Consider the following 111,862-nt stretch of genomic DNA (forward strand, 5'->3'; position numbering starts at 1 on the left):
GCCGGGGCCGGGGCGGGCGCGGGAGCCGGGGCCGGTGCCGGAACGGCGACCGGGGCAGCCGGGGCGGGTGTCGCAGCGCGGACCAGCGCGCCGTCGCAACCGGTCGCGGCGGTCGCCGGGGTCCAGTTGGCATCGCGCCAGCAGAGTTCGTTGGTGCCGTTGCGCCACACGTATTCGCCGGTGCCGTTCTGCCAGTTGTCCACTTGCGTGCCGCCGTTGGCAGCGGTCACTCGGGCGCCAGCGGGAGCTGCCGCCGTGGGCGCTGCCGGTTGGGACAGAGAGCCGCAGCCAGCGAGCAGCGCAGTGGAGGCAAACATCAGCGCCACTTTGTTCAGTTTCTTCATGATTCTCCTCTTGGGGAAAAGTCGCAGCTGCGCTGCGCCAACACTACGTCCTTAGTGACCAATTCACCAGTTACGTTCAGGGCATTGTGCCATAGGGCATTACACAATCAACGGCTGGGTCGTTCAGGCACCGTAGGACGAAACCGCAATACCGACTCTCTGTTGCACCGTCGCGACATAGCGGCAAAAACGTAAAATCAACGGTTTCGTGTCTGCTTGACGCACCTCAATGACCTCCTTCGCCAAAGAAACCCTGCCCGTCAGCCTCGAAGAGGAGATGCGGCGCAGCTACCTCGACTACGCCATGAGCGTGATCGTGGGCCGTGCGCTGCCGGACGCGCGGGACGGCCTGAAGCCGGTCCACCGACGCGTGCTGTACGCGATGCACGAGCTCAATAACGACTGGAACCGGCCGTACAAGAAGTCGGCCCGTATCGTCGGCGACGTCATCGGCAAGTACCACCCGCACGGCGACCAGTCGGTGTACGACACGATCGTTCGCCTGGCGCAGGACTTCTCCATGCGCCACATGCTGGTCGACGGCCAGGGCAACTTCGGATCGGTCGACGGCGACAACGCCGCCGCCATGCGGTACACGGAAATCCGCCTGGCCAAGATCGCGCACGAGATGCTGGCCGACATCGACAAGGAGACGGTCGACTTCGGGCCCAACTACGACGGCAGCGAGAAGGAACCGCTGGTCCTGCCGTCCAAGCTGCCCAACCTGCTGGTCAACGGCTCGGGCGGCATCGCGGTAGGCATGGCCACCAACATCCCGCCGCACAACCTGAACGAGGTGGTGGACGCCTGCCTGCACCTGCTGCGGAATCCGGAAGCGACCATCGATGAACTGATGGAGATCATTCCGGCGCCGGACTTTCCCACCGGCGCGACCATCTACGGCATCTCCGGCGTCAAGGAGGGCTATCGGACCGGCCGAGGCCGCGTGGTGATGCGCGCGAAGTGCCACTTCGAGGACATCGACCGGGGCCAGCGCACCGCGATCATCGTTGACGAGATCCCCTATCAGGTCAACAAGAAGACGCTGCAGGAACGGATGGCCGAGCTCGTGCACGAGAAGAAGCTCGAGGGCATCAGCCACATCCAGGACGAGAGCGACAAGTCCGGCATGCGGCTGGTGATCGAGCTCAAGCGGGGCGAGGTGCCCGAGGTGGTCCTCAACAACCTGTACAAGCAGACGCAGCTGCAGGACACCTTCGGCATCAACATGGTGGCCCTGATCGACGGCCAGCCCAAGCTGTGCAACCTGAAGGACCTGATCCAGGTCTTCCTGCAGCATCGCCGCGAGGTGGTCACGCGCAGGACGGTGTTCAACCTGCGCAAGGCCCGCGAACGCGGCCACGTGCTGGAAGGCCTGGCAGTCGCGCTGGCCAACATCGACGACTTCATCCGCATCATCCGCGAGTCGCCCACCCCTCCGGTGGCGAAGATGGAGCTGATGAACCGGCCCTGGGACTCGAGCCTGGTTCGCGAGATGCTCACGCGCGCCCGCACCGACGGCAGCGTCATCAATGCCGACGACTACCGTCCCGAAGGCCTGGAAAAGCAGTACGGCCTGGGCGGCGACGGCCTGTATCGCCTGTCGGACACACAGGCCCAGGAAATCCTGCAGATGCGCCTGCAGCGCCTGACCGGGCTGGAGCAGGACAAGATCGTCACCGAGTACCGCGAGGTCATGGCCGAGATCGACGACCTGCTGGACATCCTGGCGCGCCCGGAGCGCGTCTCGGCCATCATCACCGACGAACTCGGCGCCATCCGCAACGAATTCGGGCAGACCAAGCTGGGTGCGCGCCGCAGCGTGATCGAGCACAACGCGCAGGACCTTGCCACCGAGGACCTGATCACGCCGACCGACATGGTCGTGACCCTGTCCCATTCGGGCTACATCAAGAGCCAGCCGCTGGGCGAGTACCGCGCGCAAAAGCGCGGGGGCCGGGGCAAGCAGGCGACCCAGACCAAGGAAGACGACTGGATCGACCAGCTCTTCATTGCCAACACGCACGACTACCTGCTCGCGTTCTCCAACCGCGGGCGCCTCTACTGGCTCAAGGTGTGGGAAGTGCCGGCGGGCTCGCGCGGCTCCCGCGGCCGCCCGATCGTCAACATGTTCCCGCTGCAGGAAGGCGAGAAGATCAACGTCGTGCTCCCGCTCACGGGCGAGTTCCGCAGTTTCCCGGCGGACCACTACGTGTTCATGGGCACGTCCATGGGCACGGTCAAGAAGACGGCGCTCAACGAGTTCAGCAATCCGCGCAAGGCCGGCATCATCGCCGTGGACCTCGACCAGGGCGACTACCTGATCGGTGCGGCGCTCACCGACGGCAAGCATGACGTGATGCTGTTCTCCGACGGCGGCAAGGCCGTGCGTTTCGACGAGAACGACGTGCGCCCGATGGGTCGTGCGGCGCGCGGCGTGAAGGGCATGCAGCTGGACGAAGGCCAGAGCGTGATCGCCATGCTGGTGGCCGAGGACGAAACGCAGAGCGTCCTGACCGCCACCGAGAACGGCTACGGCAAGCGCACCCCGATCGGCGAATACACCCGCCACGGTCGAGGCACCAAGGGAATGATCGCCATCCAGCAAAGCGAACGCAACGGCAAGGTCGTCGCGGCCACGCTGGTGCATGCGGACGACGAGATCATGCTGATCACGGACCGCGGCGTCCTGGTGCGCACGCGCGTCAGCGAGATCCGGGAGCTGGGCCGCGCCACCCAGGGGGTGACGCTGATCGGCCTGGACGAAGGCTCCAAGCTGAGTGGCCTGCAGCGCATCGTGGAGAATGACGCGGGAGCCGCCGAAGGTGAAGACACCGCCGGCAGCGAGACCCCCACCTCCTGATGTCCAAGACCCTCGCCGAACTTCGCACCGGCATCGACCAGGTCGACCGTGAACTGCTGACGCTGCTGAACCGCCGCGCCGCGCTGGCCAACGAGGTCGGCGAGCTCAAGCGCGCCGAAGGCTCGCCGGTGTTCCGTCCCGAACGCGAGGCGCAGGTCATCAACGGCCTGCAGGCCGCGAACCCGGGTCCGCTGAAGGCCGACAACATCGCCCACGTGTGGCGCGAGATCATGTCGGCCTGCCGCGCCCTCGAGGCGCCGCAGCGGGTCGCCTTCCTGGGCCCGGCCGGCACCTTCAGCGAACAGGCGGCCATCCAGTTCTTCGGCTCCAGCATCGAGAAAGTGCCCTGCGTCAGCATCGACGAGGTGTTCCGCGCGACGGCTGCCGGCACCGCCGGGTACGGGGTGGTGCCGGTGGAAAACTCGACGGAGGGCGTGGTCGCGCGCTCGCTGGACCTGTTCCTGCAGACGCCGCTGCACGTGGTCGGCGAAACCAGCCTGCTGGTGCGCCACAACCTGCTGCGCACGACGCCGACCCTGGACGGGATCGAGGTGGTGCTGGCGCATCCACAGGCACTGGCCCAGTGCCAGGGCTGGCTCAACAACCACCTGCCCGACGTCGAGCGGCGCGCGGTCTCCAGCAATGCGGAAGGCGCGCGGCTGGCGGCGACGAACCCCCGGTGGGCGGCGATCGCGAGCGAGCGCGCCGGCACCGAGTTCGGACTGCACACCGCGGCCCACGCGATCCAGGACGACGCCTTCAACCGAACCCGCTTCGCCGTGGTCTGCCTGCCGCAGACGCTGGCCGCGCCCGAAGCTTCGGGCAAGGACTGCGTGAGCCTCATCGTCTCCGTGCCCAACCGGCCGGGCGCGGTGCACGACATCCTGGTGCCGCTGAAGAAGCACGGCGTTTCCATGACGCGCTTCGAGTCCCGCCCGGCACGGTCCGGCCAGTGGGAATACTATTTCTACATCGACCTGCAAGGGCACCCCTCCCAGCCGAACGTGGCGGCGGCGCTCAAGGACCTGCAGTCGCTGTGTGCTTTCTACAAGGTGCTGGGCACCTATCCCCTGGGCGAATAACAAGATGGCCGCGATGTTTGAGCAGTTGGGGGTGATCGGCTGCGGCCTCATGGGCGGCTCCTTCGCGCTCGCGATGAAGCGCGCCGGCCTGGTGAAGCGGGTGGTCGGCTACAGCAAGTCCCCCTCCACCACCGAGCGCGCGCGCCAGATGGGCGTGATCGACGTCGAGGCGCCCTCCGCGCTGCTGGCGGTGTCCGGCGCCGACATCGTGCTGATTTCCGTGCCGGTCGCCGCCACCGAAGCCACCTTCAAGGCGATCCGGCACCTGGTCACGGCCAACATGCTGGTGATGGATGTCGGCTCGACCAAGCGTGACGTGGTGGAGGCTGCCCGCCGAGTGCTGCGCGACCACGTCGGCTCCTTCGTGCCGGCCCACCCGATCGCCGGCAAGGAAGTTTCCGGCGTCGACCACGCCGACCCCGACCTCTACCAGGGCAAGCAGGTCATCCTGACGCCGATCGAGAAGACGCAGACCGCGCAGCTGAAGAAGGCGCAGGAATTGTGGGAGGCCCTGGGCTGCCACGTGCAGCAGATGTCGCCCGACCAGCACGACGCTGCATTCGCCGCGGTGAGCCACCTGCCCCACATGATCGCTTTCGCCCTGGTGCACGCGATCGTCAACCAGCCGCAGGGCAAGGACTTCCTCAGTCTCGCGGGTCCCGGCTTCAAGGACTTCACCCGCATCGCCGGCAGCGATCCGAAGATGTGGCGCGACGTGCTGCTGGCCAACCGCCACGAACTCGTGGAGCAGGCCAAGATGTTCCAGCGCAGCCTGCACAACATGCTGCAGTTGGCCGAGGACGGCAGCGGCGAAAAGCTCGAAGAGATGCTGGCGCAGGCCAGCGCCACGCGCGCTCATTGGCGCATGGGCCAGAAGGCCAAGTAAGCCGTGTTCTCCACCGCCTTCCTGGACCTCGCCCCGCTCGAGGAGGCCGGCGGCACCGTCGCGCTGCCGGGCTCGAAGAGCATTTCCAACCGGGTGCTGCTGCTGGCCGCCTTGTCCGGCGGCAGGACCCGCGTGCACGACCTGCTGGATTCGGACGACACGCGCGTCATGCTCGACGCGCTGCGCGCACTCGGCTGCAGCGTGGTGCACCACGGCGCGGTCGTCGAGATCGAAGGCCTGGGCAGCAAGCAACCAGCAGCGCACGCCCGACTGTTCCTCGGCAACGCCGGCACCGCGATGCGCCCGCTCACGGCCGCGCTGGCCCTCATGGGCGGCGAGTTCGAAGTCTCCGGCGTCGCCCGCATGCACGAGCGGCCGATCGGCGACCTGGTCGACGCCCTGCGCCAGCTGGGCTGCCGCATCGACTACCTGGCCAACCCCGGCTATCCCCCGCTGAAGATCCATCCGGCACCGGCGCTGAAGCTGGATGCGCCGATCCAGGTCCGCGGCGACGTCTCCAGCCAATTCCTGACCGCGCTGCTGATGGCGTTGCCCCTGGTGGCCACTCGCGACATCGTGATCGACGTGGTCGGCGACCTGATCTCCAAGCCCTACATCGAGATCACGCTGAACATGCTGGAGCGCTTCGGCATCCGCGTGGCGCGGCAGGGCTGGCAGCGCTTCACCATCCCCGCGGGCAGCCGCTACAGCTCGCCCGGTGAAATCCACGTGGAGGCCGACGCTTCCTCGGCGAGCTATTTCGTGGCGTTGGGTGCCCTCGCTGCCCCGGACCAGCCGGTGCGCATCGAAGGCGTGGGCGCCAGTTCGATCCAGGGCGACATCCGCTTCGTGGACGCGGCCATCGCGATGGGCGCAGCGGTGACCAGCGGCCCGAACTGGCTCGAAGTCAAGCGCGGGACCTGGCCGCTGCGCGCGATCGACCTCGACTGCAACCACATCCCGGATGCGGCCATGACGCTGGCGGTGATGGCGCTCTTCGCCGACGGGACCACCACCCTGCGCAACATCGCCAGCTGGCGGGTCAAGGAGACCGATCGCCTGGCCGCCATGGCGATCGAGCTGAGCAAGCTCGGGGCCGGCGTCGAGGAAGGGGCGGATTTCCTCCGCGTGACGCCGCCGACGAACTGGCGCGCGGCGTCCATCCACACCTACGACGACCACCGGATGGCGATGTGCTTCGCGCTCGCCGCCTTCAACCCGGCGGGCGTGCACGTGCGGATCGAAGACCCCAAGTGCGTGGCCAAGACCTTCCCGGACTATTTCGAGGCCCTGTTCTCGGTGTCCCGGACTTCCCTCCCCCACGTGCCCGTGATCGCCATCGACGGACCGACGGCCTCGGGCAAGGGCACCCTGGCGTCCGAAGTGGCCCGCCGCCTCGGCTACCACTACCTGGATTCGGGCGCCCTCTACCGGATCGCCGGCCTGGCAGCGACCCGTGCCGGGCTGGCCCTCGACATTGCGCACGAGCACGCGATCGCCAGGATGGCGGAGACCCTGCCCATCGTCTTCATCGACGGGCGCGTGCTGCTGGACGGCCACGACGTCACGGACGCCATCCGCACCGAGGAAGCCGGCATGAACGCCTCCAGGGTGTCGGCCTTGCCGGCCGTGCGCACGGCGCTGGTGGCCCTGCAGCAGGGCTTCCGCAAGCTGCCCGGGCTGGTCGCGGACGGCCGCGACATGGGGACCGTGATCTTCCCGGACGCCCCGCTCAAGGTCTACCTGACCGCGAGCGCCGCCCAACGCGCGGAACGGCGGCATAAGCAGTTGATTTCAAAAGGAATTTCGACTACACTCCCGGGTCTTCTCGCCGACCTCGAGGCCCGCGATGCACGCGATTCCAGTCGCGCCGTCGCCCCCCTCAGGCCTGCGGAAGACGCCCTCCTCCTGGATAACTCGGGACAGACCGTCGAAGAATCGGTCGCCCAGGTGCTCCAGTGGTGGGAGGAAAAACAGGCTTTCCCCAAGAGGGCCTGATGCAGTAAGCGGGGCTTCACGGCCCTGCATGGCCCCCGACACTCCCTCCGCGCAGCAGCGCACCGGTGGCGGGGATCGACAACTCAACCCGCGGGTCATTCCGCAAACTCAATGTCTGAATCTTTTGCCGCCCTGTTCGAAGAGTCGTTGCAACGCGCCGAGATGCGCGCCGGCGAAGTCATCACCGCCGAAGTCGTGCGCGTCGAGCACAACCACGTGGTGGTCAACGCCGGCCTGAAATCGGAAGCCTACATTCCGATCGACGAATTCAAGAACGACCAGGGCGAAGTCGAAGTGCAAGCCGGGGACTTCGTCTCCGTCGCCATCGACGCCATCGAAAACGGCTACGGCGACACGATCCTGTCGCGCGACAAGGCCAAGCGCCTGGCTTCCTGGATGAGCCTCGAGAAGGCCCTGGAATCCGGCGAATTCGTCACCGGCACCACCACCGGCAAGGTCAAGGGTGGCCTGACCGTCCTGGTCAACGGCATCCGCGCCTTCCTGCCCGGTTCGCTGATCGACACCCGTCCCATCAAGGACCTGTCGCCCTACGAGAACAAGACCCTGGAATTCAAGGTCATCAAGCTGGACCGCAAGCGCAACAACGTGGTGCTGAGCCGCCGCGCCGTGGTTGAAGCGTCCATGGGCGAAGAGCGCGCCAAGCTGATGGAAACCCTCAAGGAAGGCTCCATCGTCCGCGGCGTCGTCAAGAACATCACCGAGTACGGTGCGTTCGTGGACCTCGGCGGCATCGACGGCCTGCTGCACATCACCGACATGGCCTGGCGCCGTGTCCGCCACCCGTCCGAGGTGGTCACCGCCGGCCAGGAAATCACCGCCAAGATCCTCAAGTTCGACACCGAGAAGAACCGCGTGTCCCTGGGTCTCAAGCAGATGGGCGACGACCCGTGGCTGGGCGTGTCCCGCCGCTACCCGCCGGGCACCCGCATGTTCGGCAAGGTCACCAACATCGCCGACTACGGCGCGTTCGTGGAACTGGAACCCGGCATCGAAGGCCTGGTGCACGTCTCCGAAATGGACTGGACCAACAAGAACGTGGCCCCGTCCAAGGTCGTGTCGCTGGGTGACGAAGTCGAAGTCATGGTCCTAGAGATCGACGAAGACAAGCGCCGCATCAGCCTGGGCATGAAGCAGTGCAAGGCCAACCCCTGGCAGGAATTCGCGCAGAACACCAAGCGCGGCGACCGCGTCAAGGGCCCGATCAAGTCGATCACCGACTTCGGCGTGTTCGTCGGCCTGGCTGCCGGCATCGACGGCCTGGTGCACCTGTCCGACCTCTCTTGGAACGAAACCGGCGAAGCCGCCGTTCGCAACTACAAGAAGGGCCAGGAAGTCGAGGCGATCGTGCTGGGCGTGGACGTGGACCGCGAGCGCATCAGCCTGGGCATCAAGCAGCTCGATGGCGACCCGTTCTCCACCTTCACCTCGGTGCACGACAAGGGCTCCACGGTGACGGGCAAGGTCAAGACGGTGGACCCGAAGGGTGCCGAGATCGACCTGGGCAGCGACATCCTGGGCTACCTGCGTGCCTCCGAAATCAGCCGCGACCGCGTGGAAGACGCGCGCAACGTGCTGAAGGAAGGCGACGAGGTCACGGCCGTGATCGTCAACATCGACCGCAAGACCCGCAACATCCAGCTGTCCATCAAGCAGAAGGACATGATCGACGAGCAGGGCGCGATGGCCAACCTGAGCCAGCAGTCCGCCCGCGAGCAGGCCGGTACCACCAGCCTCGGCGCGCTGCTGCGTGCGAAGTTGGACAACGCCGACAAGTAATACGCGAAAGACGGGGCGGGCGCAGGCCTGCCCCGTTATCCTTTGCCCATGACCCGTTCGGACCTCGTTGAAGAATTGGCGGCGCGATTCGGCCAGCTGACGCATCGCGACGCGGAGTATGCGGTCAAGACCATCCTGGACGCGATGGGCGATGCGCTCGTGCGCGGCCACCGCATCGAGATCCGCGGCTTCGGCAGCTTCTCGATCAACCGCCGCCCGCCCCGCATGGGCCGCAATCCCCGTTCGGGCGAAAGCGTGCACATCCCGGAAAAGCGGGTGCCGCACTTCAAGCCGGGCAAGGCCCTGCGCGAAGCGGTGGACCAGCGGACCGCGGAAATGCGCAAATGAGCGCCCGGGGGCGACGTCGTTTCCCATCGGGGGACGGCCGTCGGCCTGGAGCGACCCGGAGGCGAAGGACCTGAACCGTACAATTCCTCGTGACCGAGGAGCCCGATGAAATACCTCTCATGGCTGCTCAAGGCAGCCATTTTTTTTACCCTCTTCGCCTTCGCGCTGAACAACCAGCAGGACGCGACCGTGCACTTTTTCTTCGGCACCGCGTGGACGGCGCCGCTGGTGCTGGTCGTGCTCGCGGCTTTCGCCGGCGGCCTCGCCATCGGCGCGCTGGGCATGGTCCCGCGCTGGTGGAAGCAGCGCAAGGCGGCGCGCCGCACGCCGGCCTCGGAAGGCCACAGCACCCTCATCGGCCAAGGCACGCCTCCGACGCATGGACTTTGACCTGACCTGGCTGTTGTGGGGCCTGCCGGTCGCCTTCGGGCTCGGCTGGCTGGCGTCGCGCTTCGACCTGCGGCAGCTGCGCATCGAGAACCGGCTGGCGCCCAAGGCCTACTTCCGGGGCCTGAACTTCCTGCTGAACGAACAGCAGGACCAGGCGATCGACGCTTTCATCGAGGCGGTGCAGAACGACCCGGACACCTCCGAGCTGCACTTCGCCCTGGGCAACCTGTTCCGCCGCCGCGGCGAGTACGAGCGGGCGGTGCGGGTACACGAACACCTGCTGTCGCGCGCCGACCTGAGCCGCGAGGACCGGCACCGGGCCCAGCATGCGCTGGCGCTCGATTACCTGAAGGCCGGCCTGCTCGATCGCGCCGAGGAGGCGCTGCGCAAGCTGGAAGGCACCGCCTACGAAGAACAGGCGCTGCTGGCGCTGCTGGCGATCTACGAGCGTTCGCGCGACTGGGTTCAGGCTTCGGAGATCGCGCGCAAGCTCGACTCCGGTTCCTCCGGCCAGTTCGCCGGCCGGCAGGCCCATTACCTGTGCGAGCAGGCGCAGGCCGCATCGCCTGAGCAGGCCGAACAGCTGCTGCAGCAGGCGCTCAAGGCGGCGCCGGACTCGCCGCGCCCCCGGATGGAACTGGCCGCGCTGCGGCGCAAGGCCGGCGACGCGCGCGGAGCCTTCGCGCTGCTGGTCGAAACGGCCGAGGCGGTGCCCTCCGCACTGCCGCTGCTGGCGGCGCCCCTGGTGGACGCGGCGAACGCCTGCGGTGCGCAGGACGAGGCGCGCAAGCTGCTGCATGCGGCCTACGAACAGTCGTCGTCGCTCGACGTGCTGGACGGCATCACCGCCCTGGTGAGCGACCCGGAAGCCGCGCGCAGTTGGTACGTGCAGCACCTGCAGCGCGAGCCATCCCTGGTCGCCGCCGCCAAGTGGATCGCCGGCGAGAAGCTGGAGCACGAACAGTTCCATCCCGAAGTGCAACGTGCCTTGGACCAGGCCGCCAAGCCCCTCACCCGCTACCGCTGCGCCGCCTGCGGCTTCGAGGCCAAGCAGCATTTCTGGCAATGCCCCGGCTGCCAGGCCTGGGACAGCTACCCGGCGCGCCGGGTCGAAGAGTTATGACCCACCCCCGAAGCGGCCTGCGGCCGCCTCCCCCTCAAGGGGGCGCCACCAGCGGCCCGGCAGAGCCGGTTCCGCGGTGGCCCTGGAAGAGGCACGACACCCCATGAATCCATCGAAACAACAAGTCGCCAAGGCGCGCGTCCTCGTGGTCGGCGACGCCATGCTGGACCGCTACTGGCACGGCGCCGTGGAGCGCATTTCCCCCGAGGCGCCGGTGCCCGTGGTGAAGGTGTCGCGCGAGGAAGAGCGCATCGGGGCGGCCGCCAACGTCGCCTACAACGTCAGCACCCTCGGCGCGCAGGCCAGCTTCCTGGGCGTGGTCGGCGACGACGAGCCGGGCCACCGGCTGGAAGCGCTGCTGAAGGAAACGGGCATCCAGGCCCACCTCAAGCGCGACCCGGGCCTGCGCACCACCGTCAAGCTGCGCGTGATCGGCCGGCAGCAGCAGTTGCTGCGCATGGACTTCGAGAACGAGCCGGACCACGAGGTGCTCGCCCTGCAGAACGAGGCCTTCACCGGCCTGCTGGCCCAGCAGGACGCCATCCTGTTCTCCGATTACGGCAAGGGCGGGCTGGCGCACATCCCGGCCATGATCGCGGCGGCCCGGGCGGCGGGCAAACCGGTGCTGGTCGATCCCAAGGGCTCCGACTACGGCCGCTACCGCGGCGCCAGCATGATCACGCCCAACCGCGCCGAACTGCAGGACGTGGTGGGCCGCTGGAACAGCGAGGACGACCTGCGCGCGCGCGCCCACAAGCTGCGCACCGACCTGGGCCTGGACGGCCTGCTGCTCACCCGCAGCGAGGAAGGCATGACGCTGTTCGACGCGCAGGGCGAACTGACCGTGAAGGCGCAGGCGCGCGAAGTGTTCGACGTCACCGGCGCCGGCGACACCGTCATCGCCACGCTGGCGACCATGGTGGCCGCGGGCCTGTCGCTTCGCGAGGCCGTGCCGATCGCCAACCGGGCCGGCGGCATCGTGGTGGGCAAGTTCGGCACCGCCACCGTTTCCTACGAGGAGTTGTTCGCATGACACGCGTCGTCGTCACCGGCGCAGCCGGTTTCATCGGATCGAACATCGTCAAGGGCCTCAACGCCCGCGGCATCCACAACATCATCGCGGTCGACGACCTGAAGCAGGGCGACAAGTTCAGGAACCTCGTGGACCTGCAGATCGAGGACTACCTCGACGCCGACGCGTTCTATTCCGCCTTCGCCGACGGCGGCTTCGGCAAGGTGGAGGCCGTGTTCCACGAGGGCGCCTGCAGCGACACCATGGAGCAGGACGGCAAGTACATGATGGACAACAACTACCGAGTGTCCTGCTCGCTGTTCGACAGCTGCCAGCAGCGCGGCACCCGCCTGTTGTACGCGTCCTCCGCCGCGGTGTACGGCGGCTCCGACACCTTCCGCGAGTCACCGGAATTCGAGGGCCCGCTCAACGTCTACGGCTACAGCAAGCTGCTGTTCGACCAGCGCATGCGCGGCCAGCTGGGCAAGGACTTCAAGCGCGCCAAGCGCCAGGTGGCGGGCTTCCGCTACTTCAACGTGTATGGCCCGCGCGAGCAGCACAAGGGCCGCATGGCCAGCGTCGCCTTCCACCAGTTCAACCAGTTTCGCGAGCAGGGCAAGGTCAAGCTGTTCGGCGAGTACGGCGGCTACGGCCCGGGCCAGCAGACCCGCGACTTCGTGTTCGTCGACGACGTGGTGGCGGTGAACCTGTGGTTCTTCGACCATCCGGAAAAATCCGGCATCTTCAACCTGGGCAGCGGACGCGCGCAGCCTTTCAACGACGTGGCGCTGGGTGTCATCCATGCATTGCATCCAGGTGGCGTGCAGGACGCCGCGACCGCCGTGGACCTGGGCTTGCTGGAGTACATCCCCTTTCCCGACGCGCTGCGCGGCAAGTACCAGTGCTATACCCAGGCGGACCTGACCGCCCTGCGCGCCGCGGGCTGCGAGCACGCCTTCGCGGACGTGGCGACGGGCGTGGCGCGTTACATGCAGGCGCTTTCCCGCCGGGAGCAGGCAGGCTCCTAGGGTTCGTCCCTAGCCGCGAGGTCAACGGTGCCAACCGGGCCGCCGTTGAAGGTGGGCGCGGTCCGCCGGCCCGCGGTCAACCATCCCGATGGGGAGAGTCACATGCTGAAGAAAATCCTGGCCATCCTGGCCATGCTCTACGCCGCTGCCGCCTTTGCCGCTGTCGACGTCAACAAGGCGACCCCCGCCGAACTCGATGCCATCAAGGGCATCGGCCCGTCCATCTCCAAGGCCATCGTCGACGAGCGCAAGAAGGGCGATTTCAAGAGCTGGGACGACCTGATCACCCGCGTCAAGGGCGTGGGCGAAGGCAACGCCGCCAAGTTTTCCGCCGAGGGCCTGACCGTCAAGGGCGAGACCTACAAGAAGGCCGCGAAGGAAGAGAAGAAGGAAACCAAGGCCGAGGCCAAGACGGACAAGAAGGAAGCGAAAGCGGAAGCCAAGACCGACAAGAAGGAAACCAAGGCCGAAGCGAAGACCGAGAAGAAGGACGCCAAGGCTGACGCGAAGGAAGCCAAGCCCGAGTCCAAGGACGCCAAGAAGGACGACAAGACGGCTGCTGCCAAGCCGGCCGCCTCCGCTGCGAAGCCCGCCGCTTCCGGCGCCAAGAAGTAAGCAGGCTGGCCTCCCGGCGCACGCCGGGATTCCCCAGAGGAAAAGCGCCGCACTCGCGGCGCTTTTTCCTTTCAGGCCGCGCCGAAACCGCCGCCGCCGGGCGTATGGATCTCGAACACGTCGCCCGGCGCCATCTCCGCCGAGCCGATGTGCCCGAGCGCCTCCACGCGGCCGTCGGACCGCAGCACGCGGTTGATGCCCACCTGCCCCGGCTGGCCGCCTGCCATGCCGAAGGACGGCACCTTGCGGCCGTTGGACAGGATGCTGGCCGTCATGTCTTCCAGGAAGCGCACGCGCCGCACGCCGCCGTTGCCGCCGTGCCAGCGCCCCGCGCCGCCCGATCCCTGGCGAATCTCGTAGCTTTCCAGCCGCACGGGGAAGCGGAACTCGAGCACCTCCGGATCGGTGAGGCGCGAGTTGGTCATGTGCGTCTGCACGACGCTGGTGCCGTCGAAGCCGCCGCACAGCCGGCCCTGTTCGTCGTACAGCCCGCCGGCGCCGCTTCCGCCCGAGATGGTCTCGTAGTACTGGTAGCGGGCGTTGCCGAAGGTGAAGTTGTTCATCGTGCACTGGCCGGCCGCCATCACGCCCAGGGCGCCGTACAGCGTGTTGGTGATGCAGGTGGAGGTCTCCACGTTGCCCGCCACCACCGAGGCCGGCGGATCGGGGTTCAACATGCAGCCATCCGGCACGATCACCTTCAGCGGCTTCAGGCAGCCGGCGTTGAGCGGGATCTCGTCGCTCACCAGCGTGCGGAACACGTACAGCACCGCCGCCATGCAGACGGCGCGGGGCGCATTGAAGTTGTTCAGCTGCTGCGGCGAGGTGCCGGTGAAGTCGATCTCCGCCGAGCGCGATGCCGCATCGACGCGGATCGCCACCTGGATCCGGGCGCCGTTGTCCAGCGGCAGCGTGAACTGCCCGTCCTTCAGGCGCGTGATGACGCGGCGCACGGACTCTTCGGCGTTGTCCTGCACGTGCCCCATGTAGGCCTGCACCACGTCCAGGCCGAACTGGTCGACCATCCTGCGCAGTTCCTGCACGCCCTTCTCGTTGGCGGCGATCTGCGCCTTCAGGTCGCCCATGTTCTGCTCGGGATTGCGGCTCGGGTACTTGCCGCTGCGCAGCAGCTGCAGCATCTCCTGCTCGCGCAGGACACCGCGGTCCACGAACTTGAAGTTGTCGATCTGCACGCCCTCCTCCTCGATCAGCGTCGAGAAGGGCGGCATCGAACCCGGCGTGGTGCCGCCGATGTCGGCGTGGTGGCCACGGGAGCCGACGTAGAAGAGTGGCTGGGCACGGACACCCTCACCCCCGCCCTCTCCCGCAAGCGGGAGAGGGAGTTCCTTGGTACCTCCGCCGCTATGGGAGGAGGACGATTCCTTGCCCCCTCTCCCGCTTGCGGGAGAGGGTTGGGGTGAGGGCTGCAGATAGACCGGCGTGATCACCGTCACGTCCGGCAGGTGCGTGCCGCCGTGGTACGGATCATTCAGCACGTAGACGTCGCCGGGCGCCATGGTGGCGCGGTTCTCGCGGATCACCGTCTTGATGCTCTCGCCCATGCTGCCCAGGTGCACCGGCATGTGCGGCGCGTTGGCGATCAGGTTGCCCTCGGCGTCGAACAGCGCGCACGAGAAGTCCAGCCGCTCCTTGATGTTCACCGAGTAGGCCGTGTTCTGCAGCTGCAGGCCCATCTGCTCGGCGATGTTCATGAACAAGTTGTTGAACACCTCCAGCAGCACCGGGTCCACCTGCGTGCCGGCGGCGAACCGCACCGCCCGCGGCGTGGTGCGATCCAGGACGATGTGGTCCAGCGCGGTGATGCGCGCGCGCCAGCCCGGCTCGACGACGGAGGTCGCGTTCTTCTCCGCGATGATGGCCGGGCCGTCGATCACGTCGCCGGCGCGCAGGTCCTCGCGCACGCACAGCGCCGCCTCGTGCCACTGGCCTCCCGAGTACATGCGCACGGTCTCGCGCCGCGGCACTTCGCGCTGCGGATGTTCCGCCAGGCGCGGTTCCGCCGGCGCGTCGCCGGCGACGATCGCCTCCACCGACACGGCCTCCACGATCATGGGCTTGCCCGGCATCAGGAAGGAAAAGCGCTGGCGGTAGGCCGACTCGAATCCGGCGACGATCTCCGGCTCGCTGCCGAACGGCACCACCAGCGCGGAATCGCTGCCCTGGTAGCGCACGTGCACCCGCCGGCGGACCTGCACGGCGTTGCCGCTCACCTGCTGGCGCTGCAGTTCCGCCTGCGCGGCGGTCGCAAGCTCCTGCAGCCGCTGCTGGACGACGGGCAGGTTCTCCGGCGCGAGCAGCAGTTCCACCGCCTGTTCGCGGATCACGTTCTGGTCCGCCAGGCCCATGCCGTAGGCCGACAGGACGCCCGCGAGCGGGTGGATGAACACGCGCGACATGCCCAGGGCATCGGCCACCATGCAGGCATGCTGGCCGCCGGCACCGCCGAAGCACTGCAGCGTGTAGCGCGTGACGTCGTAGCCGCGCGCCACCGAGATCTTCTTGATGGCATTGGCCATCTGCTGCACGGCGATCGCGATGAAGCCCTCGGCCACTTCCTCGGCGCTGCGTCCCGTGCGCTGCGCCAGTTCGCCGAACTTGCCGAGCACCGCTTCCTCGCTGAGGGTCTCGTTGCCCTTGGGCCCGAACACGCTGGGAAAGTACTTCGGCTGGATCTTGCCGACCATCACGTTGGCGTCGGTCACCGCCAGCGGCCCGCCGCGCCGGTAGCTGGCCGGCCCGGGATTGGCCCCCGCGCTCTGCGGCCCGACCCGGAAGCGCGCGCCGTCGAATTCGAGGATGGAGCCGCCGCCTGCCGCCACCGTGTGGATGCTCATCATGGGTGCGCGCATGCGCACGCCTGCCACCTGCGTCTCGAACTCACGCTCGAATTCGCCGGCGAAATGCGACACGTCGGTGGAAGTCCCGCCCATGTCGAAGCCGATCACCTTGTCATGGCCGCCCAGCTGCGCGGTGCGCGCCATGCCCACGATCCCGCCGGCGGGTCCGGACAGGATTGCGTCCTTGCCCTGGAAGGCGTGCGCATCGGTGAGCCCGCCGGACGACTGCATGAAGAACAGCTGAACGCCCGGCATCTCGGAGGCGACCTGCTCCACGTAGCGGCGCAGGATCGGCGACAGGTAGGCATCGACCACCGTGGTGTCGCCGCGGCTCACCAGCTTCATCATGGGGCTGGTCTCGTGCGAGGTGCTCACCTGCGTGAAGCCGGCTTCGCGCGCCAGGTCGCGCGCCAGCGCCTCGTGCGCCGTGTAGCGGTAGCCGTGCATGAACACGATGGCCACGCTGCGCAGGCCGCGCTCGTGCGCCGCGCGCAGCGCACCGCGCAGGTGCTCCTGGTCCAATTCCTGCACCAGGTCGCCATGGGCGCCCACGCGTTCGTCCGCCTCGATCACTTCCTGGTACAGCAGTTCGGGCAGCACGATGTGCCGGTCGAACAGCCGCGGCCGGTTCTGGTAGGCGATGCGCAGCGCGTCCCGGAAGCCGCGCGTGGTGACCAGCAGCGTCGGCTCGCCCTTGCGTTCCAGCAAGGCGTTGGTCGCCACGGTGGTGCCCATCTTCACGCACTTGACCTGGTCCGGCGTGATCGGCTCGCCAGAGGAGAGCCCCAGCAGGTGGCGGATGCCGGCGACGGCCGCATCGCGGTACTGCTCGGGGTTGTCGGACAGCAGCTTGTGCGTGGCCAGCGTGCCGTCGGGACGGCGGCCGACCACGTCGGTGAAGGTGCCGCCGCGGTCGATCCAGAACTGCCATTTCGGGTGAGGGGAAGCCATCGGGTGATTATGGAAGAACAGCCCCTACACTCGGGGCCCAAACGAGGAGGGGTTGCATGCGACGCTGGCTGGACTTCCTGTACGACGCCTCGGCCTGTCTGGCCGCGCTGGCCATGGTGGCCGTCCTGGTGATGGTGCTGCTGTCCATCGTGAGCCGCCAAGTCGGCTTCCACGTGCCGGGCACCGACGCCTACGCGGGCTACGCGATGGCGGCGGCGGGCTTCCTGGCGCTCGCCCATACCCTCAAGCGCAACGAACACATCCGGGTGACCCTGCTGCTCGGCCGGTTGAAGGGCCGCGCGCTGCACGGGCTCGAAATGTGGGCCCTGAGCGCGGGCGTGCTGCTCGCCGGCCTGTTCGCGTTCTATTCGGTGCGGCTGGCCTGGGTCTCGCGCACGATCAACGACATCTCCACCGGCAACGACGCCACCCCGCTGTGGATCCCCCAGCTGGCGATGGCACTCGGCACCGTGGTGCTGCTGATCGCGCTGATCGACGACTGGGTGCTGGAATTGCGCGGCCAGCGCCAGGCCGCCGCCAGCGAGGAGGCCCTGCACAATGAATGACGTCGCCATCACCAGCCTGCTGATCGTCACGCTGTTCCTGCTCCTGGGCAGCGGCGTCTGGATCGGCCTCACCCTCGGCGGCGTGGCCTGGATCGGCATGCAGCTGTTCTCCGCCCGGCCGGCGGGGGACGCGATGGCGGTGACCGTGTGGGGTTCGGCCTCCAGCTGGACGCTCACCGCCCTGCCCCTGTTCATCTGGATGGGCGAGATCCTGTTCCGCACCAAGCTCAGCGAGAGCATGTTCCGCGGACTCGCGCCCTGGGTGTCGCGCCTGCCCGGGCGCCTGCTGCACACCAACGTGATCGGCTGCACCATCTTCGCCGCCGTCTCCGGGTCTTCCGCCGCCACCTGCGCCACCATCGGCAAGATGACGCTGCCGGAGCTGAACCGCCGCGGCTATCCCGAGGACATCACCATCGGTTCGCTCGCCGGCGCGGGCACGTTGGGGCTGCTGATCCCGCCTTCGATCATCATGATCGTCTACGGCGTCACCGCCGACGTGTCGATCGCCCGGCTGTTCGTCGCGGGCATCATTCCCGGCATCGTGCTGGCGAGCCTGTTCTCCGGCTACCTGGCCGTCTGGTCCGGCCTGAACCGGGACCGCGTCCCGCCGCCGGACCGGGTGATGAGCTTCTCGGAGAAGCTGCACGAGTCGCGCCACCTGATTCCCGTCGTGCTGCTGATCGGCGCCGTCCTGGGCTCCATCTACGCCGGCGTCGCGACCGCCACGGAAGCGGCGGCGGTCGGCGTGGTCGGCTCGCTGCTGCTCTCGGCCGTCCAGCGCTCGCTGAACTGGGAGACCTTCCGCGACTCCCTGATGGGCGCCACGCGCCTGTACTGCATGATCGCGCTGATCCTCGCGGGCGCGGCCTTCCTCACGCTGGCCATGGGCTACATCGGATTGCCGCGCCACCTGGCCGAGTTCGTGGGCTCGCTGAAGCTGTCGCCCTTCCTGCTGATGCTGGCGCTGGCCGTCTTCTACATCGTGCTGGGCTGCTTCCTGGACGGAATCTCCATGGTCGTGCTGACCATGGGCGTGATCCTGCCGACCGTGCAGGCCGCGGGGTTCGACCTGATCTGGTTCGGCATCTTCATCGTGATCGTGGTGGAGATGGCGCAGATCACGCCGCCAGTGGGCTTCAACCTGTTCGTGCTGCAGGGCATGACGGGCAAGGAGATCACCTGGATCGCGCGGGTGACCATGCCCTTCTTCTTCCTGATGTGCGGGATGATCCTGCTGCTGTGGTTCATCCCGCAGCTGGCCACCTGGCTGCCCTCGAAGATGTAGCCCGCGCTCAGGCCGCCACGCCGACATCCAGTTCCTGCAGCCACGCGGCCACTTCGGCCGCGATCGCTTCAGTGCCGCCAGCGATGTCGCCATCCAGGGCCAGCGTGTGGTCCATGTGCTCCACCACCTTCAGGCGCGCGTCCGGCCGGGCGTCGTGCAGCAGGCGCGCCTCCTCCACGCCCACCTGCGTGTCGGCCGCACCGTGCACCAGCAGCAGCGGCAGCGACAGGTCCGCCAGCACCTGCGGCGGGTCGTAGCGGAACCAGGACATGAGATACGGCTGCACCGAGGGGCGGAACAGCAGCACCAGCGCGTCGTCGACGTCATCGACCCCATGCTGGGCTTCCAGCGAATCCAGCGCCGCCAGTGCGGGCTGCGCGAGTTCCGGCGGCAGGTGGCCTTCGATCTGCCGGCGCATCAACGCGGACGCCCGCCTGCCCGCACCGGCGATGGACACCACGCCCTGCGCCCGTGCGTCTTCCGCGGCCAGTGCGGCGATCAGCGCACCTTCGCTGTGTCCGACCAGGCTGATGCGGCCGATGCGCTCCTCGCGCGCGAGCCGCTCGGACAGAGCGACGGCATCGTCCACCAGGTGCTCGAAGCGCAGTGCTTCCTCGCTCAGGCCGGGATAGGTGCTCGCGCCCACGCCGCGCTTGTCGTAGCGCAGCGAAGCGATGCCGCGTGTGGCCAGTGCCTGCGCCAGCCTCTTGAGGTTGTCGACCGGTCCTTCCTCCAGGAGGCTGTTGCCGTCCCGGTCGGTGGGCCCGGAGCCCGCGATCAGCAGCGCCGCCGGCCACGGCCCCGTGCCCTCCGGCAGCACGAGCGTGCCGGCCAGCTTGCCCCACGGAGTAGGCAATTCGAGTTCACGTTCGGCCATCGACCCACTGTAGCAAAGGCCCGGCAGGCGCCGCGTCGGACGAGGCAGCATGCGGACGTCCCGCTAATGGAAAGACCGCATCCGTTGGCGCGGGAATTGCAGATAAGCTGCCACCTCATCCGCTATTCCTCCCTGGAGTTCCCGTCCATGAAATTCAAGTTTGCCCTGTCGCTGGCCGCCTTCGCTCTGGCCGGCCAGGTCGCCGCCCAGACCAAATGGGACCTGCCGGCCGCCTACCCGGCCAGCAACTTCCACACCGAAAATCTGGTGCAGTTCGCCAACGACGTCGACAAGGCCACCGGCGGCAAGCTCAAGATCACGGTGCACCCCAATGCCTCGCTCTTCAAGGCGCCCGAGATCAAGCGGGCGGTGCAGGGCGGCCAGGCGCAGATCGGCGAGATCCTGCTGGTGAACTTCCAGAACGAATGGCAGATCTTCGGCGCCGACGGCATCCCCTTCCTCGCCGACAGCTACGACTCCGCGGCCAAGCTGTGGCGCGCGCAGAAGCCCATGCTGGACAAGAAGCTGGGCGAGCAGGGCATGATGGTCCTGTACGCGGTGGCGTGGCCGCCGCAGGGCATCTACTCGAAGAAGCCGCTGAATTCCGCCAACGACATGAAGGGCCTCAAGTGGCGCGCCTACAGCCCCGCCACCGCCCGCATCGCCGAGCTGGTCGGCGCGCAGCCGGTCACCGTGCAGGCCGCAGAACTGTCGCAGGCCATGGCGACCGGCGTGGTCGACTCGTACATGTCGTCCGGCTCCACGGGCTTCGACTCCAAGACCTACGAGCACATCAAGAACTGGTACGACACCCAGGCCTGGCTGCCCAAGAACGTCGTGCTCGTGAACAAGGCGGCCTTCACCGCACTGGACAAGCCCACGCAGGACGCTCTCTTGAAGGCCGCGGCGGACGCCGAGGCGCGCGGCTGGGCCAGCAGCAAGAAGACCAACACCGAAGTGCTGGAAAAGCTCAAGGCCAACGGCATGACCATCCACACTCCCTCGCCCCAGCTGAAGGCCGACATGAAGAAAGTCGGCGACACCATGCTCAAGGAGTGGCTGGAAAAGGCCGGTCCGGAAGGCCAGCAGTTGGTGGACGCGTACCGCAAGATGTAGAGCACGTCCTCCACGAACAAGCGCCGCACTGTGCGGCGCTTTTTTTTGGTGCTTGCTCCGGAGTTCTCCTGCTTGGGGCATGTGCGCTCCGCCTCCTTGCGACCACGCCGCGCACGGCCGGGCCGCGGGGCGATGGCTACGGCGTCCGGCGCACCTGCTGCGCAGGCGCTACCGGATTCCCCACGCTGGACGGCCTTGCGGCCCTCCGGCATCGGTGGTGCGTTGCGTTCTGTGTGGGCCGCAAGACCGTCCACCGTGGGCGCCTGTGCTTTATTCGCCCCGCGTCCCGGCCGTGCGCGGCGTTGCAGTGCGGTGACCGCCCGTCGGGGTGCACCACCGCCCTGCCCTGCAAAGCTGCGCGTGGGTGGGCTGCGGCGCGAATAAAGCACAGGCGCCTGCGGTGGGTGATCCCGCGACCCACGACGGATGTGGATCAGTGATTGCGCTTGCGGGTCGCGGGGTCGCCCAGCGCAGGGAATTCGGTAGCACCGCGCAGCGGCGCGCCGAACGCCGTAGCCATCGCGCCGCAGCCCGCCCACGCGCAGCTTTGCCGCCCCGAACGCCATAGCCATCCCACGCTCAGCCTTTGCCGTCTCGAACACCGCCGCAGCTCGATTGCCGACGCGTGCCGCAACCCGAGCGAGGCTAGCTGCCCGCCACCCCGCAAACGATGGCCGGATCGTTCCCCTGCACCGCCCGCAGGTTCTTCGCCTGCGCCACCTCCATGTCACGGGGCAGCACGACGCCATTCTTCACCGCGAGGATCTCCGCCATGATGCTCACGGCGATCTCCGGCGGCGTCTTGCTGCCGATGTAGACACCGATCGGCCCGCGCAGGCGCTGCAGGTCCGCGGCCGAGAGGCCGAAGTGCTCCACCATGCGCTGGTGGCGCGCTTCGTTGTTGCGCCGGCTGCCGATGGCGCCGACGTAGAAGGAATCGGTCTTCAGCGCCTCCATCAGCGCCAGGTCGTCCAGCTTGGGATCGTGGGTGAGCGCCACCACGCAGCTGCGGCGGTCCGGCTTGAACGACAGCACCACGTCGTCGGGCATGTCGCTCACCACCTTGGCGCCGGCCACGCTCCAGGCGCCGCGGTATTCCTCGCGCGGATCGCACACCGTCACCGCGAAGCCGCTGAACAGCGCCATCGTCGCCAGGTATTCGGTGAGCTGGCCCGCGCCGATCAGCAGCATGCGGTACTCCGGGCCGAAGGTGTTCACCAGCAGGCCATCCGCGACGCTCAGTTCCTCCGGCGCGCTCGCCTCTTCCAGCGTGGCCGCGCCGTCCGCCAGCCGCACCGTGCGGCGCACCAGGCGGCCCGCCTCCAGCAGCTGCACCAGCCGGTCCAGCGTCGGCGCATCGGGGTCGTATTCGAGCAGCAGTTCCAGCGTGCCGCCGCAGGGCAGGCCGAAGCGGTGCGCCTCGTCGGCGGTCACGCCGTACTTCACGAACGACGGCGGCCCCGAGGGGATCTGGTGGCCGGGCTCGGTGCCGGCGTAGGCCTGCGTGTGGCGGTAGATCAGGTCGTCCTCGATGCAGCCGCCGGAGACGGAACCCACCACCGCGCCGTCCTCCGCCAGCGCCATGATCGACCCGATCGGCCGCGGCGAGGAGCCCCAGGTGCGCACCACGGTGGCCAGCAGCGCGCGCTTGCCCGCCTGGCGCCAGTCGCGCAGCGTGCGCAGCACGGTCACGTCGAGGTTTTCCATTGCGTCCTCCTTGCCCGCCTCAGAAAGCGTACAGCGCGTTGACGCCGAGCAGCCAGGTGCGGCCGGGCGCCGGCTCGAAGAAGCGCTGGTTGCCTTCGTTGACGATCACGGAACCGACATAGTTCCGGTCGGTCAGATTGTCCACCCGCAGGAATTCCTTGAAGGTCCAGCGGTTCCAGTTCTGCGCCAGCATCACCCGCGCGCTCAGGATCGTCGAGGCGGCCGCGAAGTCGGTGTTGCGGTCGTCCACGGCCATCTTGCCGACGTGGCGCAGCTCCAGCGCCGACTCCAGCCCCCAGGGCCGGTGCTTCCATGCCAGCTCCGCAAAGGCGGTGAAGCGCGGGATGCCCGGAATCAGGTTGCCCGCCGGCACGCGGGTGTTGGGAGCGTTGCAGGGCGCGGCCACGCAGGTGAGGAAGTCGTTGCGGTACTGGGCGTCGAGCCAGGTGAGCGCGGCATAGGTCGACCAGGACTGGGCCCAGCTGCCGGCCAGCGCCGTCTCGAAGCCGCGCCGGCGCGTGTCGCCCACGTTCTGGAAGGTGCTGCGCCCGCCCGTGTTGCTCAGCACCGCGATCTCGTCGCTGGTCTGGGCCTGGAACAGGGCGGCGTTGACGCGCCAGTCGCGCAGGGGTTCGGCCTTCACGCCCAGCTCCCACTGGCGGCTTTCCGCCGCGCGCAGGTCGAAGTTCAGCCCGGAGCCGCTGGGCCGGTAGGCCAGTTCGTTGAAGGTGGGGGTCTCGAAGCCCTTGCCGGTGGCCGCATAGACGTTGAGGGAATCGCCGGCATGCCAGACGGCGCCCAGCACCGGGGTGGTCGCCTCGTAGCGGGCCGAGCCGCTGTCGTCGCCGTTGCCCGGCACGATGAAGCGGTCCTGGGAGCTGAACTTCACCGTGGAATGGCGCAGTCCGGCGGTGAGGCTGAAGCGCTCGCCCTCCCACAGGCCCTGGGCGTACTGGTCGGAGCTGCGCACGCGGTTGTCCTCGTTGCGCCGCTGCACGCCAATCACGCCCAGCGTGCTGCCCTGGAAATTGCGGAAGCCCTGGCGGTGCTCCTTCATGTCGTCGGCATAGAGGCCGGCCGTGAACGTGAGCGGCCCGCCGAAGGCCCGCGTGCGCGCGACCCACTGCGCATCGATGCCGCGGTAGTCGCGGTCCAGCGCGATCACGCCGCCCGGGTGCGTGGCAGGCAGTTGCGTGGCCACCGGAATGGCCTGGAACTGCTCGGTGCCGCGCTGGCCGCCCCATGTGGTGAGCTTCAGGCCGTGCGCCTCGTTGATCCGGTGTTCCAGCACGAAGCCGGCCTGCTTCTGGTCCACCGACTTGCGGGTATTGAACTGCAAGGCGGCCGGACTGGCCTGCTGCGGGTTGGCCTGGTACTCGGCGCGCGTCAGGCCCAGCGGGTCCTGCACGTCGGGCATGTCGACCGCGTTCAGGACCAGCGTCACCCGCGTGTCGGGCGTCGCCTGCAGCCGCAGCTTGCCGTTCAGGCCCGTGCGCTGCGCCGCGCTGTGGTCGCGGTATCCGTCGGTCTCGAAGTTCAGGGCACTGAAGTTCCAGTTCCAGGCGCCCTGCTCGCCGGCAAGGCGCAGGTTCTGCCGGCGCACGCCATCGGTGCCGAAGGCGGCCGCGCCTTCCACCTGCACCCCCGGCAGGCCGTCGGCGGTGAACAGGCTGATCACCCCGCCCGAGGAGTTGCCGTACAGCGAGGAGAACGGGCCCCGCAGCACCTCCATGCGGTCGGCCGAGGACAGGTCGAAGTGCGACACCTGGCCCTGTCCGTCCGGCGCGGTGGCGGGGATGCCGTCGGAATACAGCCGCAGCCCGCGCACGCCGAAGGTGGAGCGCGCGCCGTAGCCGCGGATGGAGATCTGCAGGTCCTGCGCGTAGTTCTGGCGGTTCAGGGCCACCACCCCGGGCACCCGCACCAGGCCTTCCGAGATGTTGACCTGCAGCTGCCCGTTGCGCAGCTGCTCGCCCGGCACCACGTCCACCGAGGCGGGCGTGTCGAAGGCTTCCTGGGCGACCCCCGGCGTGGGGGTCACCACGACGGGACGCAGGGTGCGCTCGGTGGTCTGCGCATGGGCCTGCAGCATCGCCAGGGCGGCCGCGGCCGCAACTGCTGTTCTCATGGTTCTTCTCCGGCAGGACCGCTAGCGTACAACGATCACCGCTGGATGGTGGCCAGGAAACCGAGTACCTCCTCGATCTGCGGGTCGCTGTAGGTCGCGCGCCAGGAAGGCATGCCGGCATCCTGCCGCCCGTTCTTGATGGTGGTCAGGGCCGTGTCCTTCCAGTTCTCCTTGTAGCGCTTCTGCAGCTTGCGCAGGTCGCGCTCGGACACCGGGCTGGCGCCGTCCGTGCCGTGGCAGTGCGAGCAGACGTTGTTGAACAGCGTGCGGCCCGGAATGACCTCCTGCGGACTGGCGTCCTGGGTGGACTTCACCCAGCCGCTGCGCACCTGCAGCCCCTGGGCCAGGGCCGCCATCCGGGTGTCGGGGTGCACGCTGCGCGCCGACAGCGGCAGCGGCTGGCCGCGCGGGAAGCCGTACTTGCGCGCCAGTTCCTCGATCTGCGGCTGCAGTTCCTGCAAGGCCTTGTCGATCCGCGCGGCCAGGTCGCCCTTGTCCCGGCGCACCGCCACGGCCACCTGACCGTTCAGGCCCTCGCCCGTCACCGGCGTCACCTTCCAGCGGCTGCCGAGGTGGCGCTGGTTCTCGTAGCCGGCGCTGGGTCCCCACAGGATGGCGGCATCGACCTCGCCCTTGGCCAGGGCGGCCAGCGCCTCCTGCTGCTCGCGGAAGCTGGTGGTGGTGTAGCCCTCGCGCGCGGCCAGCAGGATGTGCGGCGGCGAACCGTGCAGCACGCCGACGCGCTTGCCGCGCAGGTCCGCCAGCCCGGCCACCTGCAGCGAGGCCGGCGCGACGATGGCGTAGCTCACGTCCAGGAACGGATGGGTGCGCTGCAGGCCGCGCACCTTGTAGTCGGCATCGGCGGGCAGCGCGAAGACCGCGTCGCAGCCGTCCTGCAGGATGGTGTTGCGCAGCGCCTTGCGCTGGTTGTAGGTCAGCCACCAGACGAACTCGGGCGTCTCGCCCAGGCGGCGACTCACCAGGTCGGCGAGTTCGACGTACAGGCCCTTCTCGGGCCCGTCCGATTTGCTGAAAGGCAGGTTGTCGGGATCGGCGCAGATGCGCAGCGGGCCCGCCTGGGCGCCCAGGGCGGCAGCAGCCGCCATGGCGCACAGGATCCGCACAGCGGTACGACGGAGGCTCATGCGGGTCTCCGGCATCAGTTGAGGGAGAACACGAACAGCGTGCCGCCCTCGGGGCTCGCGTCCACCATCTTCTCGCCCAGCGGGCCGAAGAAGGCGGGGATCGACAGCGTGCGGCCGGACACCACCGCCACGTACTGCTTGCCGTCGAGCACGTAGGTCATGGGGGCGGCCGTGATGCCGGAGCCGGTCTGGAACTTCCACACCTCCTTGCCGCTCTTGGCATCGAGCGCATGGAACCAGCCCTTCAGGTCGCCGTGGAACACCACGCCGCCGGCGGTGGACAGCATGCCGCCGCTATAGAACAGGTCGTCCTTGTTGAACCACACGGTCTGCTGCTTCACCGGGTCCCAGGCCTTGACGCCGCCCATGTAGCCGCCCTGCCCGGCCTTCGCGAGGTCGAAGTTGACGCCCAGGTAGAACTGGCCGCGCTTGTAGTCCTGCTGGATGCCTTCCATGTCCATGCACAGGTTGATGGTCGGGATGTAGACCAGTCCGCTCTTCTGGTCATAGGACATCGGCATCCAGTTCTTGGCGCCGATCAGGTTCGGGCAGACGTCGGATGCCTTGCGCTTCATGCCGGGACGCTTGGCGTTGCCCGCGGCCTCGATCGGCATGCCGGTCTTCATGTCGATGCCGGTCGCCCAGTTGACGCCGTCGACGAACTGCTTGGCCGACAGCAGCTTGCCGTTGGCGCGGTCCAGCACGTAGAAGAAGCCGTTGCGGTTGGCCTGCATGATCACGGGCACGCGCTTGCCGTCGAAGGGCAGGTCCGCGAACACCAGCTCGTTGACGCCGTCGTAGTCCCACGCGTCGTGCGGCGTGAACTGGTAGTGCCACTGGATCTTGCCGTCTTCCGGATTGAGGGCCAGCACGGAGGCCGAATACAGGTTGGTGTACGGGCCGATGTCCGAGCTGTCGTTGCCCCGCACGATGGCGGACCACGGCGAGGGATTGCTGGTGCCGTAGTAGACGAGATTGAGTTTCGGGTCGTAGGAGCCCACGTGCCACGCGACCGCGCCGCCGTACTTGCCCGAGTCGCCCTTCCAGGTCTCGCTGCCCTTCTCGCCGGCGGCGGGCACGGTGCTCGTGCGCCACAGCTCCTTGCCGGTGGCCGGGTCGAGGCCCACCAGCGCGCCGCGCGCGCCGTATTCGCCGCCGCCGTAGCCCGTGATCACCACGTTCTTCGCCACGGTGGGCGGCGACGTGATCACCGAGCCCTGCGTGTAGTCGACGATCTTGCTGGCCCACAGCTCCTTGCCGGTCTTGGCGTCGAGCGCGGCGACGTGCGCATCGAGCCGCCCCACGAAGATCTTGCCGTCGTGGTAGGCCACGCCGCGGTTGTTGACGTCGCAGCAGGCGAACTGGTCGATGCCCTTGGGCACGTCGGGCGAATAGCGCCAGCGCACCTCGCCCGTCTTCGCATTGACGGCGAACACGTTCTTCGGTCCGAACGAGGACGTGACGTACAGGGTGTCGCCCACGAGGATGGGCGTGGACTCCTGCGAACGCAGGGTCCCGAGCTGCAGCGCCCAGGCCACCCGCAGCTTGCTGGCGTTGCCGGCATTGACCTGCGCGGCGTTGCTGAAGCGGGTGTTGCCGGTGTCGCCGCCGTACACCGGCCAGTTCTGCGCGTGGGCGCCCGCGGCCAGGCCCACCGTCAGGGCAAGCGTCGCGGATCGAAGCAAAGGAATCATGATCGTGTCTCCAGGGGGGGTAGCGCCGTCGAGTGCGCAGCGAAGTGTTGGAGACCGCCCCCGGCGCACCGGTCAGGCTTAACCCTAGTGGGTCAATTCCATTCTCAAAATGGAACAGAGCAGGTGCGCGCGTCTCAATTTAAGACACCGCGCGGGCGCTCATTCGTAAGCCGCCAGCTCCATCGTCAGGGTGCCGCCCAGAAGGAAGCGCGTGGGCGAGCGCTCCGTGCGTTCGACGCGCACCAGGCCGACCTGCGGGCAGTACCACTCGCGCGTGGTGAAGGGCACGTCGCGGTAGGCGAGCTGCTCGTCCACGTAGAGGCGGATCTCGCCCGTGCCGTCCACGCGCAGGCAGGCGTCGAAGCGCCCGGCGCGCGTTTGCACCGGTTCGCCCAGGGCGGCGATGCGGTAGCGCATCGGCAGCGAGCGGTAGCGCGCCAGGTTGCGCAGCTCGTGCGGGTATTCGTTGCGGCGCTGCAGCACGTAGGCGGTGGTGTCGGCGGCCCATTCGGTGCCGATCGCGAACGGGCGCTTGAGCACGTAGCGCGGTTCGGCATCGGCCCGCGGGGCGCCATCGAGCGGCCCCTGCATCGCCACGCGATAGACGCCGCTGGCGTCCTGCCGCAGCCAGTAGGCGATGCCGCTGCTGCTCACGCGCTTCCACGCGGGCGCGCCCCCCAGCGGCGCCGCGCCGCGCGCGGAGAAGTCGACCTGCTCCTGCAGCGGCGCCATGCCCGCTTCGTCGTACGACGTCGTCACGAGGTAGCTCCAGCGGCGGCCGGATTCCAGCGGAAACAGCGCCTCGCCGGGCCCGCGCCCGCAGCCCGCGAGCAGCAGCAGCGAGGCGGCCAGGGACAGCGACCGCGGCGTCATTTTTCCGGCAGCTGCGGCACCGGCAGGTCGCGGATGCGGACCTCCTGCTCGTCGGCAGCGGGCTGCAGCCACGATCCCGGGCCGCGCGCCCGGTTGCCCTTGACGTCGGCCGTGCCCATCTGGCTCACGCCGTCGCGGCCCTTCTTGAGGCCCTCGGTGATCTCCTCGTGCAGCTTGCGGCTGTAGGCGAGCCGGTAGGCGCGCGGCTCGGCCTCGGCCACGCCGTCGCGCAGCGGCCGGACCCACAGGTACAACGCGCCCTTGTTCTGCGCGGTCGGTTCCTCCACCAGCGCGGACACCATCACGAAGCGCTCGGGCAGCGGCTCGCGCGCGGGTATGCCCAGCAGGGCCTGCACCGCCTCGTGGCCGAAGAAGTACAGCACGGTGACGCCCAGCGCCAGGCCGGCCTTCAGCCACCGGGGCCACGGCGACCACAGGAGCGCCAGCGCCGCGAGCAGCACCAGCACGGCGTACGCCAGGACGATGGCGAGGGACATGGTTCAGATCCTCTTGGCGAGCGCCTTGGGCAGCGTGTTGATGCCGGTGACGCTGCCGTCCGCCTGCACGGTGAAGCGCAGCAGGGTCAGCTCGGTGCCCGGCCCGGCGAGCGTGCGGGTCGCATGGAAGACGAGCTCCGCGCGCGGGTTCACCTTCACCACCGACACCGTCGCCGGCACGGGGCCGCCGGTGCCCGGCTCGGCGCGCTTGCCGCTGTCGCCGTCGTAGTAGTGGGCGTTGACGACGTACTCGCCGGGCGCGATGCCGCGCAGCGTCACCACCTCCTGGTTGACCGGGTTGACCACGCGGCGGCCGTCGACGACCACGGTGTCGTTGGCGAGGCCGCGGTCGTCGCGGTCCAGGTGCAGCAGGCCCGCCTCGCGCTGGCGGAACCACACGACGTCGCCGCCGGGCCCCTGGACCCAGGCATCGAGGTCGTTGGGATCGTTGTCCGGCCAGGACAGCGTGATCAGGAATTCCGCCTTGGCCGGCACGTCGCCCGCCTTGGTCGCGCGCGGGTTCATCGCGATGAGCGCGATGATGAAGCAGAAGACGAAGGCGATCAGCATGTTGAACAACATGTCGTAGAAGGGATCCACCTCGGGCTCCCGGCTGGCGCGGCGGGGGCTGCGCATCTCAGTCCCCGCGGCCGTTGGCGTGCAGGCCGCGCCGCTGCGCCTGCGCCACGAACTCGTCGGCGAAGCGGTCCAGCCGCGTGAGCTGCAGTCCGAGCAGGATGTTGCCCACCAGGCCCACCATGGTGGTGAGCAGGGCCACGCCCAGGCCCGTGGTGAGGCTGCGCAGCAGCTGCGCGGACTGCGAGGGATCGAAGTTCTGGATCTGCCCGATCTCCAGCGCCAGCACCGAGAAGCCGATCACCTTGCCCAGCAGGCCCAGCTTGAGCTGGATGCCATTGACCCACCACGCCGTGCCGTGCACCCCGTGCGTGTGCTCCACCAGCACGTCCAGCGGCGCACCCGCGTCGCGCGGCGCGGCGGCCAGCCCGCGCCAGTAGTCGGCCGCCCAGCCCTCGCCGCGCTGCATGGCGGCATGCTGGCGCCCCAGCTCGCGCGCACGCAGGCCGCACCACAGCGTGGAGCCGGCGAACACGATGATGATCACCAGCGTGATGCCGGTCGGGTCCGCATGCAGCAGCAGCTGCCAGACGCCCCGCACACCCAGCAGCCAGGTCGCGAAGGCGAACAGCCCGGCCAGCGCGAGCCACTCCAGCCACAGGGGCTCCGCGGCGGGGGGCGCGGGACGCGGCAGGGCGAGCGTTCTCATGGCGGACCTCCTTGCGGGCGGCGGGCCGCGCCGCGTTGCGGGTCGTAGCCCCACAGCGCCAGCGCGAAGAAGACGGCGGTGCAGCCGGCCACCACCGCCAGGCTTTCGCCCAGCCAGCGGCCGTACAGCGCGAAGCGCATGGCCTCCACGGCGTGCGTGAAGGGATTGAAGCGGGCCAGGGCGTGCACGGCCCAGGCCCCCGACTCCTGCAGCTTCCACAGCGGATAGAGCGCCGTGCTGAGGAAGAACATCGGGAAGATCACGAAGTTCATGGTCCCCGCGAAGTTCTCCAGCTGCTTCACGTAGACCGAGAGCACCAGGCCCAGCGCGCCCAGCATCAGCGCGGCGAGCAGGAAGACCGGCAGCGCCAGCAGCACGTGGCCCGGCTCGAAGTCCATGCCGAAGGCGAGCGCTGCGAGCAGGAAGGCCAGCATCTGGGCCAGCGACAGGATCGCGCCGCCGGCGAGCTTGCACGCCAGGATCCACCAGCGCGGCAGCGGAGCGGTGAGAAGCAGGCGCATCACGCCCATCTCGCGGTCGTAGACCATCGCGAGCGAGCTCTGCATGCCGTTGAACAGCGCCACCATCCCGAGCAGGCCGGGCACGATGTAGACGCGGTACTCGATGTAGGTCTCGTAGGGCGGCGCGATCGCGACGCCGAACACGTTCTGGAAGCCCGCGGCGAACACCAGCAGCCACAGCAGGGGCCGCACCAGCGCCGACAGCAGCCGGCCCGGCTGGCGCACGAAGCTCCTGAGTTCGCGGCCGGCGACCGCGCGCAGCGCCCGCAGTGCATGGGCCGGCCTCATGATGCGCGGCACCCGGTCTCGGGCTCGTCGTAACCCAGCGTGTCCAGCGTCGTGCGCGGATGCAGAAAGCCTTCCAGCGGCGCGGTGTCCGAGACACCGTTGCCGTGCGCCAGCAGCAGCGGCAGCCGCAGCTGTCCGTCCCAGCCGCGGAACGTGAGGCGCTGGCCCTTGTAGCCGTCCACTGCCAGCGCGCCCTGGCGCAGCGCCTGCAGCTGCTGCGCCATGCTGGCCTTGGGAAAGGTGCCGGTCACTTCGGCGGCGGCGCGCACCGCGACCCAGGTCGCCCAGTCGTAGCTGCCCATGGGCCGCTGCGCCCGGCGCAGGAAGCGCCGCGACAGCTGCGGCGCCCCATAACGTTCGAAGTACGGGCTCCACGCCTGCGCCGTCACGCCATTGCTGCCCAGCACCGGCCGCGGCAGCACGGTGCGGTAAGGCACCTCGCGCGCGAACTCGCCGTCGGCATCGAGCACCACCACGGCGTCGTAGTCACGGTCGGAAGTGAGCAGGCGCACGTTGCCGAGGTCGCGCTCGCGCGGATCGTTGGACAGCTTGAAGGGGCGCTCGGCCACCGGCTTCAGGCCGAAGCGCTTCGCACTGCGCTGGAAGGCGGCGCGCAGCAGGCCATCCCCCGGCAGCGGACCGAACAGCACCAGCGGCCGGTTCCACTTGCGCGCCACCAGCAGCTGGGCGATGGCGTCCATCTGCATGGCGTGGCTGGGCAGCGTGTGCAGCAGGTGGGGCGCGCAGTTCGCGGCGCGCAGGGCGTCCTGCGGCGCGGCGGCGTTGAACAGGATCTGCTCGCGGGCCGCGCCGGCGGCCGCGACCACGCCGGCGGCGGGCAGCTCCAGCACGACGTGGCGGAGACCTTGCCGCTGCAGCTGGCGCAGCGCCGAAGGCACCTCCGCGGCGCTCGCAGCCTCCACGGCGAACAGCTTCGCTTCGGCCCACCCTGCCATGCGCAGGGTGACCAGGCTGTCGTTCAGCGCGATCTCCGCCGCCGGTGCCGAGCGGCCGCCGGGCGCATCGGGATAGCCCTTGAGCAAGGCCAGCGGGTCGTAGCGCGGATCGTCGGCCTGCGTGAGCAAGCCGACGCCGAAGACCGGCTGCTGCGCGCGCACCGGCAGCGCCGCCGCCGCACCCGCGAGCAGCAAAGCGCGCCGGCGCAGCAGGCAGCGTTTCGCGCCGTCAGTCATCGACCACCACGGTGTGGGGCACCCGCCCCACCTTCAGCGTCCGGGTGGCCTTGAGGCTTTGCGTGTCGACGATGCTCAGGTCGTCGGACAGGCCGTTGGCGACGTACAGCCGCTTGCCGTCGCGCGACACGGCCAGGCCCCAGGCCCGCTTGCCGACCAGCACGTAGCCCTTCACCTGGCGCGAAGCCACGTCCACCACCGCGACATGGTTGGCGCGGCCGAGGCCCACGTACGCGGTCTTGCCGTCCGGCGACAAGGCCATGCCCACGGGCGTGACGTCCTCGGCGCGCATGCCCTGCGGCTTGAAGGGGACGGTCGCCTGCACCGTGTGGTCGCTGGTGCGGATGATGCTGACGCTGCCGTCCAGTTCGCTGCTGACCCACAGCTCGCCGCCGATGAGCAGGAAGCGGCGCGGCCGCTTGCCCACCGGGATGTCCTTGACGACCTTGCGGGTCGCGACGTCGATCACGTGCACCGTGCTGGCGACCTCGGAGGTGACGTAGACCAGCTTGCCGTCGGCGCTCACCTTGACGCCCTCCGGCTCGCCGCCCACCTTCACTTCGAAGGCCTTCTTGCGGGTGGACAGGTCGAAGGCCGTGAGTGCCGAGTCCTCCTCGTTCGAGACGTACAGCATGCGGCCGTCGGGGCTCAGGTCGAACATCTCCGGGTCCTCGCCCACGTCCAGCTTCGCCACCACCTTGTTCGCCGCGATGTCCCACAGCGCAACCCGGTGCTCGTCGCTGCAGGCCACGTACAGCTGCGTGCGGTCGGGCGACAGCTGCATGTGGCGCGGCCGCTTGCACAGCGCCGGCGAGGCGACGAGTTCCGCCGTCGCCGCGTCGATCACCGCCATGCCGTTGTCCTTTTCCGAGGAGACGAACACCTTGCCCGTGTCCTTGGCCTGCACCGCGGCGGCCATCATGGCGGCGAGCAGGGCCAGTTCAAGCCGTTGCCTTGTCTTCACGTCGACCTCCTCCGGTCAGTTGCAGGAAGGCTTCCTGCAGCGTGCGGCGTTCCTGGTTCGCGCACAGCGCCGCCGCCGTTCCGTCCCAGCACACCTTGCCCCGGTGCAGCACGACGACGCGCTGCGCCCGCTCGGCTTCGTCGACCAGGTGGGTGGCCCACAGCACGCCCAGGCCGCGTTCGGCGCGGGCCTGCAGCACCTCGTCCAGCAGCTGCGCGCGCGACGCGGGATCGAGTCCCACGGTGGCCTCGTCCATCAGCAGCAGCCGGGGTTCGTGCAGCAGCGCGCGCAGCAGTTCCACCTTGCGGCGGTTGCCGCCGGACAGCTCGCGCCCCGGCCGGCCCGCCACGTCCGCCAGCCCGAAGCGCGCCAGCAGCGCCGCGATGCGCGGCCGCGCGACCGACGAGGGCAGGCCATGCAGGTCGGTGTGGAAGCGCAGGCTGGCCGCGACCGTGAGGTTCAGGTCCAGCGCCGGCTGCTGGAACACCACGCCGAGCTGCGCCAGCGCGCGGATCGGTTGCCGCCGCATGTCGGCGCCCAGCACTTCGACCGAGCCGCTGTCGGCGACGAACAGTCCCGTGAGCAGCTGGAACAGCGTGGTCTTGCCGGCGCCGTTGGGCCCCAGCAGCGCCACCATCTCGCCGGCCCCGACCGCCAGGGACACGGCGTCCAGCGCCTGCGTGCGCCCGTAGCGCTTGGACACCTCTCGGCAGGCCAGGACGGGGGCGGAGCCGTCCACGCTCACTCCGCGCGGGCGCCCAGGCCCAGGCGTGCCAGCAGCAAGCGTTCGCGCGCGGTCACGTCCTGCACGAAGCGGCCGTAGTCGGCGGTATCGAGGTACTCGGGCTCCTGGTCGTACTTGGCGAGCTCCTGCAGGTGCTGCGGATCGAACATCGCGGCCTTGAAGGCGTCGTGCAGCCTGCGCACGATCGCGGGGTCGGTGCCCGCCGGCACGCCGATGCCGTAGGGCGAGGTGTAGACCGCCTCGGGATGGCCCAGCTCGCGCAGGGTGGGCACCTGCGGCCAGCGCTTGCTGCGCTGCGCATTGAAGGTGGCGAGCAGGCGCAGCCGCCCGGTCTCCACGTAGGGCGCGAAGCCGGTGGAGTTGACCCCCACCATCAGCGTGCGGGTCGCCACGGCCAGCATCTGGTCGGCGGTCCCCTTGTAGGGCACGTGGATGTAGCGGATGCCCTCGCGCGAGAGCACGTCCTCCATCGCCAGGTGCGCGGTGCTGCCGACGCCGGTGGAGCCCACGGTGAGCTCGCCCGGATGCTGCCGGCCCCAGGCCAGCAGGTCGGCCAGGGACTGGAAGCCGCTGTCCGCCGGCACGACGATCCCGAAGGTCACGCCCGAGACCTGGATCACCGGCGTGATGTCGCGCAGCGGATCCCAGCTCAGCTTGCGCTGCAGCGGCGCGCGGTACAGCGTCAGCGGCAGCTGCCCCAGCACGTAGCCGTCCGGCGCCGCGTTGTGCAGGGCCGGACCCACCAGGGTTCCGGCCGCGCCGGGGCGGTTGTCGATGACCACCGGCTGGCCCAGCGAGCGGCTGGCGAGGTCCGCCAGGATGCGCATGGTGATGTCGGTCTGGCCGCCCGCGGGCCAGGGCACGATCAGCGTGATGGCGCGCGCCGGATAGCTCGCGGGCTGCGCCAGGGCGAACGCCGGCAAGGCCAGCAGCGAAGCGGCGCCGCCGATCACGGCGCGGCGCGTCCAGGATGCGGGGCGCGGCGTCGGCATCGGGTGTTCCTCCTCAGCGCACCAGCAGCAGCAGTGCCAGCACCACCACCACGGCGAACACGATCCAGGCCCACAGCGGGATGCGCCGGGCCTGCGCCAGGGCGGTTTCCTCCACCGGCAACGCGGCCTGGGCGACATAGGCCTCGGGATGGCGCCGCTGCATCTCCTCGTCGAAGCGGCGGAAAAAGTCCTCGGCCATGGACCGCGCCACGCCATCGACCAGCCGTTGCCCGACCTGCGCGATCTTGCCGCCCACCTGCGCCTGCGCCGTGTAGTTCAACTCGCATCCGGAGCCTTCGGCGGGCGGCGCGAGGCTCACTTTCGCCGTGCCCTTGCCGAAGCCGGCGGCACCGCCCTGCCCTTCGAACACCAGCGTGTAGCTGTTGGGCGGGAGCACGTCGATCAGCTGGATCTTGCCGGCGAAGCGCGCGGACACCGGCCCGATCTTCACCGCCATGCCGATCGCGTACTGGTTGTCGCCGGTCGCTTCCACCTTGTCGCAGCCGGGGATGCAGATCTTGAGCACTTCCGGATCGTTCAGGGCGTCCCAGGCCTGCTGTTGCGGGATCGCGAGGTGGCGGCTGCCTTGCATGTCCATGGTCGTCGTCTTTCGTTGTTCTAGGTGTCGAGCAAGGCGGCCAGGCTGCCCGCCAGGTCCTGCAGCTTGCTCAGGTTGTGCACGGCGAGCATCGCGTGGGCGTGGCGGTGCAGCACCGCCGCGCCCCGTGCGAGGGGAGCATAGCCCTCGAAGCGCAGCAGCGGGTTGAGCCAGAGGAGCCGACGGCAGCGGTGCGTCAGCCAGTCGAGTTCACGGGACAGGTCCTCCGGTTCGCCCGTATCGAGCCCGTCGCTGATGATCAGGACGAGGGTGCGGCGGCCCACCAGCCGGCGGGCATGCCTTTGCCGCAGCGTCGCCAGCGAATCGCCCAGCCGCGTACCGCCGGCGAAATCGTCGATGGCCGCGCCGGCCGCGGCCAGCATGGCGTCGGTGTCGGCGATGCGGAAGGCCGGCGTCAGGTCGGTCAGGTGCGTGCCGAAAGCGAACACGTCACGCCGGCGGTGCAGGCGCGTGGCGGCGTGCAGGAAGGCAAGCAGCAGGCGTGCATAGCGCTCCATCGAACCCGACACGTCCACCAGCACCAGCAGCGGCAGCGGCTGGCGCACGCGCTGCATGCGCCGCAGCACCAGCAGCTCGCCGCCGGTGTGCGCGGCGTGGCGCAGCGAACGCGACCAGTGCAGCTGGTTGCCGCGCATGCCCGGGCGCATGCGGCGCACCTCGAACTCCGGCACCGGCAGCGCGACGTCGCGGGCCAGGCCTTCGACCAGGTGGAACTCGCTGGCCGTGAGCGCATTGAAATCGGCGTGCTTCAGGCGCGTGAGGTCGCTGGCCGTCATGGCGGCATCGAACTCCACTTCCTTGTCGGGCTTGCGCTCGCCGCCGCCGAAGCGCTTCTGCGGCGCCAGCGCCTCGCTCACGCGCGGGCGGCGCTTGGAGGGCTCGGCCGTCCCCTGCGCGGTGGGTAGCATCTGCGACAGCAGCTTGTGCGCGAGTTCGGGATCGCGGAAGTAGGCGTCGAACAGCTCGCGGAACACGCCCCGCTCCTGCTCGCGGCTGACCAGCACCGACTCCATGGCCGCGCCCAGGTCCTGCTTGTCGGCGACACCGACCAGCTGGGCCGCTTCCTGCGCCAGCGCGATGCGGGCGCTGTCCACGCGCAGGCCGGCGCGGCGCAGCGCGCGGCCGAACCCGGCGATGTTGTCGGCCAGCTTGCCGGTGCGTGCATCTCCGAGCGTGCTCATGGACGCACCCGGCGCTCAGGCCGGCTCGGCCTCGGGCTTGAGCAGTTCCACGGCCAGTTCGTGCGTGAGCGCCGCGACGTCCTCGCGCTGCTTGAACAGGATGCCGGCGGTGTCGGTGACGATTTCCGGATCCAGTGCCAGCGTGTCCAGCGCCACCAGCGCCTTGGCCCATTCCACGCTCTCGGCGATGCCCGGCGCGCGCTGGAAGGCGTTGGAGAAAGGCTGGCTGCGCAGCCGGCCGACGAACTCGGCCACCTGCTTCGATAGCGCATCCCCCGCTTCCGGCACGCGCGCGCGCACGATCGCGAGTTCGCGCTCGCGCTCCGGGTAGTCCAGCCAGTGGTACAGGCAGCGGCGCTTGACCGCGTCGTTCAGTTCGCGCGTGCGGTTGCTGGTGAGGATGGTCACCGGCGTCGCACGGGCGCGGATGGTGCCGATCTCCGGGATGCTCACCTGGTACTCGCCCAGGTACTCCAGCAGGAAGGCCTCGAACGGTTCGTCGGCGCGGTCCACTTCGTCGATCAGCAGCACCGCGCCCGGCTCGGGCGCCTGCAGCGCCTGCAGCAGGGGACGCCGGATCAGGTAGCGGTCCTGGTAGACCTCGCGCTCGATCTGGTCGGTGCTCTCCTTGCCTTCGACCGCGCGCATGTGCAGCAGCTGCGCCGCGTAGTTCCATTCGTAGAGGGCCTCGCGCAGTTCCAGCCCGTCGTAGCACTGCAGCCGCAGCAGCGCGCGCTGCAGCGCCACCGCCAGCGCCTTCGCCAGTTCGGTCTTGCCCACGCCCGGCTCGCCTTCCAGCAGCAGCGGGCGCTGCAGCTTCAGGGCCAGGAAAACCGCCGTCGCCAGCCGGCGCTCGGCGAAATAGCCGGCGGCCTGGAGACCTTGCTGCAGGGCGTCGATGGAGGCAAAGGGTGCGGTCATGAGGCAATTGTCCGCGCAGCGGCACGTGCACCACGCGGAATCACATGCAGCGTGGTGCTCACTGTGAAGAGGATCCGGCTTTGCCGGTCCTCTTCACACCGATCAAATCCACTCTGAAAAATCGCGCAGCGATTTTTCAGAGTGATCACCCCTGCGCCTGTTTCACCGCCCGCTGCGTCAGCACGGAGATCAGGTTGGCGCGGTAGGCGGCGCTGCCGTGCAGGTCGCTGGACAGGTTGCCCGCGTCGACCTTCACGGCGGCCGCGGCCTCGGGCGTGAAGCTCTTGGCCAGCGCCTGCTCCAGGCCCGGGTGCCGGAACACGCCGTTGCCGCCGCCGGTGACCGCGACGCGCACGCCGCTGTCGGTCTGCGCCACGCACACCCCGATCAGCGCGAAGCGCGAGGCCGGCTGCTTGAACTTGAGGTAGGCCGCGCGCTTGGCGATCGGGAAGCTCACCGAGGTGATCAGCTCGCCTTCCTCCAGCGCGGTGGCGAACATGCCCTGGAAGAAGTCGTCGGCCGCGATCTTGCGCTTGGTGGTGGTGATGGTGGCATTGAGCGCCAGGGCACCGGCCGGATAGCAGGCGGCCGGGTCGTTGTTGGCCAGCGAGCCGCCGATGGTGCCCATCGCGCGGACCTGCCGGTCGCCGATGCCGCCCGCGAGCGCGGCCAGCGCCGGAATCGCCGACTGCACGTCCTTGCTGGCCGCGACGTCCGCGTGCCGCGTCATGGCGCCGATGACGAGGGCATTGCCCTCGCGGCGGATGCCCGCCAGCTCGGCGATGCCGCCCAGGTCGACCAACTTCTCCGGGTTGGCCAGGCGCAGCTTCATCGAGGCCAGCAAGGTCTGCCCGCCCGCCAGGATCTTGCTGCCGCCCTGGGCACCGGCCCGCTGCGCGTCGGCCAGCGAGGTGGGACGTTCGAAGGTGAATGTGTACATGAGGTGGTCTCCTTCGTTGCGTTCAGGGCTTCTTCGCGGCCTGGAGGGCTTCCCAGACGCGGCTGGGCGTGGCCGGCATGTCGATGTCCTTGACGCCCAGGTCCTTCAGCGCATCCAGCACCGCATTGATCACCGCCGGCGGCGAGCCGATCGCGCCGGCCTCGCCGCAGCCCTTGGTGCCCAGCGGGTTGTGCGTGCACGGCGTGCACACCGTGTCCAGCTTGAAGGTGGGGAAGTCGTCGGCGCGCGGCATGGCGTAGTCCATGAAGGAGCCGGTCAGCAGCTGGCCGCTGTCCTTGTCGTACACGCACTGCTCCAGCAGCGCCTGGCCGATGCCCTGCCCCACCCCGCCGTGCACCTGCCCTTCCACGATCATCGGGTTGATGATGGTGCCGAAGTCGTCCACCGCCGTGAAGCGGTCGACGCGCACCACGCCGGTGGCCGGATCGACCTCCACCTCGCAGATGTAGGTGCCGGCCGGGAAGGTGAAGTTGGTCGGGTCGTAGAACGCGGTCTCGTTCAGGCCCGGCTCCAGCTTGTCCAGCGGGTAGTTGTGCGGCACGTAGGCGGTCAGCGCGACCTGGCCGAAGGTCACCTTCTTGTCGGTGCCCTTGATGCGGAACTCGCCGTTGCTGAACTCGACGTCGCCATCGCCCGCTTCCATCAGGTGCGCCGCGATCTTCTTGGCCTTGGTCTCGATCTTGTCCAGGGCCTTCATGATCGCCGCGCCGCCGACGCTGATCGAGCGCGAGCCGTAGGTCCCCATGCCGAAGGGCACGCGGCCGGTGTCGCCGTGCACCACGTCGACGTTCTCGACCGGGATGCCCAGCCGCGCCGCGACGACCTGCGCGAAGGTGGTCTCGTGGCCCTGGCCGTGGCTGTGCGAGCCGGTGAACACCGTGACGCTGCCGGTCGGGTGGACGCGGATCTCGCCGCATTCGAACAGGCCGGCGCGCGCACCGAGCGCACCGGCGATGTTCGACGGCGCGATGCCGCAGGCCTCGATGTAGCTGCTGTAGCCCATGCCGCGCTTGAGGCCCTTTGCCTCGCTGGCCTTGCGGCGCTGCTCGAAGCCCTTGACGTCGGCCAGCGCATTCGCCTTGAACAGCGCGCCGTGGTAGTCGCCGGTGTCGTACTGCAGCGCCACCGGGGTCTGGTACGGGAACTGCGAGATGAAGTTGCGCTCGCGGATCTCGTCCTGCGGCAGGCCCAGGTCCCAGGCACAGCGCGTGACCAGGCGCTCCAGCAGGTAGGTCGCCTCGGGCCGGCCGGCGCCGCGGTAGGCATCGACCGGCGCGGTGTTGGTGAACCAGGCGTCCACTTCCACGTAGATCTGCGGCGTCGTGTACTGGCCCGCCAGCAGCGTGGCGTACAGGATGGTCGGCACGGCCGTCGCGAAGGTCGACAGGTAGGCGCCGAGGTTGGCGTCCGTGTGCACGCGCAGCGCGAGGAACTTGCCCTGGCTGTCCATCGCCATCTCGGCATGCGACACGTGGTCGCGGCCGTGGGCGTCGGACAGGAAGGACTCGCTGCGGTCGGCCGTCCACTTGATCGCGCAATTGAGCTGCTTGGCGGCCCAGGTCAGCGCGACGTCTTCGGCATACAGGAAGATCTTGGAGCCGAAGCCGCCGCCGACGTCGGGGGCGATCACGCGCACCTTGTGCTCGGGCAGGCCCAGCACGAAGGCCGTCATCAGCAGGCGCTCGACGTGCGGGTTCTGGTTGGCGACGTACAGGGTGTACTCGTCGTTCGCGCGGCTGTAGCTGCCGATGGCGGCGCGCGGCTCCAGCGCGTTCGGGATCAGCCGGTTGTTCGTCAGGTCGATCTTCGAGACCTTGGCGGCCTTGGCGAACACCGCGTCCACCTGCGCCTTGTCGCCGATCGCCCACTTGTAGACGTGGTTGTCGGGAGCGATGTCGTGCAGCGCCGTGGCCTTGGCCGCGTCGCGCACGTCCACCACGGCGGGCAGCACGTCGTAGTCCACGTCCACCGCCTCGGCGGCATCGCGCGCCTGCTCCAGCGTGTCGGCCACCACCATCGCGACGTGGTCGCCGACGTAGCGCACCTTGCCCTGCGCCAGCACCGGATGCGGCGGCTCCTTCATGGGCGTGCCGTCGGTGCTGGTGATCAGCCAGCCGCAGGGCAGCCCGCCCATCTTGCCCTCGATGTCCTTGCCGGTGAACACCTTGGCGACGCCGGGCATGGCCTCGGCGCGCGACGTGTCGATGGACTTGATCGCCGCGTGCGCATGCGGCGAGCGCACGAACACGGCGTAGCGCTGGTTCGGCAGGTTGATGTCGTCGGTGTACTGGCCGGCGCCGGTCAGGAAGCGGTAGTCCTCCTTGCGGCGGAACGATTCCCCGATGTGCGGCAGCTTGGCGAATGTGTCGTTGGCACCCATGGCGTTCTCCTCAGGCCTTGCCGGCCATGGCCGACTGGGCCTGCTGCACGGCCTTCACGATGTTCTGGTAGCCGGTGCAGCGGCACAGGTTGCCCTCGAGCTGCTCGCGGATCTCGCCTTCGCTGGCGTTCGGGTGGCGCTGGCACAGGTCCACCGCGCTCATCACCATGCCGGGGGTGCAGAAGCCGCACTGCAGGCCGTGGCACTCCTTGAACGCCGCCTGCATCGGGTGCATGGTGCCGTCGGGCTGGGCCATGCCCTCGATGGTGGTGATCTCGGCGCCCGGATGCTGGGCGGCGAGGGTGTTGCAGCTCTTGACGGCGCGGCCGTTGACCAGGACGGTGCAGGCGCCGCACTGGGCGGTGTCGCAACCCACGTGGGTGCCCGTCAGCTTCAGGTGCTCCCGGATGGCCGTGACCAGCAGCGTGTTCGGGGGGACGTCGATGCTCGCCGCCTTCCCATTGACCTTCAGTGATACCAGCATGTCTTGTGTCTCCAGAGTGGGGCCGGGGAGGGCATTGTTGAATTGCCCCTCCGCGCCCTCCCTAGGCGAAACCCTAGGTTGCAATCTGCGCTGGCGCGAAATTCTCAAAATGGAACAATGCGGGCACGGGCAGTGCGTCGACACTGCCCGCCAGGAGACAAAGGAGCGCTTCCATGAACGTTCCGCCCGCCAGCAGCGCGCAAAACCGGCTGCTGCAGATCGAGCGCGCACGCCAGGCCGTCATGCAGGAAGGCCGTACCATGACCGAAGTGCTGGTCCATGGCTGGTATGACGCGACCTGGATCGAACGCTCGTGGCGCCGCTGCCTGGAGGGCGGCCAGCGCCCCACGGAACGCGTGGGCTTCGAACTGGTGCCCGAGCAGCAGGCGCGCCGCACCGAGGAGGCCAACCACCTGCTGGTGACCGCCGCCCGCCCGGTGCTGGAACAGCTGGGCCGGGCGATCGCCAGCACGCGCTACTTCGCCATCCTGACCAACCAGAACGGCGTGGTGATCGACGCCCACGGGCCCATCGACCGCAGCGATCCGCGGGCGGCCGTGATCACCCGCATCGGGGTGGACCTGTCGGAACGCAGCGTGGGCACCACCGCCATCGGCGCCGCCCTGTCCGAACTGCAGCCGGTGTGGCTGCACCGCGGCGAACATTTCTTCCAGGACACCAGCTGCTACAGCTGCGCCGGCGCCCCCCTGTTCGGCCCCGACGGCCAGTGCGTCGGCATGCTGGACCTCACCGGCATCGATGCCGCCGAGCGGCCCGAGCTCAAGCACCTGGTCTCGCAGTCGGCGCGCAGCATCGAGAACGCCCTGACGCTGGCGCGCGCGCACCGGCTGGTGCTGCGACTGAACTGGCCGGGCCGCCTGCTGGGTGACGACGACGACGGCCTGGTCGTGCTGGACGGTGACGGCTGGGTCATGGGCAGCAACGGCGCCGCGCGCCAGATGGTCGCGGGTCTCTCCGGCGCGATGCAGGGCCCGGTGCACTGCAGCGAGCTGTTCGCCCAGCCCTGGGAACCGCTGTACGACCTGGCGCGGCACGCCGAGCAGGCGCCCACCGAAGTGCCCCTGTGGTCGGGACTGCGCCTGTCCTGCCTGGCCCAGCCGGCGGGCGAGGCCCGCCCCGGCCGCGTGCCGCTGCGCGACGTCGAGATCGCGCTCATCCGCAAGGCCGTGAGCGACGCGCGCGGCAACGTGATGGAGGCCGCGCGGGTGCTGGGCATCAGCCGCGCCACCGTCTACCGCAAGCTGTCGCAGAAGCCGCCCGCCAAGGCCTGAGCCCCGCGGCGCCCGCCGCGCGCCCCTCCTTCCTATACTCGCGGTCAGCTTCCTGCTCGACCGTGTCCATGCCGCGCGCCCTCCTCTTCCTCGTCGCCTTGCTGGCCGCGCTGGGCGCCCGCGCCGGCCAGGTGCAGGTGGCCGCGGCGGCCAACCTGGGCCCGGCCATCCAGAAGATCGCCGACGGCTTTGCCCGCGACAGTGGCCATCGCGCGGTGATCGCGCTGGGTTCCACCGGCCGCTTCTACGCGCAGGTCCGCAACGGCGCGCCGTTCGAGGTGCTGCTCGCGGCGGACCAGGAGACGCCGGCGAAGCTCGAGTCCGAGGGCCTCGCGGTCGCCGGCAGCCGCTTCACCTATGCGGTCGGCCGGCTGGTCCTGTGGAGCGCGCAGGCCGGCGTGGTGGATCCGCGCGGCGATCTGCTGCGCCAGCCCCCGGTCGGCAAGCTCGCCATCGCGGACGCGCGGGTCGCCCCCTACGGCCGCGCCGCGGTCGAAACGCTGCAGGGCCTGGGCGTGCTGGCGGCGTGGCAGCCGCACCTGGTGCAGGCGGAGAACATCGCGCAGGCGCACCAGTTCGTCGCCAGCGGCAACGCGCGCATCGGCTTCGTCGCCCTCTCGCAGGTCGTCGAACAGGGCCGCATCGCCCGGGGCTCCGGCTGGATCGTTCCCGGGCAGGCCCACGCGCCGATCCGGCAGGACGCCGCGCTGCTGGTCCGCGGCGCACGCAATGAAGCGGCGGCTGCCTTCCTCGCCTACCTGCGTGGCGATGCGGCGCGGGCGGTCCTGCGCGACGCGGGCTACGGCCTCTAGGACCGCATGGACTTCCGCGCCGGCGACCTCCAGGCCCTCTGGCTCACCTTCCAGCTGGCGACCTGCACCACCGCGGTCCTGCTGGTGCTGGCGGCGCCGCTGGCCTGGTGGCTCGCGCGCACGCCCTCGCGCTGGCGCGGTGCGGTCAGCGCGGTGGTCGCCCTGCCCCTGGTGCTGCCGCCCACCGTCCTGGGCTTCTACCTGCTGGTGGCCTTCGGGCCGCGCGGCTGGGGCAGCCAACTGACGCAGGCGCTGGGCCTGGGCCTGCTGCCCTTCACCTTCGGCGGCCTGCTGCTCGGGTCGGTGCTCTATTCGCTGCCGTTCGCGGTGCAGCCGCTGCAGACCGCGTTCGAGGGCGTGGGGCGCCGGCCGCTGGAAGCGGCGGCCATGCTGCGCGCCGGGCCCCTGGACAGCTTCTTCCACGTGGTGCTGCCACTGGCGCGCGGCGGCATCGTGCAGGCGGCGGTGCTGAGCTTCGCGCACACGGTGGGCGAGTTCGGCGTGGTGCTGATGATCGGCGGCAACATCCCCGAGCAGACGCGGGTGGTGTCCACCCAGATCTACGGCCACGTCGAGGCGCTGGAATACACCCAGGCGCACTGGCTGTCGGCGGGCATGGTGCTGTTCTCCTTCGTCGTGCTGCTGGCGCTGGCCCGCCTGAACCGCCGCAGCACGCGGGTGCTGGGATGAGCGAGCCGATCGCGCTGCGCGTGCGACTGCCGCGGCCGGGCTTCACCCTCGACCTGGACCTGGTGCTGCCCGCGCGCGGCATCACGGCGGTCTACGGGCCCTCGGGTTCCGGCAAGACCACGCTGCTGCGATGCGTCGCCGGGCTCGAGCGCGCGCCCGAAGCGCAGGTGCGCATCGCCGGGGAGACCTGGCAGGACACCGGGCGAGGCGTGTTCATGCCGCCATGGAAACGGCCGCTCGGCTACGTGTTCCAGGAAGCCAGCCTGTTCGACCACCTGGACGTGCGCGGCAACCTCGACTTCGGGCGCAGGCGCGCGGGCGCGGCGGGGGCCGCCGTCGACCTGGAGGCGCTGATCGACCTGCTCGGCATCGCCCCGCTGCTGGCCCGTCGTCCGCACCAGCTGTCCGGCGGCGAACGCCAGCGGGTGGCGATCGCGCGCGCGCTGGCCACCCAGCCGCGCCTGCTGTTGCTGGACGAACCGCTGGCGGCCGTGGACCCCGCGCGCCGGCAGGAGATCCTGCCCTGGCTGGAACGGCTGCGCGACGAACTGCGCGTGCCCATGCTGTACGTCACGCACTCGGGCGACGAGGTCGCGCGGCTGGCCGACCACCTGGTCCTGATGGATGCCGGCTCGGTGCAGGCCTCCGGGCCGCTGGCGGAAACCCTGGCACGGATCGACCTGCCCGCGGTGCCGGGCGAGGAAGCCGCCGCGCTGCTGCATGGCGCGATCAGCGAACGCGACGCGCGCTGGCAGCTGGCCCAGGTGCGCTTCGACGGCGGCGCCTTGTGGATCGCCGACGCGGGCCTGCCGGTCGGCCGCGAGGTGCGCGTGCGCGTGCTGGCCCGCGACGTGAGCCTGGCCCTGGCGCCGCCCGAGCTCAGCAGCATCCAGAACGTGCTGGCCTGCACGGTGCGCGCCATCGTTCCGGCGGGACATCCCTCGCAGGCGCTGGTGCAGCTGGCCTGCGGGTCCACGCTGCTGCTCGCGCGCATCACGGCGCGGGCGGTGGACACGCTGCAGCTGCGCGAAGGCAGCGCGGCCTGGGCGCAGGTGAAATCGGCGGCGCTGGTGTCCTGAGGCGCAGGGGCGCGGGTTCGCGGATACTGCGGCCTGTCCATGAGCGCGGTCCCCCTTCCCTTCCTCGCCCGCGCGCTGCGCTGCGCGCTGTACGCGCTGCTCGCGACCTGCGCGGGCGCGCAGGCGGCCGAGCCGGTCGTCGTCGGCTCCAAGCGCTTCACCGAGAGCTACATCCTCGGCGAGCTGGCGCGCCAGGCCCTGGTGCAGGCGGGCGTGCCGGCGCAGCACCGGCAAGGCCTGGGCAACACCGCGGTGATGGAGCAGGCCCTGGCCACCGGCAGTATCGCGGTCTACCCGGAATACACCGGGACCATCGTGCGCGAGCTGCTGAAGAAGGACGGTTCGCCGTCGCTCGAAGAACTCAACGCCTGGCTGGCGCCAAGGGGACTGAAGGCGGCGGTGCCCCTGGGCTTCAACAACAGCTACGCGCTGGCGATGCGCGAAGCCGACGCGCAGCGCCTGGGCATCGCCACGATCTCCGACCTGGCGCGCAGCACCGCGCCCCTGCGGCTGGGGCTGTCGCACGAATTCCAGGTGCGCGCCGACGGCTGGCCGGCGCTGCAGCGCGCCTACGGCATCCAGCGCACGCCCGGCAGCGGACTGGACCACGGCCTCGCGTACCAGGCGCTCGCGCAGGGCCAGGTGGACGTGGTCGATGCGTACACGACCGACGCGCAGATCGCGCGGCTGAAGCTGCGCGTGCTGCGCGACGACCGCGCCTTCTTCCCCCGCTACGACGCGGTGCTGCTGATGCGCGCGCAGCTCGACGAACGCCCGCTGGCCGCCGCGCTCACCCAGCGCATCGACGACCGCGCGATGCAGGCCATGAACGCGGAGGTGGAGATCGACGGCCGCTCGTTCGAAGCGGTGGCGCGCGATTTCCTGGCGGGGGGCAAGGCGGCATCCGCCGCGACACCCGCTGCATCCGCCGCACCCGCGGCCGGACCGCGCACACGCCCCGGCTTCCTCGAGCGGCTGCTGGCCCCCGACCTGCCGCGCCTGCTGCGCGAACACCTGACGCTGGTGTTCGCCTCGCTGGCGATCGCGGTGGTGATCGGCGTGCCGCTGGGCGTGCTGGCGCACCGCATTCCGCGCATCTCCGGCCTGCTGATGGGAGGGGTGGGCGTGGTGCAGACCGTGCCCTCGCTCGCGCTGCTCGCCTTCCTGATCGCGATCGTGGGCGCCATCGGCTTCGTGCCCGCGCTGCTCGCGCTGTCCGTCTACGCCCTGCTGCCCATCGTGCGCAACACGCATGCCGGGCTCGCCTCGCTGTCGCAGGGCATGCGCCAGGCGGGGCTTGCCCTGGGCCTGCGCGATGGGCAGGTGCTGCGCGCGGTCGAACTGCCGCTGGCGGCGCCCGCGATCTTCGCCGGCATCAAGACGGCGGCCGTATGGAACGTCGGCATGGCCACGGTCGCCACCTTCATCGGCGCCGGCGGACTGGGCGAGCGCATCGTCGCCGGCCTCGCCGTCAACGACACCGCCTTCATGCTGGCCGGGGCAGTGCCCGCGGCGGTGCTGGCGCTGCTCACGCAGTGGCTGTTCGACGGCATCGAACGCTGGCTGCGCCGCGGCCAGGCGGGCGCCGCGGACTCACCGCGCCCGGGCCCCGGCGGCGGTTGATCCGCCCTGCTTGTCCACCCACAGCGCGGCCACGGCGGCGCTCGCCAGGGCCAGCGCAGCGCTCACGCCCATGATCCAGCGGTAGCCGGCCACGAAGGCGTCCTGCACCGCGCCGCGCACCGCCTGCGCCGCTGCGTCGGCGCTCCCGGGCGGGAGAGTGATGGCCGCGAGGCGGTCGCGTTGCTGCCACACCTGCGCGGCCAGGTCGGCCGGCACGCCGGCGGCCGACAACGCGCCCCGCAGGTGCGGCCCGAACACGGCGGCCATCAGCGCACCGAACACCGCGATCGCCAGCACACCCGCCACGCGCGACAAGGCGTTGTTGATCCCGGACGCGGTGCCCGAGGCGTTGGCCGGCACGGCGTTCATCACGGTCGTGGTCAGCGGTGCAGCGGTGATCGCCATGCCCAAACCCAGCACCGCGACGCCGGGCAGGAAGCCGGTCCAGTAGCTGGCGCCCCGGCCCGGCCACGCGAGCAGCGCGAAGCCGGCTGCGGCGACCAGCGGACCCACGATCAAGGGCAGGCGGGCACCGCGCCGGTCCACCAGACCGCCGGACCAGCGCGAGAGCAGGAACATGACCAGGATGAAGGGCAGCAGCGCCGCGCCCGCGGCCGTCGCGGACCAGCCCTGCACCTGGATCATGTTCAGCGGCAGGAAGAACAGCCCGCCCCCGAGGGCCGCATAGAGCAGCAGCGTCAGCAGGTTGGCGCCGGCGAAATTGCGCTCGCGCAGCAGCGCCAGCGGCAGCATGGGCGCGGAGCGGGCCCGCTCCACGAGGAAGAACGCGACCAGCGCGACCACTGCGACGGCCAGCGCGAGCAGCACCGGTATAGCGCCCCAGCCTCGCGCCGGCGCCTCGGTGAAGAAGAACACGCCGCCGGCGAGCCCGAGCGTCGCCAGCACGGCACCGGGTGCGTCGAGCCGCGCCGCATCGGCACGGCGGCTTTCCGGAACGTGTCTCCAGGTCATCGCCAGCAACAGCGCCGCCAACGGCACGTTGACCGCGAAGGCCCAGGCCCAGGAGAAGCGGTCGATCAGGTAGCCGCCCAGCAGCGGTCCGATCGCCGAGGCCACGCCGCTCCAGGCCGCCCAGGTGCCGAACGCGCGGCCGCGCTCCTGTTCGTCGAACGAGGCGCTGATCAGCGCCAGGCTGCCGGGCACCAGCAGCGCCGCACCGACGCCCTGCAGCGCGCGCATCGCGATCAGCCAGTGGACCGTGGGCGACAGCGCGCAGGCGATGGAAGCCGCCGCGAAGACGGCCACGCCGAGCAGGAAGATGCGCCGCCGGCCGAAGCGGTCGCCCAGCGCGCCGCCGACCAGCAGCAGCGATGCGAGCAGCAGCGCATAGGATTCCACCACCCATTGCGCCTGCCCGACTGAAGCGTGCAGGTCGCGCTGGATCGCGGGCAGCGCGACGTTGACGACGGTGCCGTCGACGAAGGCCAGGCTCGATCCCAGGATGGACGCCGCCAGCACCCAGCGCTGCTGCGCGGGACCGCAGGGCGCCTCGGCCGCGCCCCCGCGCAGCAGCGCCTGGTCACAGGGCAGCCGGCTCGCGAGCGTCATGGCGGCACGGCGGCCTCAGCGGGGCTCCACCACCTCGCTGATCCACACCACCGGCTGCGCATCGGTGTAGTTGGGCAGGTCCGCCCTGATCGCCTTTCCGTGCGGCGCCATGGCCTGCTGCAGGCTTTCCAGCGAGTCGCAGGTGATGCTGCAAGCCGCGTGGTAGGGCGAAGGCGCCCCCGGCGCGCCGCCGGCCAGCCCCCTGTCGATTTCGTAGGACCGGCACGCACTGCCCAGCTTCTGCGCCACCATGGGCATGTGCTTGTCGCGGTAGTAGTCGTGGTCGAAGCGGCCGCCTTCGGTGCGCGGGTACAGGACGTGGAACTTGATCATGGCGTCTCCTCGCTGCGGAGGCGCCAGCATAGTCCGGCCGCCGCCGGATGGGGGTTGCCCGCACCCGCAGGGGGGAGGAAGTGCGCGAGGCCGCGCGGGGATCAGTTGGCGCTGCCGGCGTCGGGGAAGAACAGCTGCTCGCCGTTGACCTTGTAGCTGGTGATCGCCTGCTGGCCGGCCGGCGAGGTGACCCAGTCGATGAACTTCTGCGCCTCGGCCGCCTTCACGTGCGGGAATTTCTGCGGGCTCACCAGCATCACGCCGTACTGGTTGAACAAGCGCTTGTCCCCCTCCACCAGGATGGCCAGGTCGCCGCGGTTCTTGAAACTGAGCCAGGTGCCGCGGTCGGCCAGCACGTAGGCGCTGCTCGACGCGCCGATGTTGAGCGCGGGCCCCATGCCGCAGCCGCATTCCTTGTAGCCCGTTCCGCGGCTGGCCAGTCCCGCCTGCGTCCAGAAGCGCTTTTCCGCGGCGTCGGTCCCGCTCTTGTCGCCGCGCGAGATGAAGGGGGCATTGGCGGCGGCGATCTTCTTGAGCGCCGCCACGATGTCGCCGCCCCTCACGCCGGCGGGATCCGCCTTGGGGCCGACCAGCACGAAGTCGTTGTACATCACGGGGTAGCGCTTCGGCGCGAAGCCGTCGGCGACGTACTTGTCCTCCGCGGTGCGGTCGTGCACGAACAGCACGTCCGCGTCGCCGCGGCGCGCCATGTCGATGGCCTGCCCCGTGCCGACGGCGACGACCTTGACGGTGATACCCGTGGCCCGGGCGAACTCCGGCAGCAGGTGGCCGAACAGCCCCGACTGCTCGGTGGACGTGGTCGACGCCATGACGATGCTGGACTGGGCCCAGCTGCTCCCGGCAGCAGCGAAGACGATGGTCGCGGCGCAGAGCGCGCGGCGCACGAGATTCATCCCAATTCCCCCCTGACGAACAGCTCGGCCTCGCGCGAGGTCTCCCCCAGCGGGCCGTTGAAGAAGGCGTGCACGGGCAGGTCGGCGAGTACGCGCCCCTGCTCCATGTAGACGACCCGGGTGGCGAGGCGCTTGACCTGGCCGAGGTTGTGGCTGGCGAACACGAGAGTGGTGCCGCAGACCGCGAATTCGGCCATCAGCGCCTCGACCTCGCGCTTGGCGTGCGGATCGAGGCTGGCCGTGGGTTCGTCCAGCAGCAGCACGTCGGGCTGCAGGCTCCAGGCCCGCGCGAGGGCGAGGCGCTGCAGCTGGCCGCCCGAGAGCGTGCGTGCATTGCGCAGCGCGATGGCCGCGAGGTCCACCCGGCCCAGCGCCTGCAGCGCCTGCTCCTTCGCGGCCTTCCAGCGCGTGCCGCGCAGCCAGAGGGCGAGCGCCACGTTGGACAGCGCCGACATGCGCAGCGCGAAGGGGCGCTGGAACACCATCGCCTGGCGCATGGTGCCGTCGCGCAGCACCGACCCCGAGCTGGGCCGCAGCAAGCCGTGCAGCACGCGCAGCAGCGTGCTCTTGCCGCTGCCGTTGGCGCCGATCAGCGCCACCCGCTCACCGGCGGCGATGCGCAGGTCCACGCCCTGCAGCGCATGCACCGCGCCGTAGCGCAGGTCCACGCCTCTCAGCTGCACCCAGCCCGACATCAGGTCGGCTCCTGCAGGCGATGCCGGCGCGCGACTTTCATGCCGGAGCCCCCGCCAGCACGACGCCTTCCGCATGCGCACCCCGCCAGCGCGTGACCAGCGCGATCAGCGCGTTCAGAGCCAGCACCACCGCGAGCAGCACGACGCCCAGGGCGAGCGCCAGCGGCAGGTCGCCCTTGCTGGTCTCCAGGGCGATCGCGGTGGTCATCACCCGAGTGAAGCCCTCGATGTTGCCGCCGACGATCATGACCGCGCCCACTTCCGAGATGGCGCGGCCGAAGCAGGCCAGCAGCACGGTCAGCAGCGCATAACGCTCGTCGAAGGCCAGCAGCAGGCTGCGCAGCGCGCCGCCCGCGCCCAGCGAAACGAGCTGTTCGCCGTTGGCCTTCTCCGCGTCCTCCACCACCTGCCGCGTCAGCGCCGTGCACACGGGCAGCACCAGCAGCACCTGCGCCAGCACCATGGCCTGGAAGGAGAACAGCCAGCCCAGCGCGCCCAGCGGGCCGGAGCGCGACAACAGCAGGTACACCACCAGGCCCACCACCACCGAGGGCACGGCGAGGAAGGTGTTGAGCACGGTGATCAGGGCGCCGCGTGCGGGAAAGCGCGTCACCGCCAGCCACGCGCCGAGCACCAGACCCAACGCGCAACCGATGGCGCTGGCGAGCCCGCTCACGGCCAGCGAGCGCCCGACGATGGAAAACAGCAGGGGATCCGCACCGGCCACCAGCTCGATGGCGCGCGCGAAGCTCTCCTGAAAGGTGTTCATGGTGCGCGATGCTACGGGTTCGCCGCGGACTGCGCCCTCGGGTCTTGCGAGTTATGAACGGCCCTGCATAGCGCGGGCGCGGCCCTGCCGCATACTTCGCGCCATGCGCAAGGTGGAACTCTCGTACGACTTCGGCGCGCGGCGCCAGGACGGCTGGGTGCGCAACGCGCTGATGGACCTGCTGCACGCCGTGCAGGAGCAAGGGTCCATCTCCGGCGCCGCCAAGGTCCTCGGCCTGTCCTACCGCCACGTGTGGGGCGAGCTCAAGCGATGGGAAACGCAGCTGGCCCATCCGCTGCTGGTCTGGGAGAAGGGCCAGCGCGCACGGCTCGCGCCGTTCGGCGAGAAGCTGCTGTGGGCCGAGCGGCAGGCGCAGGCGCGCCTCGCGCCGCAGATCGAGGCGCTGCAGGCCGAGCTGGAGCGCGCCTTCGCCGTCGCCTTCGACGACGGCGCGCGGGTGCTCACGCTGTTCGCGAGCCATGACGACGGCTTGTCGCTGTTGCGCGGCCATGCGGTGCAGCAGGCGCAGCTGCACCTGGACGTGCGCTTCTGCGGCAGCGTCGATGCGATCGCGGCACTCAACGAAGGCCGCTGCACGCTCGCCGGCTTCCACAGCTCGCAGCAACCGGGCCTGGGCAGCGAGGCCCAGCGCAGCTACCAGCCGCTGCTGCAGCCGGGCCAGCACAAGCTGATCGGCTTTGCCGAACGCAGCCAGGGCCTGATCGTTGCGCCGGGCAATCCACTGCGCCTGCTGTCCATGGGTGAAGTCGTGCGCCGGCGGGCGCGCTTCGTCAACCGGCCGCGCGGCAGCGGCACGCGCCTGCTGTGCGACGAGCTGCTGCAGCGCGACGGCATCACCGCGTCGGACCTGTCCGGTTACGAGCGCGACGAACCTTCGCACGCCGCCGTGGCGCAGGCCATCGCGTCCGGCAGCGCCGACGCGGGGCTGGGCATCGAGGCCGCGGCCCGCGCGCGCGGCCTGGACTTCGTGCCGCTGCTGCAGGAGGTCTACTACCTCGTGTGCCTGAAGGAAGCGCTGGACGCGCCGCCGATCGCGACCCTGCGCCGCCTGCTGCAGGAACCGGCCTGGCAGGACAAGCTCGCGGCCCTGCCCGGCTACACGCCCTGGCGCAGCGGCGAGGTGCTGAGCCTGCGGGCGCTGCTGCCGTGGTGGAACCTGCCGCCGAAGAAGAACGCGAAGCCTGCCTAGGCATGGCATGCGCTGAGGTGCGCATGCGCTGCGCTCGGCCTCAGATCGCGCAGGTGCGAAAGCCGACGAAGCTCTCGTCGCGCCCGGGCAGCGCCCAGGCACGGAACTTCGGATGCTTCAGGCGCGAGCGCGTGGCGAAGGACGCGCCGCGCAGCACGCGGGCCGCGCGGAACACGGCCTCCACTTCCATCTCCGCCTGGGGCGCCCACACGTCGGGCTGCCAGCCCGCGAAGGGGCGCAGCGTGCCGGCGGTCCATTCGCGCACGTCTCCCCAGCGGAATCCCCGGCGCACGGCCTGCGTCGCGGCGATCTCCCATTCGGCCTCGGTGGGCAGGCGGCGGCCCGCCCAGCGGGCGTAGGCGTCGGCCTCCCACCAGCTGGCGTGCATCACGAGCTGCGTGCCGCCCATGCGCGTGGGCTTGCCGAACAGGGTCTGCAGCACGGCGCCGCTGGCGACACCGATCTGCTCCACGTAGCGCGGGCCGCGGCGGCCCTCGCGTTCCGCTTCGCCCTGCAGCCAGCTCCAGCCACCGGGGTGCCACAGTTCCTCGCGGTCGTAGCCGCCGTCGGCGATGAATTCCACGTACTGCGCCCAGGTCACCGGCTGCGCGTCGATCTCGAACTCGGGCACCTGCACGGCCTCGTGGCCGCGCTCGATGTCGAGCGCGAAGGCGTGATCGTCGGACCAGCCCAGCGTCCACTGCGTGGCCGGCATGGACATGGGCGGGCGCGCGGCCACGCCCGCGGGCAGCGGCAGGCCGAGGGACACCCCGGTCGCCTGACCGATGTGGACCAGTTCCTCGCCCCGCAAGTCCTCGTGGAACAGGGCCATGCGGAAGAAGTACAGCGCCTCGTCTTCGTCGGCGGTGTGTTCCAGCAGGTCGAGGGTGGTCTCCAGCGTGTCCAGCAGGTAGGCGCGGATCGCCGGCGCATCCGGCAGCTCCAGCGTCCAGCGCTGGCCGTGCGGTGCCAGCCGGGGATCGAACCACTGGTCCGCCTGCGGTTCGATGGAAGCCAGTCGCACGGCGTCCGGCGGGCAGCGCGGCCCGAGCGCCCGCTGGGGATTGCGGGCGATCCAGTATTCCGCGAGCCAGCCCACGTGGCCGGCCAGCCAGAGGGGCGGCACCAGGTCGTCGCTCTTGGGGACACGCAGGTCCTCGCCCAGGCCTTCCTCCAGGCGCGCCAGCAGCTGCAGGGTGCGGTTGCGCGCATCCATCAGCGCGAGCGACAGCTGCTCGCGGCTGGCGCGGCGCATGTCGGGGGTGTCGATGGCGGCGGGCACGGCAGGCATGGCGGGGTGGGTCCGTCCGGGGCTGACCGGGTACAAACACCGATGCCGCAAGAGGGCCGGCGTCACGATGCTGTCAGGTTGCCCGGGGGGCGCTTCCTAGAATTTCCTTCTTACTACTCTACCTGACAATCGGGGGTCGCTCAGCCTCCGGCACGGAGACAACATGCGCGCTTTATTGAAGCTCTCGAATGCCGTGGACTGGCTGAACGCCCAGGTCGGCAAGTGGGTGATCTGGCTGATCCTCGGCTCCACGATCATCAGCGCCATCAACGCCCTGGTCCGCAAGATCTTCAACGTCAGCTCGAACGCATACCTCGAGGTGCAGTGGTACCTGTTCGCCGGCGCCTTCCTGCTGGCCGCGGGCTACACGCTGCTCAATGGCGAGCACGTGAAGATCGACGTGGTCTCCAGCCACCTGTCCAAGCGCAAGCAGATCTGGATCGACATCATCGGCTTCACCTTCTTCCTGATGCCGATGTGCATGATCATCCTCTGGTTCGGCACCCCCTTCTTCCTGCAAGGCTACCGTTCCGGCGAGATGTCCTCCAACGCCGGCGGCCTGATCCGCTGGCCCGTGTACGCGTTGATGCCCATCGGGTTCGGCCTGCTGATGCTGCAGGGGCTGTCGGAACTCGTGAAGCGCATCGCCTTCCTGCGCGGGCTGATCCCCGACCCGACGATCAAGAAGGTCGCCAAGACCCCCGAGGAAGAACTGGCGGAGGAACTGCGCCGCCAGGCCGAAGCCCAGGGCCGCGTCTGAACGCCCGCACGAGGAGCACACAACAATGATGCAGTTCATCGCCCAGAACCTTGCGCCGATCATGTTCGGCGGATTGATCTTCTTCCTGCTGTTCGGATTCCCGGTCGCCTTCAGCCTCGCGGCCTGCGGCCTGTTCTTCGGCATCGTCGGCATCACCATGGGCGTGCTGCCCGAGTCGCTGCTGCAGGCCCTGCCGCTGCGGATCTTCGGGATCATGCAGAACGACACGCTGCTGGCGATCCCGTTCTTCACGCTCATGGGCCTGATCCTGGAGCGAAGCGGCATGGCGGAGGACCTGCTGGACACCATCGGCCAGCTGTTCGGCCCGGTCCGCGGCGGCCTGGCGCTGGCCGTGATCTTCGTCGGCGCCTTGCTCGCCGCCACTACCGGCGTGGTGGCCGCCTCGGTGATCTCCATGGGCCTGATCTCGCTGCCCATCATGCTGCGCTACGGCTATGACCGGCGGCTGGCCACCGGCGTGATCGCCGCCTCCGGGACGCTGGCGCAGATCATCCCGCCCTCGCTGGTGCTGATCGTGCTGGCCGACCAGCTGGGCCGCAGCGTCGGCGACATGTACAAGGGCGCGTTCATCCCCGGCTTCATGCTCACCGGCATGTACGCCCTCTACGTGATCCTGGTGGCGGTGTTCAAGCCGCAGTGGGCGCCGGCGCTGCCGCTGGAAGCGCGCACCATCCGCGAGGACAACGGCAAGACCGGCCTGCCCTCGCTGGTGGCGCTGACGCTGATCTCCGCCGGCCTGGCCATCTACATGGGCGAGAACTGGGCGCGCATCGTGAGCTGGTACACGGACGGCCGCGTGACCACGGCGGCCACCGATGAAACCATCGTCGTGTCGCTGTGCGCCGGCGTGATGCTGGCCTTCGTGATCGCGGTGATCAACAAGGTGACGCGCCTGGGCCTGCTGTCGCGGATCGCCGAGCGCGTGACCTTCGTGCTGATCCCGCCGCTGCTGCTCATCTTCCTGGTGCTGGGCACCATCTTCCTGGGCATCGCGACGCCGACCGAAGGCGGCGCGATGGGGGCCATGGGCGCGCTGATCATGGCGTTCGCCCGCGGGCGCCTGTCGTTCTCGCTGCTCAAGCAGGCGCTCAACACCACGACCAAGCTGTCCTGCTTCGTCGTGTTCATCCTGATCGGTTCCACCGTGTTCAGCCTGGTGTTCCAGGGCGTCGACGGCCCGCGCTGGGTGGAGCACCTGCTGACCAGCCTGCCGGGCGGCCAGCTGGGCTTCCTGATCGTGGTGAACATCCTGATCTTCTTCCTGGCCTTCTTCCTGGACTTCTTCGAGCTGTCCTTCATCGTGGTGCCGCTGATCGGCCCCGTCGCGGAGAAGCTGGGCATCGACCTGATCTGGTTCGGCGTGCTGCTGGGCGTGAACATGCAGACCTCGTTCATGCACCCGCCCTTCGGCTTCGCGCTGTTCTACCTGCGCAGCGTGGCGCCGGACAAGGAATACACCGACAAGCTCACGCGCAAGCTGATCCCGCCGGTGACGACCATGCAGATCTACTGGGGCGCGGTGCCTTTCGTGATCATCCAGATCGTGATGGTCGGCCTGATCATCGCGTTCCCCGGCATCGTCTCGCGCGACAAGGTGGAGAACGTCGACCTCGACAAGGTGAAGATCGAGATGCCCACCGACATGCCCGGCGCGGCGCCGGGCAGCGATCCCTTCGCGCCGCCGCCGGCTCCCGGCACGCAGCCGGGCGCCGCCCCGTCGGGCGATGCGGCTTCGGCGCCCGCCGCCGAGACGTCGGGGGACGACGAACAGAAGAAGATGGACGAACTCTTCGGAACGCAGAAGAAGTAAGACCCCTGACCAGCGAGGGCCCTGCGGGGCCCTCGCGCTTTTCGGAGCCCGCATGCCGAGCATCGAGACCGTCGCCACCGTGCTGTTCGCGCTCGCGCTGGTCCACACCTTCGCGGCGCGCCAGCTGCACCGTCTGGGCCACCGGCTGCCGAAGCACGAAGGCCTGTTCCACCTGCTCGGCGAAGTGGAGGTCGTGTTCGGCTTCTGGTCGATGGTGCTGGTGCTCGCGATGGCGGCGCTCTCCAGCCGGGACGACGCGATCGGCTACATCGAATCTCGCCAGTACACCGAGCCGCTCTTCGTCTTCGTGATCATGGTGATCGCCGCCTCGCACCCCGTGATGGAGGCGCTGCGCTGGGCGATCAACGCGTGCGCGCGCGTGCTGCCGCTTCGGCGCGAGGTGGCCGTGGCCTGGCTGTGCCTGGCGGTGCTGCCCCTGCTCGGCTCGCTGGTGACCGAGCCCGCGGCCATGACGATGGCGGCGCTGCTGCTGGCGCCCCGCGTGTTCTGCCCCGGCGTGCCCGAGCCGCTGAAGTACTTCGCGCTGGGCGTGCTGTTCGTCAACATCTCGATCGGCGGCACGCTCACCTCGTACGCCGCGCCGCCCGTGCTGATGGTGGCCGGCGCCTGGAACTGGGACACCGCCTTCATGGCAAGCACGTTCGGCTGGAAGGCCGCGCTGGCGGTCGTGGTCAACGCGACCGCCGCGACCTGGCTGCTGCGGGGCCATCTGCGGCCCGACGCCCCGCAGCAAGACCTTGCGGACGCACCCGCCGTGTCCAGGACCGTGCAGGCCGTGCACCTGCTGTTCCTGGTGGGCGTGGTGCTGACGGCGCACCACCCCACTGTCTTCTTCGGCCTGTTCCTGTTCTTCCTCGGCTACACCAGCGCCTATGCGCGCTACCAGCAGCCGCTGCTGCTCAAGGAGGCGCTGCTCGTCGCCTTCTTCCTGGCCGGGCTGGTGGTGCTGGGCGGCATGCAGGACTGGTGGCTGCAGCCGGTGGTGTCCGGCATGGGCGCCAACACCCTGTTCTTCGGCGCGCTGGGACTGACCGCACTCACGGACAACGCGGCCCTCACCTACCTGGGTTCCCTGATCCAAGGCTTGTCCGACGCGTCGAAGTACGCACTGGTGGCGGGCGCCGTGGCTGGCGGCGGACTCACCGTCATCGCCAACGCGCCCAATCCCGCGGGCGTCGCGCTGCTGCGCGGGGGCTTCCAGGACGGCACGGTGGGGGCGGGCTTCCTGCTGCTCGGCGCGCTGGTTCCTACGGCCGTGGCGGCGGCCGCCTTCCTGTTCCTGTAGGCCGGTGGTCCCGTAGGCTGGCGGTGAGCCAACAGGCGAACCCCAGCGCTGGGGTTCGGCTTCGCGCTCACCGCCAGCCTACATGGGATGCATCACCCCGAAATCCGGCAGCGCGCCGCTCGCAAAACCCGGCGCTGCCAGGGAACCGAGCGCGATCTCGCCGTCGCGGATGCGCAGGCGCACCGCGCCGAAGGAGCGCTCGTACAGGTCCGGATGCGCGCGCAGGAAGGCGTCCTGCTCTGACTGGGGCAACGCCGCCATGCCGTTCACGTAGTGGTGGCCATTGCGCTCCACGTGGGTGATCCCCAGCAGGTTGACCAGCGCCAGGTCCTGCTGCACAGACAACCCCGCCTGCGTCGTGAGGTCCTCGGCGGACATGAAGTAGCGCGGCGCTCCCTCCTCGCGGTTCCAGGCGGCACACCGCGCGGCATTGAGGACCGACTTGTAGAAGCCCTTGCAGGTCTTGGACGAGATGCCGGCATAGCCGTGCGCGCGCGCCTGCACGAAGCTTTGCAGTTCGCCGTCGGACTCGTCGACGATCACCGGCTTGCCCAGCGCGGCGGCGCGCAGGTCCACGTCCAGCGCCAGCTTGCGAGCGATCGGCTGTTCGATGAACAGGATGGCGTCCCACAGCCGGCGCAGTGAGGCGCGCCCCTGGATGCCGCACACCAGTTCCTGCACGCCCTGCGCGCTCTCGTACTGCTCGTTGCCGTCCAGCGAGGCGTGGTAAGGCTGGGTCGCGCGGTCCAGCACGGAGGCGATCGCCTGCAACCGGTCCAGGTCGGCATCGACGTTACCGCTCACCTTGAGCTTGAAGTAGCGATGGCCATAGGCCTGCACCACCTGCTCCAGCGTCTCCGGCAACCCATCGGCCACGCGCTCGGACTGGTGGGCCTGCGTGATCGCATCCACCAGGCCCACGGTGTGGCGTGCGTGGATGCGGTCGGCCGGCCGCAGCGCGGAAAGGAACTGACCAAAGTCGTAGCCGGCGAACTGCGGATGCGCGTCGCCCATGCCGGCGAGATTGCCCTGCATCGCCGCGTAGAACGAGACCCCCTGCGCGCGGCCCAGCGCGTCGAGCACGGCGCGGTCCACCAGCGCGGGACCATAGCTCGCCAGCAGCGGGTTGAATCCCTCGCCTGCCGCGGCACGCTGGTGCGCATCGTGGTGGCGCGCGAAATGGCCGAAGGCAGTCGCCGGCGTGCGGTCGGAGAGGTACGCCGCGCGCGCCATGCGCAGCACCGCACGCAGCTGGGCGAAGTTGTCTTCGTTCGACAGCGACAGGTTCTTGTCGAACCACTTGGGCGCCATCAGTTCGGCCGCGGCGCCCCAGGCCGTGCGGCCATCGGGCAGCGCGACCTGCGCGCGCACGAAGGCCTGCGGTGCTTCGCGCAGCGTCACGACGCCGAATCGGAACGGCATGCGCAGCGTGACCGGCCGCTCGTAGAGCTCGATCGCGCGCAGCGAAATCAGGGTCGATTCAGCCATGGGCGTCCAGTCCCTGCAGGACGCCGCGCAGGAAGCCGATGGAATGGGCGGCGCAGCCCGGGCCGTCGGGCACGTAGTCGAAGGGCTCGACGCCGACGACGCCGGGGAAGTGGCCCTGGGCCTCCATGTCGCGCAGCACCCGGAGGATGGGGCCGAAGTCCATGGCGCCCTGCCCCGGACCGCGCCGGTTGGGATCGTTCACCTGCACGTGGCCGATCACACCGCGCGGCATCCATTGCGCCATCAGTTCGGGCACGGGCTGCGTCTCGGCCTGGCCCGCGGCGCTGCAGTCGATCATCGTGCGCAGCGCCGGCTCGTCGATCTCTTCGACCATGCGGACCGACTCCGCCACGGTGTTGAACAGGTCGGTCTCGCTCCGCGACAGCGGCTCCAGGCAGTAGGTGACACCGCAGCGCGCCGCGGCGGCGGCGGCACCCGACAGGCATTCGCGCGCGCGCTCCCAGGCCTCCTGGCGGGTGCTGCCTTCGGGCACGCTGCGCTGCCGGGGCGAGCCGTGCACGAGGTAGCTGCCACCGAGCGCGGCGCACATCTCCACCAGCCGCACCATGACCTGCCGGGTGCGCTGGCGCAGCGCGGCATCCGCGGACACGATGGACAGGCCCGTGGGGGCCACCAGCAGCCAGTGCAGGCCGAAGATCTTCAGCCCATGGTCCTCCGCCACGCGGCGGAAGCCCTCGATCTCGGCATCGGTGAGCTCCGTGGGATCGGGCAGCAGCGTGAAGGGCGCCAGCTCCAGCCCGTCGTAGCCGAGCTTGGCCGCGAGCTTGCACTGCTGCGCGAAAGGCAGGGGCTGCAGCACCTCGTTGCACAGGGCGAACTTCATGCGCCCGAGCTTACGCGCGTCGCGGCCACATGCCGCGCACGGCCCCACCGATGGCCGAGCGCACGCGCACCACGCCGGCCTTGAACGGCGGCACGTACAGCAGGATGGTGAAGATCGTGACCGCGGCGAAGGCCATGGCGATCGGGCGCGTGAAGAAGGGGATGATGCTGCCGTCCGAGAGCACCAGGCCGCGGCGCAGGCTCTTGTCCAGCAGCGGGCCCAGCACCAGCCCCAGCACGAGCGGCGCCATCTCGTAGCCGCGCCGGCGCAGGAAGTAGGCGCCGATGCCGATGGCCAGCATCATCCAGATGTCGAACAGGCGCGAGGCCGTGGCGAAGGCGCCCACCGTGCAGAGCAGGAAGACGATGGGCATCAGGATGCCGCGCCGCACCTTCAGCACCTGCAGCAGCGGCCGGACACCGAACAGGCCGAACAGCAGGATGGTGATCGAGGCCAGCGTGGTCATCGCCACCACCTCATAGATGAAGTGCGGATGCTGGATCATCAGCATGGGACCCGGCTGCACGCCGTGGATGATCATCGCGGCCATCAGCACCGCCGAGGGCGCCGAACCGGGGATGCCCAGCGCGAGCGAGGGAATGATGTGCCCGGGGATCGACGACATGTCGCCGGTCTCCGCGGCCATCAGGCCGTCGATGGAGCCCTTGCCGAACTTCTCCTTTTCCTTGCTCAGGCCCTTGGCCGCGGCATACGACATCCAGGCGCCGGCATCCTCGCCCACGCCGGGCAGCAGGCCCGTGAGCACGCCGATGATGCCGGAGCGCAGCACGGTCCATTTGTACTCCAGCACTTCCTTCCAGCGTGGCAGCACCGAGTCCTTGAGGTCGGCGATCTTGCGCTCGATCGGGTCGGCCAGCGTGGTGAGCACCTCCGCCAGCCCGAAAGCACCGACCAGCGCCGGGATCAGCGCGATGCCGCCGGCCAGTTCGTCCCAGTCGAAGGTGAAGCGGTTGTAGGCATAGAGGCTTTCCTGACCGACCTGCGCCAGGAACAGCCCCAGCAGGCCCATCAGCCAGCCCTTGAGCGGGTCGCCGCCGACGATGCTGCCGGACATGGTGACGCCGAACAGCGCCAGCCAGAAGAATTCGAAGGCGCCGAACTGCAGCGCGACTTCCGCCAGCAGGGGCGTGAACAGCGCGAGGCAGACGACGCCGATCAGCGTGCTCACGAAGGCGCCGGAGGTCGCGATGCCGATCGCGCGCCCGGCCTGCCCCTGCTGCGCCAGCGCGTAGCCATCGGCGCAGGATGCGGCGTTGGCTGCGGTGCCCGGGATGTTCAGCAGGATGGCCGTGCGCGAGCCGCCGTACAGCGCGCCCACGTAGGAGCAGATCAGCACCAGGATCGCGTCGTTGGCCTGGAGCTTGATCGTCAGCGTGGTCAGCAGCGCGATGGCCAGCGTGGCCGACAGCCCCGGCAGGATGCCCATGACGATGCCCACGAAGGCGCCGCCCAGCCCATACAGGAGCGTGAGCGGGTTCATGAAGCTCAGGTAGGCGGCGCCGAGGTCTTGCAGTCCTTGCAGCATGGCGGGAGGAATGGTTTCGCGACGCGCTCAGGGCAGCCGCACCAGGAACAGCTTTTCGAAAGCCAGCCAGGTGATGACGGACGACAGCACGCCGATCAGCAGCGCCTTGCCCCACGCGCGCGGCGTGAGCCTGCGTTCCGACGGGTCGGCGCTGATGCGCTGGAAGATCAGGATGGACGCCGTGACGTAGACCGTGGAAGCGAGCCAGAACGGGATGCCATGGCCCACCAGCACGACGCCGTAGCCGGTGCACAGCGCCACGGCGATCCACACCCGCCGGCGTTCCTCGCGCTGGTGCGCGGTGGCCGGCTGCACCGGCTGCGTGAACGCGCCGCGCCGCCAGCTGCGCAGGCCCAGCACGGCGCCCAGCAGCACCATGGCGATGCCCAGCAGCCCGGGCAACAGCCCCGGCACGGTGACCGGGTTGATGTTCTGCCGCTCCAGCCGGTCCATGGTGATGGAGCCCCCCACGACGGCGAGGCCCAGGGCGATCCAGCCGATCGCGTCGTGCAGGTCGGCCCGCGGCGAGGAAGGCTCGGGCTCGGTGCCCTGCGCGATGGAATGCTCGGGAACGAGGGCCGGGTCGGTCATGCGGCGCTCAGGGCTTGGGAATGCCCACCGTGTCCGGCGCCACCTTGGTCTTGCCGCCCGCGTGCAGGTTCCACGCATTGAGCTGCACCGCCGGCCACACGGCCTTCTGCGCCTCGTCGCCTGCCAGCGGACTGAACAGCGCGCCGCGGCTGTTCGCGTACTTGCGCAGGGCCTCGCTCTTGGCGATGTTCTGCGCCCAGATGCGCTCGACGGTCTTCACCACCTCGTCGGGCACGCCGTTGGGAATGAAGATGCCGAAGTAGTTGGGCGGCGCGGTGAAGCCGGGGAGCGTCGCGGACAGCGGCGGGATGGTGCCGAAGCCTTCCAGCTCCAGCGCCTTGTCGCCGACGGTGGCCAGCGGGCGCAGGCGCTTGCCGCGGATCATGTCGGCCTGCTCCACCGCCAGTTGCGTGGTCAGGTCGGCCTCGCCGGCGACCGTCGCGACCACCGCGGGGTTGCCGCCGTCGTAGGAGACTTCCTTGTACTTGACGCCGGTGGCCTTGACGATCTGGTCCATCGCGGCATGCGCGGCGGAGGTCACGCCGGCGGTGGCCACGCTGATCTGGCCGGGCCGGGCCTTCATGTCGTCCAGCAGTTCCTTGGCGTTCTTCCAGGGACGCTGCGGGTTCACGCCGATCACCTGGATATTGGCCACGTTGAGGAACAGGTGCCAGTCCTTGATGCTCGTGTTGACCGACCCCAGGGACTGGTAGGCGCCCAGGTCCTGCGCCGCCCCGGCCGCCCAGGTGTAGCCGTCCTTCGCGGCGTCCAGCGCGCTCTTGGTGCCGATCGCGCCGGATGCGCCCGGCTGGTTGACGATGACGATGGTCTGGCCCAGCGCCTTCTCCAGTTCCGCCGCCGTGACGCGCGTGACCTGGTCGGTGGAACCGCCAGCGGCCCAGGGCACGATCAGGTTGATCGGTCGGCTGGGCTTCCAGTTCTGCGCGGCGGCAGGCAGGGCGGCGGCCAGCGCCAGGGAAGCGGCGAGGGCGTGGAGGAAGAAGCGCTTCTGCATGAGGGTGTCTCCGGTTAATTCCCTAAACGGTTAATAGCGACTCTAGGCCGCGCGCGGGCCGGCTGTCAACGCGGCTTGCCCGGGGTTCACGCGAGCCAGCGCTCCCGGTGCTGCGCCACGAAGGCATCGTCGGTGAGGTGCGGGTAGTCGCGCTGCACGCGCGTCAGCTCGGCCTCCTGCCCCGGGCTCAGCCCCTCCTGCGGGTCGAGGCACCACGTCCCCTGCAGCAGGCCCTGGCGCCGCAGCACCTCGTGGCAGCCGGCGATGCAGCCATGGAAGTCGTGGTCCACGTCGAACAGCGCCGCGTTGCAATCGGTGACCTGGCTGTCCAGGGCCAGCAGGTCCATCGGCGCCTGGCCCGCCGCCACCGCGGCATGGATGCGTTCCAGCAGCTGCACCGCGGCCCGGGTCCAGACGCTCCAGTGACCGAGCAAGCCACCCCGCACGCGCACCGTCACGGGCCGGCCGTCGCGCACAAAGCAGAACGGCGCGAGCAGGTCCAGCACGATGTGGTCATCGTTGCCCGTGTAGAGCGTGATGCGATCCTCCGCGCCGGCCGCCACCACGCCGCGGATCACGTCGAGGGTCCGGTAACGGTGGAAGGGCGCCATCTTGATGGCCACCACGTTGTCGATGCCGGCGAAGCGGCGCCAGAAGGCCATGGGCAGGTGGATGCCGCCGACCGCGGGCTGCAGGTAGAAACCCACCAGCGGGATCTCCCCGGCCACGGCCTGGCAGTGCGCGATGAGCTCGTCCTCGCCGGCGCCCTTCAGTGCACCCAGGCTCAGGAGCCCCGCGTGGTAGCCGAGGCCGCGGGCGATGCGCGCTTCGCGCACGGCCTGTTCGGTGCGTCCCGCGAGACCGCCCACCATGAACAGCGGCCGCCGTCCGCCCAGCGGCTCCCACTCCTGTGCGGTCCGCATCGCGAGTTCCAGCACCGGCTCGTACAGGCCGACGTCGCGGATGGCGAACTGCGTGGAGTGCACGCCGACCGCGACGCCGCCGGCGCCGGCATCGAGGTAGTAGCGCGTCATCGCCCGTTGGCGCCGCTCGTCCAGCTTGCGCGACGCATCGAGTGCGAGCAGGTGCGCGGGGATCACCGCGCCGCGGCGCAGGACCGCGAGGCTGTCGGTGGGTAGGTCGCTCCAGTGCATTTCAGTTTCCAGCTGTCCCTTCCAGTGCCAACGCGGAACCGGCTTCGCCGGGCCGCTGGTCGCGCCCCCTCGAGCGGGGTCCCCGGGAAATCGCCGTGCGATTTTCCGGGGTGCCTCTGGGGGAGGCGCCGCAGGCGCTTCGGGGGTGGGCCAATCTCCGGGGGTGGGTCAATACTTTCCGTCGCGTGCTTCGTAGTGCGTGGGCTTGCCCAGGCTGGCGCCGCCGCGCTGCACCCAGTCGGCGGTCCAGTCCAGCATGCGCTGCAGGTCCACTTTCGGCGGGCCGTACAGCCGGAAGGCCTCGCTGCAATCGACCAGCCACGCGGTCTCGGCCTCCTGCCCCGTGAGGACGGGTGCAACGCCCAGGCGCTGGCCGAATTCGCGCGCCAGTTCGCGGATGCTCACGCGCGGCCCGCTCAGGTTCAGCGCGCTGGTCGGCGTGGTGCAGTGGGCCAGCGTGCGCAGCGCCCAGTCGTTGGCCTCGCCCTGCCAGATCACGTTGGCGTGGCCCATGGACAGGTCGATCGGCTGCTTGTGCAGCACCTTCTGCGCCACGTCGTGCAGCACGCCGTAGCGCATGTCGATCGCGTACGACAGGCGCAGCAGCCGGCCCGCCGTTGCATGCAGGTGGGAGAAGTGCTGGAACATGCGCTCGCGCGCGACGCAGGAGTTGGCGTACTCGCCGGACGGCGCCGTCGGCGGCAGCGACTCGGGCGCGCCGGCGCCCGAAGTGGGCACGAAGGGGTACACGCAGGCGGTGGAGAAGGCGACGATGCGCGCACGCGGATAGCGCTCGGCCACCAGCGCCGGCACGTGCGCGTTCATGGCCCACGTGAGCCATTCGCTGCCGGTCGAGCCGAACTTGCGGCCCGCCATGAACACCACGTTGGGCGCATCCGGCAGCGCCGCCAGCGCTTCGCGCGACAGCAGGTCGGCGGCGACGCACTCCACGCCACCTTGCTGCAGGTGCTCCCGCAGCCCCGGTTCGCTGAAGCGCGCCACGCCAATCACGCGCCGGCCCGGGTCGGCCCGCCTGGCCATGCGGGCCAGCGTCGGGCCCATCTTGCCCCCGACGCCGAGCACGAGGAGGTCGCCGGGCGCCTGCTTCAGCGCCTGCACCAGTTCCGGCGAAGGCCGGCTCATCAATTCGTCGAGCGCGGCGAGATCCTCGATCCGCGCGGGCAATCCCTGGGCATCCTGGGTCATGACTGCACTATTCACCGGATGGTGAATAGAGGCAAGACAGGGGAAGCCCTAGCTTCCAGGACGCTGCGGCTCAGGCGCGGCAGCGCTCCAGCACGTGGTGGGTCATGGCCAGCGCCAGCTCGTGCTCGCCCACGAAGACGCGGCCACTGATCTCCTCCTCCAGCCGGCTCGCCTCTTCCGCATTGTGCGAACGCACGGCGATCTCGATGCCGGGATGGAGCAGCCGCGCGTGCGTGGCCATCCGCCGCACGCCCAGCGTGTCGGGCGTGGCGATCACCAGCATGCGCGCGCGGGCGATGTGGGCCTGCACCAGCACCTCGGGCTGCCCGGCGTCGCCGAACACCGCGGGAATGCCTTGGGCCCGGAGTTCCTCCACCAGTTCGCGGCTCTGTTCCGCAACCACGAAGGGCAGCTGGTGGGCGAGCAGGCCTTCGGCCAGCTTGCGCCCCACCCGGCCGTAGCCCACCAGCACCACCTGGTGCGACAGGTACTTGGGGTCGGTCGTCGTCGGCAGCTCCGCCAGCGGATCGTCGCGCTGCGCCAGCTCGCGCGCCAGCTGCGAACGCGCGAGCAGCGCGCGCTGCAGCGGCCCGATGGCCCGGAACACCAGCGGATTGATCGCGATCGAGATCAGCGCGCCGGCCACCACCAGGCTTTGCGCCTCCTCCGGCATCACGCCCAGCGCGCTGCCCAGCGCCAGCAGGATGAAGGAGAACTCGCCGATCTGGGCCAGGCTGGCGGACACGGTGAGTGCCGTGTGCAGCGGATAGCGCAGCAGCAGCACCAGCAGCGCCGCGGCGACCGACTTGCCCACCACGATCACGCCGACCACCGCCAGCACGCGCACCGGCTGCTCGACCAGGATGCGCGGGTCGAACAGCATGCCCACGGACACGAAGAACAGCACCGCGAAGGCATCGCGCAGCGGCAGCGTCTCCTCGGCCGCGCGGTGGCTGAACTTCGATTCGCGCAGCACCATGCCGGCAAAGAAGGCACCCAGCGCGAACGACACGCCGAACAGCTTGGTCGCGCCGTAGGCGATGCCCACCGCTGCGGCGACCACGCACAGCGTGAACAGCTCGCGCGAGCCGACCCGCTGCACCTGCCACAGCAACCAGGGGAACAGCCGCCGGCCCACCACCAGCATCAGCGCCACGAAGATGCTGACCAGCAGCAGCGTCATGCCGACGCTGCGCAGCAGGACCTGCGGATCGGCCGACGCCGTGCCGGTGAGCACCGGCGCCAGCGGAGGCAGCAGGACCAGCACCAGCACCATCGCCAGGTCCTCCACCACCAGCCAGCCCACGGCGATGCGGCCGTTGAAGGATTCCAGCAGGCCCAGGCTTTCCAGTGCGCGCAGCAGCACCACCGTGCTGGCCACCGACAACGCCAGGCCGAAGACCAGCGCGGCCGCGACGCTCCAGCCCCACCAGGTGGCGAGGCCGAAACCGAGCGCCGTCGCGGCGATCATCTGCACCACGGCGCCGGGCACCGCCACCTTGCGCACCGCCAGCAGGTCGCCCAGCGAGAAATGCAGGCCGACGCCGAACATCAGCAGCATCACGCCGATCTCGGCCAGCTCGGAGGCCAGCTTGGTGTCGGCCACGAAGCCGGGCGTGAACGGGCCGATCAGGACGCCGGCGACGAGGTAGCCGACCAGCGCCGGCAGGCGCAGCCGCGCCGCGGCAAATCCGAGCAGCAGCGCGAGGCCCAGCGCGGCAGCGATGGTGGTGATGAGGGGGATGTCGTGTTCCATGCGAAGGGCCAATCTACTACGGCATCACCGCGGCGCGGGGGCGAAAAGAAAAAAGCCGCCCGCAGGCGGCCTGGCGGAGCAGTGCCGGCTCAGAGCTTCACGGTCGTCATGTAGCTGTCGTAGCGGTACTCCGAGAAGCGCGTCCACAGCAGCTGGTCGCGCTGGAAGGCTCGCATGTCCTGGTGGATCTTCTTGAACTCGGGCGACTTGGCCTCGTGCTCGGCGAAGACTTCCATCGACGCCTTGAAGCCGGCATCCATGAGTTCCTTGGAGAACGGCATCAGCTTCGTCTTCGCCGCCACCAGGCGCTTGAGCGCCAGCGGGTTGACCGCATCGTACTTGGCGGTCATGTCGCGCGCGGCAACCTTCGCCGCCGCATCGACGATGGCCTTGTTCTCGGGCGACAGCGCCTCGAACGCCTTGGTGTTGATGAAGAACTCCAGCTCGGCGCCGCCCTCCCACCAGCCGGGGTAGTAGTAGAACGGCGCGACCTTGTTGAAGCCCAGCTTCTCGTCGTCGTAGGGGCCGACGAACTCGGTGGCGTCCAGCGTGCCTTTCTCCAGGGCCTGGTACACCTCGCCGGCGGGCATGTTCTGCGCCACCACGCCCAGCTTGGCCATGGCCTCGCCGAACAGTCCACCGCCCATGCGCATCTTCAGGCCCTTGAGGTCGGCGACCGTCTTGATCTCCTTGCGGTACCAGCCGCCCATCTGGGTGCCGGTGTTGCCCGCACTGGCGCTCTTGAAGTTGTAGGCGGCGTAGAACGCATCCATCAGCTTGCGGCCGTTGCCGTGCTCCATCCAGGAGTCCATCTGCCGCGCGGTCAGGCCGAAGGGCACGGCGCAACCGAAGGCGAAGATCGGGTCCTTGCCGGTGAAGTAGTAGGGCGCCGTCTGCGCCATCTCGATGGTACCGTTCTGGATCGCGTCCACCACGCCGAAGGCGGGCATCAGCTCGCCCGCGGCGTGCACGGAGACTTCGAACTTGCCGCCCGACAGGGCCTTGACCGTGCGCGAGAAGGTCTCGGCGCTGCCGAAGATGGTGTCCAGCGACTTCGGGAAGCTGGAGGCGAGGCGCCAGCGCACGGCGGCCTGGGCGTGCACCGCGGGGGCGATGCCGGAAGCGAGCACGCCGGCGATGCCGGCGCGTTTCATGAGGGAACGACGGTCCATGGAAGAGGAGCTCCTGACAGCTGACAGAATAACGCCAAGCGATGATGCGCGCACCGCGCCTGACAAGCTTGCAGCAGCCTTGCACCTTGCTGGGGCACGCCGGTCGGCCAGCCGAACGAAAAAAAGCCGCACGGCGTGCGGCTTTTCGCAAGGAACGGGCGGGCCGTCCCGGCCCGGCGACGAAGACCGAAGCGTCCCCGCTTCGGTCTCGCCTCAGAGCTTTTGCGCCTGCATGAAGCGGTCGAAGGTGCCCTCGGTGAAGCGGAACCACAGGTTCTGGTCGGCGCGGAACTTCGAGTAGTCGGTGTAGACCTTCTTCCAGGCCGGGTTCTTCGCGGACAGCTCCTCGTAGACCTGCATCGAGACCTTGAAGGACTCGGCCATCACGTCGGCCGGGAAGGGGCGCAGCTTGGCGCCGGCGGCGACCAGCTGCTTGAGCGCGCCGGGGTTGCGGGCGTCGTACTTGGCCTGCATGTCCACGTGCGTGTAGCCGGAGGCGGCGGTGATGATCGCCTTGTACTCGGCCGGCAGCGCGTCCCAGGCCTTCTGGTTGATGAAGAACTCGACCTCGGGGCCGCCTTCCCACCAGCCGGGGTAGTAGTAGAAGGGCGCGACCTTGTTGAAGCCCAGCTTCTGGTCGTCGTACGGACCCACCCACTCGGCGGCGTCGATGGTGCCCTTCTCCAGCGCCTGGTAGATCTCGCCGCCGGGGATGTTCTGCGGCACGCCGCCCATGCGCTCGATGATCCGGCCGGCGAAGCCGCCGATGCGGAACTTCAGGCCCTTCACGTCGGCCAGCGACTTGATCTCCTTGCGGAACCAGCCACCCATCTGCGACCCGGTGTTGCCGCCCGGGAAGCTGATCATGTTGTACTTGGCGTAGAACTCGCGCATCAGCTTCATGCCGTTGCCCTCGAACATCCACGCGCTCATCTGGCGGCTGTTCAGGCCGAAGGGAATCGCCGCGCCGATGGCGAAGGTCTCGTCCTTGCCGAAGAAGTAGTACGGCACGGTGTGCGCCGCTTCCACGGTGCCCTGCTGCACGCCGTCGATGACGCCGAAGGCGGGCATCAGTTCGCCGGCCGCGTGCACGGAGATCTCGAACTTGCCGCCGGTCATGGCCTTGACCTGCTGCGAGAACACTTCGGCGGCGCCGAAGATGGTGTCCAGCGATTTCGGGAAGCTGGAGGCGAGGCGCCAGCGGATGGCGGCCTGCGCATGCACGGCGGGCGCGACACCGGCGGCGAGCACGCCCGCGATGCCGGCGTTCTTGATGAGGGAACGACGATCCATGGTGAATATCTCCTTGCTGGGATGCCGCGGATCATCGGCCCGTTCGCAATGCGAACCTGTCAAACGGCTGGCAAGGAAAGCCGGTGTTTCCACCCATGCAATTGTGGGTAGGAGCTTGCGCTGGCGCAAGGACGAGGGGGCGCCCGGGCCTGCAAAAGGCGAAGGGCCCGCGAGGGCCCTTCCGGCTTCGTGCCGCTGTCGAGCGGCCCTTCGCGTCCTTACAGCTTCTGCGCCTGCATGAAGCGGTCGAAGGTCGCCTCGGTGAAGCGGAACCACAGGTTCTGGTCGGCGCGGAACTTGGAGTAGTCCGCGTAGATCTTCGCCCAGTCGGGGTTCTTGCCGGACAGTTCCTCGTACAGGCCCAGCGACTGCTTGAAGGCTTCGGCCATCACGTCGTTGGAGAAGGGGCGCAGCTTGGTGCCGGCGCCGACCAGCTGCTTGAGCGCGCCGGGGTTGCGGGCGTCGTAGCGGGCCTGCATGACGACGTGCGCGTGGGCCGCGGCGTTCTCGACGATGGCCTTGTTCTCCGGCGACAGGGCATTGAAGGCCTTGTCGTTGATGAAGAAGTCCAGCTGCGGACCGCCTTCCCACCAGCCGGGGTAGTAGTAGAAGGGCGCGACCTTGTTGAAGCCCAGCTTCTGGTCGTCGTACGGTCCCACCCACTCGGCGGCGTCGATGGTGCCCTTCTCCAGCGCCTGGTAGATCTCGCCGGCGGGAATGTTCTGCGGCACCCCGCCCAGGCGCTCGAGCACCTTGCCGGCGAAACCGCCGATGCGCATCTTCAGGCCCTTGATGTCGGCCAGCGTCTTGATTTCCTTGCGGTACCAGCCACCCATCTGGGCGCCCGTGTTGCCGCCCGGGAAGCTGATCATGTTGTACTTGATGTAGAACTCGCGCATCAGCTTGAGGCCGTTGCCCTCGTACATCCACGCCGTCATCTGCCGGCTGTTCAGGCCGAAGGGGATCGCGCAGCCGAGCGCGAAGCACTCGTTCTTGCCGAAGAAATAGTAGGGAGCGGTGTGCGCCGCTTCGACCGTGCCCTGCTGCACGCCGTCCACCACGCCGAAGGCGGGCATCAGTTCGCCGGCCGCATGCACGGAGACTTCGAACTTGCCCCCGGAAAGGGCCTTCACCTGGGCCGCGAACACCTCGGCCGCGCCGAAGATCGTGTCGAGCGACTTCGGGAAGCTGGAAGCCAGGCGCCAGCGAATGGCGGCCTGCGCATGCACGGCAGGCGCAACGCCGGCGGCAAGCACGCCGGCGATGCCGGCCTGCTTGATGAGGGAACGACGATCCATGAACACTCCTCGATGAAATAATGTTGATGCGTGCCCGTGCGGCATCCAACTTTGGTGTCGGTCGCGCGGGGTGGCTCATTCTAGGAATGCAAGCTTTCTGTCAGGCCGGGGTTTTCCCTTGCGCTGCCGCAGGCGCGCCACATCCTCCCGCGTCCGCGGGAAGCTCGAAGAAAGCGAGGACCTGGCTGCGACAGCGGGCCGCTGGCGCGGCCCGGGGTCACGTCACAGCTTCTGCGCCTGCATGAAGCGGTCGAAGGTCATCTCGGTGAAGCGGAACCAGAGGTTCGCGTCGGCGCGGAATTTCGCATAGTCGGCGTAGATCTTCTTCCAGTCCTCGTTCTTCGCGCCGATCTCGTCGTACAGCGCCATCGAGGCCTTGAAGGCCGCGCTCATGAGGTCGTTGGAGAACGGACGCAGCTTGGTGCCCGCGGCCACCAGCTGCTTGAGCGCTGCGGGATTGCGCGCGTCGTAGCGGGCCTGCACCGAGATGTGGGCGTCCGAGGCGGCGGACTCGACGATCGCCTTGTTCTCCGCCGACAGCGCGTTGAAGGCCTTGTCGTTCAACAGGATGTCGAGCTCGGGACCGCCTTCCCACCAGCCGGGGTAGTAGTAGAAGGGCGCCACCTTGTTGAAGCCCAGCTTCAGGTCGTCGTAGGGTCCCACCCACTCCGCCGCATCGATCGTGCCCTTCTCCAGCGCCTGGTAGATCTCGCCGCCGGGAATGTTCTGCGGCACGCCGCCCATGCGCTCGATCACCCTGCCCGCGAAGCCGCCGATGCGGAACTTCAGCCCCTTCATGTCGGCGGCGCTCTTGATCTCCTTGCGGTACCAGCCGCCCATCTGCGCGCCGGTGTTGCCCGCGGGGAGGTTGATGATGTTGTACTTGGCGTAGAACTCGCGCATCAGCTTCAGGCCGTTGCCCTCGAACATCCACGCCGTCATCTGCCGGCTGTTCAGGCCGAAGGGAATCGCGCAGCCGAGCGCGAACACCTCGCTCTTGCCGAAGAAGTAGTACGGCGCGGTGTGCGCCACTTCCACCGTGCCCTGCTGCACGCCGTCCACCACGCCGAAGGCGGGCATCAGTTCGCCGGCCGCGTGCGTGGAGATCTCGAACTTGCCGCCGGACATCGCCTTCACGCGCGCGGCGAACACCTCGGCGCCGCCATACAGCGTGTCCAGCGACTTCGGGAAGCTGGAGGCGAGCCGCCATCGAATGGCGGCCTGCGCGTGGACCGCAGGAGCGATGCCGGTGGCCAGCACGCCGGCGATGCCTGCATTTCGGATGAGCGAACGACGATCCATGGGGACTCCTCGAATGGAAGATGCGCATTGCTGAGGCGCCCGGCAGCCGCCGGGCGCGTCCATTCTCGGAGTGAAAGGTTTCCGTCAGGAACGGGTTTTCCCTTGCGGGCCCGGTCCGTGGAAACCCGCGATCAGCCCACGATCTTGAGGCTGGGCGCCGGCCGCTCGACCAGCGCGCCGAAGCGGCCCTGGATGGATGCCTCGATGCCCGCCGCATCGAGCCCCTGCAGGGCCAGCAGCCGGGCCGGATCGCCATGCGGGGCGTACGTGTCCTGCAGGCCCAGCTGGAGCACCGGCTTGACCACACCTGCCGCGTTGAGGGCCTCCGTGACGGCGCTGCCCGCGCCGCCCATGACCGCGCCCTCTTCCACCGTGACGAGCGCGTCGTGGGTGGCCGCGATCTGCAGCAGCAGTGCGGTGTCCAGCGGCTTGGCCCAGCGCATGTTGGCGACGGTCAGGTCCAGGCGCTCGGCGGCCTGCAGCACCGGGTACAGCAGCGTGCCGAACGCGAGCACGGCGACACGCTTGCCCTGGCGGCGCAGTTCGCCCTTGCCGAAAGGCAGCGGCTGCAGGCCCGGCTCCACCGTGGCGCCGACACCGGCGCCGCGCGGATAGCGCACGGCCACCGGATGGTCCTGCTGGTACGCGGTGGTCAGCAGCTTGCGGCACTCGTTCTCGTCGGCCGGGCAGGCCAGGCTCATGTTGGGGATGCAGCGCAGGTAGGCGATGTCGTAGGCGCCCGCATGGGTGGGGCCGTCCGCGCCCACCAGGCCCGCGCGGTCCAGCGCGAACACCACCGGCAGGTTCTGCAGCGCCACGTCGTGGATCAACTGGTCGTAGCCGCGCTGCAGGAAGGTGGAGTAGATCGCCACCACCGGCTTCATGCCTTCGCAGGCCAGGCCCGCGGCGAAGGTCACTGCGTGCTGTTCGGCGATGCCGACGTCGAAGTAGCGGTCGGGGAAACGCTGGTGGAACTCCACCATCCCGGAGCCCTCGCGCATGGCCGGCGTGATGCCCACCAGGCGGTGGTCGTGCGCGGCCATGTCGCACAGCCAGTGGCCGAACACCTGCGTGAAGGTCGGCTTGGCCGGCGTCGCCGGCTTGACCAGGCCGACGGCGGGATCGAACTTGCCCGGCCCGTGGTAGGCCACGGGATCCGCTTCGGCGAGTTTGTAGCCCTGGCCCTTCTTCGTCACGACGTGCAGGAACTGCGGGCCGCCGAGCTGGCGGATGTTCTGCAGCGTGGGGATCAGCGATTCGAGGTCGTGGCCGTCGATGGGCCCCACGTAGTTGAAGCCGAACTTCTCGAACAGCGTCGCCGGCACCACCATGCCCTTGGCGTGTTCCTCGAAGCGCTTGGCCAGTTCGAACAGCGGCGGCGCGACCTTGAGCACGTTCTTGCCGATGTCCTTGGCCGCCGCGTAGAAGCGGCCGCTCATGAGCTGCGCCAGGTAGCGGTTCAGCGCGCCCACCGGCGGGCTGATCGACATGTCGTTGTCGTTCAGGATCACCAGCAGGTCGGTATCGGCGACGCCGGCATTGTTCAGCGCCTCGAAGGCCATGCCCGCGCTCATCGCGCCGTCGCCGATGACGGCGATGGCGTTGCGCTGCTCGCCCTTCTGCTTGGCGGCCACCGCCATGCCCAGCGCCGCCGAGATGCTGGTGGAGGAATGCGCGGTGCCGAAGGTGTCGTACTCGCTTTCCGCGCGCTGCGGAAAGCCGGCCAGGCCGCCGAGCTGGCGCAGCGACGCCATGCGGTCGCGCCGGCCGGTGAGGATCTTGTGCGGGTAGGTCTGGTGGCCCACGTCCCAGACGATGCGGTCCCAGGGCGTGTTGAACACGTAGTGCAGCGCGATGGTCAGTTCCACCGTGCCCAGGTTGGAGCTCAGGTGGCCGCCCGTGCGGGCCACCGACTCGAGCACGTAGGCGCGCAGTTCCTCCGCCAGCAGCGGCAGCTGCGTGCGCGGCAGCCGGCGCAGGTCGGCGGGGTCGTTGATGGTTTCCAGCAGCGTTGCCATGTCGTTCTCAGTTTTCCCGGTGCACCACCATCTCGGCCAGCGCAAGCAGCGCCTGCGTGTCGGCCAGGCCCGTGGTGGCCAGTGCCGCGGCGGCCTCTTCCAGCAGCTCGCGGGAGTAGGCGCGGGCGCGCTCCAGCCCCAGCAGCGAAACGTAGGTGGGCTTGTCCTGCGCGGCATCCTTGCCGGCGGTCTTGCCGAGGGTAGCGGAATCGGCGGTGACGTCGAGGATGTCGTCCACCACCTGGAAGGCGAGGCCCAGCGCGCGGCCATAGCCCTCGAGTCCCTGCCGTGCGGCGGCCGAGGGCTCGCCGCACGCCGCGCCCATCATCACGCTGGCCTGCAGCAGCGCGCCGGTCTTCAGCCGGTGCATCTGGCGCAGCTCGGCTTCGCTGAGCGACTTGCCGACGGCGGCGAGGTCGATCGCCTGCCCGCCCGCCATGCCCGCGTGCCCCGCGGCCTGCGCGAGCAGGCGGCACAGCACGGCCTGCGTGCGATCGGGGATGCCGGCGCCGACGGGCGTCAGCAGCTCGAAGGCCAGCGCCTGCAGCGCGTCGCCCGCAAGCAGCGCGGTCGCCTCGCCGAAGGCCACGTGCACCGTGGGCTTGCCGCGGCGCAGGACGTCGTTGTCCATGCAGGGCATGTCGTCGTGCACCAGCGAATAGGCGTGGATCAGTTCCACCGCGCAGCCCGCGCGCAAGGCGGCCTCTTCATGGCCGCCGACCGATTGCGCGGCGCCCAGCACCAGCAGGGGCCGCAGCCGCTTGCCGCCATCGAGCACCGCATAGCGCATCGCCTCGCCGAGCCGGGCGGGCGTATCCGCCGGCACCCAGGCGGCGAGGGCCTGTTCCACCTTGTCGAGTCGTTGGGACGACCACTCCGTGAGCGCGAACCTCACTCGGTCGCCCACGGCTTGAGCACGCCGGCATCGAGCACCTTGATCTGCTCCTCGACGGCCTGCAGCTTGTCACGGCAGAACTTCAGCAGTTCGGCTCCGCGCTCGTATCCGGCGAGGAGTTGTTCGAGCGGCAGCTGTCCGGACTCGATGAGGCCGGTGAGCTGTTCCAGCTCTTCCATTGCCGCTTCATAGCTTGCGGGAGGTTTGAAAGGCGGCTTGGGCATGGGATTTCTTCGGATCAACCATGGATTTTAGGCTGCCCCACCCCATGTGGAGGCGGGGGGTAGAATCCCCCTCCTTTCTGTCGCGCTCCCCAGCGTGGCCCTGCCCCTTCATAGGGGGAGTCTCTAGGTCAGGTGAAATGTCTGATTTAAGTCTTCAGTTACAGCAGGCCGCAAGCCAACTTCCCGTTTCCAGCTACTTCGAACAGGCGCTCTTCCAGCGCGAGATGGACCTCATCTTCCAGCGCGGGCCCCGTTATGTGGGCCACGAACTGGCTGTCCCGGAGACCGGCGACTTCCATGCCCTGCCCCAGGAGGGGGAGGGGCGCGCGCTCGTGCGCACGCCGCAGGGGGTGGACCTCATCTCCAACGTGTGCCGGCACCGGCAGGCGCTGATGCTGCGCGGGCGCGGCTCGGTCAACGAGCGGCCGTCCACGGGAGGCAACATCGTGTGTCCTCTACACCGCTGGACCTACAGCGCCGGCCAGACAGGCAAGGCGGGCAGGCTGCTGGGCGCGCCGCACTTCGCCGCCGATCCCTGCCTCAACCTCAACAATTACCCGGTTCAGACCTGGAACGGCCTGGTGTTCGAGGGCAACGGCTACGACGTGAAGCGCGCGCTGGCCAGGCTGGGCCCCAAGGCCGACCTGGACTTCTCGGGCTACGTGTACGACCGCACGGAACTGCACGAGGTCGACTACAACTGGAAGACCTTCATCGAGGTCTACCTCGAGGACTACCACGTCGGTCCCTTCCATCCGGGCCTGGGCAACTTCGTCACCTGCGAAGACCTGCGCTGGGAGTTCGGCCGCGAATACTCGGTGCAGACCGTGGGCGTGGCCGGCAAGCTCGGCAAGGCGGGCAGCGACGTCTACCGCAAGTGGCATGACGAAGTGCTGCGCTTCCAGGAAGGCCGCGCGCCCAAGCAGGGCGCGGTGTGGCTCACGCTCTATCCGAACGTGATGGTCGAGTGGTATCCCAACGTGCTGGTGGTCTCCACGCTGTACCCGAAGGGCCCGCAGAAGACGCTCAACATGGTGGAGTTCTTCTACCCGGAAGAAATCTCCGCCTTCGAGCGCGAGTTCGTGGAAGCCCAGCAGGCGGCCTACATGGAGACCTGCGAGGAGGACGACGAGATCGCCCTGCGCATGGACGCGGGCCGCAAGGCCCTGCTGGCGCGCGGCGACAACGAGGTCGGCCCGTACCAGAGCCCGATGGAGGACGGCATGCAGCACTTCCACGAGTGGTACCGCGACGTCATGGGCAACGACGTCCCGCGCTGAGTGCCCCGTTTCCCTGGCGGCGTCCATCGGGGCACGGTGCTGCCCCTGGACCGTCCGAACGTCGACACCGACGCCATCTTTCCCAAGCAGTACGGCCGCTCCACCGCCAAGAGCGGCTACGGTCCCGTGCTGTTCGACAACTGGCGCTACCTGGACCGCGGGGACCTGGACAGCGACCACGCCCTGCGAAGGCCGAACCCGGACTTCGTGCTGAACCAGCCGGCACTGCGCGGCGCGACGGTGCTGCTCGCCGGCGAGAACTTCGGCTGCGGCTCCAGCCGCGAACATGCGGTCTGGGCGCTGCGCGACTTCGGCATCCACGCGGTGCTCGCGCCCAGCTTCGGCGACATCTTCCGGCAGAACTGCGCACTCAATGGCGTCGCGCCGATCGTCCTGTCGCACGGCGAGGTGAGGCGGCTGTTCGACCTCGCGGGCGCGGGCGTGCTGGCCGTGACCATCGACTTGAACGCGGGCACCGTGCGCGCCGGACCCGAGGTCTTGCGCTTCGCGCTCACGCCGCGCCAGCGCCTGCTGCTCACGCAGGACATCGACTGGATCGCCGCCACGCTGGCGCACCGCGAGCGCATCGCCGCGTTCGAGGCGCGACGGCTGGCGCTGCAGCCCTGGCTCGCATGCAGCTGGCCGGACCGTGCTGCGGACGCGCGCGGCACCCGACGCGCCGGCCGGAGAGCACTAATTCGCGACACAATGGCAACCATGTACACGACGCTGATCTCCCCCGAACAGCTGCAGGCCCTGCAGGCCGGCAAGGCCCGCGTGATGGTCTTCGACTGCACCTTCGACCTGATGGATCCCACGAGCGGCGAGAAGCAGTACCTGGCGTCGCACATTCCCGGCGCCGTGTACGCGGATCTCGACCATGCGCTGAGCGACAAGGGCACGCCCGATGCGCAGAGCGGCGAGCCGCAGCCGCATGCCGGCGCGGCCTCGGGCGGCCGCCATCCGCTGCCCAGGCGCGAAAAATTCGCGACATGGCTGTCCAAGGTCGGCCTCGCCAACGACATGCAGGCGGTCGTGTACGACCGCAATGGCGCCAACTACTGCGGGCGCCTGTGGTGGATGCTCAAGTGGGCCGGCCACGACGCGGTCGCCGTGCTCGACGGCGGGCTGCAGGGCTGGCTGGCCGCGGGTGGTGACGTGCGTTCCGGCGAGGAGCCCTCGCACTTCCAGTCGAATTTCCAGCTCGGTGCGCCGCTGCGCCGGCTGGTCGGCACGGACGATGTCGCGCGGCGCCTGGGACAGCCGGGCCAGACCCTGGTCGATGCCCGCGCAGCGCCCCGGTTCCGGGGCGAAGTCGAACCGCTCGACCCGGTGGCCGGCCACATTCCTGGCGCGCTGAATCGCCCGTTCGCGCAGAACCTGGGCGAGGACGGCCGCTTCAAGCCCGCGCAGGCATTGCGCGCGGAGTTCGAGCAACTGCTGGCCGGACGCGATCCCGCCGGCGTGGTGCACCAGTGCGGCAGCGGCGTCAGCGCGGTGCCCAACCTGCTCGCCATGGAACTGGCCGGCTTCGCACCCACCGCGCTGTATGCGGGCAGTTGGAGCGAGTGGAGCCGCAACCCCAAGTTGCCCGTCGAGAAGGGCTGAGGGGCTCGCCGCTCCAATGAAAAATGCCGGGACGCGCCCGGCATCTCTCAGCTTGCCGTGAGGCGTCCTCAGCGGGTCGTGGTGGCCGTGCTCGGGCTGCTGGGGGTCGCGGAACCGGAGCTCATGTCGGTGCTGCTGCCGGTGGCGGAGCCAGTCGTGGAGCCGGCGGTGCCGGAAGCGCCCATGGAAGTGCCGCCGCCCGTGCTGGAGCCGCTGGCCGTGGTGTCGGTGCTGCTGGGGCTGGGGGTGGTGGCCATCGAGCCGGAGCTGGTGCTGGTGCTGGGCGAGGTCGTCGTGGAAGGCGTCGTCGTCGAAGAGCTGGACGAGGTGGCACCGGTGTCGTCCTTCTTGCCGCAGGCGGACAGGGACAGGGCAGCCATGAGGGCCAGGGCGGCGCATTGCGCGATCGGGGACTTGATCATCAGGAACTCCTTGAGGGATTCATTTCGGAAGACGTGGACTGACAGCGTGGGCCGCTGCCTGCGGCTCACTTTAGTGAGGGCAAACCCTGACCTTGTCGTCCCCTGCTGTCGAAGCCTGTAGGACAAGGCACGGCAGTACGGCGCCTGGCTCAGGCGTGCGCCGAGGCCAGCGCGTCCTCGCGCAGGGCCTCGGCGACGACACGCAACTCTTCCTTTCGCACGGCGATGGAACGGCCGAGGGCCTGCAGGTCCAGCCGGGACGCGAGCGCGCGGTTGAACACCTGCTCGCGCTCCCGGCGCACATGGCGCTCGACGTAGTCCGCCAACATCGCCACGCGCTCGTCGTACTGCGGATCGTCGGCTGAGCCGGACAGGATCTGCACGATGATCTCGCGCTGGCCGGCATGCGAATCGTCGGCCTCGTCCACGAGCTCGTCGTCGTTGAGCCCCTCGCGCACCGCCGGGTAGAACAATTCCTCTTCCAGCCGGGCATGGATCGTCAGCTCCATGCAGATCTCCTCGGCCAGGGCGCGGCGCTGCAGCGCACCCGCGCGCGTCCGCACCAATTCGCGGTAGGACTGAAACAGCGCGTGCACCGCGAGGTGGTCCGCGTCCAGCAGGTCGATCGCGTCGGTCGCCAGTTTCTTCATGGTGGGCATGCGGTTCAGGGGATCTTCACTCTAGAGGTTCACGCATCCGCCGCTGTCAGTGCAACGACGGCGCGCGTGTAGGAGGCGTGTGCATTCAATGGCGCGGCCGGGCCCGGCGGATGGCACGCTCGTACGCGGCCATGAGCGGCGTCACGGAAATGCCGTGCACGACGATGGACGTGACGACCACCGACAGCGTCAGCGCGATGAGCCGTTCGGCCAGCGCGGGATCGATCCCCTGGTTGACCGCGTACATCAGGTAATACAGCGAGCCCACGCCGCGGATGCCGAACCAGCCGATCAGCCAGCGCTGCCCATGCGTTGCGGCGGAATGGGCCAGCCCGACGCGGACGGCGAAGGGCCGGATCACCAGCAGCAGCAGCGGCACGAACCACCACGCGGCCGGGTCCCAGTGAACCGCCCACAGCAGGGCGCCGATCGCGATCACGATCGTCACCTCGCCGATGCGTTCGGCCTGCTCGTTGAAGCCGAGCACCGCCTGCGCCATGAACGCCGGTGCGTGCTCCGGATGCACCGCGACGCTGTCGGCGATGCTGCGGTCCGGGTCGGCCAGCGCCTCCTGCACCGGCCGCGCGCTGGTATCGCTGCCCGCGCTTTGCCGTTGTTCGAGGCGGCGCAGGGCAACGCCGGCCGCGAACACTGCGAGGAATCCGTAGGCCTGCAGCAGCAGCGCGCAGCCGTACGACAGGGCGATCAGCCCCAGCGCGAGAAAGTCGTCGAGGCCGACGGCTTCCTTGTGCTGGCGCCGCAGGAACAGCACCAGGCGCCCGACGGCGTTGCCCAGCCCCCAGCCTGTTGCGAGACCGACGCCCGTCGCCCACACCACGTCCACGGCCAACCAGCGCCAGCCGAATTCGCCGAGCTCGTGCAATCCCAGCAGGCCCAGCCCCAGCATGACGAAAGGGAAGGCGCTGCCATCGTTGAGTCCGCCTTCCCCGGTCAGCGCGAAACGCAGCTTGTCCTGGTCGCCGGGCTCCTGCAACTGCACTTCGGAGGCCAGCACGGGATCGGTCGGCGCCAGGATCGCACCCAGCAGGATGCAGGCGCCCAGCGGCAAGTGCAGGAAGAACCAGGCGGCTGCGGCGATCAGCGCCACCGTCAGTACCATCGAGTTGAGCGCCAGCCGCACTGGCAGCGACCAGCGTCGATCGCGCAGTCCAGGACTCAGCTTGAGGCCCGCGGTGAACAACGAGAGAAGCACCACGATCTCGGCGATGCGTTCGAGCAGGTGCGCATCGCCCACCGCCTCGGGCGCGATGAGGGCGAGCCCAATGGGACTGACGCCGATCCCCACCAGCAGGTAGAGCATGGCGGTGGAAAGGGGCAGCCGCTTCAGCACGGTCGAAGCCAGTGCCATCAGCACCAGCAGCAGGCCGACGATCACCGACCAGAGCGCAATGTTCATGGCCGGCGATTGTTGGGCCACAGCCCAGCCGGCCGTGTGGGCCGATGCCGCGTTTCAGGGAGCGGCGGCTTCCCGCTGGCGACCGTTCAGAGGCGGCCGAGCGCGGACAACAGCGCCTTGCGCACGGTCGGGAACCGGTGCACGTCGCTGTGGCCGGCGCCATCCACCCGCAACAGCTGGGCGGAGCGCATCGCGCTGCACAGTTCCTCGCTGTGCCGGATCGGGATCAGTTCGTCCTTCTCGCCGTGGATCAGCATCACCGGGCCGAGCAGCTTGGCGGCGTGCTCCAGCGTGTGCAGCGGATAGCGCAGCACCTGCATCGGCACCCACGGGTAGAGCTCCGCCGCCAGCGCCTTCATGCTGCTGTATGGCGAGACCAGCAGCGTGAGGTCCGGCGCGCGGCCGTCGGAGCAGAGCTGGGCCGCCAGTCCGGCGGCCAGGCCGGTGCCGAGCGACTGGCCCGAGATCACCACGCGCTTGCCTGCGTACATCGGCGCGAAGTGCTGCCACACCGCGTGGACGTCGGCGCGCAGCTGCTCTTCGCTCTCGATCTGTCCGCTGCTCTTGCCGAAGCCGCGGTAATCGAACATCACCACGTCGAAATTGGCCTGGCGGAATGCGTCCAGGTCCACGAACCACTTCTTCAGGTTGCCGGAGTTGCCGTGCAGGAAGAAGAACACGCCGCGCGGGTTCGCGCACTGCATGTGCGCAACGGACAGCCTGGCATCCGGGACGTCGATGAAGAACTCGCGCGCATCGGCGTCGTCGCAGATCGGCTCGTCCAGGGGCAGCGGATCCGGTTCGAACAGCAGCCGCTCCTGTCGGAAGTACAGCCAGCCGATCGCGCCGACGTAGATGGCGCCGATGGCCAGCAACACCGAGGCGGAGAAGATTGCGTAAACCATGTTGCCTCCTCCGCGGATCGCGTCAGCGATTCCGCTTGGCGTCCGGGTCACTTGGGCCGATCCGGTCGGACATTCCAGGGCCCGGGGCGCCGAGGTCACCGGCGTCGCTCGGGTTCTTTTCGTTCCAGGTGCGGCCCGCGCTGGTCACCTTGCCGCGGGGATGGACCATGTCCGTTCCGTCGTCGAAGTCCAGGGAACCGCCGGCGCTGGGCGCGTCGTCGGCCGCGCCGTGGTCGCGCTCGTTCACGCCGGACGGGGCCACCAGGTCGCGCTGGTCGTCGCTGATGAGGCCGATCCTGGCCGGGCCGTCGCCGCGGTCGTCCTTCGACGAAGGGGATGCGGATCCTTGGAACGTGCCCTCTTGGCCGCCGGCCATCGGCCGGTCGTTGCTTCGTTCAGCGGGATCGGGGGAGTCGCCATTGCCGCGGACGGAGGCCTGACCGCCGGTTCTGAGTCGCCCGGTCTCGTGCGAAGGCCGGTCCTTGTCCTTGCGCGGCATCCCGTCGCGGGATTCTTGCTGGTTGGGCATCGCGGACTCCTTTGCTTGGATCGCAAGCCTTTCGGCCTGCATGGCATGGAGTGTTCGCGATCGGCAACGGCAGACCTGTCGGCACCGCCCGGGGCCTTGCGTAGGAGGCTGGCGCGGCAGGCGGAAGGAAGGACTACGCCCGCACGGCCGCGGATGCGGCATTGGCGTACGTGCGCCGCAGGTGCTCGCGCTCCGCGGCGCGCAGGCGCAGTCCGTCCGAAAAATAGGCTTCCAGCGATCCGTAGGACAGATCGACTTCGGCGAAGGCGGCATGCAGGAAGGCGGGCTGGACGCGCCACAGCACTTCCAGCGCCTCGCGCGGCAGGCCCATGCGCGACTCCGCGGGCAACTGCAGCCGCTCGTTGGTCAGGAGGTAATCGCGCATCACTGCCTCGTCGGAGGCGCCCACGGCCTTGAGCAGCAGCGCGGCCGCGAAGCCGGTGCGGTCCTTGCCCGCGGTGCAATGGAACACCGTCGGCTGGTCGGATTCCAGAAGATGCGCAAAGAACTCGGCGAAGCGCGGAGTGTGGTGGCGCACGAAGCCGCGGTAGGTGTCCTGCATGTGCGCCGTCACGTCCGCGGCGCTCAGGGGCTGCCCGGCAGCGATCACATCGCTGAGCTTCTGGACGATGGTGGGCTCGATCGGCAGCGAGTGCACGACCGCGTCCGGCAGGCTGCAGGCGGCGGCGAGGCGCTCGTTCACCCCGCGGAAGTCCAGCACGCGGGCGACGCCGAGAGCCCGGATCGCCGCGGCATCGCCGGCGTCCAGGGCGCCCAGGTGGGCGGAACGGTAAAGGTTGCGCAGGGGCTGGCCGGTGACCGCGTCACCGACCGGGCGGAAATTGGAGGAACTCGCGAGGCGCATTCCTCCATTGTCGGGGAGTCGTCCGCGGCCGCCGCTCGCGCAGGCGACACCCCACCCGCGTGGCGGGACTTACTTGCTGCGCGGCGTGCTCTTTTTCTCGCCGCCGGCGGCGCTGCGCTTGCTGCTGGCCTTGGCTCCCTTGCCCGCGGCCTGGGCCCGGGTCGACTTCGAAGTGGACGAAGACGATTTGGGCGACGCCTTGGAGGAAGAAGTAGAAGGGGAAGAAGAACTGCGAGATGCCATAGCTTGCTCCTTGGGAGTGTGGTTGTTCGGGGCCGTGGCAAGAGTCGCCGCGCCCCGGGGCCAGGCAGGCTGCGCGCGGACCCCGGCGGTCTGATGCCGGCAGCTGCACGCAGGAAACGCCTTGCCCACGCGCAATCTAAGCAGCGCACCGGAGCTTGCTGTCGGAAGGACCGAACGCGCGACGTAGGACGTTGCCTTCTGACGCGGCCCCAATGAAAAGACATCCGCGCGGTCGGCGCGGATGTCTCGGTCGGAACGCGTACCGCCCCGTGGGCGGCGAGGGAGTCACCAGGGCGCGATCAGAACTGCCGCCAGTCGCCTTCGGGCTGGTGCGGCGTGGCGCCATGGAGCCGGGCGCCGCCCCCGGCGGGCAACCGGGCCGCCGGCTTGAACCTGATCGGCATCGGTGCCGGATCGGCCGGGGTGGCCGGGGTGGCCGGCTGGGACTGCACCTGCGGCATCTCTCTGGCGTGAACGAGGCCCGCCGCGCCTCCCAGGTTGAAGCGTTCCACCATCCGCAGCAGGCCCTGGGCCTGCGCATGCATCGATTCGGTGGAGGTGGCCGCCTGGTCCACGAGCGCGGCGTTCTGCTGCACCACGTGGTCCATCTGCGTGATCGCGGTGTTGACCTGTTCGATCCCGGAGCTCTGCTCCTGGCTGGCGGCGGCGATCTCGGAAATCAGCTCGGTCACCTGCTTCACCGAGGTCACGATCTCCTCCATCGTCTTGCCGGCCGCGTCGACCAGCTTGCTGCCGGCATTGACCTTGTCGACCGAGTCACCGATCAGTTCCTTGATCTCCTTGGCGGCCGTGGCGCTGCGCTGCGCGAGGCTGCGCACCTCCGAGGCCACCACCGCGAAGCCACGCCCCTGCTCTCCCGCACGCGCCGCTTCGACGGCGGCATTGAGCGCGAGGATGTTGGTCTGGAAGGCGATGCCGTCGATCACGCCGATGATGTCGGCGATCTTGGTGGACGAGTGCGAGATGCCGTTCATGGTGCTCACCACCTGGCCGACGACCTGGCCGCCCTTGCGCGCGACCTCGGAGGCGGTGTGCGCCAGCGTGCTGGCCTGGCGCGCGTTCTCGGCGTTCTGCGACACGGTGGAAGTCAGCTCTTCCATGGACGAAGCGGTCTCTTCCAGCGACGAAGCCTGCTGCTCGCTGCGCGCCGACAGTTCGGCGTTGCCCGCGGCGATGTCCTTGGATGACGCTCCGATGCTCTGGCCGATGTCACGCACCTGGGACATCAGCGCGTGGAGTTTCTCCATCGTGGCGTTGAAGGCGACCACGATGCGGCCGAACTCGTCGTTGCTCCTGACGTCGATGCGGGTCGTGAGGTCGCCCTCGCCCTGCGCCAGCGCGGTGAAGCTTTCCAGCAGCTGGGCCGCCGGCCGGGTGACGGCGCGCACGATCAGCGTGACGCCCACCGCCAGCAGCGCCAGCGCCAGCACGATCGCCACGGCCACCACGCTCAGGCTCAGCTGCAGCGCCTTGTCCAGCACGCGGGTGCGGTAGCCGATTTCCACGCGCCCCAGCTTCTTGCCGTCGTTGTCGGTGATGTCGCGGTTGTAGACCAGCAGCCCGCCCTTCGCGGAAGGCGACTTCATGGCGTTGGCGGTGAAGGACTTGCCGTCGGCGTCGAAGAACTCGGCGTAGGCGACGTCGGGATCCTTCGCGGCTTCCTTGACGAAGCCCTCCAGCGCGGACAGGTCGTAGTTGATGACGTAGGGCACGCTGATCGTGCTCATCATCTTGGACAAGCCCTCGGCCTTGGACTGCATCATGGAGGTCAGGACCTTGTCCTGCTCCAGCACCATCGTCGTGCCCAGGGCACCCAGCACCACGCTCGCGAGCAGCAGCGTGGGCACGAGGAGCTTCTTGGCAATGGAGTCGAGACGGAAGAATTTCATGGCGAATCTCCTTGGCGTGGTGCCGGTTCGCTTCAGTAGCGGGTGACCGGCACGGGCTTGCCGGCCTTCACCACCGTGTGGAAGATGCCCTTGAGCCCCTGGTGGCTGCGGGGGCTGTACTCCACCTTCACGCCGCCCGCATCCATCTGCAGGGCCTCGAAGGCATTGACGAAGCCGGTGCGGGTGAGGTCCTTGCCGGCCTTCTTCAGGGCTTCGACGAGCACCACGGCGTCGAGGTAGCCCTCCAGGCTCGTGTAGTCGAAGTCGCCGGCGCCGGATTCCTTCATGTCGGCCTGGTACTGCTTGACCAGCGTCACGCCGGCGTCGTCGGGCGACGGCACCACCTGGGTGATGTACACGCCCTCTCCTTCCGGACCGGCTTCCTTGATGAAGTCGGACGTGCCGACGAAGGAGACGTTCAGGAACCTGGGGTTGAAGCCCGCCGCCTTGGCCTTCTTGACGAATGCGGCGCAGGCCTTGTAGGTGCCCACCATCACCACGGCTTCGGGCTTGGCCTCCTTCAGCGCCGCGAGGCCCGCGTCCACGTCGACGGTGTTGCGCTTGTACTTGCCTTCGCCCGCGAGCTGCAGGTTGTTCTTCATGAGGGCGCGCACCACGCCCGCCTTGCCGGCGTTGCCGTAAGCGTCGTCCTGGATGAACACGCCGACCTTCTTGACGTTGAGGTCCTTCATCAGCCGCTCGACCATCGCCTCGGTTTCGTCGAAGTAGGAGGCGCGCACGTTGAACACGATCTTGTTGACGGGGTTGCGCAGCATCTCGGCGCCGGTGAAGGGCGCGATGTAGGGAACCTGGGCCTTGGACACCAGCGGCAGGGCAGCGCTGGAGGTCGGCGTGCCGACGTAGCCGAACAGCGTGAACACCTTGTCCTCGTTGATCAGCTTGGCCGTCATCGCCGCGGAGCGTTCGGGCTCGTAGCCGTCGTCATAGCTGACCAGCTTGATCTTGCGGCCATGGATGCCGCCGGCATCGTTGACCCGGTTGAAATAGGCGGTCGCCCCTTCCTTCAGCTTGCGGCCCAGGCCGGAGGCCGGCCCGGTCTGCGCGTTGCTCATGCCCACCAGGATCTCCGAGCTGGTCACGCCGGTTTCGGCGCGCGCCAGCAGGCTGCAGGCGGCAAGAACGAGTGCGAAGACCGTATTCCTTGCGTTGGCGTGTCTCACTGGATTCCCCTTTCGGATGACTGGGAGCTGCCGTTTGTCAGCCCAACGTCAGGATGCCATTGCGAAAACGCTGTTGCAATGGAAACATGTAGTTACAGCCTGTCGGGCTGGATGAGTGGTGTGCGGCGGGGTCCAGGTGGTTGTTTCGCTTAGGTTTCGCCGCAACGTCACCGAGTTCGAGGGGAGAACGCGAACTCGGCTGGCGGGATAGCAGCAGTTCCTTGTTAGGCCGATTCCTTAATCCATCGGCAGCCTTCGGGGCGGCAGGCCCCGAGTTACAGACGGAGAGATCACATGCGCACCCTGTTTGCCCTGGCCCTTTGCGCCACCCTGGCTTCCCTGTCCGGCTGCATGCTGGATGGCGTCGAGGCCGCCCAGGTCCGCCCCATCGCCCCGGTCGCCCAGGCCGCCGCCGGCGGCCACGAAATCCACAAGATGTTCGCGGAAGAGAAAGCCCGGGCGAAGTCGTCCGAGCTGCCCGCGCAGTTCTGAGCTACTTCCAGGCGGCGCGCGAACGCGCGCGCACCTGGATCAGCGGCGCCTGCGGTTGCAGGCCCGTCGCCGGCCCCGCGGCCGGCGCCTCCGGCCAGGTGACCTGCTCGAAGCGGGCCGCCATGGCCTCGCTGATGAAGCGGGTGCGGCCGGCATAGACATGCCGGTCCCCGCCGCCCGCTTGCTGCGACACGTAGAAGCGCTGCGGCACCAGCAGGTGCAGGTGGTCGCGGGCTCGCGTCATCGCCACGTACAGCAATCGCCGCTCCTCCTCCAGCTCCTCGGTGGTGCCCGTGGCCATGTCGCTGGGGATGCAGCCGTCGACCACGTTGAGCACGTGCACTGCCTTCCATTCCTGCCCCTTGGCGCTGTGGATGGTGGACAGGATCAGGTAATCCTCGTCGCGCAACGGCGGGCCACTGTGGTCGCTGGTCACCTCCGGAGGGTCCAGGGTCAGCTCGGTGAGGAAGCGTTCCCGGCTTCCGTAACCCGCCGCGAGCCGCGCGAGCTGCTCCACGTCCAGCTTGCGAACCTGCGCGTCCTCGTGCATGCGCTCCAGCTGGGGCAGGTACCAGCCCTTGGCCAGTTCCATGTCGGCCGGCCAGGCGAGGCCGGGTTCGCGCAGCTTCGCGAACACGCCCGCGAGTTCCGACCACTCCTGCTTCGCGGCGGCGGGCGGCTCGAAGGCCTGCAGCGCCGCATGCGGGTCGCTGGCCTCCGCCATCGCGTCGAGCAGTCGCGTGGCGGAGGCGGCGCCGATCCCCGGCACCAATTGCACGGCGCGAAAGCCCGCCATGCGGCCACGCGGGTTGTGCGCGAAGCGCAGCAGCGCCATCACGTCCTTGATGTGCGCGGCTTCCAGGAACTTGAGGCCGCCGAACTTCACGAACGGGATGTTGCGACGCGCGAGTTCCAGCTCGAGCGCGGCACTGTGGTGGCTGGCGCGGAACAGCACCGACTGTGACTTGAGCTGCGTCCCCGACTCGCGCTGGCGCAGCACCTGGTCGGCCACCCAGCGGGCCTGCTGGGCCTCGTCTGGCACCAGCACGAGCTGCGCGCGGTGGTCGGACGCCTTGTCGGTGAACAGGTTCTTGGCGTGCCGCTCGCGCGCCGCCGCGATCACTGCGTTGCTTGCGTCCAGGATGGGCTGCGTGCTGCGGTAGTTGCGCTCCAGCGTGACCGTGCGCGCCGGCTGCGAAAACCGGTGCGGGAAGTCGAGGATGTTGCGCACCGTGGCGCCGCGAAAGGAGTAGATGCTCTGCGCGTCGTCGCCCACCACCGTGACGCCCTGCCCGGTGGGTTTGATCGCGAGCAGGATGTCCGCCTGCAGCCGGTTGGTGTCCTGGTATTCGTCGACCAGCACGTGGTCGAAGCGGTCGCCGATCTCCTGCGCCAGAGCCGGCTCCGCCATCATGTCGGCCCAGAAGGCCAGCAGGTCATCGTAGTCCAGCACGTTCTGCTGCTGCTTGGCTTCGACGTAGGCGCCGAACAGCCTCTTCAGCTCGTCCCCCCATTGCGCGCACCAGGGATACACGGACTGCAGCACCAGCGGCAGCGGGTCACAGGTGTTGAGCACGCGCGAATAGATGCCCAGGCAGGTGCCCTTGAGCGGGAAGCGCTTCTTCGCGTCTGAAAAGCCGATCTCGTGGCGCACCAGGCCCATCAGGTCCTCAGCATCGCCGCGATCGTGGATGGTGAAGTTCTCTTCCAGCCCGATGCGCGCCGCGTATTCGCGCAGCAGCCGCGCGCCGATACCGTGGAAGGTACCGCTCCAGGGCAGCGCCGGAGCTTGCGTGCCGGCCAGTCCCAGAGCCTGCTGCAGCACGCCACCGACGCGGCGCTCCATTTCCTGCGCGGCCCGGCGGCTGAAGGTGAGCAGCATCATGCGCTGCGGGTCGGCGCCGTGGCGGATCAGGTTGGCGACCCGGTGCGCCAACGTGTTTGTCTTGCCGGAGCCGGCGCCCGCGATCACCAGCAGGGGCCGGGTGTCCGAGGCGGTGTCGCCCGTGCCGTGGGTGGCGGCTTCGCGCTGCTGCGGATTGAGCGATTCGAGCGGATCCGGGGACTGCATGTCCCTGTATATTAATCCAGTGACTTCCAAGATCCTGGTCGGCACCGCCTCCTGGACCGACAAGAGCCTGATCGGCTGCGGACGCTTCTACCCGCCCGCCTGCAGGACCTCGGAACAGCGCCTGCGCTTCTACGCGCAGCAGTTCCCGCTGGTGGAGGTGGACTCGAGCTACTACGCGATGCCGCAGCCGCAGACGGCGCAGCTGTGGGCCGAGCGCACGCCGGCCGGCTTCACTTTCAACGTCAAGGCCTTCCGCCTGTTCACCGGCCACCAGGCGCTGCCGACGGTGCTCGATCGCGACCTGCAGAAGGCGCTGGGCCCCGACGTACCGCGCACCCTCTACTACGACAAGCTGCCCGCCGAGATCCGGGCGGAGCTGTGGCGGCGCTTCCGTGCGGCACTCGCTCCGCTGCACGCCGCCGGCAAGCTGGGCGCGGTGCACTTCCAGTTCGCGCCCTGGCTGCTGCGCAACCGCGCGAGCATGGCGCACGTGGAACACTGCGCGCAGCAGATGCAGGGACACCTGGTGGCCGCGGAGTTCCGGCACGCCACCTGGTTCTTCGGCGAACACCTGGAACGGACGCTGGAGTGGGAACGATCGCTGGGGCTGGTGCACACGGTGGTCGACTCACCGCAGGGCTTCGCCAACTGCGTTCCCTGCGTGTGGGACGTGACGAATCCGCAGTTGGCGATCGTGCGCCTGCATGGGCGCAACAAGGAGACCTGGAACAAGAAGGGACTGGCCGCGTCCTCCGGGCGCTTCGACTACTGGTACAGCCAGGATGAGCTGGCGGCCATGCTGCCGGAGATCACGCACCTGTCCACCCTGGTGCAACGCGTGCACGTGGTCTTCAACACGAACAACGAGGACCAGGGCCAGGTGGCGGCCGGGATGATGCGCCAGCTGCTCGCCGTAAACACCCGGTAAAAGCTTGTACGGCCCCGGAAGAGCACCCTGCGGAGGCTAGACTGCCTCTTGTTCCCTGATCCTGGAGTCACGAATGAAGAGTTTCCGCCGTTCCCTGCTGGCCGCTGGCCTGTGCGCCTGCGCCCTGGCGGCCCAGGCGCAACTCAAGCCGCCGGCTGCCAAGCCCGGCAATGCACCGGCAACGCCGGCGGCGGCGCCGGCGCCGCAAGCGCCTGCTTCCGCGTCCAACGGCGTCATCAGCAACCCCGAGTTCGAGAAGGCCGGGCAGATGGCCGCGCACGCGTGGCTGCTGCTGCTTGATCGCAAGGACTGGGGCACCGCCTGGGATGCCTCCAGCGCCGTGTTCCGCCAGAGCGTTCCGCTGGGTACCTGGATGGACAACGTTCCCAAGCTGCGGGATCCGCTGGGCAAGTTCGTCGAACGCCAGCCGGGCGAAGCGATCTACAAGCGAACGCTGCCGGGCCGCCCCGAAGGCGACTACGTCACCGTGCAGTTCACGAGCAAGTTCGACAAGAAGCCGGTGGTGCAGGAACTCGTCACGACCGTGCGCGAATCGGACGGCCGCTGGCGCGTCACGGGCTACCAGGCCCGCTGAGCGTCAACCGGCGCGGTGCCCGCGCAGCGGGTCGCCCGGCAAGGTCTTGCCGGCCTTGGCGACCTGGAAGCGCAGGGCAGGCAGCTGCCGGTCGATCCAGGCCTTGAGCACGGGGTCCTCGGCCTGCGCGGCCATCTTCTCGCAATTGGCGATGTCCTCCTGCGACGACGCCCTCACGACTTCGTCCACGTAGAACCGGTCGAACTTCGCGCCGCTCAGCTTGCCGAGCTGCCGCAGCGCCTTCCCGTGCCCATTGGTGGGAATCGGCAGCGCCATGCCGCGCGCATCCAGCAACCTCAGGATCTCGGGCTGCGCCTTCTGCTGCCGCGCCAGCAAGGTGTTCGCGAGGTCCTTCACCGCCGGATTGCCCGAGCGCGCCAGCGCGAGGCGCGAAGCCTCGAACTGGAAGCGCAGGTTGGCCGCGGTGATCTGCAGGAAGCGGCGCTCCAGGCGCTGCGCCCCCGATTGCCTTCTCGCCTCGGCGTCCGCCGCAGGGCCGCCGGGCGCCGGCGCTGCGTGCGCGTTGACCGCCGCCAGCAGTGCGGCGCACCACACGAGGCGTGCAACGTGCATGGCTTTGCCTTGGGCGCCGGACAAGCTATTTCTTGTTGCCCATGGCCGCGGCATTCCTCCCCGACTGCGGCAGCTTCTCCGCCGCGGCGAGGTGCTCCTGCAGGTGCGGCAGCGTCCTGTCGACGAAGGCCTTGAGCTCGGGGTCCTTCACGTCCTTGCTCGCCTTCTGGAACATCTTGATGTCCTTCTCGTGTGCCTGGATGCCGACCTCGCGCACGAAGTCGCGATCGAAGGCCTCGCCGTTCTTCTTTCCGAGCTTCTCGATGTCGCGGCGCAGGGCATGCTTGGGCGCCGCGGGCAGTTCCACGCCCTTGGCGTTGGCGATCTTCACCAGCTCGTTGTTCGCAGCCGTGTGCTGGTCCACCAGCATGCCGGCGAAGCTCTTGACGTTGGGGTCGGTGGCCTTGCTCGCGGCGAGCTGCGCCACCTGCACCTCGAACATGCCGCTGCTGGCGGCGTCGTCGATGAACTTGCGATCGCCGCGCGCGAGTTTCCTGGCGACGTCCGGCAGGTTGCGCGTGCCTGTACCCGGCTGCGCCACGGGTGCGGACTGGCCGCCGGTGGCCGAGGTTCCCGCGCCGGTCGTCTGCGCCTGCGCACTGCCAAAGGACAGAGCGAGGACCAGCAGCGCGGGCAAGGTGAGCAATCGCGTCTTCATCGTGGATCTCCCTTCTGCTTGAACGAAAAGAGGCGGCGCCGCGTGAAGGCGGCGCCGCGAACTTCAATGACTCACTTCTTCGTGCCGCTGCTGGAGCCGCTGCTGCCGCCGGCACCGCTCGACCCGGTGGTGCTGCTGGAACCCCCGCTCAGTCCGCTGCTGCCGCTGCTGCCGCTGCTTCCGCTCATGCCCTGGCCCGAACTGCCCATGCCGCCGGAGCCGGACAGGCTGCTGGAGCCGCTCTGCCCCGTGGAGCCGTAGTTGCCCGAGCCGCCGTAGGGGCTGCCCGTGCCGCCGCCTCCGCTTGCGCTGCCCGTGCTGCCGGAGGATCCGTAGGACGAGCCCGCGCTGCCGGAAGAACCCGTGTTCTGGCCCTGGCCGCCGCTGCGGCTGCTGCGCCAGTTGGTGAACTCGTCGCTGAACTTGCGGTACCGCTCCTGCCGCCAGGATTGGTAGTCGTTGTCCAGGTTGCGGATCTGCTCTTCGCGCCACTGGTGGTACTCGGGGTCGTGATGACCCTGGCCAACACCTTGCGAGTGGCTGCCGCTGCCGACGCCCGAGCTCCAGCTGGAGCCCTGGCCGCCATAGCCGCTGCTGCCGCCCTGGCCCCACTCACCCTGGCCGTAACTGCTGCCGCCCTGGCCCTGGCTGCTGCCGTAGCCCGACTGGCCATGGCCGCCCATCCCGCCCGACCCGTAACCCTGGCTGCCGCCGTAATTGCCTCCCAGGCCGCTGCTGTAGCCCTGGCCGCCGGACCCGTAGCCCTGGCTGCCGTAGCCTTGGCTGCTCTGGCCCATGCCGCCGCCATGGCTGCCGTAGCCGCCGCTCTGACCGCCATAGCCCTGGTTGTGGCCTTGACCGCCCTGCCAGCCTTGCGTGCTGCCGTAGCCGCTGCCGCTGCCGCCATAGCCCCCACTGCTTTGGCCATAGGTGCTGCCGCCCATTTGCCCGTAGCTGCCGCCACCACTGGTCATCTGTCCGTGGTTGCCGCCGCCCTGGCCATAGCTGCCTTGGCTGCCTTGGGCTCCTTGGCCGTAGCCACCTTGCGAGCCGCCACCCTGGACGCCCTGGCCACCACTCCAGCTTCCCTGCTGGCTTCCGTAGCGGCCCCAGTCACTTTGGCCGGCCTGGCCGCCCCAGCTGCCCTGGCCTCCGCCCTGGCTGCCGCCGTAGCCCTGGCCGCCTTGGCCGTAACCGGCCTGGCTGCTGCCATAGCCCTGTCCGCCCTGACCGTAGCCGCCGCCCTGGCCGCCGTAGCCGGACGACTGCATGCCACCCCGGCCACCGTATTCGCTGCCGGATTCACCGCGGCCCCAGCCACCCTGGTTGCCCTGGCTTCCCTGCCCGCCGTACTCGGACGAGCCGCGGCCATAGCCATGGCTCTCGCCGCCATACCCGCCGTAGCCCGAGGATTGCTGGGAACCGAAGTCGGAGCCCGAGCGCCCGTACCCGCCCTGGGACCCGCCGCCCTGGGAGGCTTGCGAGCCCTGCGATGCACCGTAACCGCCTTGCTGGCCGCCTTGCTGCCCGCCCCAGCTGCCGCGGGACTCCCCGCTGCCTGAGCCTTGTCCGCGGCCCTCGTCCTGGTCGCTGCTGCTGCCCCAGCGGCCCTGGCGGTCGCGTTCTTCCTGATCACGAGAAGCCATGCTCATTCTCCTTCTGGATGGATGTCTGTGGGAATGTGACGAAGGCCGTCGCGTGCCGCCTCGGGGAGAGGGACGTGTCCTCCATCAGCCCTGCCAGCGTAGGACCGCACTTGGCACCCACCTGTCGGACAACATCCGGGGGCATGTAGGACTGGGGGGCCCGTGCGTGAACGACCCGAATCCAACGTTCACCGCACCTTTGCACGGCAGTACGACAGGCTTCACACGCGTGGCGCAGGATGAGGTCATCGACGAACCGGGAGACACCTCATGAGCAACAAGATCTGGATGGCGTTGGGCTGCGCGGCGGCTGCCGCCATCACGCTCGCTGCGCCGGCTGCGCACGCGCGCACCGATGCCTCGATTTACCTGAACATCGGCGGCGGCGCACCGGCCTACTATGGCTATGGCTACCCCAACTACACGGCGCCGGGCTATGGGTATGCCCAGCCGGGGTACGTGTACTCGCAGCCCGCGTATGTGTACTCACAGCCGACCTACGTTTACCCGCAGCCTTATTACGGCGGCCATCGCCACTACCGTCGCGACCGGGACGGCGACGGCGTGCCGGACCGCTTCGACCGCCGGCCCAACAACCCGTACCGGTACTGATCGCTAGGCGTGCGCCAGCGCGCTCACGCCTGCGACCAGCCCGATGCCGAAGAGCAGCCAGGCGATCTGGGCGAGCGTTTCGCGCGCGCCCAGCCGCCTCTGCAGTTGCGGGATCAGGTCGGCCAGCGCCACGTAGATGAAGCTGCTGCTGGCCACCACCAGGAAGTACGGCAGGTAGGCCACCAGCAGGTCCACCAGCCACCATCCCACCAGGCCTCCGAGCGGCGTCACCGCGCCCGCGAGCGAGACTTTCACCAGCGCAGCGCGCCGGCTGCCACTGGTCTGGCGCAGCACGGCGAGGTCGCCGATGTGGTGGGGCACCTCGTGCGCCATCACGGCCAGCGCCGCCACCAGCCCCAGCCGCGCGTCGGCGATGAAGGCCGACGCGATGAGGATGCCGTCGCCGAAGCAGTGAACGCTGTCGCCGGTCAGCACGGCCCAGCCGCCTGAACGCAGCGCGGGTCCGTGGTGATGGTCATGGTCATGGTCATGCGCGTGCTCGGCCGCGTGGCGGTTCAAGGGATCCTGCGCATGCGGCAGATCCTCGGACCCGTGGTGATGCTCATGCCCGTGGTGCCACAGCTCCGCCTTGTCCAGCAGGAAGAAGAACACCAGGCCCACCAGCAGCGTCCCGAACAGCTTCTGCGCGTCGTGACCGCTTTCCAGCGCCTCGGGCAGCAGATGCATGAAGGCCGTCGACATCAGCGCGCCGGCGGCGAGGCTCAGGAGGTGCTGTTCCCCGACGCCGCGCGTCGGTGCGCCGGTGCCCGCGTCCTGCCAGCCGAGGCGCATGAGGGCGGCAGCGATCCACACGCTGCCGATGCCGGCGCCCAGGGTCGCGAAGAGGATGGTGATCAGGGTCACGGACGAAAAGCCGCCCCGCGGGGCGGCGCCTTCCAGGTTGTTGTTCTCCGGCTCAGGCCACGCCGTTCGCCCTGAGCCACGCCAGTGCGCGCTGGAAGCCGTCCTCGGCCGGCCCGTGCCGATAGCTCGGACGGTAGTCGGCGTGGAAGGCGTGCGGCGCGTCCGGGTACAGCACGAACTGCGAGGCCCGGGCGGCAGGGGATCCATTCGCCAGGGCCGCCTTCATCTTATCAACGCTCTCCAGCGGGATGCCGGCGTCCGCCGCGCCGTAGAGGCCCAGCACCGGCGCCTTCAGGTCCGCGGCGATGTCCAGCGGATGCCGGGGCGTGAGCTCGCTCGCGCTGCCCACGAGCCGCCCGTACCAGGCGACGGCCGCCCTCACCGGCGCATGCGCCGCGTACAACCAGGCGATGCGGCCGCCCCAGCAGAAGCCGGTGATGCCCGCCTTCTTCACGTCGCCGCCGTTCGCCCCAGCCCACTGCAGCGCGCCGTCGAGGTCCGACATCACCTGCGCATCCGGTGTCCTGGCGACGACCTCCGCCATCAGCCTGGCCAGTTCGCCGTAGCTGCCCGGATCGCCCTGGCGCGCGAACAGTTCGGGCGCGATCGCCAGGTAACCGGCACGTGCCAAGCGTCGCGCCGTGTCCGCGATGTACTCGTGCACTCCAAACACCTCGTGCACCAACAGCACCACGGGAAGGCCCGTGCGGCCCGCCGGCGCCGCACGGTACGCCGGCACCTTGAAACCGCCGACCTCGTAACCGATCTCTCCGACCACCAGGCCGTCCGACGGCGTGCGGATGGCCGTCTGCGCCACCAGCGGGGCGGCTGCCGCGGCATAGCCGACGCCCAGCGCAGCCTTCAGTGCCGTGCGCCGCGTGGCACCCTGCGGCGTGCCGGCGCCCGGCAGCAGCGCGTCCAATTCCTTCTTCAAGTCCTCGCCGAGCATGGGCTCCCCTTTTATTGCGAACGGCGCCATTCCAGTGCCGGCCAAGGTGTCGCAGACTACGGGCTTTTCATCGCAAGGAAAAGCGCATGCCCACCATCCGCGTCGACCTCTTCGAAGGCCGCACCCCCGAACAGAAGCGCAACCTGGTCAAGGCCATCACCCAGGCCTGTGTCGACACCCTCGGCAGCAAGCCCGAGTCGGTGGACATCCTGCTGTTCGACGTCAAGCCGGGCGACTGGGCCACGGGTGGGGTGCTGTGGTCGGAGAAGACCAAGGGTTAGTGCGCCTCGTCCCAGTTCGCGCCCACGCCGATCTCCGCCAGCAGCGGCACGCGGAGGTCGGCGACGGCGGCCATCAGGCGCGGGATCTCCACCTTCAGCCACTCCACCTCGTCCTCCGGCACTTCGAACACCAGTTCATCGTGAACCTGCATGATCATCTTCGTGGCGCGCTGCTCGCGGTCCAGCACCTCCTGCACCTTGACCATCGACAGCTTGATCAGGTCGGCCGCCGTGCCCTGCATCGGCGCGTTGATCGCCTGGCGCTCCGCGCCGCCGCGGCGCGGCCCGTTCGGTGAGTTGATCTCGGGCAGGTAGAGCCTGCGCCCGAACACCGTCTCGACGTAGCCCTTGGCCTTGGCCGACAGCCGCGTCTCGTCCATGTACTGCTTCACGCCCGGGTAACGCTGGAAATAGCGGTCGATGTAGCTCTTGGCCGCCGCCGTCTCGATGCCGAGGTTGCGCGCCAGCCCGAAGCTGCTCATGCCGTAGATCAGGCCGAAGTTGATCACCTTGGCGTAGCGGCGCTGTTCGCTCGACACCTGGTCCAGCGGCACGCCGAACACTTCGGAGGCGGTGGCGCGGTGCACGTCCATGTTTTCGCGGAAGGCGCGCAGCAGCGCTTCGTCCTCGCTGATGTGCGCCATGATGCGCAGCTCGATCTGCGAATAGTCGGCGCTGGCGATGCGGCTGCCCGGCGGCGCGATGAAGGCCTCCCGGATGCGGCGGCCTTCGACCGTGCGCACCGGGATGTTCTGCAGGTTGGGGTCGTTGCTGGAGAGCCGGCCGGTCACCGCCACTGCCTGGGCATAGTGGGTGTGCACGCGCCCCGTGGCGGGGTTGGTCATCTGGGGCAGCTTGTCGGTGTAGGTACCCTTGAGCTTGGACAAGCCGCGGTGCTCCAGGATCTTGGCCGGCAGCGGGTAGTCCTCGGCCAGCTTCTCCAGCACTTCCTCGTCGGTGCTGGGCGCGCCGCTGGCGGTCTTCTTCACCACCGGCAGGCCCAGCTTGGTGAAGAACACCTCGCCGATCTGCTTGGGGCTGCCCAGGTTGAAGGGCTGGCCGGCCAGGTCGTGCGCCTCGCGCTCCAGCTGCATGATGCGGTTGCCCAGCTCGTTGCTTTGCTGCGCGAGCGCCTTCGCGTCGATCAGCACGCCGTTGCGCTCGACGCGGTACAGCACCTCGCTGCACTGGATTTCCAGGTCGTAGATGAAACGCAGCTTGGAATCCCGCTCCAGCTTCGGGTACAGCGCCAGGTGCACATCCAGCGTCTGGTCCGAGTCCTCGCACGAGTACTCCGCCGCCTTGTCCACCGGCACCTGGTTGAAGGTGATCTGGTGCACACCCTTGCCCGCCACGGTCTCGTAGTCGATGCCCGTGCGCCCCAGATGGCGCTCGGCCAGGCTGGCCAGGCCGTGGGGCTTGTGCACTTCGAGCACGTAGCTTTCCAGCATGGTGTCGTGGACGTAGCCGCGCACGTCGATGCCGTGGTTGGCGAACACATGCCGGTCGTACTTGACGTGCTGGCCCAGCTTCCGTTTCTCCGGGTCTTCCAGCCAGGGTTGCAGCCGCTGCAGCACGTCGTCGCGCGGCAGCTGGTCGGGCGCGCCCTGGTAGTTGTGCGCGAGCGGGATGTAGCAGGCCAGTCCCGGCTCGGTGCTGAAGGACAGGCCGACGATGTTGGCGAGCATCTCGTCCAGCGAATCGGTCTCGGTGTCCACCGCCACCAGCGACGCGTCCTCGATGCGCTGCATCCAGGTGTTGAACTGGTCCCAGGTGAAGAGAGTCTCGTAGTGCAGCGTCGTGGCCTGGGACAGCCCCGAGAGATCCGGTTCCTCGAACAGCCCACCGGTGCTGCCCGGCGGCACGGACACGCGCTGGCGCTTCTGGTTTTCCTCCATCAGCTCGGGCGGCACGTCATGGCTTTCCAGCTGCTTGACCAGTCCCTTGAAGCCGTAGCGGTCGTAGAACACCTTCAGCTTCTCGACGTCCTGCCCGCCGATGACGATGTCCTCCAGCTCGGGAAAGCCGGGAATGTGGTCCTTCAGGTCGCAGTCGGTGCGGATCGTGAGCAGGGCGCGGCCCTTGGGCAGCCATTCCAGCGCCTTGCGCAGGTTCTCGCCCACCGCGCCCTTGACCTCGTGCGCGCGCTCCACCAGCGCGTCGAGCGAGCCGAATTCCTTGAGCAGCTTCACCGCGGTCTTCGGACCCACCTTGTCGACGCCCGGAACGTTGTCGACCGAGTCGCCCACGAGCGTCTGGTAGTCGATCATCAGGCGTGGCGGCACGCCGAACTCCACCTCCACGCCCGCGATGTCGCGCTTGCGGTCGTTCATGGTGTCGATGACGGTGACGTGCTCGTTGACCAGCTGCGACAGGTCCTTGTCGCCGCTCGAGATCACAGTGACAAAGCCCTGCTGGGTGCCCATGCAGGCCAGCGTGCCGATCACGTCGTCGGCCTCGACGCCGGGCACGTTGAGCACCTTCCAACCGAGCAGCCGCACCACCTCGTGGATCGGTTCGATCTGCGCGCGCAGGTCGTCCGGCATCGGCGAGCGGGTCGCCTTGTAGTCGGGATAGAGCTCGTCGCGGAAGGTGCCACCGGGCGCGTCGAACACGCAGGCCGCGTAGTCGGCCCGGATGTCGCGGCGCAATTTCTGCAGCATGTTGATCATGCCGCGGATGGCCCCGGTCGCCGGGCTCGCGGGGTCACCGGGCACCGCGCGCAGGTCGGGCATCGCGTGGTAGGCGCGGTACAGGTAACTGGAGCCGTCGACCAGCAGCAGCACCTTGGGTTCGGGTTGGGGGACTTCGTCCGTCTCGCTCATGCATGCGATTGTGCCCGGCGCGGGAAGCGCGACCGCAGCGCCTACAATCCGGCCATGCGCCTCCTGCCGATGCTGCTTGCCGTCCTGTTGCCCTTGTCCGCCCTGGCCCAGGCGCAGGCGCCCATCGCGCGCGAACCCATTGGCGAGCCCCGCAAGAACCAGAAGGTGGAGCGCATCCACGTCGAGGACGGCGGCAACACCATCGACGAGGTCCGCGTGGGCGGCCAGACGCAAAGCGTGACGGTGCAGCCGAAGGCGAACGTGCCGGCCTACGAGATGCAGCCAAGCGATCTCGCCCGCAGCCGCCCCGCCGAAAGCCGGGACGGTTTCGCCGACCGCAAGCAGCGCGTCTGGAACGTATTCGGCTTCTGACATGGCGGTCTTCACCGAGGTCTCGGAGGACGAGGCGAGCACGCTGCTGCGTGCCCTGAACCTGGGCGAACTGCGCGAGCTGCGCGGCATCCAGAGCGGCATCGAGAACACCAACTACTTCGTCACCGCCGAGGACATGTTCGGCCGGCGCGAGTACGTGCTGACGCTGTTCGAACGGCTGACTTTCGAGCAGCTGCCCTTCTACCTCCACCTGATGAAGCACCTGGCGCAGCACGGCGTGCCGGTGCCGGACCCGCAGGGCGACCAGAACGGCGACATCCTGCACAGGCTCTGCGGCAAGCCGGCCGCGCTGGTCAACAAGCTCGCGGGCAAGCACGAACTGGCGCCCGGACCGGACCATTGCGCGCAGGTCGGCGCCGCACTGGCGCGCATGCACCTGGCCGGGCGCGACTACAACCGTCACCAGCCCAACCTGCGCGGTCTGGCGTGGTGGAACGAAACGGTGCCGGTGGTCCTGCCCTTCGTCACGCCCGAGCAGTCCGCGCTGCTGCGCGGCGAACTTGCCTTCCAGAACCACGTCGCCGCCGGTTCCGCCTACGCCGCGCTCCCCCGCGGACCGGTGCACGCCGACCTGTTCCGCGACAACGTGATGTTCGAGGACGGTCGCCTGACCGGTTTCTTCGACTTCTACTTCGCCGGGGTGGACAGCTGGCTGTTCGACCTCGCCGTGTGCCTGAACGACTGGGCCGTGGACCTGGCCACGGGGGCACACGACCCCGAACGCGCGCGCGCCTTCGTGCAGGCGTACGGCGCGGTGCGTCCCCTGACCGCCGCCGAGCGCACCCTGTTGCCCGCCATGCTGCGTGCCGGGGCTCTGCGTTTCTGGATTTCCCGCCTGTGGGACTTCCACCTCCCGCGCGAAGCTTCGCTGCTGAAGCCGCACGATCCCTCCCACTTCGAACGCGTGCTGCGGCAGCGCGTGGCGCAGCCCGTTCCGGCCGCGAGCCCCTGACGCGGCCAGGCCCGTCGCGCGCATCGGGTAAATTCAATTCGTGAAGCTCAATATCGTTCCCGCCCGCACCGGCATCCTGTGGGTGAAGCTCGGGGTCAAGACCTTCCTGAAGCAGCCGCTGGCGCTCACGGGGCTGTTCTTCATGTACATGGCCGCGGTGCTGGTGATCTCGCAGATTCCGTTTCTGGGCATCGTGCTGGGCGCGATGCTGGTGCCGGCGGCCACTTTGGGCCTGATGGCCGCGACGGCCGAGGCGGAAAGCGGGCGCTTTCCGATGCCCACCGTCCTGATCAGCGCGTTCCGCGCCGGGCGGCAGCGCGCGCGGGCCATGCTGGTGCTGGGCGCGATGTACATGGCGGGTTCGCTGGTCGCCACACTGCTCGGCACATTGATCGCCGGCCAGCCCGCCACGGAGGCCCAGGCACCGCAGGTCGACGCGCGCACGCTGATCATCCTGCTGCTGCACTCCCCGCTGGTGGTGCTGTTCTGGCATGCGCCGGCGCTGGTGCACTGGCACGGCGTGTCGCCGGTGAAGAGCCTGTTCTTCAGCGCGGTGGCCTGCCTGCGCAACGCAGGCGCGATGCTGATGTACGGCTTCGCCTGGGTTGCCCTGTTCCTGGCCGTTGGCTTCGTGTTCAGCACGATCGGGCTGATGGTGGGCGGCGCGACCGCGGCCAAGAGCATCATGATGCCGACCGTGTTGCTGCTGGTCGCGATGTTCACCACCTCGCTCTATTTCACGTTCCGCGACAGCTTCCGTGCGGACGGCGACGAAGACACGGTGCCCATCGCACCCGCGGAGGGCGGCACGCCGTGACACGCCACGTGCTGCAAGGTCGCAGCGACGGCGAACTGCTCTGGTTCCGCCGACGCGGCTTCCTGCAGGCCGCCGCCGCCTGGACCGCGCTGGGCGGCCTGGCGGCAGCCCATGCACAGCAGCGCGGCAACGTCGTGGAACTGCTGGGAGACGTGCTGCTCAACGGGCAGCGCCTGCGGCAGGGGCAATCGGTCCAGACCAGCGACCGGATCGAGACCGGTCCGGACAGCCAGCTGATGTTCGTGATGGGCAACGCCTCTTTCCTGGTGCGCCAGAACTCACGCCTGGCCATGGAGCGGGGCGCCACGCTGATGTCGGTGAGCGTGCTGCGCCTGCTGGCGGGCGGGGTCGTGAGCGCCTGGAGTCGCGGCAGCCACCGGCAGCTCGTGCTGCCCGGGCTCACCGCCGGCATCCGCGGCACCGGAACCTACGCGGAGGTGGCGCCCGGAGGCCGCAGCTACTTCTGCAACTGCTACGGCATCGTCGACGTGTCTTCAGGCGCGGAGCGGGTGACTTCTTCGGCGCAGTACCACCAGGCCTTCTGGGGCGAACCTGATCCCGTCAACGGCCGCCTGCTGACGCCCGCGCCGGCGATCAACCACTCCGACGAGGAGGTGGAGAAAGTCGCGGCGCTGGTGAACGAACGCACCGCATGGCAGATCCTGGGCCGCAAGGGCGCCAGGGACGGCAGCGGGTCGCTCGATCCGCAACCGCATCCGCTCGCCCGCTAGCGGCGCCTACGGCCTGGCCTTGTATTCGGCGATCGACTTCGCCAGGTCGCGGTATTCCTCGCAGGCCGGCCCGCCGCAGATCTTCTCCAGCTCCACCAGCTGCCGCTCCGCGTCGGGCAGCCGCCGGTCCACCAGGTAGGCCTCGCCCAGGTATTCGCGTGCGCCCTTGTGCCGCGGGTCGATCTTGAGCGCCATGTCGTAGTGCTCGTAGGCCCTGGCCATGTCCGGCGAGCCGCGCTTGCGGTAGGTGTAGCCCAGGAGGTTGTGAGCGTCCGCGTTCTGCGGCGCCTCGCGCACGACCACCGTCAGCTCGCGCTGCGCGGTGCTCCAGTCCTTGCGATCCACGGCCTTGCGCGCGTTCGCCAGGCGCTCCTGCACCGATGGCTGCGGCACGCTGGGATTGGCCCCTGGCGTGTCGGCGGCGCAAGCGGCGCCGGCGGCGAGCAGGAAAGCGCTGAGCGCGATCGAGGTTTTCATGGGGAGAACTCCGGCGGCGTGAATGCCGATGCGCTGCGAGTGTCCTTGTCCGGAATTTGCCCGTCAAACGAGGGGGAAATGCCGATGGGGCGGTTATGAGTCGTCATGACAATTTCATCCACAGCGACCTGAAGGCCCGGCAGATGCCGACTGGGACTACGGGAGCTAAAGCGTCGCGCTCAGGTGACCGGAGTGAGCTTGGCCACCGACAGCGCCAGCCACTTGTGGCCATGCCGGGGAAAATTGATCTGCGCGCGGGCATCCTGTCCCGTGCCCTCCAGGGTGAGCACCGTGCCCTCGCCGAACTTCGTGTGAAACACCTTCATGCCCGCCCTGAGCCCGTGCGCGGGCTCCGCCCGCTGCGCCGGCACCGGAGGGTTCGCGAATGTCTCGCTGCGCCCCTGGCTTGAATAGCCTGTGCTGCGCGTGCTCGGGTAGCCCATGCCGAAACCGAAGGCGGAGCCGCCGAAGCTCTGGTTTTTCGGCGTGAGCCACTTCAGGGCCGCCTCCGGCAGTTCCTCGAAGAAACGGCTCTTGACGTTGTAGCGGGTCTGGCCATGCAGCAGCCGCGTCTGCGAGTGGCTGAGGTACAGGCGCTTGCGCGCGCGGGTGATCGCCACGTACATCAGGCGCCGCTCTTCCTCCAGGCCTTCGTAGTCGGCCAGCGACCGCTCGCTGGGAAAGAGTCCCTCTTCCAGCCCCGTGACGAACACGCAATCGAACTCGAGGCCCTTGGCGGCGTGCACCGTCATCAGCTGCACCGCATCCTGGCCGGCCTGCGCCTGGTTGTCGCCGGATTCCAGGGCCGCATGCGTGAGGAAGGCGGCCAGCGGCGACAGCGTCTCGCCCGTCTCCGCGTCGGGCGGCACGTAGTCCGGGGCCGGTTCGTTCACTTCCGGCAGGCTGGGGTCCAGCCCCTGGCTCGCCGGCGACTGGCGCAACACCGCGGGGCCCAGTTCATCGATCGGAAGCGCCACCGCGTCGCGCCCGAAGCCTTCCTGCGTGACGAAGCTCTCGGCGGCGTTCACCAGTTCCTCCAGGTTCTCGACGCGATCGGCGCCGTCCCGCTCGGCCTTGTAGTGATCGATGAGGCCGCTTCGCTGCAGCATCACCTCGATGATCTCGCGCAGCGTCAGGCCATCGGTCTCGGCGCGCATAGCATCGATCCTCTGAACGAACGCGGCGAGGTTGGCCCCCGCCTTCCCCGTGGTGGACTTCACCGCGTCGTGCAGCGAACTCCCCGCCGCGCGCGCGGCATCCTGCAGCTGCTCGATCGTGCGCGCGCCGATGCCGCGCGCCGGGAAATTCACCACCCGGATGAAGCTGGTGTCGTCGTTCGGGTTCTCCAGCAGCCGCAAGTACGACAGCGCGTGCTTGATCTCGGCGCGCTCGAAGAAGCGCAGGCCGCCATAGACGCGGTAGGGCACCGCCGCGTTGAACAGCGCCGTCTCGATCACCCGGCTTTGCGCGTTGCTGCGATAGAGCACCGCGACTTCATGCCGCGGTATGTCGTCGCGCACCAGCTGGCGGACCTCCTCCACCAGCCACTGGGACTCGGCCATGTCGGTCGGCGCCTCGTACACGCGAACCGGTTCGCCGGGCCCCTGGTCCGTGCGCAGGTTCTTGCCCAGCCGGGTCTTGTTGTGCGCGATCAGCGCATTGGCGGAGTCCAGGATGTTGCTGAAGCTGCGGTAGTTCTGTTCCAGCTTGATCTGGTGGCGCACGCTGAACTCGCGCACGAAATCCGCCATGTTGCCCACCCGCGCGCCGCGAAAGGCATAGATGCTCTGGTCGTCGTCGCCGACCGCGAACACCGAGTTGCCCTCGCCCGCGAACATCTTGATCCAGGCGTACTGAAGCTTGTTGGTGTCCTGGAACTCGTCGATCAGGATGTGGTGGAAACGGCGGCGATAGTGCTCGCGGATCGGGTCGTTGTCGCGGAGCAGCTCGTAGCTGCGCAGCATCAGCTCGGCGAAGTCGACTACGCCTTCGCGCTGGCACTGCTCCTCGTAGAGCTGGTAGATCTCGACCTTGCGACGGTCCTCCTCGGTGCGCGTCTCCACCATGTTGGGACGCAGCCCTTCCTCCTTCCAGCCGGCGATGGACCACTGCGTCTCCTTGGCCGGGAAGCGTTCGTCGTCCACGTTGTGCTGCTTCATCAGGCGCTTGATCGCCGACAGCTGGTCCTGCGTGTCCAGGATCTGGAAGCTCTGCGGCAGGTTGGCGAGCTTGTAATGCGCGCGAAGGAAGCGGTTGCACAGGCCGTGGAAGGTGCCGATCCACATGCCGCGGACGTTGACCGGCAGCATCGCCGTCAGCCGCGTCATCATCTCCTTGGCCGCCTTGTTGGTGAAGGTGACGGCGATGACATTGCCCGGACCGATCTGCCCGGTGGCCAGCAGCCAGGCGATCCGCGTGGTGAGCACCCGCGTTTTGCCGGAGCCGGCGCCCGCGAGGATCAGCGCGTGCTCGTTGGGCAGCGTGACGGCGGCGCGCTGCTCGGGGTTGAGGTGCTGCAGCAGCGGGGATTCGGCGGCGACGTCTGGGAACATGTGGCATTGTAGGAAGCCGGCGGAACCGATCCGCCGCCACGCAATCGACAAGCTGTGCCGTTTCGCCCCTTCGCCGTCCTCGTTCTCGCGCTGCCGCTCGCCGCACGCGCGCTGTGCACCAGCGACCAGGTGCCGCAGCCGCAAGCCGTTCTGGAACGCTTTGTGAGTGCCGACTGCGAGGCCTGCTGGCGCGATCCCCGCACGCCGGAGCCCGCTGCCAACACGGTGGTGCTCGACTGGATCCTGCCCGGCCGCTCGGGCGACGACGCGCCTCTGTCGGCCGTGGCAAGCCAGGACGCCCTGGACCGCCTGCTCGCCCTGGGGAAGACGGCGCCGGAGCGCAGCTCGGCCGTTGGCAGCGTCCGGGGGGGAAGCACGGTCGCCCTGCGAGTCGCCCAGGGAGTCCCGGTCAACGACTACGTGGGGACCACCATCGAGCTGAAGCAGCCCGGCCGCGAGGCCTGGAATGCCTGGCTGCTGCTGGTGGAAAACCTGCCGGCCGGCGCCGAAGGAAGCCCGGTGGCGCGCAACCTGGTGCGCAACGTGTTCCGGCCCGACTGGGACAAGGCGGCGGGCCGTGCGCCGGGCGCGCTGGCGGAAACGCGCGCCATGCAGATCCACGAGGGCGCAAAGCCCGACCGGCTGAGTCTGGTGGCGATCCTGCAGGATGCGCGCGGCCATATCAGGGCTATCCGCCGAACCGAATGTCCCTAGGGGCGGCCGCGCCGTAGAATCAATCACCGGGCCCAAGCCATTGTGCGAGCGCCCGGTTTGCTTTTGGAGCTCCGCCTCCCAGGCACCGGCCCGCCAGTCCAAGCGCTCACCTGTTCTTCAACAGTTTTCCGGAGCCTGGAAATGGAAATCTTCGACTACGACAAAGTGCTGCTGCTGCCCCGCAAGTGCCGCGTGGAAAGCCGCTCGGAATGCGACCCGTCGATGGAGTTCGGCGGCCGCCGCTTCAAGCTGCCGGTGGTGCCCGCCAACATGAAGACGGTGGTGGACGAGAAGATCTGCCTCTGGCTGGCCCAGAACGGCTACTTCTACGTGATGCACCGCTTCGCCCTGGACAACGTCAAGTTCGTGCGGATGATGAAGGAGCACGGCGCGTTCGCTTCCATTTCGGTCGGCGTGAAAGAGGCTGACTACGCCACAGTGGACAAGCTCGCTGCCGAGGGCCTGGCCCCGGAATTCGTGACCATCGACATCGCGCACGGCCATGCCGACACCGTGAAGAACATGATCACGCACCTGAAGGCGAAGCTGCCGCAGACCTTCGTCATCGCCGGCAACGTCGGTACGCCTGAGGCGATCATCGACCTGGAAAACTGGGGCGCCGACGCCACCAAGGTGGGCATCGGCCCGGGCAAGGTGTGCATCACCCGCATGAAGACCGGCTTCGGCACGGGCGGCTGGCAACTGTCAGCGCTCAAGTGGTGCGCCCGCGTGGCGACCAAGCCGATCATTGCCGACGGCGGCATCCGCGAGCACGGCGACATTGCCAAGAGCATCCGCTTCGGCGCGACCATGGTGATGGTGGGCTCCATGCTCGCCGGCCACGAGGAATCGCCCGGCCAGACCGTGGAAGTGGATGGCCGCCTGTACAAGGAGTACTACGGCAGCGCCTCCGACTTCAACAAGGGCGAGTACAAGCACGTGGAGGGCAAGCGGATCCTCGAGCCCGTGAAGGGCAAGCTGCCCGACACGCTGCGCGAGATGCAGGAAGACCTGCAAAGCTCGATCAGCTACGCCGGCGGCACCAAGCTGGCCGACATCCGGAAGGTGAACTACGTGATCCTCGGCGGCGACAACGCCGGGGAACACCTGCTGATGTGACGCTCCTGCGGGCTCAGGCCCGCAGCAGGTCCAGCGCCAGCTGGTGCAGCCGATGGCTCGGCTCGACCAGCGCATCGACCACGCTGAAGTGGTCCAGGCCCGGCAGCAGTTCGCACACGGGCACGCGCCGCGCGCCCCAGGCGTCCTGGATCAGCCGGTTCTGGCGATGGAACTCCGTGCTCTCGTCGCCACCAGCCACGGTGTAGAGCGTGCCGCTTCGCGGGGGCGGCAGGCGCGCCGGACTGGCCTGGGCCACCTGCTGCGGCGTCAACTGGAGGGTCGGCTGCAGGAAGCTGGTGCGCAGGATCGGATCGAGATCGTGCAAGCCCGAGATTGCGAGCGCGGCACGGACGGCGTCGCGCGGCATGGCGGCATCGAGCTGCGGCCACAGGCACGCCAGCATCATGGCGGCGAGCTGGCCGCCGGCGGAATGGCCTGCGACGACGATGCGCCGGCGGTCACCGCCGAACCGGGCGATGTTGTGCCAGGTCCATGCCACCGCCCGCGCCGCCTGTAGCGTGATGTGGGGCACGGTCACGGCCGGGCAGAGCGCGTAGTTGGGCAACACGACGCACGCCCCATCTCTCGTGAAGGCCGGAGCGATGAAGGAATGGCCGGCCTTGTCGAGCGAGCGCCAATACCCGCCGTGGATGAAGATGAGCACGGGGGCATCCCCGCTCGGCGCAGGGAAGACATCCAGCACTTCCCCCTCGCCCTCGCCATAGCGCAGGTCCAGATGGCAGGCATTGCCGGCACGCGCACGGGCCGATTCTTCGTCCCAGCGGGCGAAGAACGCCGGGTGTTCGGGCACGAGCGCCCGGTTGTTGTACATCGCGTCGTACCAGGCTGCGTCACGCAAAGCTCTTCTCCTGTCCATGCACTTGCAACATCTTGTCACAGGTTGTCCAGGCCTCCAGTGAGGTTTTTGGCGTTGACAGCACTGTATTCCGTATACAGACTTCGACGCCATGGCCGCCCAGCTCCTGCAACTCGAAGCTTCGCCCGATCTCGTCGACCGGGTGTATCGAAGCTTGATGGACGCCATCACGGCAGGCTCGCTCGCAGCGGGCGAACGCGTGACGCAGGAGGAGATCGCACACCAGCTGGCGGTTTCGCGCCAGCCGGTGTTGCAGGCGCTGCGGCTGCTGAAGAAGGATGGCTTCTTGCAAGACGCGCCCGGGCGCGGCCTGCAAGTCGCTCCACTGGACCCCCAGCGCGTGCGTGACCTGTACCAGGTGCGCGGCGCGCTCGACGCCCTGGCCGCCCGCCTGGCGGCGCAGCGCCGACTCCGCATCGATCCCGCCCTGCTGCGGGCCGGCCGGCGGGCGACCCTGGGCGATGACGTGATGGCCATGATCGACGCCGACTTCGCCTTCCACCAGGCCCTGTACGAAGCAGCAGGCAACCCCTTGATCGGCGAGACCGCGCGACTGCACTGGCACCACCTGCGCCGCGTGATGGGCGCGGTGCTGCTGCAGATGGGTCAGCGCGAGGCCGTCTGGGACGAACACGATGCGATCGCGCGCGCGATCGCCAAAGGCGATGCCGACGCCGCCGCCCGCCTGATCGAGGAGCACAGCCTGCACGCCAGCGAAACGCTCGGCGCCCGGCTGGCCCTCGTCCTCCAGCAATCCGAACCCGACCCCAGGAGACGCCCATGAGACTGAGCAAGCAGCAACTCGCGCAGTTCGACCGCGAGGGTTACCTCTTCTTCCCCGGCCTGTTCTCACCCGACGAGACCCGGGTGCTGACCAGCGCCGTGCCGGAGCTGTACGGCCGCCGCGAGGCGTACAACGTGCGAGAGAAGGACAGCGACGCCGTGCGCACCAACTTCGCGGCGCACATGTACAGCGAGCCCTTCGCGCGGCTCGCCCGCCATCCGCGGATGGTGGAGCCGGTGGTGGACCTCTTCGGCGAAGACGTGTACATGCACCAGTTCAAGATCAACGGAAAGATGGCGTTCGAGGGCGACGTCTGGCAATGGCACCAGGACTACGGCACCTGGCTGAACGACGACCTGATGCCCACCGAGCGGGCGATGAACGTCGCCATCTTCCTGGACGACGTGAACGAGTACAACGGGCCGCTGATGTTCATCCCGGGCAGCCACAAGAAGGGCGTGGTGCAGGCGAAGCACGACCTCACCACCACCAGCTATCCACTGTGGACCGTGAGCAATGAATTGATCGCGGCATTGGTGGAGCGCGCTGGTGGCAAGGACGGCGGCATCGTGAGCCCGAAGGGTCCCGCAGGTTCCATGATCGTGTTCCACAGCTGCCTGGTGCACGCCTCCAGCAGCAACCTGTCCCCCTGGAACCGGGTGAGCGTGTACCTGAGCCTGTGCGCCGTCTCCAACCACATCCGCCGCTTCAAGCGGCCCGAGTACATCGCGCACCGCGATTTCGCGCCCATCCACTGCCTGCCGGACGACTGCCTGCGCAAGCCCTACCCGGTCGACCTGCCCTGGAAGAACGGCATGCCCGCCAGCGCACTCGTCACATCCTCCGATCCCATCGACCAGTTCAAGGAAGCCGCCTGATGTCCCTCCACGCCAAACTCCAGCAACGCGCCGCGCAAGGCAAGCCGGTGCGCATCGGCCTGATCGGCGCCGGCAAGTTCGGATCCATGTACCTCGCACAGGTGCCGCGCACGCCCGGGGTGCACCTCGCCGCGATCGCGGACCTCTCACCCGATAACGCCAAGGCGAACCTCGCGCGGGTGGGTTGGAAGGCGGAGCGCGCGCAGGCATCCAGCATCGACGAGGCCTTGAAGACGGGAGCGACCCATGTCGGCGCCGACTGGCAGGCGCTGGTGCGCCATCCCGCCATCGACATCGTGGTGGAGTGCACCGGCCACCCCATCGCCGCGGTCGACCACTGCCTGGAAGCCTTCGCCAACGGCAAGCACGTCGTGAACGTGACCGTGGAGGCGGACGCCTTCTGTGGCCCGTTGCTGGCGCGCAAGGCGGCGGAAGCCGGCGTGCTGTATTCGCTGGCTTTCGGCGACCAGCCGGCGCTGATCTGCGACCTCGTCGACTGGGCGCGCACCTGCGGCTTCCCGGTGGTGGCGGCGGGCCGCGGCCACAAGTGGCTGCCGCACTTCAGCGAATCGACGCCCGACACGGTGTGGAACAACTGGGGACTGACGCCGGAGCAGGCCAAGCGCGGCGGCCTCAATCCCAAGATGTTCAACAGCTTCCTCGACGGCTCCAAGCCTTCCATCGAAAGCACCGCCGTGGCGAACGCAACCGGACTCGCCGTGCCGAGCAACGGCCTGCTCTATCCGCCCGCGAGCATCGCGGACATCCCGTACGTCACGCGACCGAAGAGCGAAGGCGGCGTGCTGGAACGCAAGGGCATGGTGGAGGTGATCTCTTCCCTGGAAACCGATGGCCGCAGCATCCCCTACGAGATCCGCATGGGCGTGTGGGTGACGGTCGAAGCGGAGACCGAGTACATCAAGAACTGCTTCGAGGAATACAAGGCCCACACCGATCCCAGCGGCCGCTACTTCACGCTCTACAAGCGCTGGCACCTCATCGGCCTCGAGGTCGGCGTGTCGGTGGCGAGCGTGGCGCTGCGCGGCGAGGCCACGGGCGTGGCAACTTGCTGGAACGCGGACGTGGTCGCGACGGCCAAGCGCGACCTGCAGCCGGGCGAGGTTCTCGACGGCGAAGGCGGCTACACCGTCTGGGGCAAGCTGCTGCCCGCGGAGGCCTCCATGCGCATGGGGGGACTGCCGCTCGGGCTGGCGCACGATGTGAAGCTCGTGCGCCCCGTGAAGAAGGGCCAAAGCCTCAGCTGGAACGACGTGGCCATGGACACCGGCACCCATGCCTACAAGATCCGCCGCGAGATGGAGTCGCTCTTTGCATCACCCGTGCTGAAAGCCGCGTGACAGGCAGCTGAGCCGAGGGGCCGCCATGATGGGCGGCCCTTTTCCATTTCCGAACGAAGGAGACCGCCATGCAGATCGCCGTCCTCGGCACCGGCCTCATGGGCTTTCCCATGGCCCGGCGCCTGTGCGAAGCCGGCCACACCGTGCACGCCTGGAATCGCAGCCGCGAGAAGGCCGAGCGCCTGGCGTCTTTCGGCGCCACGGTCCACGCGGGCGCCGCCGAGGCGGTGAAGGACGCAGAGGTCGTGGTCTGCATGCTGGAGAGCGGTCCGGTGATCGAGGAAGTGCTGTTCCGCCAGCGCGCGGCCGACGCCATGCGGGGCGGCACGCTCTTCATCGACATGGCCTCCATTCAGCCGCGAGAAGCGCGGGACCATGCGGCTGGACTCAGTGAGCGCGGCGTGCACCAGCTGGACGCACCGGTCTCCGGCGGCACGGTGGGTGCGGAGAACGGGACGCTGGCGATCATGGTGGGCGGCAAGGCCGCGGACTTCGAACGCGCCGAGCCGATCTTCAAGGTGCTGGGCCGCGCGACCCACGTGGGCCCGAGCGGCGCCGGCGAACTCGCCAAGCTGGCCAACCAGATGATCGTCGGCATCACCATCGGCGCCGTCGCCGAGGCCCTGCTGCTGTGCGCCAAAGGGGGCGCCGACATGGCGAAGGTGCGGGAGGCCATCACCGGCGGCTTCGCCGACAGCCGCATCCTGCAGCTGCATGGCCAGCGCATGGTGGAGCGTGACTTCGCGCCGCGCGCCAAGATTTCAGTGCAGCTGAAGGACATGCGCAATGCGCTGGCTACGGCGGAGGAGATCGGCTTCGAAGCGCCCGTGACCGCCCTTTTCGAACAGCTGTACGCAGCCGCCGCCGAGCACGGCCTCACCGACCTGGACCATTCCGGGCTGTTCGTGGAGCTCGCCTCCCGCAACGGCCTGCGCTAGCTGTGAAGGTCCAATAGGTTGTATCTGTCCATCTGAGTTGAGTTTGAGAGACTGGGAATCGCC

The 111,862-nt window shown here is 69.0% G+C and carries 100 protein-coding genes and 2 pseudogenes; 41 read left to right on the forward strand and 61 right to left on the reverse strand.

All coding sequences use genetic code 11. The features are described 5' to 3' along the window. Positions 1–344, reverse strand: a pseudogene (locus AC1DSA_RS19305) (hypothetical protein); the annotation flags it as partial. Positions 345–573: 229 nt separating this feature from the next. Here AC1DSA_RS19305 and gyrA point away from each other — a divergent pair. The 11 genes from gyrA (at position 574) to AC1DSA_RS19360 (ending at position 13,486) form a co-directional block, all read left to right on the forward strand. After that, entirely contained in the window at positions 574–3,207 is a 2,634-nt protein-coding gene (gene gyrA / locus AC1DSA_RS19310; RefSeq protein ID WP_477892168.1) for a DNA gyrase subunit A, read from the forward strand. Further along, on the forward strand, positions 3,207–4,289 hold the full coding sequence (gene pheA / locus AC1DSA_RS19315; protein WP_477892170.1) for a prephenate dehydratase: 1,083 nt from the start codon (positions 3,207–3,209) through the stop codon (positions 4,287–4,289). Before gyrA ends, pheA begins: the two co-directional genes overlap by 1 nt. A 13-nt stretch (positions 4,290–4,302) precedes the next feature. Beyond that, complete coding sequence (locus tag AC1DSA_RS19320) at positions 4,303–5,175, forward strand: prephenate dehydrogenase (protein WP_477892355.1); 873 nt, start codon at positions 4,303–4,305, stop codon at positions 5,173–5,175. Positions 5,176–5,178: 3 nt separating this feature from the next. After that, the gene (locus AC1DSA_RS19325) at positions 5,179–7,173 is read left to right on the forward strand and encodes a bifunctional 3-phosphoshikimate 1-carboxyvinyltransferase/cytidylate kinase (protein ID WP_477892172.1); all 1,995 of its coding nucleotides are present in this window, start codon (positions 5,179–5,181) and stop codon (positions 7,171–7,173) included. A gap of 24 nt (positions 7,174–7,197) precedes the next feature. Continuing rightward, positions 7,198–8,970 carry a 30S ribosomal protein S1 gene (gene rpsA, locus AC1DSA_RS19330; protein WP_477892357.1) on the forward strand — a complete coding sequence of 591 codons (1,773 nt, stop codon included), beginning with the start codon at positions 7,198–7,200 and terminating at the stop codon, positions 8,968–8,970. A gap of 48 nt (positions 8,971–9,018) precedes the next feature. Further along, entirely contained in the window at positions 9,019–9,318 is a 300-nt protein-coding gene (locus tag AC1DSA_RS19335; RefSeq protein WP_477892174.1) for an integration host factor subunit beta, read from the forward strand. Between the two features lie 105 nt (positions 9,319–9,423). Continuing rightward, the gene (locus AC1DSA_RS19340) at positions 9,424–9,708 is read left to right on the forward strand and encodes a LapA family protein (RefSeq protein WP_477892176.1); all 285 of its coding nucleotides are present in this window, start codon (positions 9,424–9,426) and stop codon (positions 9,706–9,708) included. Continuing rightward, a complete protein-coding gene (gene lapB, locus AC1DSA_RS19345) occupies positions 9,698–10,831 on the forward strand; it encodes a lipopolysaccharide assembly protein LapB (protein ID WP_477892178.1) in 1,134 nt (377 codons plus the stop codon). The genes AC1DSA_RS19340 and lapB overlap by 11 nt, the downstream gene beginning before the upstream one ends. 103 nt (positions 10,832–10,934) lie before the next feature. Next, positions 10,935–11,864 carry a D-glycero-beta-D-manno-heptose-7-phosphate kinase gene (gene rfaE1 / locus AC1DSA_RS19350; RefSeq protein ID WP_477892180.1) on the forward strand — a complete coding sequence of 310 codons (930 nt, stop codon included), beginning with the start codon at positions 10,935–10,937 and terminating at the stop codon, positions 11,862–11,864. Beyond that, positions 11,861–12,871: an ADP-glyceromanno-heptose 6-epimerase gene (gene rfaD / locus AC1DSA_RS19355; protein ID WP_477892181.1), complete on the forward strand. Its 1,011-nt coding sequence runs from the start codon at positions 11,861–11,863 to the stop codon at positions 12,869–12,871. Before rfaE1 ends, rfaD begins: the two co-directional genes overlap by 4 nt. A gap of 102 nt (positions 12,872–12,973) precedes the next feature. Continuing rightward, positions 12,974–13,486 carry a ComEA family DNA-binding protein gene (locus tag AC1DSA_RS19360; protein WP_477892183.1) on the forward strand — a complete coding sequence of 171 codons (513 nt, stop codon included), beginning with the start codon at positions 12,974–12,976 and terminating at the stop codon, positions 13,484–13,486. A gap of 71 nt (positions 13,487–13,557) precedes the next feature. Here AC1DSA_RS19360 and AC1DSA_RS19365 read toward each other — a convergent pair whose 3' ends face one another. Next, positions 13,558–17,295, reverse strand: a complete 3,738-nt coding sequence (locus AC1DSA_RS19365) for a hydantoinase B/oxoprolinase family protein (RefSeq protein WP_477892184.1) — start codon at positions 17,293–17,295, stop codon at positions 13,558–13,560. Between the two features lie 56 nt (positions 17,296–17,351). On the opposite strand from AC1DSA_RS19365, the gene AC1DSA_RS19370 reads away from it, so the two are divergent. Together AC1DSA_RS19370 and AC1DSA_RS19375 are read left to right on the forward strand one after the other, a co-directional pair. Continuing rightward, the gene (locus AC1DSA_RS19370) at positions 17,352–17,861 is read left to right on the forward strand and encodes a TRAP transporter small permease (RefSeq protein WP_477892186.1); all 510 of its coding nucleotides are present in this window, start codon (positions 17,352–17,354) and stop codon (positions 17,859–17,861) included. Further along, the gene (locus AC1DSA_RS19375; RefSeq protein WP_477892188.1) at positions 17,854–19,149 is read left to right on the forward strand and encodes a TRAP transporter large permease; all 1,296 of its coding nucleotides are present in this window, start codon (positions 17,854–17,856) and stop codon (positions 19,147–19,149) included. Before AC1DSA_RS19370 ends, AC1DSA_RS19375 begins: the two co-directional genes overlap by 8 nt. A 7-nt stretch (positions 19,150–19,156) precedes the next feature. On the opposite strand, the gene AC1DSA_RS19380 is transcribed toward AC1DSA_RS19375, so the two are convergent. Beyond that, entirely contained in the window at positions 19,157–20,026 is an 870-nt protein-coding gene (locus tag AC1DSA_RS19380; RefSeq protein ID WP_477892190.1) for an alpha/beta hydrolase, read from the reverse strand. A 147-nt stretch (positions 20,027–20,173) separates the two neighbouring features. Between AC1DSA_RS19380 and AC1DSA_RS19385 the strand changes: the two genes are divergently transcribed. Next, the gene (locus tag AC1DSA_RS19385; RefSeq protein ID WP_477892192.1) at positions 20,174–21,142 is read left to right on the forward strand and encodes a TRAP transporter substrate-binding protein; all 969 of its coding nucleotides are present in this window, start codon (positions 20,174–20,176) and stop codon (positions 21,140–21,142) included. Between the two features lie 645 nt (positions 21,143–21,787). On the opposite strand, the gene AC1DSA_RS19390 is transcribed toward AC1DSA_RS19385, so the two are convergent. The 19 genes from AC1DSA_RS19390 to AC1DSA_RS19480 form a co-directional block, all read right to left on the reverse strand. After that, positions 21,788–22,849 (reverse strand): XdhC family protein, encoded by a 1,062-nt coding sequence (locus tag AC1DSA_RS19390; protein ID WP_477892194.1) that lies wholly within the window; start codon positions 22,847–22,849, stop codon positions 21,788–21,790. 19 nt (positions 22,850–22,868) lie between these two features. Then, a complete protein-coding gene (locus AC1DSA_RS19395) occupies positions 22,869–24,977 on the reverse strand; it encodes a TonB-dependent receptor family protein (RefSeq protein WP_477892196.1) in 2,109 nt (702 codons plus the stop codon). A gap of 35 nt (positions 24,978–25,012) precedes the next feature. Next, a complete protein-coding gene (locus AC1DSA_RS19400; protein WP_477892198.1) occupies positions 25,013–26,122 on the reverse strand; it encodes a c-type cytochrome in 1,110 nt (369 codons plus the stop codon). A gap of 14 nt (positions 26,123–26,136) precedes the next feature. Next, on the reverse strand, positions 26,137–27,816 hold the full coding sequence (locus AC1DSA_RS19405) for a PQQ-dependent dehydrogenase, methanol/ethanol family (protein ID WP_477892200.1): 1,680 nt from the start codon (positions 27,814–27,816) through the stop codon (positions 26,137–26,139). Between the two features lie 159 nt (positions 27,817–27,975). Then, entirely contained in the window at positions 27,976–28,689 is a 714-nt protein-coding gene (locus tag AC1DSA_RS19410) for a hypothetical protein (protein WP_477892202.1), read from the reverse strand. Beyond that, a complete protein-coding gene (locus tag AC1DSA_RS19415; RefSeq protein ID WP_477892204.1) occupies positions 28,686–29,186 on the reverse strand; it encodes a hypothetical protein in 501 nt (166 codons plus the stop codon). Before AC1DSA_RS19415 ends, AC1DSA_RS19410 begins: the two co-directional genes overlap by 4 nt. Before the next feature lie 3 nt (positions 29,187–29,189). Next, complete coding sequence (locus AC1DSA_RS19420) at positions 29,190–29,822, reverse strand: hypothetical protein (protein WP_477892206.1); 633 nt, start codon at positions 29,820–29,822, stop codon at positions 29,190–29,192. 1 nt (position 29,823) lies between these two features. Continuing rightward, positions 29,824–30,471 (reverse strand): hypothetical protein, encoded by a 648-nt coding sequence (locus AC1DSA_RS19425; RefSeq protein WP_477892207.1) that lies wholly within the window; start codon positions 30,469–30,471, stop codon positions 29,824–29,826. Further along, complete coding sequence (locus tag AC1DSA_RS19430) at positions 30,468–31,280, reverse strand: ABC transporter permease (RefSeq protein ID WP_477892209.1); 813 nt, start codon at positions 31,278–31,280, stop codon at positions 30,468–30,470. Before AC1DSA_RS19430 ends, AC1DSA_RS19425 begins: the two co-directional genes overlap by 4 nt. Continuing rightward, positions 31,277–32,473, reverse strand: a complete 1,197-nt coding sequence (locus AC1DSA_RS19435; RefSeq protein WP_477892211.1) for a type 1 periplasmic-binding domain-containing protein — start codon at positions 32,471–32,473, stop codon at positions 31,277–31,279. Before AC1DSA_RS19435 ends, AC1DSA_RS19430 begins: the two co-directional genes overlap by 4 nt. Then, the gene (locus AC1DSA_RS19440; RefSeq protein WP_477892359.1) at positions 32,466–33,395 is read right to left on the reverse strand and encodes a PQQ-dependent catabolism-associated beta-propeller protein; all 930 of its coding nucleotides are present in this window, start codon (positions 33,393–33,395) and stop codon (positions 32,466–32,468) included. Before AC1DSA_RS19440 ends, AC1DSA_RS19435 begins: the two co-directional genes overlap by 8 nt. Before the next feature lie 19 nt (positions 33,396–33,414). Beyond that, complete coding sequence (locus AC1DSA_RS19445; RefSeq protein WP_477892213.1) at positions 33,415–34,176, reverse strand: ABC transporter ATP-binding protein; 762 nt, start codon at positions 34,174–34,176, stop codon at positions 33,415–33,417. Positions 34,177–34,178: 2 nt separating this feature from the next. Beyond that, positions 34,179–35,174: a tripartite tricarboxylate transporter substrate binding protein gene (locus AC1DSA_RS19450; protein WP_477892215.1), complete on the reverse strand. Its 996-nt coding sequence runs from the start codon at positions 35,172–35,174 to the stop codon at positions 34,179–34,181. 13 nt (positions 35,175–35,187) lie between these two features. Beyond that, a complete protein-coding gene (locus tag AC1DSA_RS19455) occupies positions 35,188–35,772 on the reverse strand; it encodes a CoxG family protein (RefSeq protein ID WP_477892217.1) in 585 nt (194 codons plus the stop codon). Between the two features lie 20 nt (positions 35,773–35,792). Continuing rightward, the gene (locus AC1DSA_RS19460; protein ID WP_477892219.1) at positions 35,793–36,974 is read right to left on the reverse strand and encodes a vWA domain-containing protein; all 1,182 of its coding nucleotides are present in this window, start codon (positions 36,972–36,974) and stop codon (positions 35,793–35,795) included. 15 nt (positions 36,975–36,989) lie between these two features. Beyond that, positions 36,990–37,895, reverse strand: coding sequence for an AAA family ATPase (locus tag AC1DSA_RS19465; RefSeq protein WP_477892221.1), 906 nt, complete (start codon positions 37,893–37,895; stop codon positions 36,990–36,992). Between the two features lie 145 nt (positions 37,896–38,040). Beyond that, a complete protein-coding gene (locus AC1DSA_RS19470) occupies positions 38,041–38,835 on the reverse strand; it encodes an FAD binding domain-containing protein (RefSeq protein WP_477892223.1) in 795 nt (264 codons plus the stop codon). A gap of 22 nt (positions 38,836–38,857) precedes the next feature. Then, positions 38,858–41,236 (reverse strand): xanthine dehydrogenase family protein molybdopterin-binding subunit, encoded by a 2,379-nt coding sequence (locus AC1DSA_RS19475; protein ID WP_477892225.1) that lies wholly within the window; start codon positions 41,234–41,236, stop codon positions 38,858–38,860. Between the two features lie 10 nt (positions 41,237–41,246). Continuing rightward, positions 41,247–41,720: a (2Fe-2S)-binding protein gene (locus AC1DSA_RS19480; protein ID WP_477892227.1), complete on the reverse strand. Its 474-nt coding sequence runs from the start codon at positions 41,718–41,720 to the stop codon at positions 41,247–41,249. A gap of 173 nt (positions 41,721–41,893) precedes the next feature. On the opposite strand from AC1DSA_RS19480, the gene AC1DSA_RS19485 reads away from it, so the two are divergent. The 5 genes from AC1DSA_RS19485 (at position 41,894) to AC1DSA_RS19505 (ending at position 47,216) form a co-directional block, all read left to right on the forward strand. Next, complete coding sequence (locus tag AC1DSA_RS19485) at positions 41,894–43,012, forward strand: helix-turn-helix domain-containing protein (protein ID WP_477892229.1); 1,119 nt, start codon at positions 41,894–41,896, stop codon at positions 43,010–43,012. A gap of 68 nt (positions 43,013–43,080) precedes the next feature. Next, positions 43,081–43,824, forward strand: a complete 744-nt coding sequence (gene modA, locus AC1DSA_RS19490) for a molybdate ABC transporter substrate-binding protein (protein ID WP_477892231.1) — start codon at positions 43,081–43,083, stop codon at positions 43,822–43,824. A 6-nt stretch (positions 43,825–43,830) separates the two neighbouring features. Beyond that, positions 43,831–44,514 carry a molybdate ABC transporter permease subunit gene (modB, locus tag AC1DSA_RS19495; protein ID WP_477892232.1) on the forward strand — a complete coding sequence of 228 codons (684 nt, stop codon included), beginning with the start codon at positions 43,831–43,833 and terminating at the stop codon, positions 44,512–44,514. Next, positions 44,511–45,593: a molybdenum ABC transporter ATP-binding protein gene (gene modC / locus AC1DSA_RS19500; protein ID WP_477892234.1), complete on the forward strand. Its 1,083-nt coding sequence runs from the start codon at positions 44,511–44,513 to the stop codon at positions 45,591–45,593. Before modB ends, modC begins: the two co-directional genes overlap by 4 nt. 39 nt (positions 45,594–45,632) lie before the next feature. Then, positions 45,633–47,216 carry an ABC transporter permease/substrate-binding protein gene (locus AC1DSA_RS19505; RefSeq protein WP_477892236.1) on the forward strand — a complete coding sequence of 528 codons (1,584 nt, stop codon included), beginning with the start codon at positions 45,633–45,635 and terminating at the stop codon, positions 47,214–47,216. Here the strand turns inward: AC1DSA_RS19505 and AC1DSA_RS19510 are convergent. The 5 genes from AC1DSA_RS19510 to AC1DSA_RS19530 form a co-directional block, all read right to left on the reverse strand. Continuing rightward, positions 47,187–48,785, reverse strand: coding sequence for an MFS transporter (locus AC1DSA_RS19510; protein ID WP_477892238.1), 1,599 nt, complete (start codon positions 48,783–48,785; stop codon positions 47,187–47,189). The two genes, AC1DSA_RS19505 and AC1DSA_RS19510, sit on opposite strands and share 30 nt — an antisense overlap. 15 nt (positions 48,786–48,800) lie before the next feature. Further along, the gene (locus tag AC1DSA_RS19515) at positions 48,801–49,118 is read right to left on the reverse strand and encodes an EthD family reductase (protein WP_477892240.1); all 318 of its coding nucleotides are present in this window, start codon (positions 49,116–49,118) and stop codon (positions 48,801–48,803) included. Between the two features lie 101 nt (positions 49,119–49,219). Next, entirely contained in the window at positions 49,220–50,032 is an 813-nt protein-coding gene (locus tag AC1DSA_RS19520) for an ABC transporter substrate-binding protein (protein WP_477892242.1), read from the reverse strand. Beyond that, positions 50,029–50,727: an ABC transporter ATP-binding protein gene (locus AC1DSA_RS19525; RefSeq protein WP_477892245.1), complete on the reverse strand. Its 699-nt coding sequence runs from the start codon at positions 50,725–50,727 to the stop codon at positions 50,029–50,031. Before AC1DSA_RS19525 ends, AC1DSA_RS19520 begins: the two co-directional genes overlap by 4 nt. A gap of 37 nt (positions 50,728–50,764) precedes the next feature. Further along, the gene (locus AC1DSA_RS19530; RefSeq protein ID WP_477892247.1) at positions 50,765–51,496 is read right to left on the reverse strand and encodes an ABC transporter permease; all 732 of its coding nucleotides are present in this window, start codon (positions 51,494–51,496) and stop codon (positions 50,765–50,767) included. Between the two features lie 103 nt (positions 51,497–51,599). On the opposite strand from AC1DSA_RS19530, the gene AC1DSA_RS19535 reads away from it, so the two are divergent. Next, the gene (locus AC1DSA_RS19535; RefSeq protein WP_477892249.1) at positions 51,600–52,706 is read left to right on the forward strand and encodes a substrate-binding domain-containing protein; all 1,107 of its coding nucleotides are present in this window, start codon (positions 51,600–51,602) and stop codon (positions 52,704–52,706) included. 40 nt (positions 52,707–52,746) lie between these two features. Here the strand turns inward: AC1DSA_RS19535 and AC1DSA_RS19540 are convergent, their stop codons facing one another. Continuing rightward, positions 52,747–53,997, reverse strand: a complete 1,251-nt coding sequence (locus AC1DSA_RS19540; protein ID WP_477892251.1) for an SUMF1/EgtB/PvdO family nonheme iron enzyme — start codon at positions 53,995–53,997, stop codon at positions 52,747–52,749. Positions 53,998–54,160: 163 nt separating this feature from the next. On the opposite strand from AC1DSA_RS19540, the gene AC1DSA_RS19545 reads away from it, so the two are divergent. Genes AC1DSA_RS19545 through AC1DSA_RS19555 form a run of 3 tightly spaced genes read left to right on the forward strand, consistent with a single transcriptional unit; the run spans position 54,161 to position 57,894 of the window. Next, complete coding sequence (locus tag AC1DSA_RS19545; protein ID WP_477892253.1) at positions 54,161–54,757, forward strand: TRAP transporter small permease subunit; 597 nt, start codon at positions 54,161–54,163, stop codon at positions 54,755–54,757. 28 nt (positions 54,758–54,785) lie between these two features. Continuing rightward, positions 54,786–56,588: a TRAP transporter large permease gene (locus AC1DSA_RS19550; RefSeq protein WP_477892255.1), complete on the forward strand. Its 1,803-nt coding sequence runs from the start codon at positions 54,786–54,788 to the stop codon at positions 56,586–56,588. 52 nt (positions 56,589–56,640) lie between these two features. Next, positions 56,641–57,894 carry a putative Na+/H+ antiporter gene (locus AC1DSA_RS19555; RefSeq protein ID WP_477892257.1) on the forward strand — a complete coding sequence of 418 codons (1,254 nt, stop codon included), beginning with the start codon at positions 56,641–56,643 and terminating at the stop codon, positions 57,892–57,894. Positions 57,895–57,972: 78 nt separating this feature from the next. Here the strand turns inward: AC1DSA_RS19555 and AC1DSA_RS19560 are convergent, their stop codons facing one another. The 15 genes from AC1DSA_RS19560 to xseB form a co-directional block, all read right to left on the reverse strand. Continuing rightward, positions 57,973–59,382: an enolase C-terminal domain-like protein gene (locus AC1DSA_RS19560; protein WP_477892259.1), complete on the reverse strand. Its 1,410-nt coding sequence runs from the start codon at positions 59,380–59,382 to the stop codon at positions 57,973–57,975. Beyond that, positions 59,375–60,226 carry a sugar phosphate isomerase/epimerase family protein gene (locus AC1DSA_RS19565; RefSeq protein WP_477892261.1) on the reverse strand — a complete coding sequence of 284 codons (852 nt, stop codon included), beginning with the start codon at positions 60,224–60,226 and terminating at the stop codon, positions 59,375–59,377. The genes AC1DSA_RS19560 and AC1DSA_RS19565 overlap by 8 nt, the downstream gene beginning before the upstream one ends. Positions 60,227–60,236: 10 nt before the next feature. After that, on the reverse strand, positions 60,237–61,772 hold the full coding sequence (locus AC1DSA_RS19570; protein ID WP_477892263.1) for a tripartite tricarboxylate transporter permease: 1,536 nt from the start codon (positions 61,770–61,772) through the stop codon (positions 60,237–60,239). Positions 61,773–61,799: 27 nt separating this feature from the next. Continuing rightward, entirely contained in the window at positions 61,800–62,363 is a 564-nt protein-coding gene (locus AC1DSA_RS19575) for a tripartite tricarboxylate transporter TctB family protein (RefSeq protein WP_477892265.1), read from the reverse strand. Between the two features lie 7 nt (positions 62,364–62,370). Beyond that, positions 62,371–63,378: a tripartite tricarboxylate transporter substrate binding protein gene (locus tag AC1DSA_RS19580; protein WP_477892267.1), complete on the reverse strand. Its 1,008-nt coding sequence runs from the start codon at positions 63,376–63,378 to the stop codon at positions 62,371–62,373. Positions 63,379–63,464: 86 nt separating this feature from the next. Continuing rightward, complete coding sequence (locus tag AC1DSA_RS19585) at positions 63,465–64,532, reverse strand: dihydrodipicolinate synthase family protein (RefSeq protein ID WP_477892269.1); 1,068 nt, start codon at positions 64,530–64,532, stop codon at positions 63,465–63,467. Positions 64,533–64,700: 168 nt separating this feature from the next. Then, positions 64,701–65,738, reverse strand: a complete 1,038-nt coding sequence (locus AC1DSA_RS19590; RefSeq protein WP_477892271.1) for an NAD-dependent epimerase/dehydratase family protein — start codon at positions 65,736–65,738, stop codon at positions 64,701–64,703. A gap of 70 nt (positions 65,739–65,808) precedes the next feature. Then, positions 65,809–67,494 (reverse strand): cation:proton antiporter domain-containing protein, encoded by a 1,686-nt coding sequence (locus tag AC1DSA_RS19595; protein WP_477892273.1) that lies wholly within the window; start codon positions 67,492–67,494, stop codon positions 65,809–65,811. 89 nt (positions 67,495–67,583) lie between these two features. Beyond that, positions 67,584–68,666, reverse strand: a complete 1,083-nt coding sequence (locus AC1DSA_RS19600; protein WP_477892275.1) for a TRAP transporter substrate-binding protein — start codon at positions 68,664–68,666, stop codon at positions 67,584–67,586. A 213-nt stretch (positions 68,667–68,879) separates the two neighbouring features. Continuing rightward, positions 68,880–69,959 (reverse strand): TRAP transporter substrate-binding protein, encoded by a 1,080-nt coding sequence (locus tag AC1DSA_RS19605; protein ID WP_477892277.1) that lies wholly within the window; start codon positions 69,957–69,959, stop codon positions 68,880–68,882. Between the two features lie 218 nt (positions 69,960–70,177). Further along, entirely contained in the window at positions 70,178–71,257 is a 1,080-nt protein-coding gene (locus AC1DSA_RS19610; RefSeq protein ID WP_477892279.1) for a TRAP transporter substrate-binding protein, read from the reverse strand. Positions 71,258–71,479: 222 nt separating this feature from the next. After that, a complete protein-coding gene (locus tag AC1DSA_RS19615) occupies positions 71,480–72,559 on the reverse strand; it encodes a TRAP transporter substrate-binding protein (protein ID WP_477892281.1) in 1,080 nt (359 codons plus the stop codon). Between the two features lie 131 nt (positions 72,560–72,690). Next, positions 72,691–74,577 carry a 1-deoxy-D-xylulose-5-phosphate synthase gene (gene dxs, locus AC1DSA_RS19620; RefSeq protein ID WP_477892283.1) on the reverse strand — a complete coding sequence of 629 codons (1,887 nt, stop codon included), beginning with the start codon at positions 74,575–74,577 and terminating at the stop codon, positions 72,691–72,693. Positions 74,578–74,584: 7 nt separating this feature from the next. Beyond that, complete coding sequence (locus AC1DSA_RS19625) at positions 74,585–75,472, reverse strand: polyprenyl synthetase family protein (protein ID WP_477892285.1); 888 nt, start codon at positions 75,470–75,472, stop codon at positions 74,585–74,587. Continuing rightward, positions 75,469–75,696: an exodeoxyribonuclease VII small subunit gene (gene xseB / locus AC1DSA_RS19630; protein WP_477892287.1), complete on the reverse strand. Its 228-nt coding sequence runs from the start codon at positions 75,694–75,696 to the stop codon at positions 75,469–75,471. The genes AC1DSA_RS19625 and xseB overlap by 4 nt, the downstream gene beginning before the upstream one ends. Before the next feature lie 137 nt (positions 75,697–75,833). Between xseB and AC1DSA_RS19635 the strand changes: the two genes are divergently transcribed. From AC1DSA_RS19635 to AC1DSA_RS19645, 3 genes and pseudogenes are all read left to right on the forward strand, one after another. Continuing rightward, positions 75,834–76,976, forward strand: coding sequence for an aromatic ring-hydroxylating oxygenase subunit alpha (locus AC1DSA_RS19635; RefSeq protein WP_477892289.1), 1,143 nt, complete (start codon positions 75,834–75,836; stop codon positions 76,974–76,976). Further along, positions 76,977–77,594: pseudogene (gene leuD, locus AC1DSA_RS19640) on the forward strand (3-isopropylmalate dehydratase small subunit); the annotation flags it as partial. 99 nt (positions 77,595–77,693) lie between these two features. Further along, complete coding sequence (locus tag AC1DSA_RS19645) at positions 77,694–78,584, forward strand: sulfurtransferase (protein ID WP_477892361.1); 891 nt, start codon at positions 77,694–77,696, stop codon at positions 78,582–78,584. A 68-nt stretch (positions 78,585–78,652) separates the two neighbouring features. On the opposite strand, the gene AC1DSA_RS19650 is transcribed toward AC1DSA_RS19645, so the two are convergent. The 8 genes from AC1DSA_RS19650 to AC1DSA_RS19685 all read right to left on the reverse strand — a co-directional run bounded on the left by AC1DSA_RS19650 (position 78,653) and on the right by AC1DSA_RS19685 (position 86,715). Beyond that, complete coding sequence (locus AC1DSA_RS19650; protein WP_477892291.1) at positions 78,653–79,006, reverse strand: hypothetical protein; 354 nt, start codon at positions 79,004–79,006, stop codon at positions 78,653–78,655. 149 nt (positions 79,007–79,155) lie between these two features. Next, the gene (locus AC1DSA_RS19655) at positions 79,156–79,656 is read right to left on the reverse strand and encodes a hemerythrin domain-containing protein (protein ID WP_477892293.1); all 501 of its coding nucleotides are present in this window, start codon (positions 79,654–79,656) and stop codon (positions 79,156–79,158) included. 94 nt (positions 79,657–79,750) lie between these two features. Then, positions 79,751–81,082 (reverse strand): cation:proton antiporter, encoded by a 1,332-nt coding sequence (locus AC1DSA_RS19660; protein WP_477892295.1) that lies wholly within the window; start codon positions 81,080–81,082, stop codon positions 79,751–79,753. Between the two features lie 86 nt (positions 81,083–81,168). Next, positions 81,169–81,987, reverse strand: a complete 819-nt coding sequence (locus AC1DSA_RS19665) for an alpha/beta hydrolase (protein WP_477892297.1) — start codon at positions 81,985–81,987, stop codon at positions 81,169–81,171. Between the two features lie 22 nt (positions 81,988–82,009). Next, positions 82,010–82,558, reverse strand: a complete 549-nt coding sequence (locus AC1DSA_RS19670; RefSeq protein WP_477892299.1) for a hypothetical protein — start codon at positions 82,556–82,558, stop codon at positions 82,010–82,012. Positions 82,559–82,649: 91 nt separating this feature from the next. Continuing rightward, positions 82,650–83,381: a tyrosine-protein phosphatase gene (locus tag AC1DSA_RS19675; RefSeq protein ID WP_477892301.1), complete on the reverse strand. Its 732-nt coding sequence runs from the start codon at positions 83,379–83,381 to the stop codon at positions 82,650–82,652. Between the two features lie 542 nt (positions 83,382–83,923). Beyond that, a complete protein-coding gene (locus AC1DSA_RS19680) occupies positions 83,924–85,534 on the reverse strand; it encodes a methyl-accepting chemotaxis protein (RefSeq protein ID WP_477892303.1) in 1,611 nt (536 codons plus the stop codon). Positions 85,535–85,566: 32 nt separating this feature from the next. Continuing rightward, on the reverse strand, positions 85,567–86,715 hold the full coding sequence (locus AC1DSA_RS19685; RefSeq protein WP_477892305.1) for an ABC transporter substrate-binding protein: 1,149 nt from the start codon (positions 86,713–86,715) through the stop codon (positions 85,567–85,569). Between the two features lie 294 nt (positions 86,716–87,009). On the opposite strand from AC1DSA_RS19685, the gene AC1DSA_RS19690 reads away from it, so the two are divergent. Then, complete coding sequence (locus AC1DSA_RS19690) at positions 87,010–87,207, forward strand: hypothetical protein (RefSeq protein WP_477892307.1); 198 nt, start codon at positions 87,010–87,012, stop codon at positions 87,205–87,207. Between the two features lies 1 nt (position 87,208). Here the strand turns inward: AC1DSA_RS19690 and AC1DSA_RS19695 are convergent, their stop codons facing one another. Continuing rightward, positions 87,209–89,278 carry an ATP-dependent helicase gene (locus AC1DSA_RS19695; protein WP_477892309.1) on the reverse strand — a complete coding sequence of 690 codons (2,070 nt, stop codon included), beginning with the start codon at positions 89,276–89,278 and terminating at the stop codon, positions 87,209–87,211. Positions 89,279–89,297: 19 nt separating this feature from the next. Here AC1DSA_RS19695 and AC1DSA_RS19700 point away from each other — a divergent pair, with 19 nt between their 5' ends. Then, complete coding sequence (locus tag AC1DSA_RS19700; protein WP_477892311.1) at positions 89,298–90,206, forward strand: DUF72 domain-containing protein; 909 nt, start codon at positions 89,298–89,300, stop codon at positions 90,204–90,206. Positions 90,207–90,279: 73 nt separating this feature from the next. Next, entirely contained in the window at positions 90,280–90,801 is a 522-nt protein-coding gene (locus tag AC1DSA_RS19705) for a DUF4019 domain-containing protein (RefSeq protein ID WP_477892313.1), read from the forward strand. Between the two features lie 3 nt (positions 90,802–90,804). On the opposite strand, the gene AC1DSA_RS19710 is transcribed toward AC1DSA_RS19705, so the two are convergent. The 3 genes from AC1DSA_RS19710 to AC1DSA_RS19720 form a co-directional block, all read right to left on the reverse strand. Next, a complete protein-coding gene (locus tag AC1DSA_RS19710; protein ID WP_477892315.1) occupies positions 90,805–91,374 on the reverse strand; it encodes a DUF4142 domain-containing protein in 570 nt (189 codons plus the stop codon). Positions 91,375–91,399: 25 nt separating this feature from the next. Then, on the reverse strand, positions 91,400–92,032 hold the full coding sequence (locus AC1DSA_RS19715; RefSeq protein WP_477892317.1) for a DUF4142 domain-containing protein: 633 nt from the start codon (positions 92,030–92,032) through the stop codon (positions 91,400–91,402). Between the two features lie 71 nt (positions 92,033–92,103). Further along, positions 92,104–93,678, reverse strand: a complete 1,575-nt coding sequence (locus tag AC1DSA_RS19720; RefSeq protein ID WP_477892319.1) for a hypothetical protein — start codon at positions 93,676–93,678, stop codon at positions 92,104–92,106. Between the two features lie 270 nt (positions 93,679–93,948). On the opposite strand from AC1DSA_RS19720, the gene AC1DSA_RS19725 reads away from it, so the two are divergent. Further along, positions 93,949–94,290 (forward strand): hypothetical protein, encoded by a 342-nt coding sequence (locus AC1DSA_RS19725; protein WP_477892321.1) that lies wholly within the window; start codon positions 93,949–93,951, stop codon positions 94,288–94,290. A gap of 3 nt (positions 94,291–94,293) precedes the next feature. Here AC1DSA_RS19725 and AC1DSA_RS19730 read toward each other — a convergent pair whose 3' ends face one another. Both AC1DSA_RS19730 and AC1DSA_RS19735 read right to left on the reverse strand, forming a co-directional pair. Continuing rightward, the gene (locus AC1DSA_RS19730; RefSeq protein WP_477892323.1) at positions 94,294–95,154 is read right to left on the reverse strand and encodes a ZIP family metal transporter; all 861 of its coding nucleotides are present in this window, start codon (positions 95,152–95,154) and stop codon (positions 94,294–94,296) included. A gap of 52 nt (positions 95,155–95,206) precedes the next feature. After that, positions 95,207–96,103: a dienelactone hydrolase family protein gene (locus AC1DSA_RS19735; protein ID WP_477892325.1), complete on the reverse strand. Its 897-nt coding sequence runs from the start codon at positions 96,101–96,103 to the stop codon at positions 95,207–95,209. Here AC1DSA_RS19735 and AC1DSA_RS19740 point away from each other — a divergent pair. Further along, a complete protein-coding gene (locus tag AC1DSA_RS19740; RefSeq protein WP_477892327.1) occupies positions 96,019–96,384 on the forward strand; it encodes a 4-oxalocrotonate tautomerase in 366 nt (121 codons plus the stop codon). The two genes, AC1DSA_RS19735 and AC1DSA_RS19740, sit on opposite strands and share 85 nt — an antisense overlap. Here the strand turns inward: AC1DSA_RS19740 and polA are convergent. Then, positions 96,381–99,209 (reverse strand): DNA polymerase I, encoded by a 2,829-nt coding sequence (gene polA / locus AC1DSA_RS19745; RefSeq protein WP_477892329.1) that lies wholly within the window; start codon positions 99,207–99,209, stop codon positions 96,381–96,383. The genes AC1DSA_RS19740 and polA overlap by 4 nt on opposite strands. Positions 99,210–99,263: 54 nt before the next feature. Between polA and AC1DSA_RS19750 the strand changes: the two genes are divergently transcribed. From AC1DSA_RS19750 to AC1DSA_RS19765, 4 genes are read left to right on the forward strand one after another with little or no spacing between them, the layout of a single operon-like run. Continuing rightward, entirely contained in the window at positions 99,264–99,581 is a 318-nt protein-coding gene (locus tag AC1DSA_RS19750; RefSeq protein ID WP_477892331.1) for a hypothetical protein, read from the forward strand. A 1-nt stretch (position 99,582) separates the two neighbouring features. Continuing rightward, entirely contained in the window at positions 99,583–100,554 is a 972-nt protein-coding gene (locus AC1DSA_RS19755; RefSeq protein WP_477892333.1) for a homoserine kinase, read from the forward strand. Positions 100,555–100,594: 40 nt separating this feature from the next. After that, positions 100,595–101,371, forward strand: a complete 777-nt coding sequence (locus AC1DSA_RS19760) for a BPSS1780 family membrane protein (protein WP_477892335.1) — start codon at positions 100,595–100,597, stop codon at positions 101,369–101,371. Continuing rightward, on the forward strand, positions 101,368–102,102 hold the full coding sequence (locus AC1DSA_RS19765) for a FecR family protein (protein ID WP_477892337.1): 735 nt from the start codon (positions 101,368–101,370) through the stop codon (positions 102,100–102,102). Before AC1DSA_RS19760 ends, AC1DSA_RS19765 begins: the two co-directional genes overlap by 4 nt. Positions 102,103–102,108: 6 nt before the next feature. Here AC1DSA_RS19765 and AC1DSA_RS19770 read toward each other — a convergent pair whose 3' ends face one another. Continuing rightward, complete coding sequence (locus AC1DSA_RS19770; protein WP_477892339.1) at positions 102,109–102,579, reverse strand: tetratricopeptide repeat protein; 471 nt, start codon at positions 102,577–102,579, stop codon at positions 102,109–102,111. Between the two features lie 179 nt (positions 102,580–102,758). Further along, entirely contained in the window at positions 102,759–105,131 is a 2,373-nt protein-coding gene (locus tag AC1DSA_RS19775; protein WP_477892341.1) for a UvrD-helicase domain-containing protein, read from the reverse strand. Between the two features lie 54 nt (positions 105,132–105,185). Between AC1DSA_RS19775 and AC1DSA_RS19780 the strand changes: the two genes are divergently transcribed. Together AC1DSA_RS19780 and AC1DSA_RS19785 are read left to right on the forward strand one after the other, a co-directional pair. After that, positions 105,186–105,845 carry a hypothetical protein gene (locus tag AC1DSA_RS19780; protein WP_477892343.1) on the forward strand — a complete coding sequence of 220 codons (660 nt, stop codon included), beginning with the start codon at positions 105,186–105,188 and terminating at the stop codon, positions 105,843–105,845. Positions 105,846–105,986: 141 nt separating this feature from the next. Beyond that, complete coding sequence (locus AC1DSA_RS19785; RefSeq protein ID WP_477892345.1) at positions 105,987–106,964, forward strand: GMP reductase; 978 nt, start codon at positions 105,987–105,989, stop codon at positions 106,962–106,964. Positions 106,965–106,977: 13 nt separating this feature from the next. Here AC1DSA_RS19785 and AC1DSA_RS19790 read toward each other — a convergent pair whose 3' ends face one another. Beyond that, a complete protein-coding gene (locus AC1DSA_RS19790) occupies positions 106,978–107,796 on the reverse strand; it encodes an alpha/beta hydrolase (protein ID WP_477892363.1) in 819 nt (272 codons plus the stop codon). A gap of 136 nt (positions 107,797–107,932) precedes the next feature. Here AC1DSA_RS19790 and AC1DSA_RS19795 point away from each other — a divergent pair, with 136 nt between their 5' ends. The 4 genes from AC1DSA_RS19795 to AC1DSA_RS19810 all read left to right on the forward strand — a co-directional run bounded on the left by AC1DSA_RS19795 (position 107,933) and on the right by AC1DSA_RS19810 (position 111,799). Further along, entirely contained in the window at positions 107,933–108,625 is a 693-nt protein-coding gene (locus AC1DSA_RS19795; protein WP_477892346.1) for a GntR family transcriptional regulator, read from the forward strand. Beyond that, positions 108,622–109,503 carry a phytanoyl-CoA dioxygenase family protein gene (locus AC1DSA_RS19800; RefSeq protein WP_477892348.1) on the forward strand — a complete coding sequence of 294 codons (882 nt, stop codon included), beginning with the start codon at positions 108,622–108,624 and terminating at the stop codon, positions 109,501–109,503. The genes AC1DSA_RS19795 and AC1DSA_RS19800 overlap by 4 nt, the downstream gene beginning before the upstream one ends. Continuing rightward, positions 109,503–110,861: an NAD(P)H-dependent oxidoreductase gene (locus tag AC1DSA_RS19805; RefSeq protein WP_477892350.1), complete on the forward strand. Its 1,359-nt coding sequence runs from the start codon at positions 109,503–109,505 to the stop codon at positions 110,859–110,861. Before AC1DSA_RS19800 ends, AC1DSA_RS19805 begins: the two co-directional genes overlap by 1 nt. A gap of 68 nt (positions 110,862–110,929) precedes the next feature. Further along, positions 110,930–111,799, forward strand: coding sequence for an NAD(P)-dependent oxidoreductase (locus tag AC1DSA_RS19810; RefSeq protein ID WP_477892352.1), 870 nt, complete (start codon positions 110,930–110,932; stop codon positions 111,797–111,799). Positions 111,800–111,862 lie beyond the last annotated feature (63 nt).

Source organism: Ramlibacter sp. P4_H7 (assembly GCF_056400765.1).

Bases quoted from the DNA above. Each gene is read 5' to 3' on its own strand.
- gyrA (WP_477892168.1), top strand. From the start codon at position 574: ATGACCTCCTTCGCCAAAGAAACCCTGCCCGTCAGCCTCGAAGAGGAG.
- pheA (WP_477892170.1), top strand. From the start codon at position 3,207: ATGTCCAAGACCCTCGCCGAACTTCGCACCGGCATCGACCAGGTCGAC.
- AC1DSA_RS19320 (WP_477892355.1), top strand. From the start codon at position 4,303: ATGTTTGAGCAGTTGGGGGTGATCGGCTGCGGCCTCATGGGCGGCTCC.
- AC1DSA_RS19335 (WP_477892174.1), top strand. From the start codon at position 9,019: ATGACCCGTTCGGACCTCGTTGAAGAATTGGCGGCGCGATTCGGCCAG.
- AC1DSA_RS19340 (WP_477892176.1), top strand. From the start codon at position 9,424: ATGAAATACCTCTCATGGCTGCTCAAGGCAGCCATTTTTTTTACCCTC.
- lapB (WP_477892178.1), top strand. From the start codon at position 9,698: ATGGACTTTGACCTGACCTGGCTGTTGTGGGGCCTGCCGGTCGCCTTC.
- rfaE1 (WP_477892180.1), top strand. From the start codon at position 10,935: ATGAATCCATCGAAACAACAAGTCGCCAAGGCGCGCGTCCTCGTGGTC.
- rfaD (WP_477892181.1), top strand. From the start codon at position 11,861: ATGACACGCGTCGTCGTCACCGGCGCAGCCGGTTTCATCGGATCGAAC.
- AC1DSA_RS19360 (WP_477892183.1), top strand. From the start codon at position 12,974: ATGCTGAAGAAAATCCTGGCCATCCTGGCCATGCTCTACGCCGCTGCC.
- AC1DSA_RS19365 (WP_477892184.1), bottom strand. From the start codon at position 17,295: ATGGCTTCCCCTCACCCGAAATGGCAGTTCTGGATCGACCGCGGCGGC.
- AC1DSA_RS19370 (WP_477892186.1), top strand. From the start codon at position 17,352: ATGCGACGCTGGCTGGACTTCCTGTACGACGCCTCGGCCTGTCTGGCC.
- AC1DSA_RS19375 (WP_477892188.1), top strand. From the start codon at position 17,854: ATGAATGACGTCGCCATCACCAGCCTGCTGATCGTCACGCTGTTCCTG.
- AC1DSA_RS19380 (WP_477892190.1), bottom strand. From the start codon at position 20,026: ATGGCCGAACGTGAACTCGAATTGCCTACTCCGTGGGGCAAGCTGGCC.
- AC1DSA_RS19385 (WP_477892192.1), top strand. From the start codon at position 20,174: ATGAAATTCAAGTTTGCCCTGTCGCTGGCCGCCTTCGCTCTGGCCGGC.
- AC1DSA_RS19390 (WP_477892194.1), bottom strand. From the start codon at position 22,849: ATGGAAAACCTCGACGTGACCGTGCTGCGCACGCTGCGCGACTGGCGC.
- AC1DSA_RS19395 (WP_477892196.1), bottom strand. From the start codon at position 24,977: ATGAGAACAGCAGTTGCGGCCGCGGCCGCCCTGGCGATGCTGCAGGCC.
- AC1DSA_RS19400 (WP_477892198.1), bottom strand. From the start codon at position 26,122: ATGAGCCTCCGTCGTACCGCTGTGCGGATCCTGTGCGCCATGGCGGCT.
- AC1DSA_RS19405 (WP_477892200.1), bottom strand. From the start codon at position 27,816: ATGATTCCTTTGCTTCGATCCGCGACGCTTGCCCTGACGGTGGGCCTG.
- AC1DSA_RS19410 (WP_477892202.1), bottom strand. From the start codon at position 28,689: ATGACGCCGCGGTCGCTGTCCCTGGCCGCCTCGCTGCTGCTGCTCGCG.
- AC1DSA_RS19415 (WP_477892204.1), bottom strand. From the start codon at position 29,186: ATGTCCCTCGCCATCGTCCTGGCGTACGCCGTGCTGGTGCTGCTCGCG.
- AC1DSA_RS19420 (WP_477892206.1), bottom strand. From the start codon at position 29,822: ATGCGCAGCCCCCGCCGCGCCAGCCGGGAGCCCGAGGTGGATCCCTTC.
- AC1DSA_RS19425 (WP_477892207.1), bottom strand. From the start codon at position 30,471: ATGAGAACGCTCGCCCTGCCGCGTCCCGCGCCCCCCGCCGCGGAGCCC.
- AC1DSA_RS19430 (WP_477892209.1), bottom strand. From the start codon at position 31,280: ATGAGGCCGGCCCATGCACTGCGGGCGCTGCGCGCGGTCGCCGGCCGC.
- AC1DSA_RS19435 (WP_477892211.1), bottom strand. From the start codon at position 32,473: ATGACTGACGGCGCGAAACGCTGCCTGCTGCGCCGGCGCGCTTTGCTG.
- AC1DSA_RS19440 (WP_477892359.1), bottom strand. From the start codon at position 33,395: ATGATGGCCGCCGCGGTGCAGGCCAAGGACACGGGCAAGGTGTTCGTC.
- AC1DSA_RS19450 (WP_477892215.1), bottom strand. From the start codon at position 35,174: ATGCCGACGCCGCGCCCCGCATCCTGGACGCGCCGCGCCGTGATCGGC.
- AC1DSA_RS19455 (WP_477892217.1), bottom strand. From the start codon at position 35,772: ATGGACATGCAAGGCAGCCGCCACCTCGCGATCCCGCAACAGCAGGCC.
- AC1DSA_RS19460 (WP_477892219.1), bottom strand. From the start codon at position 36,974: ATGAGCACGCTCGGAGATGCACGCACCGGCAAGCTGGCCGACAACATC.
- AC1DSA_RS19465 (WP_477892221.1), bottom strand. From the start codon at position 37,895: ATGACCGCACCCTTTGCCTCCATCGACGCCCTGCAGCAAGGTCTCCAG.
- AC1DSA_RS19470 (WP_477892223.1), bottom strand. From the start codon at position 38,835: ATGTACACATTCACCTTCGAACGTCCCACCTCGCTGGCCGACGCGCAG.
- AC1DSA_RS19475 (WP_477892225.1), bottom strand. From the start codon at position 41,236: ATGGGTGCCAACGACACATTCGCCAAGCTGCCGCACATCGGGGAATCG.
- AC1DSA_RS19480 (WP_477892227.1), bottom strand. From the start codon at position 41,720: ATGCTGGTATCACTGAAGGTCAATGGGAAGGCGGCGAGCATCGACGTC.
- AC1DSA_RS19485 (WP_477892229.1), top strand. From the start codon at position 41,894: ATGAACGTTCCGCCCGCCAGCAGCGCGCAAAACCGGCTGCTGCAGATC.
- modA (WP_477892231.1), top strand. From the start codon at position 43,081: ATGCCGCGCGCCCTCCTCTTCCTCGTCGCCTTGCTGGCCGCGCTGGGC.
- modB (WP_477892232.1), top strand. From the start codon at position 43,831: ATGGACTTCCGCGCCGGCGACCTCCAGGCCCTCTGGCTCACCTTCCAG.
- modC (WP_477892234.1), top strand. From the start codon at position 44,511: ATGAGCGAGCCGATCGCGCTGCGCGTGCGACTGCCGCGGCCGGGCTTC.
- AC1DSA_RS19505 (WP_477892236.1), top strand. From the start codon at position 45,633: ATGAGCGCGGTCCCCCTTCCCTTCCTCGCCCGCGCGCTGCGCTGCGCG.
- AC1DSA_RS19510 (WP_477892238.1), bottom strand. From the start codon at position 48,785: ATGACGCTCGCGAGCCGGCTGCCCTGTGACCAGGCGCTGCTGCGCGGG.
- AC1DSA_RS19515 (WP_477892240.1), bottom strand. From the start codon at position 49,118: ATGATCAAGTTCCACGTCCTGTACCCGCGCACCGAAGGCGGCCGCTTC.
- AC1DSA_RS19520 (WP_477892242.1), bottom strand. From the start codon at position 50,032: ATGAATCTCGTGCGCCGCGCGCTCTGCGCCGCGACCATCGTCTTCGCT.
- AC1DSA_RS19525 (WP_477892245.1), bottom strand. From the start codon at position 50,727: ATGTCGGGCTGGGTGCAGCTGAGAGGCGTGGACCTGCGCTACGGCGCG.
- AC1DSA_RS19530 (WP_477892247.1), bottom strand. From the start codon at position 51,496: ATGAACACCTTTCAGGAGAGCTTCGCGCGCGCCATCGAGCTGGTGGCC.
- AC1DSA_RS19535 (WP_477892249.1), top strand. From the start codon at position 51,600: ATGCGCAAGGTGGAACTCTCGTACGACTTCGGCGCGCGGCGCCAGGAC.
- AC1DSA_RS19540 (WP_477892251.1), bottom strand. From the start codon at position 53,997: ATGCCTGCCGTGCCCGCCGCCATCGACACCCCCGACATGCGCCGCGCC.
- AC1DSA_RS19545 (WP_477892253.1), top strand. From the start codon at position 54,161: ATGCGCGCTTTATTGAAGCTCTCGAATGCCGTGGACTGGCTGAACGCC.
- AC1DSA_RS19550 (WP_477892255.1), top strand. From the start codon at position 54,786: ATGCAGTTCATCGCCCAGAACCTTGCGCCGATCATGTTCGGCGGATTG.
- AC1DSA_RS19555 (WP_477892257.1), top strand. From the start codon at position 56,641: ATGCCGAGCATCGAGACCGTCGCCACCGTGCTGTTCGCGCTCGCGCTG.
- AC1DSA_RS19560 (WP_477892259.1), bottom strand. From the start codon at position 59,382: ATGGCTGAATCGACCCTGATTTCGCTGCGCGCGATCGAGCTCTACGAG.
- AC1DSA_RS19565 (WP_477892261.1), bottom strand. From the start codon at position 60,226: ATGAAGTTCGCCCTGTGCAACGAGGTGCTGCAGCCCCTGCCTTTCGCG.
- AC1DSA_RS19570 (WP_477892263.1), bottom strand. From the start codon at position 61,772: ATGCTGCAAGGACTGCAAGACCTCGGCGCCGCCTACCTGAGCTTCATG.
- AC1DSA_RS19575 (WP_477892265.1), bottom strand. From the start codon at position 62,363: ATGACCGACCCGGCCCTCGTTCCCGAGCATTCCATCGCGCAGGGCACC.
- AC1DSA_RS19580 (WP_477892267.1), bottom strand. From the start codon at position 63,378: ATGCAGAAGCGCTTCTTCCTCCACGCCCTCGCCGCTTCCCTGGCGCTG.
- AC1DSA_RS19585 (WP_477892269.1), bottom strand. From the start codon at position 64,532: ATGCACTGGAGCGACCTACCCACCGACAGCCTCGCGGTCCTGCGCCGC.
- AC1DSA_RS19590 (WP_477892271.1), bottom strand. From the start codon at position 65,738: ATGACCCAGGATGCCCAGGGATTGCCCGCGCGGATCGAGGATCTCGCC.
- AC1DSA_RS19595 (WP_477892273.1), bottom strand. From the start codon at position 67,494: ATGGAACACGACATCCCCCTCATCACCACCATCGCTGCCGCGCTGGGC.
- AC1DSA_RS19600 (WP_477892275.1), bottom strand. From the start codon at position 68,666: ATGGACCGTCGTTCCCTCATGAAACGCGCCGGCATCGCCGGCGTGCTC.
- AC1DSA_RS19605 (WP_477892277.1), bottom strand. From the start codon at position 69,959: ATGGATCGTCGTTCCCTCATCAAGAACGCCGGCATCGCGGGCGTGCTC.
- AC1DSA_RS19610 (WP_477892279.1), bottom strand. From the start codon at position 71,257: ATGGATCGTCGTTCCCTCATCAAGCAGGCCGGCATCGCCGGCGTGCTT.
- AC1DSA_RS19615 (WP_477892281.1), bottom strand. From the start codon at position 72,559: ATGGATCGTCGTTCGCTCATCCGAAATGCAGGCATCGCCGGCGTGCTG.
- dxs (WP_477892283.1), bottom strand. From the start codon at position 74,577: ATGGCAACGCTGCTGGAAACCATCAACGACCCCGCCGACCTGCGCCGG.
- xseB (WP_477892287.1), bottom strand. From the start codon at position 75,696: ATGCCCAAGCCGCCTTTCAAACCTCCCGCAAGCTATGAAGCGGCAATG.
- AC1DSA_RS19635 (WP_477892289.1), top strand. From the start codon at position 75,834: ATGTCTGATTTAAGTCTTCAGTTACAGCAGGCCGCAAGCCAACTTCCC.
- AC1DSA_RS19645 (WP_477892361.1), top strand. From the start codon at position 77,694: ATGTACACGACGCTGATCTCCCCCGAACAGCTGCAGGCCCTGCAGGCC.
- AC1DSA_RS19650 (WP_477892291.1), bottom strand. From the start codon at position 79,006: ATGATCAAGTCCCCGATCGCGCAATGCGCCGCCCTGGCCCTCATGGCT.
- AC1DSA_RS19655 (WP_477892293.1), bottom strand. From the start codon at position 79,656: ATGAAGAAACTGGCGACCGACGCGATCGACCTGCTGGACGCGGACCAC.
- AC1DSA_RS19660 (WP_477892295.1), bottom strand. From the start codon at position 81,082: ATGAACATTGCGCTCTGGTCGGTGATCGTCGGCCTGCTGCTGGTGCTG.
- AC1DSA_RS19665 (WP_477892297.1), bottom strand. From the start codon at position 81,987: ATGGTTTACGCAATCTTCTCCGCCTCGGTGTTGCTGGCCATCGGCGCC.
- AC1DSA_RS19670 (WP_477892299.1), bottom strand. From the start codon at position 82,558: ATGCAGGCCGAAAGGCTTGCGATCCAAGCAAAGGAGTCCGCGATGCCC.
- AC1DSA_RS19675 (WP_477892301.1), bottom strand. From the start codon at position 83,381: ATGCGCCTCGCGAGTTCCTCCAATTTCCGCCCGGTCGGTGACGCGGTC.
- AC1DSA_RS19680 (WP_477892303.1), bottom strand. From the start codon at position 85,534: ATGAAATTCTTCCGTCTCGACTCCATTGCCAAGAAGCTCCTCGTGCCC.
- AC1DSA_RS19690 (WP_477892307.1), top strand. From the start codon at position 87,010: ATGCGCACCCTGTTTGCCCTGGCCCTTTGCGCCACCCTGGCTTCCCTG.
- AC1DSA_RS19695 (WP_477892309.1), bottom strand. From the start codon at position 89,278: ATGCAGTCCCCGGATCCGCTCGAATCGCTCAATCCGCAGCAGCGCGAA.
- AC1DSA_RS19705 (WP_477892313.1), top strand. From the start codon at position 90,280: ATGAAGAGTTTCCGCCGTTCCCTGCTGGCCGCTGGCCTGTGCGCCTGC.
- AC1DSA_RS19710 (WP_477892315.1), bottom strand. From the start codon at position 91,374: ATGCACGTTGCACGCCTCGTGTGGTGCGCCGCACTGCTGGCGGCGGTC.
- AC1DSA_RS19715 (WP_477892317.1), bottom strand. From the start codon at position 92,032: ATGAAGACGCGATTGCTCACCTTGCCCGCGCTGCTGGTCCTCGCTCTG.
- AC1DSA_RS19720 (WP_477892319.1), bottom strand. From the start codon at position 93,678: ATGGCTTCTCGTGATCAGGAAGAACGCGACCGCCAGGGCCGCTGGGGC.
- AC1DSA_RS19725 (WP_477892321.1), top strand. From the start codon at position 93,949: ATGAGCAACAAGATCTGGATGGCGTTGGGCTGCGCGGCGGCTGCCGCC.
- AC1DSA_RS19735 (WP_477892325.1), bottom strand. From the start codon at position 96,103: ATGCTCGGCGAGGACTTGAAGAAGGAATTGGACGCGCTGCTGCCGGGC.
- polA (WP_477892329.1), bottom strand. From the start codon at position 99,209: ATGAGCGAGACGGACGAAGTCCCCCAACCCGAACCCAAGGTGCTGCTG.
- AC1DSA_RS19750 (WP_477892331.1), top strand. From the start codon at position 99,264: ATGCGCCTCCTGCCGATGCTGCTTGCCGTCCTGTTGCCCTTGTCCGCC.
- AC1DSA_RS19755 (WP_477892333.1), top strand. From the start codon at position 99,583: ATGGCGGTCTTCACCGAGGTCTCGGAGGACGAGGCGAGCACGCTGCTG.
- AC1DSA_RS19770 (WP_477892339.1), bottom strand. From the start codon at position 102,579: ATGAAAACCTCGATCGCGCTCAGCGCTTTCCTGCTCGCCGCCGGCGCC.
- AC1DSA_RS19775 (WP_477892341.1), bottom strand. From the start codon at position 105,131: ATGTTCCCAGACGTCGCCGCCGAATCCCCGCTGCTGCAGCACCTCAAC.
- AC1DSA_RS19785 (WP_477892345.1), top strand. From the start codon at position 105,987: ATGGAAATCTTCGACTACGACAAAGTGCTGCTGCTGCCCCGCAAGTGC.
- AC1DSA_RS19790 (WP_477892363.1), bottom strand. From the start codon at position 107,796: ATGTACAACAACCGGGCGCTCGTGCCCGAACACCCGGCGTTCTTCGCC.
- AC1DSA_RS19795 (WP_477892346.1), top strand. From the start codon at position 107,933: ATGGCCGCCCAGCTCCTGCAACTCGAAGCTTCGCCCGATCTCGTCGAC.
- AC1DSA_RS19800 (WP_477892348.1), top strand. From the start codon at position 108,622: ATGAGACTGAGCAAGCAGCAACTCGCGCAGTTCGACCGCGAGGGTTAC.
- AC1DSA_RS19805 (WP_477892350.1), top strand. From the start codon at position 109,503: ATGTCCCTCCACGCCAAACTCCAGCAACGCGCCGCGCAAGGCAAGCCG.
- AC1DSA_RS19810 (WP_477892352.1), top strand. From the start codon at position 110,930: ATGCAGATCGCCGTCCTCGGCACCGGCCTCATGGGCTTTCCCATGGCC.